Raw genomic sequence first — 115,343 nt, forward strand, 5'->3', positions numbered from 1 at the left:
GGCGGCTGACAGCGTGGCGCTCCTGGTACTCACTCATATCGATGCGCGTCATCATGTTGGCATCGTTGAAGAGGTAATCGGCGAGGGCTTTAGCCAGTTCCGTCTTCCCTACCCCAGTCGTACCGAGGAAGAGGAAGGAACCAATGGGCCGGTCCTGGCTACTGAGGCCCGTCCGGTTGAGGCGGATGGCATCAGCTACCGCTTCGACGGCTTCTTCCTGGCCGACGACCCGCTTGTGGAGTTCGTCTTCCAGCTTAAGAAGCTTTTCGCGCTCGCTCTGGAGCATCCGCGTTACGGGGATGCCCGTCCAGCGGGCCACGATCTCGGCGATGTCTTCACTGTCCACTTCTTCCTTGACCAGCATTTTAGCGTTGGTCTGCATCTCACCGAGGCGGGTGTTGAAACTTTCGAGCTCCTGCTCCACTTCGGGGATTAGGCCGTAGCGGATCTCGGCCACGCGGCTGAAATCGCCGGAGCGCTCCGCCTGCTTGGCGTCGTTCTTCAGGTTTTCGATCCGGCTCTTAGCCTGCTGGATACCGAGGACGACCTCCCGCTCGGACTCCCACTGGGCGCGGAGTGCGTTGCGTTTGTCTTCGAGGTTAGCGATGTCGGCGGCGAGGCGGTCGAGTTTTACTTCGTCGTTTTCGCGTTTGACGGCTTCCCGTTCAATTTCCAGTTGGCGGATCTGCCGTTCTACCTGGTCCAGTTCCTCGGGCATGGAGTTCATCTCCAGGCGGAGGCGGGCGGCGGCCTCGTCGATCAGGTCGATGGCCTTATCGGGTAAGAAGCGATCGTTGATGTATCGCTCACTCAGCTGGACGGCGGCCACGACGGCCTCATCCAGGATGTTGATCTTGTGGTGCGTTTCGTAACGCTCCTTCAGCCCACGGAGGATACTGATAGCATCTTCTTCGGAAGGTTCGGCTACGTTGACCTGCTGGAAGCGACGCTCCAGTGCCTTATCTGCCTCAAAATACTTCTGGTACTCAGCGAGCGTGGTGGCACCGATGGCCCGGAGTTCTCCCCGCGCCAAAGCCGGCTTGAGGATGTTGGCGGCGTCCATCGCTCCCTGCCCCTTTCCGGCACCTACGAGGGTGTGGATCTCATCGATGAAGAGGAAGATCTGCCCGTCGGCCTGCGTGACTTCGTTGATGACAGCTTTCAACCGTTCTTCGAACTCCCCCTGGTACTTGGCACCTGCGATCAGCGCGCCCATGTCGAGGCTGTAGATGTCCTTCTCGCGGAGGTCTTCGGGGACATCGCCGTTTACGATCCGGTGGGCGAGGCCTTCTACGATGGCGGTTTTACCGACACCGGGTTCTCCGATCAGGATGGGATTATTCTTGCTGCGGCGAGCGAGAATGTGAAGTACTCGGCGGATTTCTTCGTCGCGACCAATCACCGGGTCGAGCTTACCCTGGCGGGCCCGCTCGTTCAGATTGATGGCGTACTTCTCCAGGCTGTTGTACTGGTTTTCGGCGGAGTTGCTCGTGACGTTCTTTCCCTGCCGCAACTCTTCGATGGCCTTCGTCAGGACTTTAGGGTTTACTCCGGCATCGCGTAAGACGTTGGCGGCGGGGCCGTTCCCCTTCAGCGTAGCGAGTAACAGATGCTCGATGGAGACGTACTCGTCGCCCATATCCTTCGCAACTACGTTGGCGTGTTGCATCAGCGTAGCGAAGGCGCGGCTGAAGTGTTGTTCGCCACCCGTAACTACGGGGAAGCCGGCAACGATACTATCCACCGCGGCTTTGACGGCGGGGAAGTTGGCGCCCATCTTTTTAAAGAGAAAAGGGGCGACGTTCTCGTCCACTTCAAAAATTGCCTTCAGTAGGTGAGCTGGCTCTACGCTCTGCTGTTGGTTACCGAGGGCAATTTCCCCGGCCCGTTGGAGCGCCTCCTGGCTCTTGATGGTGAAGTTATTAGGATTCATATAGATATGTTTTGCGGCCGTACGTAGATAAAGGCCGTGTCTGTATTTTGGATTCGCTAGTCTATTGAACGATAGCCAATTAGGTCTAAGTTCGGAGCTAGCGGATATAACAATGCAAATGAGGTGCCCAGGGGCCGGTCGGAAATATTGTCAGGCCACACGCGAAACGAAGCGACAGAATTTCAGGCATACTGCTTTTAAATCTTGTCTTCGATTGTTGACTGATATCCCATTAGGTTTGCCGTCCATTCCAGTGGGTACGGGTGGCCCTTTTCTCGTTGCTTGATCCATTCCTCGGCACCTGCGGCAGCGCCCGAATTCTGGCTTTTGAATAGCTCCTGCGAAGAGCGGATGCTGACGTTGCCGGCGAAGACGAATATGCAGTTACAGCTGAAGAAGATCCTGATATTGGAGGAGGGGCGGGATAGTTTGTGATGGGGGATTAATAAAAAGGCAGATCATTCGTGAGCCAATTAAAACACGTTATCGGCTCAACATAACGCATATTTGATCCAATACCCACCACCAATTGGCTCATGTACAACTATAACTACGAAGACTGGCCAAGCTTAAGTTATGATCTTGCTGCACTTGCTAGTCGGATAGACCGCGTACAATCGCTACTTCTACCTCTTGTGGAACGCGTCAGACGAATGCCAGCGGAGGATCGGAAAAACTACTTCTTAGATGTTCTCATTGAGGATGCTCAACAAACTTCGAGTATCGAGGGTGAGTACATGAGCCGGGAGGACATCAGATCCTCCATAATGAATCACCTCTCCTTCGGCAACTATGGAAAAGAGGTGCGTGACCAGCGCGCAATAGGAGTTGGCAAGCTATTAAGCGTCGTTGCAGCGAATTTTCGGAACCCGCTGACGGAGGTGACGATCAAATACTGGCACGAACTTCTTTTTCAGACGACCAGGTCCATTCAGATTATCGGAGATTACCGAGCTGGAACGGAGCCGATGCGCATAGTTAGTGGGCCAGACTATGACCTTACGGTTCACTACGAAGCGCCACCTGCGAAACGAGTTCCCGCAGAGATGCAGCGCTTCATTGATGCCTTGCAAATCAAATGGCACCAGGACCCACTTATAGATCAGCTTTTGCGGGCAGGTGTGTCACACGTCCATTTTGAAAGTATTCATCCATTTCAGGATGGTAATGGTAGAATTGGTAGAGTGATAATTAGCCATTTGATTTCTCAGGGCTTAGGCTTTCCAGTACCATTTACCCTTTCGAAGGTGTTTAATGAAAATGTATCGGACTACTACGCCCAACTACAGCAGGCGCAACGCAACCTGGACGTGACTGAATGGATGAAGTATTTTCTGGATTGCGTCATCAAAGCGATTACCAACGCAACCATTCAGATCCATTTTATTTTATCAAAAAATCGGTTCTATGACCAATTCCAAAATAGCCTGAGTGACCGGCAGCACAAAGTCATCCACAAATTATTTGACGCCGGCCCCGAGGGGTTTGATGGAGGGCTTTCCGCCAAAAATTACGAACGGATCACTAGGGTATCGAAAGCTACGGCCACCAGAGAGTTAACCTACTTAACCCGCCTCGGCGCCCTAACCCGCACCGGTGCCGGCCGGGGGGTGCGCTACCAGCTTAATTTGGATTACGGGGAGGAGGAATGAGGGAAGTCACCAACTCTAAGGAGATGGTGGATTTTACTTTACACTTTACCAAGTGCTACAAATAATTCTTCTTGATCGGCAAATAGCTTTTCAATGATCTGATCAAAGATTTCACGGCGAATTTCTGGAGTTTCACCAGCTTGTACTTGATTCAGGACGTGAAGCCTCAGTGCATTGACAACTATCTCAGGATGATCCTGCAAAAGCTTGATCAAAACCTCTTTAACCTGCGCTTCAATAATGGCACTCATGACTCCTTATGTTTATCGAGTAACGAAACAATTGGATAGTTAAGTTGCATTTGGAAGCAGCATAATGCTAACACTCCGAAACCGGCTCCTCCCCCGCCACCACCTTGCTATTCGCCAGCACCTTCTCGTAGTAGGCTTCGTACCGCGGCAGAATCTCCTCAATGTCAAAACGGGCGGCCTGGACGAGGGCGGCGGAACGGAACTCATTCAGCGTTTGGTCGTCCGTCAGGATCTTGAGGGCGTCTTCGGCCATCTTATCCACCATGCCGACGCCGGAAAGGTAGCCGGTGTGGCCATCGATGTTGACTTCGGGGATGCCGCCCACGTCGCTGGAAATGACGGGGACTTCGCAGGCCATTGCCTCCAGAGCGGCGAGACCGAAACTTTCGCTGGAGGACGGTAGCAGAAAGAGGTCCGACACCGCTAGCAATTCTTCCACCGCATCCTGCTTACCGAGGAAGCGGATGTCCTTGGTGAGCCCCAGGCGGCGGCTGAGGTCTTCGCACTTGGCGCGCTCGGGGCCATCGCCGATGAGCAGCAGTTTACTGGGGATGGCTTCGTTGACGATCTTGAAGATGAAGATCACGTCGTCCACCCGCTTCACCGGGCGGAAGTTGGAGACGTGGATCAGGATCCGTTCCCCGTTCGGCGCGATGGCCTGTTTGAAGTGGTTCTTGTTCTTCCGTTGGAAGCGTTTAAAGTCGATGAAGTTATAGATCACCTCAATCGGATTGCAGATCTCGAAATTGGCCAGGGTGTCTGTCTTCAGGCTCTGGGATACGGCCGTCACCCCGTCCGATTTGTTGATGGCGAAGGTGATCGTCGCTTCGTAAGCTGGGTTGGTCCCTACGAGGGTGATGTCCGTTCCGTGCAGCGTCGTCACGAAGGGGACGTAGCGGCCGCGGCTGATGAGGATCTTCCGCGCCATGTAGGCCACGGAGGCGTGGGGGACGGCGTAGTGCACGTGCAGGAGGTCGATGCCGTAGTTCTCGATGACGTCCACCAGCTTGGAGGCCAACGCGGTTTCGTAGGGGGCGTATTCGAAGAGGGGGTAATCCGCGCCGCTATCCACCTCGTGGTAGAATACGTTGGCCTGGAAGCCGCCCAAACGCGCCGGGCGGCGATAGGTGATGAAGTGGACCTCGTGCCCCCGCCGGGCCAGCCCCAACCCCAGCTCCGTGGCCAACACACCGCTACCTCCGTAGGTAGGGTAACAAACAACACCGATTTTCATACACTTCTGATCTGGGTACTTAGTCTAAGGTTCGGCTCCCGGTTTAGTTCGCCACGGGCTTGTTGGCCGACCACCGTACGGATGGGTTTTGTCAGGAAGTGTCGTTACCCATCAATTGCACTCCGTCCTAAACTAGGCACCCGCGGCAGCGCCCCGATCCTACTTGCGAATGACGCGCACGGAACGCGCCGCCCCACCCGCTTGCACGCGGACCAGGTAAATACCGGGGGCAAAACCGTTAAGATCGAGTGATTCACGCACCTGGTTTGTGTTACCAAACGAACGGAGGGCCACGCGGCGGCCGGTAGCATCGTAGACCTCGGCGGTGACCGTTTCCCGATTGGCGAGGTCCAGATCTATGCGCAGTTCTCCCGACGTGGGGTTGGGGTAAGCGGCGAGCGAACGCAACAGCCCCTGCGGATCCTCCGTATCGAGGAAGTTGCGGACGACCACTTGAACTTCGTCGGTACAGCCCAGCCGGTCGGTGACCGTCACCGTGTACTCACCGAATGCGAGATCCGTGACGGTTTGGGTCGTGGCGCCCGTAGACCAAGCGTAGGTGTAGGGCGCGATACCGGCGGAGGGCGTCAGCGTAGCCCGCGCGTTGGCGGCGTTGCGGGTAGTGGTGGGGATGACGTCGACGTCGACGCTGAGGTTGCCGGGGCAGCGGGTGATATTGATGTCGTCGAAGCTGATGCGCGCCGCGCCGCCTTCGGCCAGGAGATTGAAAAAGTAATCGGTCGCGGGCACGTTGGCCAGCGAGATGGCGTAGGTCAGGCTCTCCAGCGAATCGGTCCGGAAGAGGGTATCCAATACGTCGCACTCGGTGGAAAAGACCTCCAGGGAAACCTTGCCTCCTTCCGGTAGTTCGAGCACATCGACGGTAAAGCGCAGGCTATCCGTAGGCAGGATGGGGGCTTCGTAGATGGCCGTGGATAAGCTCGCAAATCCGTCACTTTCTGGAATGGGGATTATGAGGCTGTTGGACCCGGTGTTGGGGTTGGGAGCAATGGTGATATCACCAGCACCGATTACCGACCAGCTACGTGGTAAGACGCCATTTTCAAAACCCTCAAAGAAGGGCAACGGCAGTAATGCGGGTCGCGAAATAATTCCCTGATCGTTAGCTGGATTAACGTCATCCGGCGTAGTTACCGTCACCGTAATACTCGGGGAAGGCCCGACTAACATTGAGTTGCCAACAAACATCTCGTAGGTCCGGAAATTGCCGGGCGCCAGCCGTTCAACGATCGTATCAGTCAGGCCGTCACCGGCGGGGATATTGATGAATACACTATCCACCACGGCCGTCCCTACGTTTTGGTAGGTCACCGTGAAGGCGGACCGCTCAAATTCAGCGCAAAAGATTTCACCATCGACGGCCACCACGGCTACGTCCGTAGCGCCGCGCTCCCCAATCGTCACCGCATCCACCAGCACCCCCTCACGGGTATCATCCAAACTGGAGGTGAAAACGAAACGCAGTTTCACCACTTCGCCGGCCGCACCTTCCAGTAGATTAGCGACGATGCGGGGGCCGTTACCGAAACCACCGTCGCCCTCCCAGACCTGATTGGGCCGGTCGTTGTACCAATTGAGATCCGCCGGGCTGATGCTGACGGTGGACCAGGTCTCGCCATCGTCCGTGCTCATTTCGAGGCTGAGGCCGTCGAAGTCTTCTTCGGTATCGACGATCAGGGCGCAGGAGAAATAGGGGTCTTCCTCCATCTCAGTAAAGTCGAAACAGGGGGAGATCAGGTAGCTTTCTTCGCCGTTGAAGTAATCGCCGAAGAGGTTCGTCACCCAGGCGTTGGAGCCCTGCGGTGCCTCCCCGATCACGGTGCCGCGGGGTTGCCCCCAGGCCCAGCTGATGGGGCCACGGCCGGAGCGGCCCGGCACCCAGAAGCCGTCGTTGTCCTCAAAATCTTCCGTGTAGGGAAAGTCTTCGATGGTGGGTTGGCGGACGATGGAGAGCGTCAGTTCGTCGTTCTCCGCGTCGGCGTCACCTTCGATCATCGTCCGGACCTTGAACTGGTACCGGCCCGGATCATTCAGGCTAGCCGGGTTATCAAAGGTGAAAAACTCAGTGGAGTCCACGCCCACCACGCCGGTGAAGACGCCGTCGAAGGGATAGTCGATGGTCGCCTCCCGGCCGTTGATGGAGTAGCCGATCTCGAAGAAGGACTGGGGTTCGCCACCGTAATTCGTAATGCCAATGGTTACGTTTTGCGCCGCGTTTCCGCACCCGGTTTGGGGGGAGCGGATCTCAGTAATCCCTAGGTCCACCGCCGGGCGGGTGGTGAAGTTGAAGGGGCCGCGGAGGTCGGAGGTATCCGCGCGGTCATTACACAGCGTAGAGAGGTAGAGGCTGTAGCTGAAGCCGGGCTCGAGGTTGGTGATCCGGCGGACGCGATTGTCGATTACCAACTCCGTAGCGACACCACTCACGGTGGGGTCGAAACTTCCGATGGCGTACTGGATTAGGTATTCCGGGTCGTCGGAGGCCGGGTTGCCGCGGAAGCTGATGTCCACCGTCGTTGAGCGCACCCGTTCCACTACGATGCCGGAAAGCGGCGGCGCGGCGCAGGCTACGCAGGCCGCGGTGGTGGTAAAAATATCCGTCCCTCCCGTGGGGTCGGCGGCGGCGAAGAGCACTTCGTCATTGTTATTCAGCAGTTGGAAGCTGATCTCCTCGGGGAAGGCACCTTCGCGGAAATCCAGCGCAATCGCGTCACCGTCGGTCACGGGCACGTAGAAGGTCTGGCTCGATCCATTACCCAGCGTAAAGGTGAAGGGTTGGCTACCCACGCGCACGATCAGTTGCCCGCCGTTCCAACCGTCTCCCCGCACGAGGTCTTCCAGCACCACCTGGTATTCACAGGTCTGCGCCGCGAGGGGGGCAATGAAAAGCAGGAACAATACGGACAGAAAGTAGCGGTGGGTCATCGGGGAAAGGTTGTAGCGGGTAAAGTTAACAAGCAGGCGCTGCCGCAGGTGCAGGGCGGAGGACAATTAACCAGGACCGGCCCGCCTAACAAATGACTTGCTGAAATGCTCGAATGTAGACAAACACAAAGGACTGAGCGGGGCGGAGGCTTGAACACCCACAAAACTGATGTGTTGTACCGACATCAATTCTCGAGGTGCCCTACCCGATTTGGCCGGGCACCCTCACCCAATCGAAACAACTATGAAACATTTATTCTCCCTTCTGTTCCTCTCCGTATTCATCGTCGCCTGTGGCGGCCCCGAAGGCCAGGAAGTTACCGCCGGTGAAGCCATCGAAGAAGGCACCGAAGTCGTAAAATCCGAAGCCTCCACCCAGTACCTCGTGGACCCTACTGCCAGCAAGATCATGTGGGAAGGCACCAAGGTAATTGGCGGCGGCCACACCGGTGAGATCCCCGTTGAGAACGGACAGATCATCGTCACTAACGAGGGCCAGCGCATCGTCGGCGGCCAGTTCGCCATGGACCTCCGTAAAATGACCAACACCGATATGCCCGCCGACGAAGGTGGCGACAAACTCATCGGCCACCTCAAAGCCCCGGACTTCTTCGACGTTGCCAAGTACCCCATGGCGACGTTCGACCTCAAGAGCGTCCAACCGAAGGAAGGCGAGGAGTACACCCACGAACTGATGGGCAACCTTACCCTAAAGGGTATTGCGAAATCCGTAAAGATCCCCGCCACCGTCACCTTTGCCGACGGCAAACTGATGGCCAAAACCCCCAAGTTCACCATCGACCGCAACGAGTGGGGCATATCCTACAATAACAGCACTTTCGATCTGGCCAAGGATAGAATCATCAGTGATGAGATTGGCCTCCAGATTGACCTGGTAGCCAATGAGGACTAGGGCTTAGCGCTCCAATCTTCCTCCGGTACGAGGATTAATGATCCTCCTACCAAAGCAGAAAGGGAGCCTGACCGTGAGGTTAGGCTCCCTTTTTGATTTTGGAGTTCCTCTTATGGGGTTGAGAATTTAGCTATTGACTAATAATCTCGGTCAAGATCATCTTCAAATGGCCTCTTTACCGCCCCGCCGACGCCGTCTTCCCTAACCACATCACCTTACCGAGCCCGCGGATATTCGCTCCGGGCCGGTCCGCCAAACCGAGGAGCATGCCGCCGCCACCGGCTCCACAGATCTTGAGGCGGTAGCCTTCTCCGGACCACTGTTTACGGATGGGTTTGGGAATGAAGGTCCGCATCTGCTGCAGCTGAAATTCACTGATGGTAGTGAAGGCTTTTTTTAGTTCAGCCCTGTTTCCGCTGATTAACGCGGTAATGGCGGCATCCGCACTGGGTTTCCAGCGGTTGTTGACCAGTTCGGCGAAGTCCGGCTTCCCATCGTACGCTTCGGTAAACTTTCGAATGAGGGTGGAAGCCTTGCGCGAACGCCCGGTATCCACCAGGAAGAAGTTATCCGCCCAACCTTTGGGAAGCTCTGCGGCACGGGGCGCTTCCCCACCACCAATGATGGTGGGTTGGCGGAGGTAGCAAATTAAGGGGTCGGTACCAGAGCTATCGCCGTGGAAGTAACTCTCCATCTGCGCCAGTTGCTGGCGGAGGGCTTCTCCCCGCAGTGCTTTCCCGGCCTCCGTCGCGAAACGGTCGAATACGGCGGCCACGACGGCGCCACTGCTGCCGAGTCCGTACCCGACGGGGATGTTACCAATCAGGCGCCAGTCCTCGAGCAATTGGTCTTCGAGTGCATTCGTATCGAGGATGTCCGCCGGCACTTCCCGCTTCAGGTAATCGCAGAATTGGAGGAGGGATTCATCCGGCCGATCTTCCTTCCAACTTAGGGAAAGGCGCTCGTAGGGCACGGCCAGGCCGCGGCCTCCGCGCAGTACGGTATGCTCCCCAAACAGTAAGACTTTAGCCGGATATTTATTCGCCATGCCCCACGATAACTAACGAGAATTTAAAGTGGTTTTTGATTTTCGGGACATATCTGGAATAATGACAAACCCCGTACAAACAATGCAATTCCGTAACGAGTTGCAACAGCTAATTGGGTGGCTTACCTGGCCCGCTTTCGACCATTTCCCGCCCCGCGTTGTTGCCGCAGCAGTACCACTTCTACCCACCGGTCAGTCCCCTGTTCCCGGCACCGTTTACGCGCCGAATTTTATCGCCTGACCACTCCCTCCAAAGACCCACCCCATGAAACTTGACCACATCGGCATTGCGGTGGCTGACGCTAGCGCGGCGGAAGAGTTGATCACCCGCCTCCTCGGGCGCCCGGCCTACAAACACGAGGAGGTAAGCAGCCAGCAGGTGATGACCACCTTCTTCGACGCCGGTGCCACCAAAGCCAAACTGGAACTCGTCAGCCCCGCCGGGCCGGAGAGCGTCCTCCACAAATACCTCGGCAAACGGGGGCCGGGCATCCACCACCTTGCGTTTGAGGTAGAGGATATCCACCGTGAAATGGAACGACTGGCGGCAGATGGCTTCGAGCTCCTCCAAACCACCCCCAGCCGGGGCGCCGACAACAAACTGGTTTGCTTCCTCCACCCTCGCAGCACCAACGGCATCCTCGTGGAGATCTGCCAATCCACGGATAACCCCACCGGCGGGGAAGCCAGTGACGCGGCGTACTGGTCCCAACGCTACCACGCCAGCCTGACGGGTTGGGACGCCGGCCGCATCACCACCCCCATCAAAGAACTCTTCGACGGGCTGGAGGATAAGGACCTCCGCATCCTCATCCCCGGCGCCGGCAACGGCCACGAAGCGGAGTACGCCTGGAAGCAAGGGTTCCGCAACGTGGTGGTACTGGACATCGCTCCGGAACCACTCGCAGCTCTTCAGCAACGCGTCCCCGACTTCCCGGCGGAGCAGATGGTCTGCGGCGACTTCTTCCAATACGAGGGGGAGTACGACCTCATCGTGGAGCAAACCTTTTTCTGTTCCTTCCCCCCTACCCCGGCCAACCGGAAGGCTTACGCGGCGAAGATGCACGACCTCCTCGTCCCCGGCGGCCGACTGGCCGGTTTGTGGTTTGACATCCCGCTCGCCGATGGCCAGCAAAAACGTCCCTTTGGCGGCAGCCGCGCTGAATACCTTTCCTACTTCGAGCCCTACTTCAACGTAATTCGCTTTTCCACGGCCAGCAATTCCATCCCGCCCCGGGCCGGCCGCGAGCTCTTTGGCGTTTTCCAAAAGACCACATGAACGCCGAAAAGAAACTCCTCTTCGTCCTGGCCGCCGTCCAGTTCTCCCACATCATCGACTTCATGATCATCATGCCACTGGGCAAGACGATCATGGAGGAGTTCGCCATCTCCCCCGGGCAGTTTGCCTGGGTGGTCTCGGCCTACGCCGGCGCTGCCCTTACCGGTAATTTGATCAGTACGGCCTTCATCGATCGGTTCGACCGGCGGACGGCGCTGCTCTTTCTCTTCGCCGGTTTTACGGTGGGTACGCTGGGCTGTGCCTTTGCGCCTACCTACGCCTGGCTGCTGGTTTTGCGGTCCTGCACCGGCATTTTCGGTGGCACCCTCGGGGCACTGGTGCTGGCCATTGTGGGCGACGTCATTCCGCTCGAGCGCCGGGCCTCGGCGATGGGTTGGGTGATGACGGCCTTTTCGGCGGCCAGCGTGGTGGGCGTCCCGTCGGGCATCTGGATTGCGAGCCGTTACGGTTGGCACGCGCCATTTGTGGCCACGGCGATCATTGCGGCGGTCTTCTGGTTGCTCGCCAGCCGTTTCGTGCCTTCCCTGCGGGGCCACCTCGCCGAAGCAGATTTGGCGCTGCCGCGGGTGCCGGGTAAGGACCGGAACGTACCGGCCTCTATTCTGGTGGACGAAGCCGTCCAACCCATACAGGAAGTGCTGGCGCCAATGACCGGCCTCCGTAAAGTGGTGGATCCCTTCGTCAAGATCTTCTCCAACGCCAACCAGCGGGCGGCCCTGCTCTTCACGATGTCGCTCATGCTGGGTCACTTCACCGTCATTCCCTTCATCGCGCCCTACATGCAGATCAACATCGGGTTTGAGGACGACCAGATCAGTTTGGTTTACCTCATCGGGGGGATCCTGACGGTTGTCCTTCTTCCCCTCTTCGGGAAATTGGCCGACCGCTACGGGCGGATGCTCATCTTCACGGTCGCCTCCTTCTTCGCGCTGGCCAGCATTTACCTGCTAACCAATCTGGATACGGACTCAATGGTCATTGGTTTGTTGGTGACGTCCTCCTTCTTCGTCGTAGCCAGTGGCCGCAACGTACCGGCGACGACGATGATCACTTCCGTCGTCAAACCGGAGAACCGGGGAAGTTTCATGTCGATCCGCCAATCCGTCAACGAAGCCGCGTTGTTCGGCAGCACGATCGTTGCCGGCTTCATCATCACGGAAGGGGAAAACGGCTTACTGGTTGGGTACGAAAAACTGGGCTACTTCACCATGGTGATGAGTGTCCTGGCGGTTTTTGCGGCCAGTCGGATCAAGGCGATCGCTTGAGATTGCGGGTGGGTCCCGTCCCCATTTCTTGGCACCTGCGGCAGCGCCCGCTTATCTCGTTAGAAGACCACCGTGGTAAGCTTCGCCGGATGCACTAGTTTTGTGGCTTACTCGGATAAGCCCGAACGACCATGAAATTAGCTCTATTTGTCTCCGGCGGCGGCTCTAATGCCCGCGTGATCATCGATCGTTTTCAGGCCCACCCGGAGGAAGGGGTGGAAGTTGTATTACTGGTTAGCAACAAGGCCACCGCGCCGGCACTGACGATGGCTGCGGAACGGAACATCCCTACGCTGGTCATCAAGCGGGCAGAATTTCGGGATACGACCAACCTGTTGGGCCACCTGGAAAACTTCGGGGTGGACTTCATTGCGCTGGCGGGTTTCCTTTGGCTCGTACCGGCCTACCTGGTCAACGCCTTCCCGGACCGTATTCTCAACATCCACCCAGCGCTACTACCGAATTACGGTGGGAAAGGGATGTACGGCGCCAACGTACACCGGGCCGTAAAGGCGAACGGGGAGCTAGAAAGTGGGATCACGATCCACTACGTCAACGAGCGCTACGACGAAGGCAACACCGTGTACCAAGCCGCCACCCGGCTCGACCCGGACGATACACCCGAGCAAATTGCCGAGCGGGTGTTACGGCTGGAGCACGGGAATTACTGGCGGGTGATTCGGGGGTTGGTTGGGGGTTAGGTTGAACTAATTTTATTTGCTCTTTACTGACTGGACAACCCAATTTAAAGGGTCTAGGTACCGGACGGCCATCACCGGACGCTCGCAGGAGCTCAATTCTTGCTGCGCGCGAATTGACCACGCTACGAGGTCCTGTAGGGAGGCAGCAATTTTACAAATTACCGAGATCTGAGGTCCTTGTGGCGTCCGACGAAGGAGGTCCCGCAAGCGTCCGGCTTGAATCCAGAATCTCCGCGGATCACCGGACGCTCGCAGGAACTCAATTCTTGCTGCGCGCGAATTGACCACGCTACGAGGTCCTAAAGGGTGGTGACAATTGTCCAAACTACCGAGATCCCAAGTCCTCGTAGCGTCCGACGAAGGAGGTCCTGCGAGCGTCCGGCTTGAACTAAAAATCCCGACCGGAGATCGGGAACCGAAAAAAGCCCACTGCCAGGAGAACCTGAGGGTGGGCTTTTTACCGTTGAGGCGGGGAGGGATTACCCTTCCAGCATCACGATGTACTTGTCGGCATCAACGGCGGCGGGGCTGCGGCCGAAGTCGCGCTTGAGGCGGCGGAAGGCTTCGAGGGCTTCGTCGTTGCGGCCCTGGTTCTGGAGCAGTTGGCCCAATTTACTGAGGTAGTAACCAGCCGTAACGTAGTTGTCGCCGGAGGCAGCCACGGCTTCTTTGTACTGGTTGATGGCAGCATCGTAGTTGCCGAGTTCGCTTTCGGCGTCGCCGATCACACCGGCCTTCATGGCGGGGAGGAGGGCACCGTCCGCATCGAAGCGGTTGGCGAATTCTTTGGCCGCGTCGAACTGGCCGAGATTGAGGTAGGATACCGCCGCGTAGTACTGGGCGAGGTTACCGGCCTTGGTGCCACCGTATTCGTCGATGATGTCGAGGAAGCCATACTCACCGGGAGCGGGCTCTTCGAGGGCGATGGCGAAACTGTCGCGCTCAAAGGCGGACTGGGCTTTCATCAGGTAAGCCTGGGCGTTACGCTCGGCGGGCGCCTTGACGAGGGTCTGGTAGATGAAAAAGGCAGCGATGAGCAAAATCAAACCAACGATCGCACCGAGGATGATGGTCTTGTTGCGTTCGAAAAAGTCGACACCCTGGTCGCGAACCTCAACGATATCGACGAGGGTATCGTCGCCTTCGATGATGGGGCCAGTAGTGTTAGAAGTGTTGACTGCGTTGCGGCGGCCGGTGGCGGGGGTACCGGAAGGGCGGCGGCCGATGTTATTCTTTCTTGCCATAACTTAGAATTTGCGCTTTTGGGAAAGTCGAATTTCTGACCACTGATCCGTCAGGGCCGTCTAAAGCGAGCGCAAAGATAGTAATTAGTTGGGTAGTACTTAGTCGGGTAGTCGGGTAGTACTTTATGTGAGAGTATTGTAGTGGTTAGCTTCTAGTATCACAGGACTTCGTCCTTAGTTCCTAGCCCTATTCGGGCTTGGTTTTTACTGGAATGTCTATCCGTACATCTCCAGCATGGCCAGTAGGTCTGCTTTGGTATTGGCTTCGTGGACGGGCTTATCCTCCCGCCAACGGAGCATGCGGGGGAAGCGGAGGGCGACGCCGGATTTGTGGCGGGAGCTCTCCCGGATTCCCTCAAACCCAATCTCAAAAACGTGCTTCACCTTTACGCTGCGGACGGGGCCGAAGGACTCAATCGTGTTTTTGCGTACCCAGGCCGTAATGCGGTTGAATTCTTTGTCAGTGAGGCCGGAGTAGGCTTTAGTGAAGGGGACCAATTTTTCTCCGTCCCACACGCCAAAGGTGAAGTCGGTAAAGAGATTGGCGCGGCGGCCGTGGCCCCGCTGGGCGTACATCATGACGGCGTCGATGGTGAGGGGGTCGATCTTCCATTTCCACCAATCCCCCTTTTTGCGGCCCTGGCGGTAGGGGCTGTTCTTGCGTTTGAGCATGATGCCCTCGCTGTGCTTTTCGCGGGAGGTTTCTCGTTCGGCGGCCAGCTCTTCCCAGGTGGACCACTCTACGACGGGGCTGAGGTGGACGATGCCCTGGGTATCGTTTTCGGCCAGGAGCTTCTCCAGTAGCTCGCGGCGTTCGGACATGGGCCGGGGGCGGATGTCCTCCCCTTCGATCTCCAGCAAGTCGTAGGCCATCAGGCTGATGGGGGCGGACTCCATCAGTTTCTTACTCACTTTTTTGCGGCCGATCCGGGTTTGGAGGACGTTGAAGCCGAGCGGTTTGCCGTCGCGGTAGGGAAGGATCTCCCCGTCGATCACAGTACCGTTTGGCAGTAATTCGGCGAGGGGGGCGTATTCCGGGTACTTATCGGTCACCAGCTCTTCGCCGCGTGACCAAACGAAAAGCTCATCGTCCCGTACGATGACCTGGCCGCGGATGCCGTCCCATTTGTGTTCGGCTTGCCACTCCTCGGGCCCGCCGAGGTCCGCGGGTTCTTGTTCCAGCTGGTAGGCGAGGTAGAAGGGATAGGGCCGGCTGATGTCGTCCGTTGCCGATTCGCTGTTGATGAGGTCGTCATAGGTAGTGTCGTTGGGTGTCCAATTGCCCATCAGGCGGTGGGCGAGGTTGGTTTCTTCGATGCCGGTCGCTTTACTGAGGGCGCGGGTCATCAGTTTTTGGGAGACGCCAACGCGGAAGTTGCCGGTGATTAGTTTGTTGAAGAGGTAGCGTTCGGTGTAGTCCAAGACCCGCCAGGCATCGGTGACGGCTTCGCGCTTGCCCTCCTCGTCGTATTTAGCCAGGGACTGTACGATTTCGATCCAATCCGTCAACGGCCGGTCGCTCAGGCTATCGGGCGGGGGGAGTACTAGGGCAATGGTTTCGGCGAGGTCCCCTACCACGTGGTAAGATTCTTCGAGGATCCAGGTGTCGATACCGGCGTAGTCGGCGGCCCAGGCGCGGAGGAGTTTGGAGTTGACGGTCCGTTTGGGCCGGCGGTGGCTCAGCAGGGCGATCGTCCAGAGTTTATCCTGATCGCTTTCTACGGTCGTGAAATAATCGGCCAGCGCCGCGACCTTGTCGTTGGTCTTGGTCGTCCGGTCGAGGCGGCGGAACATTTCGGCGAAGTGGCGCATAATTAGTCTGTAGTCTTTAGTCTGTAGTCTGTAGTAATTAGGCTCTCCAGGCGGGCTCAAATCCGAGCGCAGCGACAATTTGAGGTTCCTCGAGCGGTCGGGAGTTTTTAGTCTGTAGTCTATAGTCTGCAGTCTGCAGTTCGGCCAAGCGGTTTAGGTGGATACGCTCTCTTCTTCTTCCTTCTTCGTCTCGATCTCCGCCAGTTCGCCTTCGTATTCGGTTTCTAGTTCTACGGCGTTGTAGCCTAATCCGCGGAGGTACTTGCTGAAGAGGGCGGTGTAGCCGTGGGTGACGTAGATGTTGTCCGCTCCCGTCAGGTCGATGGCTTCTAGAAGGGAGGGCCAGTCGCAGTGGTCGCTCAGTACGAAGCCGCGGTCGGCGCCCCGGCGGCGGCGGGCTCCGCGGAGGGTCATCCAGCCGGAGGCGGCACCTACGCGGGCGCGGCCGAACTTCTTCATCCAGGTTTGCCCGACGGCACCGGGGGTGGCGATCACCATGTTACCGGGATACTCCTTTTTGTCGATGGCCTGGGTAACGCGGACGGTCGGTGGCAGGTCGATCCCCTGTGCGCGGATGACTTCATTGGTGTTTTCGATGGCACCGTGGGTGTAAATGGTTCCCAAGCTCGGGTCCAGTCCCTGCAGCAGGCGTTGGGCTTTGCCGAGGGCGTAGGCGGTGACGACGCTCACCTGATTGTCTTCCTTATTGGCGCGCCACCAATCATTGATGTCGGCAAACACCTCCTCCTGCGGTACCCAGCGGTAGACGGGCAGTCCGAAGGTCGATTCCGTGATGAAGTGCTGGCACTTTACTGGTTCGTAGGCTTCGCTGAGGCCGTCGTCCTCCAATTTGTAGTCGCCGCTGGCCACCCAAATCTCTCCCTTGTACTCCACGCGGATCTGGGCCGAACCGATGATGTGCCCCGCCGGGTGGAAACTGAATTTAACGCCATTAATGGTCTTTACCTCGCCGTACTCCACCGTTTCGATGTTCACGTCGCCCAGCCGGTAGTTGATCACGGGGGCGGCCGTGCGGGTGCAGAGGTAGTGTTTGCTGCCCCAGCGGGAATGGTCCGCGTGGCCGTGGGTGATCATGGCGTAGTCCACCGGCTTCCACGGGTCGATGTATACGTTTGCGCGTTCGCAGAAAATTCCTCGGTCCGTGAAGGTTAGTAGTGCCATTGGTGGTGGAACGGGGAAAGGGGGGAGTGTGTTTGTCTTGGTGGTTTGGTGCTTTGTTTTCTACAAGAAGGATAAGGGGGTAAAGGGGAGAAGGAGGGGAGGGATTTGGTGCTTTAGCTACGCTGTTACTTCGTGGTAGGGCTTCGGTACAATTTTTCGCAAAGAAGTTTAAGGCGGAAGAGAGGATTAAGGGGAGAGGGTGGTGGTGTTTTGGTGCTTTGGTATTTTGGTGCTTTGGGTGCTTTGTTTTCGACAAGAAGGATAAGGAGATAAGGGAGATTAAGGGGAGAAGGATGGTGGTACTTTGGTCCCTACGCCAACAAATCGTGCACCACGTGGCCGTGTACATCCGTCAGGCGGAAGCGGCGGCCTTGGTGTTTGAAGGTCATGGCTTCGTGGTCGATGCCGAGGAGGTGGAGGAGGGTGGCCTGGAAGTCGTGGATGTGGACGGGGTTTTCGGTGATGTTGTACCCAAAATCGTCGGACTTGCCGTAGACCAGGCCGGGCTTGACGCCGCCGCCAGCCATCCAGATGTTATAGGCGCGGGGGTGGTGGTCGCGGCCGTAATTTTCTGGGGTGAGCTTACCCTGGCTGTAGGCCGTCCGGCCAAATTCGCCACCCCAGACTAGGAGGGTATCTTCCAGGAGGCCGCGTTGTTTGAGATCCTTGAGTAGGGCGGCGCTCGCCTGGTCCGTATTGTTCGTGAGGCCGCGGATGTTGGCGGGGCACTGGCCGTGGGCATCCCAACCGCGGTGGTAGAGCTGGATGAAACGGACGTCCTTCTCCGCCAGCCGCCGGGCGAGGAGGCAATTGGCCGCGTAGGTGCCGGGGATGCGCGAGTCCGGACCGTACATATCGTAGATGTAATCCGGCTCCTTTTCGTCCATCAGGTCGGGGACGCTGGCCTGCATCCGGAAGGCCATCTCGTACTGGGCGATGCGGGCGTCGATCTCGGGGTCCAAACTTTCGGCGCGCTGCAATTCCTGGAGTTCCTTCAGCCGGTCGAGTTGGTTCCGGCGGGCCGCCGTCGTGATGCCACCGGGATTATTTAGGTACAATACTGGATCAGCCCCGGCCCGAAACTGCACGCCCTGGTGCTGGCTCGGTAGAAAGGCCGATCCCCAACTCCGCGGATAAAGCGGCTGGGCACCACCGTTATCCCCCTTGCTGAGCAAGACGACGAAAGCCGGGAAGTTCTCGTTCATCGAGCCCAGGCCGTAACTCGCCCAGGCGCCAATGCTCGGCCGGCCGGGGAATTGGCTCCCCGTCTGGATGAACATCACCGCCGGGTCGTGATTGATGGCGTCCGTATACATGGAGTTCACCCAGCAGATGTCGTCCGCCACCGAGGCCATGTGGGGGACTTGGTCGCTGAGCCACTTCCCGCACTGTCCGTACTGCTTAAAATCGAAGGCCGATCCCGCCAATGGAAGGGCGCCCTGGCCGGAGGTCATCCCCGTCAGCCGTTGCCCGTTCAGGACGCTGGCGGGGAGTTCCTGGCCGTGGAGTTCCCGCAACAAGGGTTTATGGCTAAAGAGTTCGTACTGGCTAGGGCCGCCGGACTGAAACATGTAAATCACCCGCTTAGCCCGGGGGGCAATCCCCCCTACCCCATTGCTTAGCACCCGCGGCAGCGCCCCCATGTCAGACATGCCGCTGAGGGGATTGACGAGGCCAGAAAGCGCCGCTACCCCTAGGCCGGCACCGAGCTTATTCAGGAAGTCGCGCCGGGAGTGGATGCGGCCGTATTCGTTGCAGTGGTGGCTCATGGCTTAGCGTTTTACGTAGGCTTCGTCGAAACTGAAGAGGATGTTCCCGACGCTCGTCAGAGCCGCAGTGCGCGAGCGGTCGAGGCGTTCCGGTAACGCGAATTCACCTATGGCGAGCAGGGAATCGGCGGCAGCGGGGGTCCGCTCGAAGCGCTCTAATTCGTCTCGGTAGAGGTCGCGCAGGATGTCCACTTCACCCGGGCCCGCCCGGCGGCCGGTGACGAGGCGGAACGCCTGGGCCAACTGCTCATCGGTTTGGGAACTCTCCCCCTGCACGCGCTGGGCGAGCACGCGGGCTGCCTCGACGAACTGGGGATCGTTGAGCAAATTCAGTGCCTGCAGGGGCGTGTTGGTTTTGGACCGCTCCACGATACAGACGTCGCGCCCCGTCGCGTCAAAATTGGTGACGAAGGGCGGCGGCTGGGTACGGCGGATGAAGGTGTACATGCTGCGCCGGTATAGGTCGTTGCCGTGGTCCTGTTTGAAGTGGAGGAGGTCCTGGCTGAAGTTGAGCGATTGGATCCAGAGGCCCGGCGGCTGGTAGGGTTTGACGCTCGGGCCACCCACGCGGCCGTCCAGCAAACCGGACGCAGCGAGGGCATTATCGCGGATCATCTCGGCGGGCAAACGGCCGGATGGTCCGGCGGCGAGGTAGATATTTTCGGCGTCCTGATCGCGCAGTTCGGCCGGCATCCGACTATCGCGCCGGTACGTTTCGCTGAGGACCATTGTGCGGATGAGGGCACGGACGTCCCAATCTTTTTTGAACTCGGTAGCCAGGTGATCGAGCAGTTGCGGATGGCTCGGCAGCGCCCCCTGGCTGCCCAGATCGTGGGGCGTAGAAATCAGCCCGCGGCCAAAAATAAGCTGCCAGTAGCGGTTCACGGCCACCCGGGCGGTGAGCGGGTTAGCGTCGTCAAAGATCCAGGCGGCGAGGCCGAGGCGGTTCTTCGGCAGGTTCTCACTGAAGGGCAGCACGGAGGCGGGCGTGGTCGGAAACACTTCCTCCGCCGGTGCATCGTAAGCCCCGCGGTCGAGCCGGTACGTCTTGCGGATGCCCGGGGTTTCCTGGCTCACCATGAAGCGGGGCAAGGTGTCCTGCGTGCCGTACTTCCGGCGCGCCATATCGCGCAGGTCTTTTTGCGCTGCGGCGTAGGCGGACTTGGTCTTGAGCAGGTGGCTCTCGGCGGCGTTGGCGGGGATGGCCTCTTCCCGCTCGGCGACCCGCCAGATCTCCGCCGGGGTGAGGGCGCGGTCGTACAATTTAAGGTCGTCCATGTACCCCAGGAAAACGCCATTTTCGCCGGATTGGGTCCGGTGCGACTGGCCCACGCGCAGTGGCCAAACGGCGAAGCCGCGCCACTCCTGGCCTTTGAAATCTGGATAGAAATTACCGCGCAGGAAGTCAAACAGGGTCTCCTGTTCCGGCGCCACGCCGTCCACGTACAGGGTAGCACCCGCCGCGCGGCCCGTTCCGTCGTAGGTGATGGCCACGTGGTACCAGCGGCCCACTTCCAGGCTGTCGATCGTCCGCACGTGGATGAGTTCGTTCGGCAGCGCGTGGGTGAGCGTGAGGTTGAGGCGGTTCTCACCGTCGAGGGCCAAATCGTAGCCCTTCCATATCTGGGCCTTGTCGTTGGCGTTGCCGACGATGGTCTGGGTCAGGCTGCTGTCGCGTTTGGTGGTCTTTACCCACACGGCGTTCGTAAACGCCTCATTAATATGGTACTGCCCGATGCCCTGGGGGAAGTAAACGTCGTCGTAAGGGTGGTCGAATTCGATGACGCGGCCGCGGTCGCTGTCCGTCACGATCTCGATTTCGGGAGTGCCCCAGGCGGAGGCTTGCAGTTGTTTTTTACCGTCCCGCTCGGTCGCGGCGTCGAAAGAAACGTGGTGGGTTGGTCGGGGGGCGCTCACCCTCGGGTTGGCGAGGAAGGCCTGGAGTTCGTCACCACTAATGGCCACCGCCCGGCGTTTCGCGTTGAGTTGTTCGATGTTGGCGTCGAGCCCGTCCAGCAGTTGGCGGGTGGAGTCACTCATCAGCAGGATCGTGGGGCCGAAGTCGCCGTCGTCGGCCGTCATCCCCAGCTCGTTGAAGTTGTTGAAGAAGGCCGAAAAACCGTAGTATTCGGACTGGCTGAGCGGGTCGAATTTGTGGTCGTGGCAGCGGCTGCAGTCCATCGTCAGCCCCAGCAATCCGGTGGCGACGGTGTTGACGCGATCGAAAACGTAGGTCAGGCGCATCTCCTCGTCGATGGCGCCGCCCTCGGCCGTTTGCGGGTGCATCCGGTTGAAGGCGGAGGCGATCAGTTGGTCCTGAGTCGGGTCCTCGAACAGGTCGCCAGCGAGTTGTTCGGTCACGAATTCATTGAAGGGCCGGTTCTGGCGGAAGGCCTCGATGATCCAATCGCGATAGGGGTAGCTCAGGCGGGCGCCGTCGGCGTGCATCCCGTGGGAGTCGGCGTAGCGGGCCAGGTCGAGCCACTCCATGGTTAGTCTTTCGGCGCTGGCGCTGGTGCTGAGCAAAGAGTCAACGAGCCGGGCGTAGTGGGTATCGGACGGATCTTTGAGCCAGTGATCCATCTGCCGGGGGGAAGGGGGCAGCCCGGTGAGGTCGAGGTAAACGCGACGGACCAACCGTTCATCGTCGGTCCGGCCGTTGGGCGAAAGACCCTCCTGGCGGAGGCGTTCGTTGATGAAGTGGTCGATACTGCCGGCGGCGGCCATCCCCTCCGGGTTAGCGGGGACATCCGGGTCGGCGATGGGGAGGAAGGCCCAGTGGTCTTTCCATTCCGCGCCCTGTTCGATCCACTTGTTGAAGAGGGCGATCTCCCGTGGCTCCATCGTCATGTGGCTTTCGGGGGTGGGCATGACGACGTCCGGATCGTCGCTGATCATCCGCAACAGGGCTTCACTTTTGGCGGGGCTACCGGCGCGGAAGGCGTATCCGTTGCCGGAGGCGAGGGGCCCGAAGGCGTTCTCCTCCAGATCCAGCCGCAGATCCGCCTGGCGGGAGCCGGCGTCCGGCCCGTGGCAGCTCCAGCACCGGTCGGAGAGGATGGGCCGGATGTGCTGGTTGAAGTCCACCGTTTCGGGGAGGGTGGCCATGGCGGTTTGTACCTCGGTAGGGAGGTTGGGGCCGCAGGCGGTGAGGGTTAGCAATAACAGAAGACCCCAGATTTGGGGAGAGGGGAAACGCATGTCGATCGAAACGGGATTAGGCACCTAAGGTACGAATTACCGCTCCGTAATCCGGCGGTATCCCGACAGGATGACGATCGACGTACGTTCACCGTTTTCACTGATTGAGGTCCGTAATTCCTTTAGGCCTAACGGTTCCTAATGAAGCTAGAGCGTACTGACGTACCGCAATGGGTTGCACGTTGTGCGGATCAAATCACTCCACACTCCATTCGGAACCATCCTTGCCATCCTTCACCACTACGCCGGCGGCTTTGAGGCCATCCCGCATCTTGTCGGACATGCCCCAGTTCTTTTCGGCGCGGGCCTGGGCGCGGAGGTCGAGGACGAGGTCCATCACCTTGCCGAACGCCTCATCGTTGGCACCTGCGGCAGCGCCCTCATCTTGCAAGCCGAAGACGTCGAAAAGCAGCGTACCGAGGTCGTTGCGGAAGATCTCGAGGGTCTCCTTGCTCACTTCCTTTAAACTGAGTTGGCCACCCTTGAGCGCGTTAATGCGGCTGACCAATTCGAAGACTTTGGCGAGGGCTTTGGGGGTGTTGAAATCGTCGTCCATTTCGGCGTAGGCAGCGGCGAGGCCGGCAGTGAGTTCCTTGCCGACGGTACCGTTCTGGGCGCCGCCCTGCCCTTCGAGGTTTTGGAGATTGGCCCAGGCTTCGGTGAGGCGGGCGTAGCCTTTTTTGGCGGCCTGGAGGGCTTCGTCGGTGAGGTCCATCGGGCTCCGGTAGTGGGTTTGGAGCATGAAGAAGCGTAGCATCATCGGGCTGTAGCTGTCCGTGACGTGGGGGCTATCGCCGGTGAAGAGTTGCTGGGGCGTGATGGTGTTGCCGTCGGATTTGGACATCTTCCGGCCGTTCATCAGTAGCATGTTGGTGTGGAGCCAGTAGCGGGCGCCACCGCAGCCGCAGGAGCCGGCGTTCTGGGCGATCTCGTTTTCGTGGTGGGGGAATTTGAGGTCGTTGCCGCCGCCGTGGATGTCGAATTGCTCGCCGAGGTACTTGGTGCTCATCGCCGAGCATTCGAGGTGCCAGCCGGGGAAGCCTTCACCCCAGGGGCTGTTCCAGCGGAGGATGTGGTCCGGCGTCGCCTTCATCCAGATGGCGAAATCGGTGGGGTTGCGCTTGTCGCCCTGGGCTTTGAGTTCCCGGCTTTCGGCGAGGAGCTCGTCGATCTTGCGGCCGGAGAGGTGGCCGTACATGCCATCGTTTTTCTCGTTGAAGGCGGCGACGTCGAAGTAAACGGAGCCGTTGGATTCGTAGGCGTAGCCGTTCTTGAGGATCTCCTGCACCATCTCGATCTGCTCGATGATGTGGCCGCTGGCGCGGGGCTCGATGCTGGGTGGCTTGTTGTTGAAGCGGCGCATCATCTCGTGGAAACCGACCGTGTATTTCTGGGCGACCTCCATGGGCTCCAGCTTGGCGACGCGGGCGCCCTTGCTCATTTTGTCCTCGCCTTCGTCGGTGAGGTGCCCCACGTCGGTGATGTTGCGCACGTAGCGGACCTTGTAGCCGCGGTGGAGGAGGTGGCGGTAGATGATGTCAAAACTCGTGAACGTCCGCACGTTGCCCAGGTGCACGTCGCTGTAGACGGTGGGGCCGCAGACGTAGAGGCCGATGAATCCTTCGTTGAGGGGTTGGAAGACCTCTTTTTTGCGGGAGAGGGAGTTGTAGAGTTTTAGTGCTTGGGGCATGCCGTAAGATTGGGTGGGGCGAAATTACGGTATTGTGGGATAGGGTTGGCCTCCGGCGGTTTCTGGGGAGGAAGAGGAGGAGATAGAGAAACTGAGGATTTTTATGGGGGATGTAGAACTCGTCGGCCTATCGTGGATGGAATTTCGCAGGAGTGGGGGAGGTTGGGGAGGCCTGCGGCGCTTTTTGGTTTGCTGGCGCAAACGGGTTCGCAGGAGAGGTAGAGAGATGGAGAATTGGAGGTTAGTTCGGGGGTGCCTCCGGCGGTTGCCAGGGAGAAAGAGGAGGAGGTGGAGAGACTGAGGATTTTTACGGGGGATATAGAACTCGTCGGCTAATTGTAGATCGATTTTCGCAGGAGTCGGGGAGGTTGGGGAGGCCTGCGGCGCTGCGTGACATTCCGTCCCGAAGGGCCGGCTTGGGTAGCGTCTTACCCCGGAGGGGTACACCTAGTAGCCCGGTGTTCGTCGGAGACGCGCTCCGGGTTTTCGTTATAGGCCTCGTGTTCGTTAATGCTACAGTGAGCTAGCTGACTATTCAGTACCGTAATTACAGTACTACCTTGGACCGGCATACTAAACATTGCTTCCATGGAACCAAGAATAGGCATACAATTTAATTGGCAGAATAGTGCCTCCGACCGAGACCTAAGTACTGGCCCACTACGTAAACTTGCTAAAACAGTTAGTTTGGATGCTGACCATGTATCCATATACTACCCTACGGACCAACCATCGATAAAGCATATAGAGCTCGATCTACTGAAGCGTGAATTATATAAATCCCTCCCGCTCAGCGATTACAGCAATATTTATTGCTACGTGAATTATAGGCATCCGGATTACCACAATAATGAAACCACGCATGAAGAACTGATCAGTGAAATTAAAGATCGCACGGACCTTGCCGCCAACCTTGCCGCCAAACAGCCTTTATTTGCGGAAATACTTAGAAAGGATGCCCGGTACAACGACTACAACGCTCTATTCATAACGGCGCTAGATGCCGTTGGGGATGGTCCGCTGAAAATTTCCTTATCCCTACTGTTTGAGGGAGAGAAGGGGGAAGAGGTCGTATTTGTTAGCTGTATGGTGGAGTGAAGAAATCACCTAGAATCTTGACCTAACAAAATGAACAGCCTCTATCCAGTGCAAAAATTTACTTTCACATCCTAACTGAGCAACCAGCGCTAGCTTAACTACCCCCCCCATGCCCCACCTAATCTTCGACACCGAAACCACCGGCTTCCCCAAATCCTGGAAAGCCCCCATGACGGACACCGCCAACTGGCCCGCCATCGTCCAACTCGCCTGGCAATTAGTGGATGATGACTTCCAAACCCTGGAAGCAGGCTGCCACATCATCAAGTGTAAGGAACGGATATCCCCGAAGGCGGCGAAAGTCCACGGCATCACCAATGAACGGTGCATGGCCGAGGGCCAACCCATTCTCGAGGTACTCGCGGAGTTCACCAAAGCCGCCAAACAAGCAGACCGCGTGATCGCCCACAACCTAGACTTCGATTACAAGGTCCTCGGCGCCTCCTATCTGCGCCTGAATAAAAAGCATCCCCTGGGTGGTAAGGAAAAACTCTGCACCATGAAGTCCACCGTCGATGTTTGCCAAATACCGGGCAATTACGGCTACAAATGGCCAACCCTGGCGGAGTTGTACGATTGCCTCTATGGAGAAGCCGCAATGGGCGCGCACGATGCCGGCGTGGATGTGGAAATTACCCGCAAATGTCTGGTAGCACTGCGGGCGGAGGGGGAGATTTGAGGCTCACGTAGAATCCCGCAAGAGTGATTACGTAGCCAATTTCGCAGGAGCTGGGGAGGTTGGGGAGGCCTGCGGCGCTATGTCACATTCCGTCCCGAAGGGCCGGCCTACGTAGCGGTGGCACACCGTCAGGTGGCCCACTCTACTTTGGGGTGGCCTACTCTACTTTAGGGCGGTTGGGGTCGTCTTACCCCGGAGGGGTACGCCTAGTAGCCCGGTGTTCGTCGAAGACGCGCTCCGGGTTTTCGTTAATTTGGGTTTTCGTTATCCCCCCGAAAATTCACCCCCGTCCCTACCAAAAAACACCCAATACCCAAGCCATAATAGACCCCCCAAAACCCCAATCCCAAAAACACCCCAACCCAGTCAACGTAACCCCCGCCCAGTAATACGGGTGCGCAAACGCCCCCTCCCCAATCAACCCCAATTGCGCCAGACGGAGGGCTTCCGTCCGGTCCTTCCCCGCCTCCAGGTGTTCGTAAAAACTCACCATCAGATCCGCCGTCGCGCGGTCGTCAACGCGCCAGGCGGTGTTGAGGGTACTGCGGGCACCCGCCGCGGTGAAGGCACTGGCCAGACTGAGGGAAGTCTCCCCCGGCACGTACTTCCCCAAATTCGTTTCGCAGGCGGAGAGGGCCACCAACTCCGCCCGGATCGGGAGGGTAGCGATCTCCGGGTAGTAGAGGAGTTCTTCCGGATCCAATTCGTTGCCGGACTGGCTGAAGGCGATCCACGACCGGTTCGGGTCCGCCGCATCGCTGTAGCCGTGGGTGGAGAGGTGGAGGATGCCGGCTTCGGAAAGGGAACTCAGAAAGTTAGTCCGCGAGGCCTCCGGACCCAGCAGGGCTTTTCCACCCAATAAATCAGTAATGGAGCTTACCTCCCGCTCATTCTCCCCCAGCGGTTCGAGGGCACCAGCGAAGGTGGGGGCCAGCCCCAGCATCCCTCCCGATGATTGGACGTCCTCTTCTCCGCCTAGCAAAGTACTCAGCGAATAGGCGTGTTGCAGGGTGCAATGGGTACCCAGGTATTTGATTTCCTGGTAGTCAATGGGAGGGGCAACCGTCTTTCCTATCGGCACGGCGGCGAAGGGGAAATAGCTGAGGGCACCGTCCGGAATCAGCAGGAGACGACCTCCACCTCCCGGCTCTCCTACCCCATAACTTGGCACCTGCGGCGGCGCCCAACTCGTCCTGCCGGGTAGCGAAAGCAGTACAGAAAAGTCTGCACCGATCGCAAGAAATTCTTCCTCCAACTTCCGCTGCTCCTTCGGGCTTTTGAGGGACTTTTGCCGGTACGCGGACGCACGGATCACCGCACGGAAACGCTGGGTCGTCTCGCTCAAAGCCGCCGCGCCGGGCCATTCCCCGTACGCGATGTTGCCCGACTGGTCGACGTGGAAAAGGACGGACCGGCCCTCCATCACGTGAAACTGAACGAGGCGCGTTTCCCTTTTCTGGAGGTAGGCTACGATCTCCTTCCGGCTCAATTGAGCAGTGTCTCTAACCATTGGCGACTCATTGAGCCGCCGGATCCTGTCCCGCTCCAAACGCGCGGCAATCAGTTCGCTGGTGCGTTGCTTATCCGCCCCGGCGGTGGCCTCCAGCCGGCCGATGAGGCGATTGAGCGCCGACTCCCGTTTCGAGACATTTTGGCCTCGGCCGCCAAGGTGAGCGGAGAGGGTGTAAGCGCGGGCGGCATCGCTGAGGAGGAGGGCATCCCAGAGTAATTGATCATCGTTACTGGTGCGGTAAAGATCCAACGTAACCGTCAGCGCGGAGTCGTAAAGTGGGCGGATATCAGCACTCAAAAAACGGCGGCTGGCGTCGGAGGTGACGCGGCGGCGCAGTTGGTCGTTGGCCGCGATGGCCGACAGGTAATCCGTGCGGGCGGCGGCGGGAGTGCCTTCGTTTTTGAGGAAATCGGCGCGGCTTTCCAGCAGACTAGCCATCATGCCCAGACGCTCGTCACTCAGGTTGGTGAAGTGCTGTCGCGTATACCCGTCCTCCACGTACGCGAGGGAATCATTGAGGGTGGCAATGCTGGTATTCAGGGCTTCTAGGGCGGTAGTTGGGTCTTGCTCCAGTATCGCGATTCGGGCCAACACCAAGTGGGTGGGCGGGACCTCCAGGTAACCGGACGGAAAGAAACCCAACGCCCTTTCGGCGGCGGTGCGGGCCTGGACGGGACGTGCGTCTTCCACCTCCAACCGCGCCAGGTTGAGGTAGTAGATCCCTAGTTCTTCGGGCTCGCTGTAGTCGGGGAACAATTGAATGGCCTCACTCAAGTGGCGGCGGGCCAACTCCGTTTCGTCGGCGGCGGCCGCCACGAGGTAGAGTGTGTTGTAGCAGGAGGACTGGAGTCCGACGTCGCCTTCCGCCACCGCGTAATCCAGGGCCCGCCCCGTAAAGCGCCGGGCCTTTCCAAGGTCGCCCGACTGAGCGAAGTACAAGCCAAAATTGTAGTGCAGCAGGGCCGCTTCGTCGGTATAAACCGGACTGTCGGGGGCGTTGATCAACTCGTCGGCGCGCCGGGTGGCATCCGCAAGGAGCAAGTCATCCCGGCGGCGGGAGGCTATCCAGGCCAGATCGCCCAACGCCCGGACCCAGTTGATGGTATCCGGATGCGGCAAACCCGCGTAGGCCGCCGTGGCCCGGTACAGATGAGTAGCGGCACTATCCGGCTGGCCATTATTTACGAAGAGGGCGGCGAGATTAGCTTGGGATTTAGCGACGTCGTTGTGCAGTACCCCGAGTGCAGCTTGGCGAACAGCGATCGCTTCCCGGTAATGCCGCGCGGCGAGCTCGGGCCGGCCGGTGTACTGCGCGCAGACGCCCATCTTGTGGAGGGCGTACCCAGCCAAACTATCGGTTACGGAATTTCCGTCAGCATCAACCATCGCTCGCTCGTAAAGCAGGTAGGCCGCTGCCCGCTCCCGGAGGCGGTAAACGGAATCCGCCCGCTCCACGAGCAACGCGCGGTCGGGCACTTGCGCCATCGCGGGGACGGCACACAGCAGGAGGTAAAACAACAATTGAAAGCGAATAGGCACTCCCAAAAATAAACCGACCGGAGCGTAACGCCGGGCCACCTTTTCTCCATAGTTGTCATAACTACTACGCGTGGCCTATCTTTAGTTGCCACACTTTCAAACCAAACCTATGCCTCGCCTCACGCTCTTTTTCCAGCTGTTCCTTTGCTCCTGTACCCTCTTCGCTACGGTGAGCTGCGACGACCCAACGGCCGCCAACACCATGAAGTACAGCGAAGACGTCTGCAATACCGCCCCGGCTTTTGTGACCGAAATGCAATCCGAAAAGGGGCCGCAGGATATGGCGCCACCGGAAGAATCCTGCGCGCCGGAGAGTGCTTTTGGTCGGCAGTTCACCCTCGCCCCACCCCGCTCCGGCGAGTTGGTGCTCCACGTCGCCAGCGATTATACCGGGTACTATTTCCTGACGGTCTATGGGCGCCGGGGCGACGAAACCTTCCCCCTCAGCGAATGCCTGACGAGTAAGGCCATCCACGAAGTGCTCCACGTACCCACCGGCCGCGAGAAATTGGAAAGCCTGCTCATCGAGGTCCGCTACGAAACCGGTCGGATCCTGGAGGCCAACCCCAAAGATGCCTTCATCAGCCTCATGGCCTATGATGGTGCTCCGAAGGCATCCGAAGAAGCCGCCAAAAAGGGCTACCGCGATGACTGTGGCGATGGCGGCACAAACTGCTACGTCCTGAGCACCTGCGACCGCGGCATGAACCTCGAACAGTGGGCTCGGGAGCTCGGCCTCGTCGTCACCGATGCGGCCGGCGGCGAGCGGGGCGCTATAGTCAACGCCTGCGTGCCCGAGGGCTTCAGCCTCCAAACCACCACCCCGCCCCGGAACAGTGGCGGCAAGGTGAAGTCCATCGAACGCGATACGACCCAGGGCGAAATGGAGCGCAATTTCTTCATCGAAGTCGAGGAGATCACCCCCAACCCCGGCTTCGGCGAGTTATCGGATAAGCAGATCCTGGAAGCCTTCCCCTGCATGGAATACCAGCCGCGGAATGGTGACGGCGATGACGTCATCGTAACCATCATCGATTCTGGTGTGGACGCCTCCGACCTCAGTTTCCGGCCCTGGGATAAGTACGCCGCACGGCGCAGTTTCGGCCGCTACCTCCCCCGGGGTGGCTACGGTTACGACTTCGTCAACGACGACCCTAAGCCCGACGACGAACTGAACCACGGCACCTACGTAGGTGGCGCCCTCATCAACGATTACCGGGGCAAGGAGCGACTCACGGTCGTCCACCACAAGATCTTCGACGGGGCCGGCCGGGCCACCTACTTCGGCGCGATTGAAAGCATTTACGGGGCGATTGATCACAAGACCAACATCCTTTCCCTCTCCTGGGGCATCACCGATCCGAACGAGCCGGTGGCCCTCCGCTGCGCCATCGAGGAAGCGATGAAGAATGAAGTCATCGTCGTCACCAGCGCGGGCAACGCCGCCACCGACATCGACCGAACGCCCCAGTGGCCGGCGGCCTGGACGGGCCAGCGCAACTTCCCTACCCTCTTTTCCGTCGGTTCGTTCTGGCACCCCAACCTGTCCAAACGGGAAGTCTCCCGGGCGGATTATTCCAACTTCGGCGTCCAGCGCGTCAGCGTATACGGCTACCTCGCCATGTTGGTGCCGGAGTACCGCCGTAAGGCGACCACCATGGCTTTTGGCACCTCCATCTCCGTCCCGCTCGTCGTCTCCAATCTAGCGGAGCGTTACCGCCGGGGTAGTTCCCGCACGCGCCCGGAAGTCCTCAACGAGCGCGGCTCCGTCTTCTTCCCCAGCTGGCGGCGCGATGCGGCGGGCAACCCCATTCGGCCGCACGATGTGGAGTACGTGCCGGTGCGTTGTGCGGGTAAGGCACCCTAAGATCTTACGCATTTGGGCGCTGCCGCAGGTGCGATGGATGTTGGGACGTTAGAAGCTAGATTTTAGATCTTAGAGGGGAAGACCGGGCTGCTGACCTAGTTGGATTCTGGAGCGTTTTCACAAGATTTTGTCTGCAAAGGACCGGGCGCTCGGAGACCCTATGAGTTATCTACCACTAGGGTTTTGGAGCGGCCTTTGATCTTACGGAGCATCGCGAGTAAGATCAAAGGTTCTCCAAGCGCCCGGTTTTTGTCAAGCAGACTTAGAAATTTACAACTCCTGATTCCTTGGTTCAATGACTGCAGACTATAGGGTACAGACTACAGGCTAAAAACTCCAACCCCACGATCGATCAGCCCACTTCACCCGTTTGGACTACACAACGCCCACGATCATGGTCTCCGCCCGTATTGCCCATTACAAGTTCGAAGATGCCCGCGCCACCAACTGGTCAATCGTTGTGATACACGTGCTAATGGCGGCCCTTTTATTGGTCCCGGACGACGTCCAACTTGCCACTTTCGGGCGGGGCCACCTCTGTTTATTGATCGCGCTCATGTTCAGCGTCGCCCAGTACTATTACGACTGGCTGAACCAATCCATCAACTACGCAATAATTGGCTTTTACCTGGCCTTATTAGTCTTCGATTTCTTGACTTTTGGTGTACCAGATGTTCTACTCCCCATTAGCGGTACGGGTCCTCCCTCCAAAGGATTTATGCTCGTCATGGTGGTCTACGCGCTCCCAACCGTTTACGTAGGCTTGCGAGTAGTGGCCGTCGGCCAACTGATTTACCTGGTCATTACCAGAAGCAAATTGCGGTAAATTGAAGACCCGCATGCCCCGGGGAAAACGAAGAAATAAACAAGGTGGGCGGGTCGTGGTCCAATGACTACAGACTATAGACTCCAGACTATAAACTACAGACTACAAACTTTCGACTCCACCCCCACCTCATTCTCCCTCAACCACTCCCGGAACGCCTCCTCCCGGTCCGCATCGTACTGAGTAGTCTGGAAACGGACCGTACCGTGGCTAGCGTCCAAAATGCTGGTGATTCTTTCTTCCACGCTATCGTCTTCCTCGTTAGAGATTTCCAGTTCCAGGGCGCCCGCACGGAAGCGGCTATCGCTTAGGCTATTCAATCGGGAGAGCAATTCTTCCCGGTTCTCCGAGTTTGGCGTGTAGGTACGGACGATTTGGCTGCGGCCGGTATTTGAGTTGAGGTCCTCCGCTCCTTTAATCAACAGGGAACGATCCGCCAGTTCCAGGTCGATCTCCTTCGCCTGGTCCAATCGCAGGAAGTAGCCTGCAACAGCCATCGCTACTAATGTTCCGGCTGCGGCGTAGTGCCCCACGGGCAATCCGTACAGATCCGCCAGCCAGCCCCACAGCGCGGAACCAATGGCGAGGCATAAGGACACGGACATGATGTAATAGGCCATCCCCCGCGCGCCAAACCATCTTGGGAGGGAGTACTGGGTACTCGTCATCAAGGAGGTATACGCCGCTTGCCAGGAGGCCCCGCAGAGGGCCGCAAACCCTAAGCTGAGTGGCACGGAGGTAGACCAACCCAGTAGGCATAATCCCAGGGCCATCGTCATACTAGTACCCAGCATAACCCCATTGGCGCCGAACCGCTTGGTAAGCCAACCCATGGCAAAGCTAGAGATCACCGCCCCGCCGCCCGCAGCACCTACCAGGTAGCCATAAAGATCAGCTTGCCCCGCCAGTTGGTCCTTGGCTACGAGGGGTAATAAGGCCCAGAGCGCACCCGCCGCGAAAAAGAAGGTCGCCGCCTTCACGATACTGTGGTTCAGCGCCGGCGTATGCCGGAAGAAGCGCCACGAATCGCCGATCGCCAGGCTAAGCGGCGGATGCTTCTTTTCCTGAACGGCCTTCCGGTCGTCCCGCCAGAAGAAGATGTAGACGAGCACCGCCAGGAAAGTGGCCGCATCCACCCAGTAGGGCAGAGCAATGTTGAAGCGGGTAATGAGGTGGCCGCCTAAGGCCGGGCCCACCGACCGGCTCAGGTTGAAGGACATACCCCCCAGATTCACGGCCAGCCGCAACTGCGCCTTCTCCACCAGCTGGGGAATAATGGCTGACATGATCGGCCGCGCAAAGGCCGCCCCCACCCCATTGAAGAAAGTGAAGACCAGCAACCAGGTGACCGTCGCCAGATCCAGGTACACGATCGTCGCAAAGGCCGCCGTGGAGATCGTCAGAAATACCTGCGCGATCAGCAGGCTTTTCCTCCGGTCGTATAAATCACCCAGGGCACCTGCCGGCAAAGCAAAAATGAAGAGTGGGATCGTGGTGGCGGACTGCACCAGTGAAACCATCAACGCCGACCCATCCAGTTCCGTCATCAACCAACTCGAGGCAATGGCGAATAGCCAGGTGCCTACGTTGGAGACGAAGGTGGCCGTGATGAAGAGGATCACTGGCCAGCCGAGCTTTTGTTTGGGGGCTTTACTCACGACTATTACTTTACCTCCACCTTAGAAGAAACGTTGACCAGGGCACTTCCTTCTTCCCAGGCATCCGCTAGATCGGTCTGTAACCATTCGGGGCTGAGGTGAATGTCCAGTGAATCCAATTTACCCGGCCCCAGGTTCTGGTAGCCGTGCGGTACGTTGGCCGGGCCGTAGATGATATCCCCCGCTTCGGCGTCGATGATTTGGTCACCCACCGTGAAACGGGCGCGGCCTTCCTGAATGGTAAAGATCTCGTCGTAGGGGTGCACGTGCAGCGTCGGCCCCTCCCCCACTACGTCGGTGACGTACCGGATCAGCGTGATTTGGGTACCGACATCCTGTCCCTGAAAGAGACCACGGAGTTTTTCGTTCGGGTGCTGCCACTCGGAGGCATTCACTTTGGTTGGTTTGTTTAGAGATGCGCGGGGCATGGTTATGCTTTTAATCCTCCACTCCGTGGAAGGTGGTGATGGTACCGCCCGGGCCACGCCGTAGTTCGTTTATCATTACATGTATCAACATATGTAAACGGCGCTGCGTCCGCTCAACCATCCAAATCAGGGGAATGTATTAGGCCTATGTCCGACGATCCCGAAGCCCTTTTTCTCGCTTTCCGCCAGCGTCTCTCCCGGTACGGATCTTTGACGGATACCACCTTCGCGGCCCTGCGCAATATCAGTACGGTCCGCCACTACCCCGCAGGCGCGTCGCTTCTAGAGTTAGGCGAAATAGCCCACGAGCGATTCTACGTTTATTCCGGGCTCGTAGTTTCCCTCTACGCCAGCCGCAACGGGAACCCTCACCTGAAGAACTTCTTCGTGGCCGATGAGCTGGCCGGTTCCGTTGCGTCTTTACTGGGAAGCACGCCATCCGCTTTTGCGCTGGTGGCCCGGGAGGATACCACCGTCGTTGCCTGGCAGGAAGCCCCTTACCAACAACTGGTAACGCGCTGCCCAGACCTCAACCAGCAGTACCGCCGCCACATCGAAGCAAGCTGGATCATCCGCAACGAGCAACGCCAACTCGCCTTCGCTACCCTGACGGCCGCCGAGCGCTACGTAGATTTCCTGAGCGAATACCCCGATCTGGAACAACGCGTCAGTCAACGCGACGTGGCGGCCTACCTCGGCATCACCCCCACCCAACTGAGCCGCATCCGGCGTAAAGTGTACCAGCAGCAATGACACCCTTCGAACGGCAAAACCTCGACAACCTCCGTGATCTCTGGGCCCAAGCCGGTGCGGCAATCGGCCGAGTGATTAAACACGATAATTTCTCCATTGCCGTGGGCGGCGAACCGAACGGTTGGCCCAATCGGGTCTGGCTCCACGAACCACTCACGCCGGAAGTGCTGGCACAGGCACGATCCACCGTCGACGGCGCTACCAAACTGAAACTCTTCCTACCCCGCGCTACCGACCGCGCCACCTACGCAGCCTTGCATCCGCACAAAGGAGCGTACCTGACCGGGATGCACCTGTCACTTTCGGACCAACCCTTCGCGCCATCCAACATCATCCTGAAACGCGTCACCACCGAAGCAGACGCCCGCGGCTGGGCCACCGATTTCGAGGCGGCGTTCAACTACCACATCCCACCGTCGCTACTCCTTAAAATGGAGGCCAACACCCAGTACTTCCGCGCCGAAGTTAGCGGCGACTACGTCGGCACGGCATGCCTCCACTACACCGAAAACGGGCGGGTAGCGGGCATCCATTCCATCGGTACCCTGCCCGAGTTCCGGCGGAAAGGTTACGCCCGCCAAATCATGCAGTCGCTGCTTACTACCACTCAGCAAAAAGGCGCGGAGCTGGCCGTCCTTCAAGCCTCCGCAAAGGGCCTAGGCCTCTACCAGCAACTAGGCTTCATCGGCGAGTTCGATACGGCGACCTACGATTTGACCTAAAGCATTTAAGCGGGCGCTGCCGAAGGGACGTTAGAAGCTAGATTTTCGATCTTAGAGTGGGGCACAGGCTTAAATCCCAGCTGGATTCTGTGGTCCGAAGACTACAGACTATAGACTACAGACTGCAGACTACAGACTCCAAACTTTAACCACAGACCAAAATTCCCCTACCTTGTTTTCATGACCACCGACCCCAAAATCCTCCCAATCACCGCCCTAACCGGTCCGCTAAGATTCGACCCCGAAGCCCTGTTGAGCCACTTCAAACGCAAGGAACTGAACCGCGGCGAACACTGGCTGGAAGCCGGGAAGACCTGCCGCCATCTGGCCTTCCTGGAGTCCGGCCTCCTGCGCCATACCCAACAGCGGGACGGAGAACTCATCACCCGTTGGGCAACCCTGGCCGGACAGTATACCGTTGGCTTTCCGAGCTTCATCAAACAGCAGCCCTCGGACCAGAATATCACCGCTGCTCAGGATTGCGTCCTGCACGAACTCAGCTGGGAAACCTGGAAGGAACTCCGGAGGGAACACGCCCAACTCCAGGAATACTGGGTCGCCATCCTGGAGTACAATGCCTGCTGTTATGAGGACCGGGTCTGGAGCCTCATCTCCGGAAAGGGAGAAGCCCGGTACCGGTACATGATCGAGCGTTACCCAGAGTTCTTGTTGCACCTACCCCAGCACTACGTCGCCGAAATGCTCGGCGTTGCCCCCCGCCACCTATCGCGGATCCGGAATAAAATGAGTGAAGGATAGCTTTTTTGGACAAATGTCCTGAATGGCCGGGCTTACCCACCGCCACCTTTGTGTAGTCACCAATCAACACGACTACCATGCAAGTTATTCTCGGCTCCGGCGGATCCATTGCCCGCCCCCTCGCTACCGCCCTGGCGGATTACACGGACCACGTTCGCTGCTGCTCCCGCAGTACCCATGCTTTACCTACGAAGGATGGCACTCGCTACGAACACCTCTCCACTGATTTGCTGGACGCTCCTTCCGTCCGGAAAGCCGTCGCCGGAGCGGAGGTCGCTTACCTAACGGCGGGGCTCACTTACGACGCTGAAGTTTGGGCCCGTGATTGGCCGGTAGTTATCGACAACGTCATCGAAGCCTGTAGCCAGGAAGGTACCCGGCTCGCCTTTTTCGACAATGTCTACGCACTGGATCCCGCTGAATACGGAAATATGCGGGAAACCAGTCCGCTAGCACCAACCTCCGTGAAGGGGAAGATCCGCCAGCAATTGTTGGATACCCTCTGGCGGGCTCACGATGCGGGCACCATCCAACTCACCGTAGTCCGTGCGGCCGACTTCTACGGGCCGGGCATCTCCAATAGCCTGGCCAACGCCATGATCTTCGATAAGATCGGTGCCGGCAGCACGGCCCAGTGGGTGGGTGACGTCGACCTAAAACACTCCTTCACCTACACGCCGGATGCCGGCCGCCATCTCGCCCTGCTGGGGAACGACGAACGTGCCTGGGGCCAAAGCTGGCACCTTCCCACCACAACGGATCTCACTTCCGTCCGCGAATGGGTGGCCACCGCCACGGAAATTGCGAGCCAACCCAACAAGCTGCAGCGCCTGCCCAACGCCCTGCTCTGGGTCCTGCGGCTGATGAACAAAGACATCAAAGAACTCTGGGACGTACGGGAACAGTACCAGCGGGATTACTACTTGAACTCCAGCAAGTTTGAGGAGACCTTTGGGGTGAGCGCTACGCCGGCCCGGGAGGGTATTCGGATGGTTTTGGAGGCTGGCCCGACGGTCTAAAGTCCTAGAACCGCATTAAAATGAGGGTCATCAAGCCGAAAGGCCACCATCCACCACCATGCTCATGCCGGTGACGAAACTGGCTTCGGAAGAGGCCAGCCAGAGGAGGGCACCGATCTGTTCACTCACGTCGGCAAAACGGCCGAGAGGGATTAGGGACCGGAGCTGGTCACTCGCGCCGGCGGAATGGGCGTCCACCGCCTCAGGGTCGAATAGCCCCGTCACGGTGAAGCCCGGGCATAGCGCGTTGACGCGGATACCCTTACGGGCGTACTCCCGGGCGGCAGTTTTCGTGAGGCCAATTACGGCGTGTTTGGCGGCTACGTAAGGAGCACTGTTGGGCAGGGCCCGCAGTCCGGCGACGGAAGCCACGTTGACGATGGCCCCTCCCCCAGCCTGGGCTGCCATTTGCCGGAGTTGTTGGCGCATGCAGTAGAATACCCCGGAGGTATTAATGGCCATCATTTGGTCCCAGTCTTCGGGGCGGACGTCCCCCAGCCGCGCCATCACTCCCCCAATGCCGGCGTTATTAACGGCGACGTCGATCCTCCCGTATTCCCGGACGATCTCTTCGATGACAGTGGACACCTCCGCAAAATCGGATACGTCCAGTTGCTTGCCCACCAACTTTCCACCCGCGGCAGCGCCCATATTGATGGTTTCGGCGAGGTCGGATGCATTAATGTCGGCGGCAATGACCGTACCGCCCCGCGCCGCAAACGCAAGGGCGGCGGCGCGGCCGATACCATTGGCGGCACCGGTAATGAAGATGATCTTGTCGGTAAACATGGGCGAATTTGACGGGGTGAACGCCGAAGATAGCGCGGGCGTGCCTACCCGAGTTCCCACATGATCCGGCTGGCGTAACTGCGGTGGGGCCGCCACCCTTCGGTGAGGCGGACGAGTTCCGCATCCAAATTCTTCCCCCGCAGCGCCTCCGTATCGACGCCATACAACTCGATGATGTTGCGTTTGACGACGAGGTCCCCCAACGGCAACAAATCCTCCCGGTGGAGGACAAACATGAGCACCATCTCGACCGTCCATTTGCCCACACCCTTGATGGAGGTGAGCATGGTGAGCACCTCCTCATCCGAATACCGTGACCAGTCGGCGTTGATGAGCTGGTGGTCGAGCCAGTACTGGGCTACGTTTTTCAGGTAGGCCGTTTTGCTCCGGCTCATGCCCGCGCCGCGGATGGCCTCATCCTCCATCTCGAGCAGTTGCTCCGGGTGGGGGTAACCGTCGGGAAAGAGGTCGAGGAAACGACCGAAGATGGTGCCGGCCGCCTTTCCACTAAGTTGCTGGTAAGCGATGGACCGTTGGAGGCCGAAATAGACGTCGCCGCCGTGGTCGTCGCGAAATTTAGGCGTGTGGATGTCGAGGAGCGGTGCGAGGCGGGTATCCTGGCGGAGGTGATCGATAGCTTTTTGGGACATGGGAGGGGAACGTCTCCGGGGCGGGTCGGGTTGGAGACGGGGCCTCTGGCCGCGTTTGGCCTCTTGATTGGTTTAGCAGGAGATGGCGAGGTTGGGGAGGGGGAGAGGCCTGCGGCGCATATGACTAACCGTCCCGAAGGGCCGGCCTACGTAGCGGTGGCACGCCGTTAGGCGGCCCACTCTACTTTGCGGCAGGTGGCCCACTCTACTTTGCCCCCGGCAACCTGTACTATTACACGACCTTCTACGGCCTCCCATGTAATCATGTTGATGGCCCCCCTACTTCACGTCCGGCGGCCTCCACGGCAAGCGTGCACCTTAAAACACCAAACTAAATCCAGCCCCAGCAGCCCCGCCACCAAAAGACCCACCAATCGTGAGCGAGGATCGGTGGTTGCGCTGCCACCGCTTATGAATGTGCGGCGTCAATACGCCAATCGCCGCGCCTACGCCAAGCCCTACCGCCGTGTCCGTCGGGAAATGCTTGAGGGCACGGACGCGTTGGACGGCCACGTAGAGTGGAGGTAAACTCGCCGCGGTGAAGGCCATCGCTCGCTGCTTGCCCGACCACTCCGGGTGGTAATCGGATAGTACTTTGGCGAAGAAAAAGGTACCTACGGCCGTCGTGCTAACGTGGCCGCTGAAGAAGCTGTTTTGGTTGCCGCCGTCCCGCCGCGTGGTGCGGTCGAGATCATCGTAATAGGCGATGGGGCGTGTCCGGTCAATGAAGCTTGGGCCGATGGGGGAAACGGCGTACATCAGACCATTGACGGCCTGAGCCTCTACGTACATCGCCGTGATCTTGCCCCAATCCTTACGGATCTCCTTATCTAGAAACAAGGTGAATGGCAGGACGATTGAACTGTTAAAGACATAGTCACTCGCGTCCGCGGCGGCGCTGGCTTTGGATCCGTCCTTCGGTAGGGCCCACCGGTCGTAGCTGGGAATGTCGGCCCGGTTCAGGCCTTCCAACTCCACTTTATCCTTATCGTTGATCTTCTGAAAAGCTAGTACGGTTAAACCGAGGCCAGCCACGCCCACCCCGGTTTCCAGCCAGGGCTTAACGGCGTACACCTCCTCGATGGCGGGGTCGTAATCGCGGATGGAGGGGGTCTCCTGGAATTGAGCGGATACGGTGGCCGTAAGGCTTAGGATCAAGCCCAGGGAGGATAAAAACTTGGTCATACTAATGCTGCGTGATGAGCTTATTACAACCTGGGCTTACGTTCGGTATGTTCGTTTTGGAATGTGTTAAAGGTGGTTTTTGGGTTACTGAAGGGGAAGAAATTGGGGTTGAAGGGACCCACTTGAAGAATGGGCCACCTGGCGGTTCGCCATCGCTACGCAAGCCGGCCCTTCGGGGCGGGCCTTACGTTGCGCCGCAGGCCTCTCCAACTTCCCCGACTCCCGCACAACCCAAACCTCTCCTACAGGCCGTGAATTTTCATCTTCACGTAGTCGTTCAGCGTCCGCCCCTCTTTCATCCGCTCCTGAATGAAGGCCGGCGTCACCCCGTGGATGCGCAGATCGACGAGGGTATTGAAGGGGATATCGCGGAAGCCTACTTCGCGAAAACTCATCGCCCACTCCGGCGTCACGCCGTGGATCTTGGCTTGGACGAAATCTTTCAGTTCCAGGTCCTCGTAACCGATGCGGCGCAGGCCGGCCACCAATTCGCTGGAGACGCCGTGGATGGAGGCATTTTGCAGATCGCGCAGGCTGTTCATCGGCAGATCGATGGCCTTGAGCTGGTTCAGCTTCTCTTTGTTCAGACCGTGAATCTTAGCGTTGGTAATGTCCTGGGGAGAAAGGTTAGCGAAGCCGAAGCTGGCCAGGGTCTCCACGAAGCGGGCGTCCACGCCGTGGATGGAAAGGTTCTTGGCTTCGTCTAGGGTCAGATCAGTCAAACCGGCGCTCCGGAATTCGGCGATTTTCTCCGCGTCCACACCGTGGATCTTGGCGTTGAGGATATCGCGGGCGGAGATATCATCGTATCCCAGTTGGTTCATCTCCTGCACGTATTCGGGGGTGACGCCGTGGATGGACATTTCCTTGGCGCGGTTAAAATCCAGGTCGTTGAAGCCAGCCGCCGCCATTGTTTTTAGGTACTCAACATCTACGCCGTGTATTTTTCCGTCGATCAGTTCTTTTGGGGAAAGATCCGGGAAACCGGAGGCGGCCATTTCCTCAGCGTATTCTTCGGTAACGCCGTGGATCTTTAGCTCGATCAATTTTTGCAGATTAGGCTTGCCGAAGCCCATTCTGTCGTAGGCTGCGAGGCTGGATTTTAGCTCCGCGAGGTCCTCGTAAAAGATGGCCATCTCAATCAGTTTCTGGCGGCTTGGCCGGTACCCCTGTTCGTCGATATAATCCAGGTAAGTCTCATTCATATCGGCCATGAAAAACAGCAATTGCTCCTGCTCTTTGTAGGGCCCGTATCCCCGGCTGTCCAGCATGGCCAGAAATTTGGGGTCGGCGGCGAAGCTGAAGGTACCCGCGCCTTCATTCCCTTCAAAAACGCCACGCATTTTGAGCGTCCCAGCTTCGCGTTGCAGAGTGAAATCGTCGATGGTCGTGCGGGGCAGGTTGCCGAATTTTTCTTTATCGAAACAGCGCGAGGTATTCCAATTCCAGCGGTTGCCACCGTCTTCGTTCCGCGAAGTGAAGGCGACGCACAAACGGTCATTTTCCACCGAAGCGCTCCAGGTATTACGCGCGTTTTCCGGCATATTGGGTTGTCGAATGTCGTTATCCGGTGCGCTTACGGTTACCTGCATTTCAACTGGTTCAGGCTTGGGCGCTGCCGCGGGTACTGAGGTTGGGGCGGGGGCAACGTCGGGCGAAAGTGCCACCTCCGGCTCCGGAACGGCGACCTGCGTATTGGTCACCTCAACGGAAGGTGCGGGAGTTGGTGCTGGGGCTACGGGCAGTTCGGTATCGATACCGGCCGGCGCGGGGGACTGCGCCACGGCGTTAAACTGCAAGACCGAGAGCGTAAGCAAAGGCAAAAGGGTCAGGTACTTCCAGCCGGAGCGGGAAGAGGATTTTCTGGATTTCATCATTTTAATTCTGCGCTCGAGAAAGCTCTGGTTGTAGCTCGCCACGAGCCCGTTAGGGAAATTGGGTACGGCGACCTGGACGAGGCTGAGCTGGTAACGTTCCGGATCGTTACCCTCCCGCAGCATCTCGGCGTCGGTCAAAAATTCTAGGTTGTGTTCGATGGCCTTGCGGTACAGCCACGCAAAGGGGTTGCACCACTGCACGACCACCGTCAGCTCGGCCAGCAAGAGGTCAAAACTGTGCTTCTGGTTGACGTGGATCCGCTCGTGCTCCACGATCTGGTGGAAGGTGTCCGGGTCGTACCGCTCCGGATTCAGGAAGATTCGGTTCCAGAAGGAATACGGTGCCTCATCTTCCCGAAGCTCCACCAGGCGGAAGCCACCCAGATCGTGGCCGGGGTTGCGAAACATCCGTACCAACAGTTGGCCAAGCTGGAAAAGGAAGTTGAGCCCAAAGATGAGAACGCCCATGAGGTAGACGTACCAGAGGACGCTAAGTAAGGATGGCCCCCGTGCAGCCGTTGCCGGGCTAACCGATTCCTCGGCCCGGGTCTCCCGCGTGGCCGCTGCCGTCTCAATCGTTTCGCTGATGGTAGATGCTGGCCCGATCTCCGCGTTTGCGCTGATTTCGGAACTCGTTCCCCTTTCTTCAACGTCCTGACCAATTGGCGCCGTTGCAACCGCTTCGGAGCGTAAGTCCAGCGCAGGTAAGTTATTGGCGAGGCTGATGGAAGCCGGTACGGTGATCAAAGGCAGGGCTAGGGAACCGAGGAGGCAACCCAGCAGCACCCACCGGTTCAATGCGAAGTGGGTTTCCGACCGCAACATCACCCAGTAGTACAGAAAGCAAGCGGCCAGTAGCAGGCCTGCGTGTAACAGGTAAGCCATTACTTAGAATTTTGGTCTTTGATCATTTTTAGGAGGCGCTCCAACTCGGCCTCGTCCAACTTCTGCTCCCTGGCGAAATAGTTGACGAGCTTCATCGGGGAACCACCGAAGTACTTTTCTACGACGTCGTCCACCACTTCTTCCTGGTAGTCCGATTTGGGGACGAGGGCGAAGTAGCGGTGAGCGTTCCCCAGCTTTTCGTGGCCGACGAAACCCTTCTTCTCCAGCAACTTCACCATGGTCGACACACTATTGTAGTGGGGCCGCGGCTCCGGCATCTCTTCGACGATCTCCTTGATGAAGGCTTTCTCCAACGACCAGATGGCTTGCATGATCTGGGCTTCGCGTTTAGCTAATTTTTGCATTTCTACTAATTGATTAGTACAAAGGTAGTCCTAACGAATTAGTATTACAACTAATTGATTAGTTTTATTACCAATTGATTAGTATTTGTCCTATTCCCAATTACCCGGCACCCGCGGCAGCGCCCGAAAACAATGGTAGAATGGGCCACCTGGCGGTGTGCCATCGCTCCACAAGCCAGCCCTCCGGGGCGGGCACCAAACTCACTACCTTAAACCCGTCGAATAAGCCAAGTCATTCGTCGCGAAAAATGGACCGGCCCGGCCCGCCACGGTATTTTCACCACCAATCAACAAGAACACCCCGTGCGCCAACTTTTCACCTTCGGCCTCCTCTTATTCACCCTCTGCCTCAGCGCCCAAACGGAACGCGTGACCAACTGGTCCGCCGTGATGGACGTCCGTTCCGACGGCTCCATCGACGTGGAAGAAACCATCAGCGTGGTGGCCACCGGCGACATCATTAAGCGGGGCATTACCCGGGCCATCACCCGCAAACCCATTGGGGGCGACCACGACGGCAATTTTAGCTACGAGCTGATCTCCGCCACCCGCAACGGGGAAACGATCGAACCTTTCGAGAAGAGTAGCCGAAGCCTGACGACCTTTTACCTCGGCTCCAAAGAGGAAACCCTCCCGCCCGGAGAGTACACTTACGTATTTAACTATACGAGTGCGGATCAGATCTACTTCATGGAGTTCATCGACGAGATCCGGTGGCACCACATCGATACGGATGGGAAACTACCCGTTGAGAAAGCCGACATCACCGTCCGCTTTACGGCCGGCACCAACATCCTGGGCGCCGACTGCTACGCGGGCCGGGAGGGCAGTAACGATGACGCCTGCACTGTGGTGACGGATCGCAACAAGGTCACCTTCACCGCCACTCGCCCCCTGCCCGCCGGTGAGGGGATGACGATCGGGGTGAGCGCCCCCAAAGGCACTTTCGCCCGCCCGGCACTACCGACGCCACTGCAGCAAAAGGGCACCCTGTACGTCGTCCTGGCGGGTTTACTGACGGCTATCGCTTACGCATACACCAGTTGGAACCGCCACGGCCGTGACCCGATTGGGCCGGAAGTCACCCACGAATTTTACCCGCCGGAGGGCGTCTCCCCCGCCTCGGCCTTTCACTTGCTGAACAGCCATCAACACGGGAGCCTGGTTACCGCATCTCTGACGGCGCTGGCCATTGACGGATACATCAAGATTGAAGAACGAAAAGAGGACGGATTCCTCGGCCTCGGTAAAAAGGAGTACTTCGCCCTACTCCAAACGGATGAAGTCCCGACCGATAAGGACGTGCCGGCAGAGCAGTTCGCCCTCTACCAGAAACTCTTCCAAAAATCCCGCATCATTGAGTTGGATGGAGATTACAACAAAGACCTCTACAAGGCGACCAAAGCCCACAACGACAGCATCCGCGAGCAGCACAAGGATTTCATCAAGGATGGAGCCAATGGCTGGAAGATCCTGCCCCTGGTGGGCATCTTCGTCGTCACCATTATTGCGGCAGTCCTGTTCATCAAAACGGCGGACAGCATTGGGGTGGTGGCCTTTGGGATTAGCATCCCGTTGTTCTTCATCGTGCTGGGTCTCTACGCCTGGCTGATCCAACAGCCGAGCTACGGAAAGGTGGCCCTCAAGAACCGGCTCAAGGGTTTACGCAATTACCTCAAACTCTCCCGCCAGGACCGCGACGCCCTCGTGGATGCCCCGGAGATGACGGAGGAATATTTCCAGCAACTCCTCCCCTACGCCATCGCCTTCGGCCAGGATAACGACTGGGCCCACAACCTGACGACGGACCTGGCCAATACCGGCGAGCGGCAAATGAATGCCTATCCTTATTACATGACTGGCTTCACCAACCGTATGAATACCTCGTTCGCGGATACGGCCCACACGGCGACTTCCGGTGGCGGAGGCGGCGGTTCCTTTTCTGGGGGCGGCGGCTCCGTCGGCGGCGGCGGTGGCGGTGTTGGTGGCTTCTGATGGAGGCGCCTCTCTCTAACGTTGGATATGGGGCCGCTGGCCGCGGTTAATCTCCGGCGCTCAATACCGGTCGTCCCGAAGGGCCGGCCTACGTAGCGGTGGCACACCGTCAGGTGGCCCACTCTACTTTGCGACGGGTGCCCCACCCTACTTCGCGGCATTTGGCCCACTCTACTTTGCGTCAGGTGCCCCACTCTACTTTGCGACGGGTGGCCCACCCTACTTCGCGTCAGGTGGCCCACCCTACTCCGCGTCAGGTGGCCCCACCCCACCCTACTTCCCAGCATTCCACCCCTTTTTTCACGTAAGGAAATTGTGATACCGCTCTCCGTCCAAAATTCGTGAACACTTCTAAAATGACCTGCTTAATCAATGACCAACTAGGTTGGCCATTTTAAGTATGCCGTCATGATCCAAATCACGCCCCTCCAGCCTTTTGGCTGTTCAATTACCTCCGTCGATCTCCGTTCCGCCAGCGATCAGGAAGCACTGACCATTCGCAATGCCACCGCGACCCACGGCTTTGCGGTGATTCGTGACCAGCACGATCTGGGCGACACTTCCTTTGCTTCGTTCCTCCAGCAACTCGGCCCCTCCATGTTCACGAAGGGGGAGACGGCCGTGGCGGGCCACCCCTCCCTAAATTTGGTGACCAACGTCGGCCGCGATCGCCCGCCGCGTTCCGTCTGGCACACCGATACCAGCTACGTTCCCCAGCCGCCGGCCTTCACCGCGCTGCGGGTTATCCACGCGCCGGAGTCGGGTGGAGAAACCCTTATTGCCGACCAGCTAGCCGCCTACGATGAGCTTTCCGAGGACCTGAAAGCGAGGTTCAAAGAGTCCACCGTTCTGCACGGGGCTACCGGGGTCGACGACGATGCCTCCTGCCACCACCCCTTATTTCGGCGGCACTCGGAAACGGACCGTACCGCCATCTTCCTGTCTACCCCGCAGCGGTGCACGGCCATCTCCGGGGTTCCGGCGCAGGAGGCTGAGCAAATAATCAAGGACTTGTACGCTTTCGGTACCCAGGACCAATTCGTCCACCGCCACGCCTGGAAAGCGGGCGACGTCCTGATTTGGGATAACCGCCGGACCCTGCACCGGGGCGATCACTCGGCCGTTATCGGTGATCGGGTGCTCCATCGTGGTATGGTCCGGGGAGAGGCGCCGCTACCCGTTTAGCAGCGCATCATCGGCCAGTTAAATAGGCTGCTCATCAATGGCTTGGGCGCTGCCGCGGGTGCAATGCAAGGATCAAGTAAATAATGGAAGGGCCTGAACTCAGGGACAAAACCCTTAGCCTCGGTTAACCGCTGCGAGCCACATCCGTCGGGTCACCTCTCGTAGCTCAAGGTCCGCGGCTTCGAGCATGGTGGAGATCATACTCTTCTCACCAAACGACCAGAAAAGCCCCGCCTCCAGCAAATAGGGCACCCCGGTGGATTGGTCAACCCGGAAATCGTAAAGGGAATAATCCCTACAGCCGAGGGCACGGTGCATCGTTAGCATCATGGTGCCTAACTGTTCCGTAAGAGCGTCATCTACTGCGGCGGGGCAGACGGCAGGCACGTTCTCCTTCGCCGATTGCCCGGCAACGTGACCATCCTCATCCGTGCGAAGCTTATCCTCCGCCAAACGGATGGGGTGCTCATCGTTTACCAGGTACTCAATGAAGGGCAGTACCCGCAGGGTGCCGTCCAACTCGATCACCGCGCCCCGGATCTCCCGGCCGGGAATGTATTTTTCTACGATTACCTCATCGTCGTACTGGCCCGCCAACCGCAGTGCCGCTTCCATTTCCGTAGGGTTTCGGACCAAAGTCAGCCCATCAGAATTATCGGACTGGTTGGGCTTAACGATCAACGGGAAGCCCAGGGCGGACCAGTTTTTCTCCGCACGGGTATTGCTTCGCAGGTCGATCAGCAAACCCGGCGCCACCCGCACGCCCCGGTCGTTGGCAATCAATCGGGTAAGGTGCTTGTTCTGCGCTACGGTCAGCACCTCACTACCAGAACCCACCATCGGGTAGCCGAGGACATCCCCAAAAAGAGACCGGTAAGCCGTGAGGCCGGCGGGGCAGAACAGGTGGGGTACGACCAAGTCGATCTGCGGTAGACTTTGTAGGACTACGCTCAAATCCTGAGGTTCCGGTTGCGGTTCGGGGCTATCGCTCAGCGACCATTTCCCCGAAGGGTAAACGATCAAGAACAGCAGTTCGAAACCCACGGGTTGGACGACCGAACTTGCGTAGAGCAGCGAGAGCTCGTAGAAGAACTCCAAGGTGGGTGACCCCATCACTTGCAGGGCGACCAATTTTGACGTGTCATGGTTAATCTCCACCTACCTCCGCGATTTTACCAATGTTGAAATCGATGTGGGTCCAGTCTCTATCTTCAATGAGGCTGCGCAGCAACAGCATGGGAATCTGCACGTGGTTGATGAAGAAAAAAGGCAGCGGGTCCTCCCAGCTAAAGACGGCCTCTTTACCGCTCAGGATGCGGTTCAGGATGAATTCTACCTCTTCTATTCCCTCTGCCTTCCATAGGCGGTGAAGCTCGTGGTACCACCAGAAAGTGGGTTGGGTTCTGCTCAAGGGCCTCCATTCCTTTTCTCTTCTACTATCGCTTTCCCAGTACGCCAACGCTGCCTCTGGTTGATCGTGAAACAGCGTGATGGCCGAGTGCGTGCGTGGATTACACTCGATGGGCATGACCTCCCCGTCGTCTCGAATGATGAAGTCGAAAGAGGCCTGCCCCGTCCCGCCCAACTTACGGGCGAAGGTCTCCACCCAAGCGTGTACGTTGGGTAGATCAAGCATATCGTAGTTCACCTGAAAGGGTGACGAATCCGAGCAGATGTACAGCATCAGCTGGCCGTCCCTGATCGTAGAATGAGTACAAACCTCCCGGCCTTCGACGAATTCCTGGAGCACCCAGGGATGGTTCGGCGTAATGGGCAGGCCGGCAATTCGCTCGCGATATCCAGGGTGCGGCAACTTGCGCAGATCGAGCCGGAAGACCGGATCGTACTTGATGCTCTTCAGGATGTACCGTTTACCCTCCGGGAACGAAAAATTGAGCAAGTCCTCCGTTGATTCAAAGCGGTGGGCCTCGGGGGCGGAAAGGCCAAAGGATCGGCACATCTCCCCAAAGGCGAACTTATCGTCTAACGCTTCGATCACATCCTCATCAAAATGGAATACTTCCGCATACCGACTCAATTGGGGTTTAATGCGGGCGTCATGCAGCGCCGCAGCCGGGCTGGCTACGGGAACGACGAGGTCCACGTTTTCCTCAACGATGATGGATTCCAGGGCGCGGCCGTAGGCGCTGCTATCACCGTTGGAGAATTTTGGAATCACGTGAAAGGCCGCAACGGACTCCGAAAAGCGCGTCCCACAGTACCGATAATCGGGTGTCTCTACGGCCACAACCCTATCTCCCAACGAATGAAACATCCTGGCCAATTGCAGGCACTTGGTCATCTTCCCACCGGTCAGCAGTACGGTTCTACCGGACGGGCGGACGGGCGGACGTTCCCGGAACGACAACCTTACTACGGCCACCGCGGTCAGCAATGCTGCCGGCACGGCACAAAGCGTTAGTACGGCCAGCGCACCAAGTGTTTTAATCCTCATGGCGGCGCTTAACTAATCCGTCGGATTAAAGTGAGCCCATCGCGGATGGGGAGCAACACCTGTTCCACGCGCTGGTCCTGATTAACCATATCGTTGAAGTGAATCAGCGCCTCACCGTTCTCGCTCACTTTTTCACGGGCGTATACTTGGCCTTGGTACAGTGTGTTGTCCACGCAGATTAAGCCGCCAACCGGTACGAGGTCGTGGTCAAGCAGGGTTTGGAAGTAGTTCAGGTAGCCTTGTTTATCGGCGTCGATGAAGACCAGGTCAAAGCGCTGTCCTTCAGCAACGAGTTCATCGAGGGTATCGGAGGCTGGCCCGACGCGGATGCTCACTTTCTTCCCGGCGGGGCTGGCCCGTAGGTGGCGCTCGGCGAAGCCGGCCGCAAAAGCGTCGTATTCACAGGCAATCAACTGGCCATCCGCAGGCAGTGCCTCCGCCATAGCTAACGAAGCGTAACCGGTAAACGACCCGATCTCTAGGATTCTTTTCGCCCCGGAGATCGCCACCAGTAGCCGCAGGAACTGCCCTTCCAATTTACCGGAGACCATTTCCTGTTCCAGCTCCAGGGAAGTTTGCCCCGCATCGAATGCCGCTTTCCAATTGATGGCGCGCGTAGCCGTTTCCAGTGCCTCCAAAGATGCCGACGGCGCCGTAGAGCTCCGCTCCAGGTAATCTTCCAGCGGGGCGGCGAGCGAATGGCAGCGACCTAGAGCCGCCAACCAGTTCGCTTCGGTCGCAGTGGCTACCATATTCTCGTGGAGGCTTTCTATTTCCGCTGCCAGAATGGAATGCGGGGTAACGGGGCGAGCAGTTAGCATCGGCGGAAGGTTTGCTTTAGGCGGAAAAATAGTCGCGGATCGGGATGCTCTCGGCGGAAGCGTAAACGGCATCGGCAATGTTATCTACCGGCGTTCCCCGGTGGTTCTCCCCGAGGGTAGCAATGGTGTAGATGCCGGCGCCCTTAGCGGAAAGGATGGAGTTGATGGAATCCTCTACCGCCACGCAGTCGTCTGCTTTTACCCCGAAGTGCTTCAGCGCCGCCTGGTAGATATCCGGTGCGGGCTTACCCTGGGGCGCGTCCTCAGCGTGGAAAATGTGGTCGAAATCATCAGCGGAAAGTCTCTCGCCCGCCGCCGTCAACAGGGCTCCCGTGTTGTCTTTCGACGTTGAGGTAACCCAGGCAACTTTCGCGCCGGACTTCTTTGCAGCCCGGATCAGGTCGACTACACCGGGCCGGGGCGATACTTTTTGATCTACGATCGACTTACCGGCCAGGTCCGTCTTACTGGTGTGGATCTTGTTGATTGTATCCTCGGATAGCTCCTGCCCCGTCGAAGCGGCCAGGGTTTCCAAGCGGTGGATACCCCCGCTCGTCTGCAGTAGCTTTTTGTAAGTGGGCAAGGTCCAGTGCCAGTTCAAGCCCTGGTCTTTAAGTGCCTGGTTGTAGGCCTGGCGCTGGAGCTCCGAAGTCTCGGACACAACCCCGATGGACCCAATGAAGAGTACGGATGGTTTCATTAGTTAAGTAGTTATAGAGGTGATGAGATTCCCGCGCAAAAGCGCAGTATTTTTCGCTAAACAGGATGGTTAAGAAACCGTGGCAATAGCCGGTTTTTTGATCGGTTCGAAGTGGCCGGTTACCGAAGGATTTTCCAGGCCAACTTCGTGGCAGTGCGCTTCTACACCCAGTCCCTGGCGGGGGAACAATTCACATAGTTGTTGGTAATCGGCGAGTGCGGAAGCGAGGTCTTCCCGGGTAAGTTCATTGAGGTAGCCACAGGTACCAATGCCTCCTTTCGGTAGCGGAGCGGCTAGGTTGCCACCGCGTTTCTGCGTCACGCGCTCCTGTGCTTCGAAGATCAGGTCGCTTTCCTCCAGAACGGGGTGCCAGAGACTAAGCTCGAAGTTGCTGATCAAGCGCATGATCCGGTCCCGTTCCTCGGCGGTGATCCACCCCTGCAGGTAGCTGAGGTAGGCGCCGAATCCCATCCCACAACCCACGGCGTGGCCGTGTAGCATGCCCGATGGAATTTCGAAGCCCGGCGACCAGGTATGCCCGTACGCATGGGGGCGGCACTGGTGGGTTTCGTAAAGGTTACCGTACTCCGCCTCCACGTAACTCCGCATCGCGGCGGAGAGCACCCGGTTCCCCCGTTCCTTCAGGTCTGCGGAATTGGTATCCGCGCCAAAGTGGGTATCCACCAGCGCGAAGCCGGTTTCCTCCAGCAATTCAAATAGGGCCAGGTCCTTTACGACGGCCATCTTAATGATCTCGGCGACGCCGTGCCGCATCCACCCCTTGCGCAAGGAGCGGAAGAAGGTCCGGTCCGTGATGGTCATCACGGGCGCGTGGTAAGCGCCGAACAGGTTTTTGTAGCCGTGCCCGTCGCAGCAGGTACGGGGGGAAGGCCCGGCATCAATTCCAGCAACAATTGAGGTGGCCAGCATCACGTAGGGGGTATTTCGGTGGTACAGGGCGCAGGCCAGGCCGGCGGTATCCGCCAGTACTCCACCTCCGACTACCAGGACCGGCTCCTCGCGGGATACACCGGCATTCTTGAAATCACCGAGGAGTAGTTCGACCATTCTGATGCCCTTATCCACTTCCATGGCGCGGTACACCAGCTTGGTCAGTTTGATCCCGTGGTAAGCAAAGTAAGCGTTAATCTCCTCACCGTAGTGCTCTTCCACATTGGCATCGACGACGCTCACGCAGCGGCCCAGTGGTTGGTAAAGCTTCAGCAGTACGTCACTCTCGAAGTTCAGTACGTCCTCGGTGATGAGGATTTCGGTCATGGCTGACGTCGACATCACGGCTTCGATGCGCTGCCCGTCGCCTTCGTAGGTGACCTGACCCGAAGAATTACGGTAGCTCGAGGTGGGGTAGATCGCGTGTGGATCCTCCTCTTCCAGCCGGGAGAAAAGTTGCTCGTAGAACTCCCGCTTCCCCCCTTTCAGCAATAGCTTCTTAAGGGCATTTTGGCCGTTTGGTCCCGTTCGCACGTCAGCGGCGAACCGTTCCCACGTGAGTAGCTCGGTGGGTGTCAGGTTGGCCGCAAGCCTGGTGAGTAGCGTAAACAACTTGCCTACGGGCATCGCGTAGACCGTCTTCAGTTGCCGCAGCGCGGATACGGATTCAACGCCGAGACCGGCAGCGCTACTGCTGTGAGAGAAGCCCTCAGAAAAGGCATCGGCCTGGCGAAGCAGCTCGACCAAAACACGAAAGCTATTGCTCTCTAACGTTGATTGTAGTGACTCGGGAGTAGGTAATTGTTTAAAGGCGCTGGCAATTCTTGTAAGCAAAACAGTGAATTTAGGTTAGGATAATTGTGGGTCACAAAGCCCTCGCAATACATAATTGCGGGCCTAACTGAAGTCGCTGCAGAAAGTTTATCGACAGTTTTTCCCAACAATTGGATCGCGTGATTAACAATATCACTACGAGAATCCTGCAATTATTCATACTGATTGGCGGCTTCTCGTACCATGATTTCAGATCCATTCGGGCGCTGCCGCAGGTGCCACATTGTGTGGCAAGAACGCAAAAGGATGCCCTGACGAATCATTCGCCTGCGCCCTAAAATTGGGTATCAGAAATCAATGTTGGCGCTAGCTGACGGTGTACCCACCCAGTCCAATATTAGCTCCCTCGCCGGGCACCAGATCCAACAATGCCCTCACCCTAAAGGACTACTAAACGGCTCTAACTCCAGCGCATCCTCCCCCCACCCCTACGGATACTAAACCAATAAAACACGTCCCGCCCCCGCGCGTTACCTTCGTGGCTGCTTTTCATCACTCCCGTAGCCGGTAGCTCATGCGCATCAAAGTAGGCATCTTTTTCGGCGGCCCCAGCCGCGAACGTGAAATCTCTTTCGCCGGCGGGCGGACGGTCTACGACAACTTGGATAAGGCCCTCTTCGAGCCCGTCCCCATCTTCGTGGATAGCCACCGCAAGTGGCACCTGCTGGACTGGCAGTACCTCTACCGGGGCACGATCCGCGACTTCTTCCCACCCATCGACCTGGCACCCGCGTCAGCGCATGGGTTCCAAGTGTACCAGGAAAGCTTGGGGCCTTTGGATGAGCTCAGCCTCGAAGCCATGGGCAAGAAAATCGGCCGCCGCCTCCGCCGCCACGAACTGCCGGAACTGATCGACGTCGCTTTCCTCGCCCTCCACGGCGAATACGGGGAGGATGGCCAACTCCAAAAAGAACTCGAATACGCGGGCATCCCCTACACCGGCTCCGGCGTGGAGGCCAGCGAGATCGGAATGGACAAGGCCGTCCAGAAACAATTAATGCAGGCAGAAGGCTTCCCTTCCCCGCCCATCCTCGTCATCGAAAACGGTGATTTCGACGGGCGCCAAGTCCAGGAACACTACTACGCTGCGGAGCAGGAGATTGGCTGGCCCATGGTCGTGCGCCCCGCCCGACAGGGCAGCTCCATCGGGGTGGCTATCCTTAAAGAATCCGACGGGCTGGAAGGCTTCGAGCGCGCCGTTAACGCGGCCTTCTTCCGGGAGCTCCTCCCCCTCAATGAATACGAGGCCCGCGATGAATTTGAGCGCCTCGAATACGTCCGCAACCTCAGCGATCTGCGCGACGGCGTGGCCTTCCCCATGGACGCCAAACGGGGCGAACGGGAGATCACCCTCTACACCCCCGACGAACTTTTCGACTACCTCGAAACCGCCGTGGCCGACCCGGCCGGCTACCCCCTCGTCGTGTTTACCGGCCACCAGTCCGAGGAACGTGTCATCGTGGAAGGTTTCATCGACGGCAAGGAGTTTTCCACCATCGTGCTGCGGACGCCCGATGGCCGCGCCGTCGCCCTCCCCCCCACCGAGATCGTCAAGCCCAGCAGCGAGCTCTTCGATTACCGCTCCAAGTATATGCCCGGCCGCAGCCGCAAGGTTACGCCGATCGATCTGCCGACCGAACGCATCCAGGCCATCCGCGCCGAGTGTGAGCGGCTCTACGAAACCCTCGGCTTCCACGTGTACGCACGCATCGATGGTTTCCACACCAAGAGCGGGGAGATCTTCCTCAACGACCCGAACACCACGTCGGGGATGATGCCCTCCAGTTTCTTTTTCCACCAGGCGGCGGAGATCGGCCTCAACCCCAGTCAGTTCCTCACCTTCATCATTCGCCAGTCTTTGCGCGAACGCGGGTCCGGAGCAAAGGGGATGGAGGTCGCCCAGGAGTTGGGGACCGCGCTCGACGCAGCGATGGACGCCGCCAAGTCCGCCGCCAACGTCAAGGAGAAAATTGGGGTGATCCTCGGTGGCCCCAGCTTCGAACGCCACATCAGCGTAGAGTCCGGCCGCAACGTTTTTGAGAAACTGGCGTCGAGCGAAGGCTACCGCCCCATCCCCCTCTTCCTGGAAGCCACCGGTAAGGGGACTGGCCGCGACGCCTACCAACTGCACCAGCTACCGATCAACCTATTATTAAAGGACAACGCCGACGACATCCGCGACAAGCTGCGCCACTCCCGCGAGCACGCCGTCATCGCCGAGATCCGGGATGCCTGCGAAGACATTACCGACCGGTACGCGGACCGCGATGTCGTTTTCCACCCCGAACAGATTGAGTGGAAGGACCTGCCCCGCCTCGTTGATGGCGCCTTCATCGCCCTCCACGGCCGGCCGGGAGAGGACGGGCAAATCCAGTCCATCCTCGAACCACTGGGGATCTACTACAATGGCTCCGGCATCGCCAGCAGCCGCGTGACGATTGATAAGTTCGCCACCCTCCGCACTCTCCAGAAAGCAGGATTACCCGTCACCGAACAGTGGCTCGCCCCCGTTGCGGAATTTCGCGCGGACGAGATGGCTTTCTACGACCAGGTGGAGCAGCGCTTTGGCTACCCCCTCATCGCCAAACCGGTGGATGACGGCTGTAGCTCCGCCGTCGTCCTCATCAAGGACCGGCAGGAACTCATCGCCTATACCCACCTGACCTTCCGCCCGGCCGGCCTCAACGAACGGGCCGCCCGCAAGGAGTTAAAGGTCAACGCCAAAGATGAGTGGCCGAGTGGCAAGGAAACCATCCTCTTCGAACGGGCCATCACCGCTGAGGGGGCCGCAAAGTTCCTGGAGATTACCGGTGGCATGCTCACGCACTACGGGGTGGACGGAGAAGTCCGTTACGAAGTATTCGAACCCAGTGAGACGCTGGCTGGCGGAGAGATCCTCAGCCTCGAGGAGAAGTTCCTGGCCGGAGAAGGGCAAAACCTGACGCCCGCCCGCCTGGGGACGGACCAACACAGCTACGCCATGATCGCCGGCCAGGTGAAGGCCGACCTCGAAAAGGCCGCCCGCGCCGTCGCCGTGGAGGGGTACTGCCGCATCGATGCTTTCGTGCGAATCCAACCCGACGGTACGGCCGTTACGGTACCCATCGAGGTGAACAGTTTGCCGGGGATGACGCCGGCTACGGCCATCTTCCACCAGGCCGCCCTGGCCGGGTACCAACCGGCGGAGTTTATTGCCCGCATCCTCGCCTACGGGAAGTCCCGGCGGGATCGGTCGCTGGCCGCGAAAAAGCCCGTTACCCCTACTCCAGCTGCCGCTACTACGGCCGCTACCATAATTCCTACCGCTGAGGCTCAGTCCTCCGTATCCGCCCCATCTACCGGTGCGCTTCCTACGGACCCGGCACCTGCGGCAGCGCCCACCGCCGGAGGCAGTAACGCGGCAAAATTGTCCGGTGCTGCAGCAGTAGCAACGTCCGGAACCGTTTACGATAAATTAATGGCGGATGAACCGACCGCCACTACCCCCGCTACCCCCGCTACGCCCATGACCGCCGATGCACCCGTTAAAACTGGCTTCGTACCCAGTACCCTGGCCCTCCTGAAGAGTGGCTACCTGTGGAAGAACATTGCCGCAATGTTGCTCTTCTTCCTGCTTTGTTTCTTCGTGGTCAAGTACGGCATCCAGGCGTACACGAGCCACGGGGCCAGCCTCGAACTGCCCGATTTCGTGGAGATGCAACGCGCGGACGCCGAAGCCCTCGCCGATGACCTCGGCCTCAAACTCAAATTTGAAAAGGGCGCTTTCGACCCCAGCCGCCCACCGGGGACGGTGACGCGGCAGCACCCCAAGGCGGGCGCCGGCGTGAAGCGGAACCGCAGCATCTACCTCACCATCCTCACGGACGAGGCGCCGATGATCAAACTACCGCCATTGACGGGCGAATACGACTATACACAGTACACGACCCGCCTTTCGCGGATGGGCGAGATCTCCTCCAAGATCCGCGAACAGGTGTACGACGGCAAGCAGGAAGAAAACACGATTCTCCACTTCTTCTACGGCGACCAAAAGATCACCGAGGATGACCTGAAAGGGGGCCGTGTAGAAGTGCCGAAAGGTGCTGAGTTGGAGTTCGTCGTGACCGTCCGGGAAACCGGCGAGGTGAAGGTGCCCAGCCTCCGCTGCAAGACCTTTGGCGAGGTAGAATTCTTGCTCGATGGCTCCGACCTCATCGTCGGGAACATCTACGGCAACGTAGCCAGCCGGAGTGATGCATACGTCGTGCGCGTAGAACCCAGTGAGGGCACGATGGTGCCGGTGGGTTCCAAATTCAACGTTTACCTCTCCGATAGCCGGCCCGCCAATTGTGACTAAGTAGCTGACCATTAGGCATAAAGGTTGGTTGGACCCGTTTTGACGCCAATAAGTTGGCACTGATATCCGAACCGATGATGGTTTATGAGAAGCACTGGGGAAGACCATAAAAGGTCTGTCCCCACAAATTATTCTCCGAGCCCCGGCGTTGTATACCCCCAAGAACAGAACATGATTACAAGATTACTCGCTACGACGGCCCTGTTTATTTTGGCGCTGACCAGCCTTGCGGCCCAGTTCACCATCCAGCCGCTCGGCGGATACGACACGCCCGGGAGTGATGCTCAAGGAACACCGGTGGAAAAGGTCGATTGCCAACCGATAGACGAAACCGCCTTCACCTTGCTCCGGCCCGGAGCGTCGCTGGAGCGGCTGATTCAGCCGGACACCTTCAACCTTGAAGGCCCCATCACCTACGCCTGCCAGGGCTGTAACGTGGCGGCGGGTGGCCAGGCCCTTTTGCGCCGGGATACGCTGATCTACACCGCCAATGCGGACGTGGAAGAAGTGGCCGACACCCTCATCGTACAGGGTTGCGGAAGCGATGGCGAATGTGGCGAAGAGACGGTGATTGTTATCGTCGTCCAGCGAGAAGGCCGCACCGTCAACCTGCCCACGCAAACCGCGCAACCAGGGCAGAAAATCAACGTAAGCGGGCCGGCTGATGACTTTGCGCGCAAGGCTTTCTGCCGCTCCATCGAAAACTGCGCGCCGGATTACCTCGGCCGCGACCAACGTTTCTTCTTCATCAATAGCCAGGCGGAAAGCAACGATTTTGCCTACACGGCCGCGCGCTACGGTGGTACGGATGCCGTGTGCATTCAACTCTGCACTGCATTTGGTTTGTGCGACACTTACCGTACGGAGATCAACATCAACCGTCCCAGCCTGGGCCTCCCCTTCGTGGATGATTTTAGTGAAGATAACTTCCGCCCGGACGCCAGCTTGTGGCAGGACCGGGACGTGCTGATCAACCGGACCTTTGCCCAGCAGCCGCCATCGGTAGGGGTAGCGACCTTTGACGCCGTCGCGTCGGATGGAGCAGCCTACGCTATTTCCGGCAGCAACCGGCCGGCCGTCCGGGACTACCTTACTTCCGCGCCCCTCAAAATGAACGGGCAGGATGGTGCGGCCCTCAGCTTCTTTTTGCAACCCCGTGGTTTGGGTAACCGGCCTGAGCGACAGGACAGCTTCGTCGTCCAATTCTTGCACCCGGAGGGTGATTTCCGCACGGTCCTGGGCGTTGGCGGCCGCTCCACTACGGAGCCGAGCACGGTCCCCCTCCCCTTCGAGCCCTACCTCATTATGCTCGACGCTGACTACCTCTATGACGGTTTTACCTTCCGTTTTGCCAACAAGAGTAGCGAACGAGGAGCGGTAGACATGTGGCACCTCGACTACGTCAAACTGGCCCGGGAAGACAATGATATCACTACGGATGATTTGGCGCTGACGCAGGTGCCGGGTTCGGTACTGGGGCCACTTACGAGCCTCCCGTTGCGCCACTTCCAGGCGGCGGACGATAACCTGGTAGCTCCGGGGATCGAAGTTGGAGTATTCAACGTATCCGACGGAGCCATTGAACTCTCCAGCGGAAAGGAAAGTGAGATCACGGTCCTGACGCCGGATTTCAACGTAGTTGCCCTCGGCAACCTCCAGAATGCGGACGTCACGAACCTCCCCAATAGTTTTCCTTCCCTGACGACCGTTGACCGGCCACTGAACGAAAATTGGACCGGGCTCAGCGCAGTGGAGAATTACCTGAATGGCCTGCCGCTTACGGAAGAGCCCGTAATTCTGGATACCCGCTTCACCCTCTCCCCGGCGGGTGGTGCTGAATCCAGCTCGCCCGGCTTCTTGAAAACCCGCGAAAACAACGAACTCTCCACACTCACGATTCTGGACGAGTACATGGCTTACGACGATGGCTCCGCCGAAGCGACCATTGAGTTGACGGAGGGGACGGTCACGCTCCAACGTTACGTCGCGTACGTGGAGGATGAACTGCGCGGCATTCAAGTGCGCATCCCCCGGGGCCTGGCCAGTTTCGGTAACCAGCAACTGCGGTTGGTCGTCTACTCCGGAGACGCGGAGCCGGACGAACTGATTTACAGCGAAGATTTTGACATCGTCGTACCGGAAGACATCCTGCGCGACTCCCTCGAAGGGTTCACGACCTACATTTTTGATACACCGTTCCCCCTTACCGAAGGCGTATTCTTTGTGGGGTGGGAACAGCAGCGGAGTACCGTCCCCGTCGGAATTGGCTACGACCGAAATACGGCGCCCGCAGCGGGCACGCAATGGTTCAACTTTGGTAGCGGTTGGCGGCAACTGGCCGGCAGCGTCTCGGGTGCTTTGATGCTCCGCCCTCTGCTGGGTGGTTTCGAAGGCTTTACAACTAGCACACCGGATACGGAACTAGCTACCTCACTCATTGAAGTGTTCCCTAACCCTACCGACGGTGAACTACGCATCCGCCCAACGGGTGATCTACAATTGAACAACCTGCAATTGCAGCTATTCAGCGCGACGGGCGCTTTATTGCAATCTGCCACTGGTGTGGATCGTCTCGACCTGCGGAGTTACCCGGCCGGTCTCTACCTGCTGGAGGTGACGGACGGTGCGCGGCGCAGCCAACACAAGATCATCCGCCAGTAATACGAGCTTGTTTCCCGATCAATTTTACCCGAATGCCGCGGCCGCTAATCTAAAGCAGCCATCAGGCGTTCTCTCGAAAAAATAGATACCACTATGGACGCAACGATCCAGGAACTGAAAGAAAGAGAAGCGGGAGATAAGAAGGACTACGTCCTGCTAGACGTGCGTGAAGATTACGAGCGCAGTGAATTCAACATTGGCGGTGTCCACGTACCGCTGGGCGACCTCATGGGTTCCCTAGATAAATTGGCCCCCCATAAGGACGAAGAGATCATCGTTTACTGCCGTAGTGGTAAGCGTTCGGCGATGGCCGCCCAGTTGTTGGGTCAGTCCGGCTTCAGCAATGTCCGTAACCTGGAAGGAGGGATGTTGGCGTGGCTGCGGGAGGCTTAGAGCTAGCGTTTGACGACGCGGGCGTCGAAGCCTTTTCTTTTGAGTTGGGCAACGAGTTCGTTAGCGTCAGCTTCCGTGGCGCGGCGACCGACAACCGCCATGGCGTAAGCGCCACCCGTTGATTTTTGAACGATGCTTTCCCCGAAGCCGGCCTTCTTCAGCTTTTTGACCTGATTCTCCGCGTTGAGGAGTTGGCGAAAGCTACCCGCCTGCACGGTGTACGCGCCGGCGCGGTCGGCCAGCACTTCGCGGGTTACGTCATTGTCCATGCCGGAGAGTTCCACGTCTTCATCGGCGTCCATGAAGTTGGTAGCGTCAGTTCCGTCTGCGGTGACGACCTGGGATTCCGGTACGCGCTGAAAGTAGGTATCCAGATCGGGCTCCGAAGCCTCGGCTTCCGTTGAATTACCCGTTGCGGGAGGAGGTGCTGTCCGCAGTTGATTTTGCGCAACGGCCCGGTCGGCTACCATTGCCGTAGTGGCGTAACCGGGGCCGGATGGGGCCGTCGTCAGTGCAGCGTACAGTAAGTAAGCCAGCGTACCGAGACAGACGACCAGAATGATGGGGATGAGGATGGGCGTATTCCGCATGGGGCAAAAGTTAAAATTCGGCGAATTATCTGCCGGAGCGCAATAATCGGGACGAAGACGGTATTATTGTGAACACGTACGAAAAACGGATTGCACTTCTGTTTCGTTTTCCGTGCGATCAAGAATTGTTTAAGTGTTTGCTTTTTGGAAAGACCGTTTTCGGAGGCGCCCAACAGGGCGCCTCTTTTTTTTGTCCGCTCACAAAGGCTCCCAACATGATATTGGGCCACAATTCATACAAACTTAGGCCCAAAGCTACTTACTCCCGGACTCAATTCCTGTTTACACACGGGCTGCCCCCGCTACCTTTGGCGCCGAAACCATATTGGGCAGGCAGTGTTTGGGGCTGCGTTGACCCCTCCCACGTTAAATCTTTCCGTAGCAGTTATGTCCAAAACCGTTTTAGAAGACCCCACCGCCGCGACCCGCAAGGAAGACCACATCGAATTGGCGTTCCGTTCGCAGGTGACGGGTTTGGACGAGCGCTTCGATTACGAACCCATGCTCGCCGCTCACCCGGCCCCCGGCTCGCTGGAGGCCGTGGCCTTCGGGAAGCAAACCATGGCCGCCCCGCTCTGGGTGAGTAGCATGACGGGAGGTACGGAGAAGGCGCTCACCATCAACCATAACCTGGCGCGAGCCTGTAACGAGTTTGGTTTGGGGATGGGCCTAGGCTCCTGCCGCCCTCTGCTTTACGACCATGACCGGCTCCAGGATTTCGACGTGCGGCCCCTCACCGGCCCGGACGTCCCTCTATACGGGAACCTGGGGGTAGCGCAGATCGAAACCTTGCTGGATCGGGGCCACCTAGGTAACATCACCCAGTTGGTCAGCACCCTGCAGTTGGATGGTTTGATCATCCACGTCAACCCACTGCAGGAGGCGATGCAGCCGGAAGGGGATGTGTTTCGGGATACCCCACTCAACATCGTCAAGGCAACACTGGAGGGCTTGCCCGACTTACCCATCATCGTAAAGGAGGTAGGGCAAGGAATGGGCCCCGCCAGTCTCAAGTCCTTACTAGAACTCCCCTTACTCGCCGTCGATACTGCCGCTGGTGGTGGGACCAACTTCAGTAAACTGGAACTCTTCCGCAGTGACGAGTTGCGGCGCGCTGCCTACGAACCCCTCGTCAAGGTGGGCCACGGCGCCCGGGAGATGGTGGAAATGGTTAACCACATCGCCATTAATGAGGACGGTAGCCTCAATGAAGACATCAAAACGCAGCACTTAATCATCAGTGGCGGCGTCAAGGATTTTCTGGAGGGGTACTACCTAACTGAGCGGTCCGTACTTCCGGCCATCTACGGGCAGGCGTCTGCCTTCTTGAAGTTTGCCCGGGAGGATTATGCGACGCTGCAGCGTTACGTGGCCACTCAGATCAGAGGCTTGGAATTAGCGAATGCCTACCTTCGCATCCGCATTTGAGCCCGTAGCATCGACCGACTTCAAACCTACTTCCGCCCCCAATAATTAGGGTTCGACCAACAGCAAAAGCAGCACCGATAGTGGCACAAGACCAACAACGGATCAACGGTTTCAGCAAGTTCAGTAAGGAACAACGCCGGCAGTGGCTAGCCGAACAATTTCTGGAGGACGGCGCGGCCGGCACCCTGGCTAAGTTTGACTTTTCGGACGAGGAAGTCCAACGAGTGTTTGATGGCTTCAGCGAGAATACTGTCGCCAACTTCCCCCTGCCCTACGGGGTGGCCCCCAACTTCGTGGTGAACGGCCGGACCTACGTCGTCCCAATGGTCACCGAGGAATCCAGCGTAGTGGCCGCGGCGAGTGCGGCGGCAAAATACTGGATGACCCGGGGTGGGTTCAAGACGGAGATCGTCGCTACGGAAAAACTCGGCCAATTGCACTTTCGGTGGTCCGGCAGCCCGGAGCGTCGCTCTGCGCTCCTGTCCGAACTCTGTACCCGCGTCAGCGCCCAAACGAAGGAACTGACGGCCCGCATGGAAAGCCGGGGGGGAGGCGTACGCGGCATTACCTGGAAGCACCTACCCGAAGTGGCCGACGATTGTTACCAACTGCTCGTCAAATTTGGAACGGCGGATAGCATGGGGGCCAATTTTATCAATACCGTGCTCGAGGCTTACGGACAGGAGTTGCGCCGTTGGGCGACGACCAGCCCGAGTTTGCGGGAGAGTGAGCGGGATCTGGAAGTCATCATGGCTATCCTAAGTAACCACACCCCGAACTGTATCGTCCGCGCCTGGGTAAGTTGCCCGATTGCCGACATGGCGTTGCCCGTGAACGGCGTGGACCCGCACGATTTTGCCCGCCGCTTCCGCTACGCCGTGGAGATTGCCCGGCAGGACCCGTACCGCGCCGTGACCCACAACAAGGGCATCATGAATGGCATCGATGCCGTCGTGATCGCCACCGGCAATGACTTCCGTGCCGTAGAAGCCGCCGCCCACGCCTTTGCGGCCCAGGACGGTACGTACCGCAGTCTGAGCCGGTGCCGGATCGAGCACGACCACTTCCATTTTGAACTGTCGTTGCCCCTGGCCCTCGGTACCGTAGGTGGCCTGACGAAACTGCACCCCCTTGCCAAGCTATCGCTGGATTGCCTCGGCCAGCCCAGCGCGCCGGAACTGATGAGCGTGATCGCGGCAGCTGGGCTGGCGCAGAATTTTGCGGCCGTTCGGAGCCTCGTTACGACGGGCATCCAAAAGGGGCACATGAAGATGCACCTGCAAAATATCCTGACTGAGTTTGCGGCCACGCCTAAGGAAAGGGAAGCTACCGTAGCCCATTTTGCGGACCGCACCGTTAGCTACGCCGGCGTGCGGACTTTCCTGGAAACGGTGAGGACTTAGGGTTGAGTAAACGCCGCCACCTCGCGGACTTCACCTGAGGCCAGGTCGCCCAATTGAATGCCCCCAATGCGGACCCGAACGAGCCGGATAACCGGGTGGCCGACCGCCGCCAGCATCTTCCGCACCTGCCGGTACTTCCCCTCCCGGAGGGTGACGGCAACCCAGGTAGCCGGGCCGTGGTTGGACTGGTGTTCCCGCCGAGGAGGGAAGGAGAATTCGGGCGCCGGCTCCAGTTTGCGGACGGCGCAGTGCAGCGTCCGGTATTTCTTGCCGCTAAAGCCGATCTCTACACCTTCCCGAATTTGGCGTAGAGCATCCTCATTTAATTCGCCCAGTACCCGTGCGTAATATTCCTTTTCGACGCCGGCGGAGCGGATGCGTTCGCTTTCCTTACCATCCGTCGTGAGTAGGAGTAGCCCTTCGGAATTCTCGTCCAGCCGGCCGATGGCCATGGTGCCGGGGGCAAAGTCGTAGAGTTCCCCCAGCATCCGTTTGTTCTTGCGCTTGGTGTGCTGGTGGGTGAACTGGGAGAGGACTGAGTGGGGCTTGTTGAGGAGGTAGTGGTGGTGGGTTTTGGGGTTCATGCAGAGAAGCTAAAGCGAATAAAACGCGTAATGGGCAGGTGTACCTTTCCCAAAAGTAGCCAGTGACACCCTTTACCCTCCACCAAATCACAGCACAATGAGGCCGGGGTAATGCGCCCGAAAAAATGCATCCTGCTCCGCTTCCAGAAAGAGGATGCCGTAGGTCGTCAAATGGAAGCGGGCTTCCCCTACCGAGCTAAGCGCTTCGTTCGCCAGCTTGATGATGCCGGGCTGGCGGAGGGGGCCGTCATCCAGCATCAGGTTGCCGTAGCGGCTTCCGCCGAAATCGAAACCAAATTCATCCACGGGCGGCGCGGTGGGGGTGGCCCGCAGTTGAATATCAACGATATCCGTCGGGGTGAACTGGCCCCGCGAGATAGCCGCTAGCCGCTCCAAAAATACCTTCCTCCCACCAGGCAGGTTGGCGCCATTGTAGTTGATGCTGACCATCACCCTTGGGTAATACCAAAGTACGTGGAGCCGGGAGTACACGTCAGCGTCGAGCCAGCGTGTCTCCGCGGCATTCTGTTCCGTCGTACTAAGGTGGTTCAGTAGGCCGATCGAATCCATTTGGCCGAGGAAACGACGTAAGTTTTTCGGGCTAAGGTCATTATCGTAGCTGCCCGTTCCCTTGAGGGAGATGTCGCTACTGGCGGCCCCCAACTCATTGTACTCCGGCTGGGTTAAGAGACGCAACGCAAAGTATTCGGTACGGCCTTCCGCGCCGGGGTCGGCCGGTGCGAGGAAAGCCAAGCGGTAGCGGGAGGCCCGGTCCGCCAAAAAATGGTTGATACCCGTCAGCATACTGGGGTTTGGCACGAAGCGAGCTACGGTGTCCAGCGGGTCATCGGCCAAATTGGGTGGGAAGGCCAGATTGTAAGCGTAGCGGTCTTCCCCAACCGTAAAGGAGACCCGACCCGAATCCACAAGACCGGTGCTGGTCTCGTCGGTCGCTACCTTGATCAGCTCCACCCGTAGTTCCGTGAAGTCAAAATCGGGTACTAGACCTCGCAGCGAATCGTAAACCGCGCGGTAGGCCAATTTTGGGTCCGTCGGCAACTCGTCAGTTCGGAAGCGAACGGCGGATTCTCCCAGGCTCAGGAATTCAAAGAAATCTACCAGCTCATTTGGCTGTTCTTCCGAAAGCAGGATGGCCTCCGGGTGTAGCAATTCCCGGCGGACGAGGTGATTAACGAGCAGGCGTTCTTCCCCCTTCAATTGATTGATATTGTCTTCGGTCAACGTCCGTTTCACCGCGAAGGCTAGCAAGTCCATCTCCGTGGGTAGGTCCTCGCCCGTCAGCCGGTTTTTGATGGCGGCGTGGGTAGCCTTGGAGGTGAGGCCAATCCGGAATAGCGTCTCGTTGAGTCGCGTCCGGGTTTTGCCAAATAGGCTGAATTCGTGGCCCAGGTAATCGTAGACCGTGAAGCGCTCGTCATCCTCAGCGTACGGGGCGGGCGGCGGGTGGGCCGTCCAGGAGTTTTCGACGGAGTCCGTCGCCTCAATCGCTCGCTCAATCTGGCGGCCGGGAGAGTCGGCGAGCAGCCGGCCCAGCGTAGTGTCGGGGGAGGTGCTGAAATCCTGGTTAGGGTCGGAGAGGTAGGCCCTGGCCTTGGTCCCGGTGGCACCGATCCGAAAGAACCTGTCCTTCCGCATGGCCTGGCCAATCAGGGATAGCAGATGGGTCTTCGGCCCAACCGTGCCCCCTTGCACTTTGGTGCCCAATTCCTGGGAGGTGGGGAGGGGATCGTTGCGCAGTCTTTCCAGCAGCCAATCTTGTCCGCCGGGGGTCAGCAGTTCGGTTTGCCGTACGCGTTCGAACAGGTCGTACGCACTCGGTTCAGATTGCTCCTGGGCGGATAAAAAGTTTTGGCTCACCAGCAGCAGTAGCAGTAGCAGTAGGGTGAGTAGGTGAAAACGTCTCATCTTAGGGGTTCGATGTCCCAATAAAGATAAGGGCAAATGCACAGGGGTCAACCCTCCTGCCAGCCGTACCATTGTTCACTAACTTTGCACCTGCGGCAGCGCCGTATTTAGTCGGGTAGTAGCGTAGTCAGGTAGTACCGCCTAACTACGCTACTACCCGACTACCCCACTAATTACTACCCATGCTTGCCAAACGCATCATACCCTGCCTCGACATTAAGGACGGGCGCACCGTGAAGGGCGTCAATTTCGTCAACCTGCGGGATGCGGGGGACCCGGTGGAGCTCGGTGCCAAGTACAGCTTGGCCGGGGCGGATGAGCTGGTGTTCCTGGACATCACGGCCACCCACGAACGCCGCAAAACGCTGGCGGATCTGGCCCGGGATATTGCCCGCCACCTCAATATTCCCTTCACCATCGGCGGCGGCATCAAGGCACTGGAGGACGTCGATGTATTGCTAAACGCCGGGGCGGATAAGGTAGCCGTCAACAGCGCCGCTGTGCGCCGGCCGGAACTGATCGACGAATTGGCGTATGCGTTTGGTAACCAATTCGTAGTCGCTGCCGTAGATGCCAAGTTTACGGACGGGCAGTGGGTCGTTTACCTCGCAGGAGGAAGGATCCCCACGGAGCGAAGACTATTCGAATACGTAAAGGAGGCACAGGAGCGGGGAGCGGGTGAGATCCTGTTTACGAGTATGGACCACGACGGCACGAAAGCCGGTTTCGCCAACGAAGCGCTGGCCGAAATGAGCGACCTACTGAGTATCCCCATCATCGCCAGCGGCGGCGCGGGGAGCAAGGAGGACTTCAAAGACGTTTTCACCAAAGGCAAGGCCGACGCCGGCTTGGCGGCCAGTATTTTCCACTTCGGTGAGGTGGGGATTGGCGAGTTGAAGACCTACCTGGCGGGAGAAGGGGTACCGGTGCGGTTGGTTTGAGGGTACGGAAGAACAAAGAATTCGGAGCCGTGCTCAACTACTCGTTTGGCCCCGAGAAATATGTCCAGACACAAGTTCGGTACGGAGAACTAAGCGAATGAAGGCGAATGGGTAGCCACGGGACGCCACAAGTCCTGTAATTATCTACCTTAAGGCACGCTAGAAGTCGCAACATGCCTTTCCCCACCCGCCACAAAATGGTCGCCGGCACTTTCCTGCTGGCCCTCATCGTCCTGTTTGATCGCATCATGATCTCCGTGGCAAAGGACCCGGTAGCGGCGGACCTCGGCCTTTCGGACAAAGAGATGGGTTGGGTACTGGCCATTTTTGCCTTGGGGTACGCCCTCTTTCAGGCCCCGGCCGGGGCGGCGGCGGATCGCTTTGGGCCCCGTAAGGTGCTGACGGCGGTAGTGAGCCTGTGGTCCATCTTCACCGCGTTGACGGGGGCCGCCTGGGGATTCATCAGCCTGCTGGTCGTTCGCTTCATCTTCGGGGTGGGGGAAGCGGGGGCCTTCCCGAGCATGGCGCGGGCCATCTACAGTTGGATCCCGCTGGGCGAGCGGGGAATCGTGAACGGCATCAACTTCAGCGGCGGACGGATCGGGGCGGCCATCGCTCTGCCGGTAGTAGCCGTACTGATCGACAATTTTGGTTGGCGGATGAGCTTCGTGATCCTTGGCGCCGTCGGGGTGCTCTGGGCCATCGGCTGGTACTGGTGGTTCCGGGACGAGCCGGCCGACCACAACAGCGTGCCCGCGGCGGAGTTGGCCTACATTCAGGAGAACGTTGAAGAAAAGGTCACCACGCCCGGGCCGGGGATATCCACCGGTCAGCTCTTTGGTAGCGGGAATATGTGGTTACTGATGGGGCAGTATTTCGGTAGCAATTTCACCTTCTTCTTTACGCTGACTTGGTTGTTCCCCTACCTGAAATCCACCTATTCACTCGATTTTGCGGATACGGGTTTCTACGCCGCCGCCCCCCTGCTGGCCGGCGCGCTGGGCAACTGGGCAAGCGGTTTCCTGGTGGACGCGCTGTACAAGCGGACCTCGCTGAGCCTATCCCGTAAGATCCCGGCCATGATCGGTTTCACCCTGGCGGCAGTTGGCGTACTGGCCAGTGTAGCTCAGGCGGACGTTACCCTCGCCGTCGTTTGGCTCAGTATTGCCGTCTTCGGTGCCGACATGACGCTCAGCCCGAGCTGGGCGGCCTGCGTGGACATTGGCCGCCGGAGTGCCGGCACGGTGTCGGGCACGATGAATATGGCCGGCAACCTGGGCAGTTTCTTCACGGCGCTTGCCTTTCCGTATCTGGTGGAGGGCTTTGGTTCTGCCCAACCCTTTTTCTACGTCGCGGCGGCACTGAGCGCGCTCGCCATTGTCCTTTGGTTCTTCGTGGATCTTTCCCAACCCATTATCGCTGCCCCCCAAACCGAGCAACTATGATTAAAAGAGCAGAATTAGAAGCCGTTTGCGCCGAAGCACTGGCCCTCATCGAGCAATCCGGCATTCCCATCAACGATGCCGACCGGGCGAAGATCACGGCGGCGGATTTTGGCCTTTCGCGGCTGCGGCAGGAGGGGATCGAAATCCTGACGATGTACGAAACCGACCGGGCGGCGGGGAAGATCCTCGTCCTTTTGCCCAACCAGACCGAGCCCGAACACTGGCACCCCAGCCAGGGGGACAACCCCGGTAAGGAAGAGATCATCCGCGCCGTTTGGGGAGACCTTTACTTCTACGTTGAGGGGGAAGACAATATGAAGAAAGGGTTCATCCCCGAAGGAAAGGAAGCCGTTTACACCCTCCGCCACGAGATCGACTTGCAGCCGGGTGACCAATTGGTCTTCCCGCCGGATACCCCGCACTGGTTCCAGGCGGGCCCACGGGGGGCGGTGATGTTTTCCTTTTCCACTAAGGTCGTCGACACCCTGGATGGGTTTACGGACCCGGCCATCCAGCGGGCTACGGTGATTGAGGATTGAATCCCCATTCCCATTTCTCTGGCACCTGCGGCAGCGCCTATATTGATAAACAAGCAACTAAACATATACCAACCATGAAGCAATCCATCATCACTGCCTTTCTGGGGCAAACCCGCGACCGATTTTCCGAATACCACCAACCAACGGAGTTAGAGCAACGGTTACAGACCGTCCAGCAAATACCCGGCGTGACGGGGGTGGAGGTCGTTTTTCCGTACGAGACCGGGGGCGCTGCCGCGGAGTGCAAGGCGATGGTGCAAGCGGCAGGACTTGAGTTTGCGGCCATTAACGCTAACATCAAGAAAGAACCGCAATTCGTGCCCGGAGCGCTTAGCCGGCCCAACGCGGATATCCGCAAGCAAGCCGTGCAGATCATTAAGAACGCCAAGGATTTTGCCCTTGAGGTTGGGGCGCCGCTGGTGAGTTGCTGCCCGCTTTCTGACGGTTGGGACAACCTCTTCCAGGTGGACTACCCAAAAGCATGGCGCAATATGGCGGACGCACTGGCGGAGGCGGCCGACTACCGGGCCGAGGAAATGCCCCTCTTCGTGGAGTACAAGATCAACGAAACCCGCGTCAACTGCCAACTCGACTCCTGCGCGAAAACCATCCTGATGCTGAAGGACGTCGGTGTACCCCAAATGGGCGTTACCGTAGACTTCGGCCACTCCCTCCTCGCCAAGGAAAACCCCGCCCAGGTACTCGCCCTCTGCGAACAGACGGACACGGATTACTACCTCCACACGAACGATAATGACCACTACTTTGACTGGGACCTCGTGGCCGGCAGCCGGAACTTCCTGCACACCGTGGAATTCTTCTTCTGGGCCAAGGAATTTGGTTACAACAAATACTTCACCGCCGACGCCAGCCCGCGCATCTTCGACATGGTCGATTTCTTCACCGAGCACGCCGCCATGAAAACCGCCATCTGGAACATGGTGGAACAATTGGACCGCGACAAATACCGCAAATTGATGGCCGAGGAACGGTACTCGGACCTGATGAAGCTCGTCCGCCAAGAGATCTACAAGCTCTGATCGAAAGCCCCCTCTTAGCAATGCAAAGCCCGCGACGGAATGGTTCCGTCGCGGGCTTTTTCGTGGTAGCCAATTGGCTAAAGGATTGAATTAGAAGATCTGAATATCCCCTTCTTCGGAGATCATCAACGGCCGCTCGGTATGATTCGCCTCGATGGAATTATCATCGATGTGCACCACCCGCTCGGCAACGCCACGGCTGTTGATGTCTTCCGAGCCATTCTCCAGACGCAGGACACCCCGGGGGCAAACGGCGGAACAAACGCCACAGCCAACACAGCTGGAGCGGACGATGTCCTGCCCCTTCTGGGCGTAAGCCCGTACGTCGATACCCATTTCGCAGTAGGTGGAGCAGTTGCCACAGCTGATGCACTGGCCTCCGTTCGTTGTGATGCGGAAGCGACTCTGGAAGCGCTGCACCAAACCGAGATAAGCGGCCAGGGGGCAGCCGAAACGGCACCATACCCGGTTACCCATGAGGGGGTAAAAACCGGTACCGACCACACCAGCGAAGCCCGCCCCGATCAGAAAACCGTACCATTTCTGGACGGCTCCCGTGTTACCGAACAGGTAAGCGTCGCTCCCCGTACCGAGCGTCCACAGGTTGAGGGCAACGATGGCCACCCCAACCCCAATGGCCAGGGAGATACCGAGCCGGCTGATCTCCATCCGGTTCTTGAGGTAGCTGAATAAGGTGAAGGCGATACCCGCCAGCAGAAGAACGGTGAAGACGATTAGGAAGGTCGAGCGGGTAAACCAGTAATCATTATTTGGCAGGAAGGAGTAGATCGTGGCGGCCGTCATCAGCGTAGCGAAGACGAGGACGCCGTTGATGATGAGGCGCTCGAATTTCCAGGCACGTAGGGACTTATCCGACAGCTGGCGCCAGGGGTCACCCATCGTTTCGGCGAGGCCGCCACAGCCACAGACCCAACTGCAGTACCAGCGTTTCCCGACGAGGTGGACCATCAGGGGCACGCCGACAATCACGAGGAGGATACCCCAGAAGAGCATGAACATCCCCAAACTGCCGGGAGAATTGATGAAGCCGTCGATGGACCAACTGTAGAAGAAGTCGTAATCCAGCGGCCAGATATTCTTGAAGTCGTACCAGGGCTGGTTCAGCGCTACGAGGATCTCGGGGATCATGAACGCAAAGGCCAACTGGAAGAAGAGGACGGAGATCGTCCGGATGATCTGGTACTTATTGTGGCGGTACTTGGAGATCATCCGTACCCCCATCACGACCATGATCGTGCAGTACATCAGGCCGTAGAGGAACCACTGGCTGGCTTCCCCGCCGGTATCCTTGCCGCTGAAGAATTGGTAGATCCCTTCACTGATGGGGCTCACCATGGCTACCCAGGCGATGATGTGGTGGCTCGCCCAGTAGAGCAGGACGTAGAAGCCAATGAAGTAGATGCCAGCAAAGATGCCGAGGTAGCCGCTGAAGCCTTCCGGCCCGGCATCCCGCGCGTCGCGCCCGAAGGAATGTTGGGCGAACAGCACGATGGCGATGATGATCAGACCCACCAGCGCCGTAGCTGCCGGCCAGACGTACTTACCGTCCATGTAGTAAAAGCCGTAGGCCAGTACGCCGAGGGTAGTGGCGGCGAGGAAGAAGCTCCGCCAGCCCAGGTCCAGCCCCTTGGTGAGGGGGTTGTGGTAGATGTGGTCGTGCTTGATCCCTTCGGGAGCGCTGAATTTGGGGATGATGTAGAGTAAGCCTCCCAATGCGGCCATACCAAAGGTCAGCAGGAAGAAGAGCCAGGGGGTATTGGAGACGGGGCCCGTCGCGCCATTTTTAATCCATCCCGTAAGTTGAGATTTGAACTGCCATTCGGGTAACTCCACTTCCCATTTCTGCTTGCCTTCGGGAATACCAACGTCATTTAGGGTAGCATCCACATCGGCGCGGGCCTGGTAGAATACTTGCTTGAGGGCTTTCTCAGCCGAGAAGGTAGAGGAGTAGCTTTCTTCAAAGAGTCCGTAACGCTCACCAGCATTCCGCAGGGCATCCTGGTGCATTTGCCCGATCTCCGGTGCATCATCCTTAGCAAAATTGGCCACCAGGTCGTCGGCGTTGAATGTATAATTATCCAGACCCAACATGAAGGTGAAAACCAACAGGGACAGCGCAAACAGCCCGAGGCCGAGGTACTGAAGACCGGTTTTTTTGGTGGAGGTGGAAGGCATATTCTAGTTTTTTTGTAGAGTAGTTGGGTAGTAGCGTAGTCTGGTAGTCGGGTAGTACGTACTACCCGACTACCAGACTACCAGACTAGTTACTTGGAAGCTCCAGCAGAGACGAACGCCCTTGAATTCTTCTTCCCGAAGCCGAGGAAACGGAGGACATTATTCAGGCCGCGTTTCTTCTCCAGCCGCAGCTGCTTACCGGTTTGCTGGTTGTAGAGGGCGACGACTTCGTGCTCGTACTCTTTGTAGAATTCAGGGTCGAAATTGGCCATGCCGAGGTCCTGCAGGACGGTCTCTACGTGGGCGCCGTCCAGGATCCATTTTTCGCAGACTTCGTGTCGGTAGCGGATGCCCATCAGGTTGAATCCACGGATCTGCCCCGTACTGGCTTCGTAGTTGATGCGGATGGCCTTTTCGCCATCCGGGTGCTCCCAGTAGAGGCTGGCCAGACCGTCGCGGCCGTGGGCGGGCACTTCGCCGTAGACCTGGTACTCGAGGTCGATGAACTTGGCGGAGTTGAACCATACGCCGGGGTCGTAGGCCGTCCGGCGGCCCAGGATGTTGTAGGCGACGGTTTCCCCCATCATGCGCCCGGTGTACCAGATGGCTTCGATGGGCCGACGGCCGGCGCGGGGCTCGCGGAGTTCGGCGCAGTCCCCAATGGCGTAGACATCCGGGGCGGACGTTTGCAGGTAGTTATCCACCTTGATGCCGCGGCCGAGTTCAAGGCCGTCGGCATCCCGCAAAAAGTCAATGTTGGGGTGTACGCCGGCGGTGAGGCCGACGAACTGGGCTTCGATGGTCTCCCCACCCTTAGTGGTGATAGAGCCAGCCGCACCGGTTCCGTCGTCGTGGATGGTATCCAGCTCCGTATCGTGGCGCAGATCGATGTGGTGGCTCTTGATGTGGCGGCTCACCATCTGGCTTTCCTCCGGTGGCAGGGCGTTGGACCAGTAAGAGCTCTCCCGGACCAGCAACTTGACGGGAATCTGCCGGCTGTGCAGCATCTCCGCGAGCTCGATGCCGATGAGGCCGCCACCGACTACGACGGCCTGCTTAATGGCATCCGTGTGGTCTTCGAGGTATTCCAGGTCCTGGGCGGAGACCATCCCGCCGACGCGCTCGAGGTCCTGCCCCGGCCAGCCGAATTTGTTCCAGGTGGAGCCGGTGGCGAGGATGAGTTTATCGTAGGCCATCGTGGTGCCGCCGCCGAATTGCAGTTGCTTTTTGTCCGTCAGGACACGCTCCACGTAGGCCCGCTTCAGGTCGATGCGGTTCTTTTCCCAGAAGAAGGGTTCGTAGGGCATGAGGTCCTCCATTCGCTGGTGGCCCATGTAGACGTACATCAGGGCGGTGCGGGAGAAGAAGTAGTCGGTTTCGGCGGAGATCAGGGTGATGCGGACGTCGTCGTCCAGCTTACGGAGCCAGCGGGCGGCCGTGACGCCGGCAATTCCATTTCCAATGATCGCTACGTGCATGCGGATAAAGCTTAAGGTCGTTCGGATATACTGCCTCCAAACTACGGAAGCACCGGTTAAATTCAGGAATATGGGCAAATCTTGTTAGGCCCGGCCCGTTCATTCACCCGGAAGTCTGGTAAAAGTGTAGGATTGCCGACCCCCGGCGGTTGCATAAATCGCCCGTTCGGTGATCAATTTGTCCTCAGTTTGCTTTCGCTTCACTCGCGTGGTGTATCGCCGAGCCCTTACCTTTGCGCCTAAGCTAACAACCACCGCCGCCGCGCGGTATAAATACTGGGATAATGGGAAGAGATACCGCCGTTTTCAACCTCATCAACGAAGAGCTCGAGCGCCAGCGCAACGGCATTGAGTTGATCGCCTCCGAAAACTTCACCTCCGCCGCCGTCATCGAAGCGATGGGCAGTTGCCTGACCAATAAGTACGCCGAAGGCTACCCCGGTAAGCGCTACTACGGTGGTTGCGAAGTGGTAGACCAGGTAGAACAACTCGCCATCGACCGCCTCTGCGAACTATTCGGTGCGGAATACGCCAACGTGCAGCCCCACTCTGGCGCTCAGGCCAACGCGGCCGTCTTTCTCGCCTGCCTCAAGCCCGGTGATAAGACCCTCGGTTTTAGCCTTGCGCACGGCGGCCACCTGAGCCACGGACACCCGGCCAACTTTTCCGGAAAGCACTTCGAGGCTCACTTCTACGGCGTCGAGGAAGCCACCGGTTTGGTGGATATGGATAAGGTCGCCGAAAAGGCCCGCGAAGTCCAACCAAAAATGATCATCTGTGGTGCCTCGGCCTACTCCCGCGACTGGGATTACGCCCGCTTCCGCGAGATCGCCGACGAGGTCGGTGCCATCCTCCTCGCCGACATCGCTCACCCCGCCGGCCTCATCGCCGCCGGTTTACTGAACGATCCCCTACCCCACTGCCACATCGTGACGTCCACTACCCACAAGACTCTCCGTGGCCCCCGCGGTGGCATCATCATGATGGGTAAGGATTTTGATAATCCCTTCGGCAAGAAGTTCAAGAGTGGCAAACTCTACAAAATGAGCCGTTTGCTCAACGGCGCCGTCTTCCCCGGCATGCAGGGTGGCCCGTTGGAGCACGTTATTGCGGCTAAAGCGGTTGCCTTCGGCGAAAGCCTGACGGACGAGTGGAAGGCCTACGGCAAGCAGGTCATCGCCAACGCCCAGGCGATGGCGCAAGCGCTCGTCGATAAAGGGTACCACATCATCTCCGGTGGCACCGACAACCACTCCATGCTCATCGATCTCTCCAACAAGGACGTGACCGGTACCCAGGCGGAGGACGCGCTCAACGCCGCCCACATCACCCTCAACAAGAACATGGTGCCCTTCGACAAGAAGACAGCCATGAACCCCTCCGGCATCCGGATCGGTACGGCGGCGGTAACCACCCGTGGCTTTACGGAAGCCGACTGCGTGAAGACGGTGGAGTGGATCGACCGAATCATCAACGACGTGGAAAATGAGGAAGTGATCGCTGCAGTGCGTGAGGAAGTGCACGCGTTTATGCAGAATTTCCCGCTGTACGAAAAGGCGGCGGTTATGGCGTAATGGCCTATTCTTCTCCAATAAAAATCCCCGCGCGACAATCGTCACGCGGGGATTTTTCGTAGGTGCTATTTAAAGACTACACCCAAGTCGATTTCCAGATCCGGGAAAACAGTACTCGTTAGCGTATCCAGTATATTGAGGGGACGCAGGCCGATAAACTTTCCGGCCTCGTTCAGGACGAAAACGTGGAGGGTATCTTCTCCCGGGTAGACGACCCAGTATTCCAGCACGCCGGCTTCTTCGTATAGTTCGTACTTCTCCCGTACTTCGCGCTTTGGATTGCCGGGGGAGAGTATTTCCACGACAAGGTCGGGGGCGCCGTTACAACCTTGCTGATCGAGCTTGCTCTCATCACATACCACGCATAGATCGGGTTGGACGACAGTGTCGGGCTTACCTTTTTTATTCGTGATTGGTAAGCGAACATCGAACGGGGCACTAAAAAGCGTGCACCCCGAATTTTTCAAGTACTGGTACAGCTCACCTTGTAATACCGAGGATATTTCTTGATGTCTTCGATTTGGAGCGGGGAGAAGCTCCATGGGGATTCCGCGATACAACTCTACCCGCTCGGGAAACGTCCACGACATATAATCCTGGTAGGTATAGTAGCCGTTAGGATCGAGGTCACTAAAACTAGTAATCTTGGCACTCGTTGTAGCTTGCATCAGCGGGTAATTTGGTTAGTCAATATACAAACGTTTCCGCCCTAACTCAAAGTTTGCCACCTTGCTTTACCTCCATGTTCCCTTTTGCAAGCAGGCCTGCTCTTACTGCAATTTCCACTTCAGTACGAGTATGAAGACACGACCGGGAGTGCTGGAGGGAATGCACAAGGAATTAAAACTTCGACGCCACGAGCTATCAGAGGACCAAGTCCCTTCGATCTACTTCGGCGGCGGTACGCCGAGCCTACTCACTGATGAAGAACTATCGGCCTTTTTCCAGGTATTTGAAGATGCAAGCTATTTAGCTGCACTGCTGCCTCCGGCGGTGGGCGCTCACGCAGGTGCCATGGAATTGGATAAGAGCGGAGCGGGACCGGTAGAGATCACCCTCGAAGCCAATCCTGACGACCTCGACGAAAGGACCATCCAAACCCTCGCCGCCTCCCCCGTCAACCGGCTGAGTATCGGTATCCAATCTTTCTTTGAGGCCGACCTTCAATTCATGAACCGGGCCCACAACGCCGCCGAAGCCCGCACCGCCGTGGAAAAAGTAAACCGGGCGGGCTTCCACGACGTGAGTATCGACCTCATCTACGGCGGCCAGACCACCACCGACGAGATGTGGGCCGAAAACCTCCGCATCGCCACCGACCTCGGTGTGACCCACATCTCCGCCTACGCCCTAACGGTAGAACCCCGGACCGCCCTCGGCGTCCAGGTAGAAAAAGGGAAGGTCGCCGGCACGGATGACGCCAAGTTCGAACGCCACTTCGATATGCTCGTCGATCACCTCACCGGCCACGGCTACCGCCACTACGAAGTAAGCAACTTCTGCCTTCCGGGCCACGCCTCCAAACACAACTCCGGCTACTGGTCCGGCCAGCCCTACCTGGGGATCGGCCCCGGCGCCCACGGCTTTGATGGGGACCGCGTCCGCCGCTGGAACGTCAGTAACAACGCCGCCTACGCTAAAGCCCTGGCGGAAATCTCTACACCGGAAGACCTAGCCGCCGCCGAGGGTTTCCTCTACGAAACGGAAACCCTGACCGACCGGGACCGGTACAACGAGTACATCATGACCGCCCTGCGGCGTGACGAAGGCGTCCAACTCACCGAACTACAACGCTTGTTCGGGGCAAAGGCCGTCCCCTACTTCGCCAAAAGCCAGGAGGGCAACGTTGCGGCGGGCCTGTTTCAGGACGTCAGCCAGGGCCACTACCGCCTCTCCCGGGCCGGCATCATGCGGGCTGACGGTATTGCGGCGGATGGGTTCCAATAGTTAACACCTCCCAAACGGCCGTTCACTTCCTCGGCGGGGGAACTAACTTTCCAGCGTCGACGCTCCCTCAAGTCCGGAAGTAACCCATTGCGTATGCCCACCTGTTTGACCCGCCCCCTGCTCTTTCTCTGCTGTTTACTGGCATTAGGGCTCACCATTTCCTGCAAAGAAGAACCACCTCAAAGACAAATCATCACCTATAACGGGCCGGCAGCGCCGATCCTGGCTAAAAAGTCCCCCGGCCCGCAGGGCATTGTTCGGGACATCTTGGAAACCAGCACGGGCGGGGTTTATCTCCTCAGCTTCAACGGCCTCTTTCTGCGGGACGGCGACGACTATAAAGCCGTAGCAACCAGCAGTAGACCTAACTCAAGTGACTTTACCGCGCTGAATGAAATTCCAGCCCTAAAGCAAAGCGGACAGGACTCGACCCAGCAAACTGCCACCCGCTTTTTCGCTGGTTTGGAAGATCAGAACGGTACCCTCTGGTTCGGCTCCATCGGAGAAGGACTCTTTCGCTTTGAGAACGACACCTGGACCAGATTCACCACCAATGACGGGCTCGCCGGCAATGAAGTAACCGCCCTCTACGAAGCTTCGGATGGCACCATTTGGGTAGGCACGCTCAGCGGACTGAGCCGGTACGATGGTATCACCTTCATCAACTTCACCTCGCCCGAGTACAAAGGGCTGCGGGAGATCAATGCCATCAGCGAAGACCAAAGTGGTGATCTATGGTTGGGCACGGTCGACGGCGTTTTCGTGTACGATGGCAAAACATTCAGCCCATTTCTAATGGAACCCGACGCCTATCCGGATCAAAACGAAAGGCAAGCCTACACCAACGTTCGGAGCATCCTCCACGACCGGGAGGGGCGGGCCTGGATCGCAGGCCGCAACGGGCTCTGGCGTTGCAGCGGTGAAGACTGCACATCAATCCTAAAACCATTCACCGGGTATCTGCATCAAGACGAGGCGGGCAACCTCTACGTCGGCCACGAACGGGAGGCGGATTCCGGTTGGGCCATCTCCCGTTTTGCCAGAGAGGATTTGGATCTTCCCAACCCAGCAGCAGAGATCGTAGCCACGGACCTCATCATGATTTTCGGTATCCAATCATTCCCGGATGAGGTGTTGTACGGGACGGTCCGGGGCATCAAAAGCTTCCCTCTGGCAGAGGAGGACTAGGCGAATGGAATCAGGGTAAGGACTAGGATTGATTTAGCTAGTAGCTGTGGGCGCTTAATATCGTTTATTGTTGTCCAGATTTTTGCGGATCAACTTATCCTGCGTCCGTTTGGGGAGGCGGCGGACGAGTTTGGCCATCCACCCTTTTTTCATGACCAATTGGTCGGGGCGCGGCCGGTCTTTTTCCAGGGCGGTACGGATGGCCGTGGCGATCACTTCCGGCTCCAGCCCGCCGGCGTTGGCCTTCTGGGTGTAGTCCTCCAAACGGCCGAGCATTTCTTCGTAGCGGTTACCGACGTAGGCTTCCGTTTGGACGGCGCCTTTCCCCCAAATAGGTGTCTTCACCGGGCCCGGGGCGATGGAGATCACGTCGATTCCGTAGGGCATGAGTTCGCGGCGCATCCCGTCCGTAATGGCCTCCACGGCAAATTTACTGGCGGAATAAATGCTGGTGAACGGGGAGGAGAGGTAGCCCGACACGCTCGATACGTTGATGATCTTCACGTTCTCCCTCCCGGCTTCCCGGGCGGCGTGCAATAAGGGCAAGGCTTCCTGGCAGACGGCCAGTAGTCCGAAAACATTCACGTCGAATTGCTTCCGGTACTGGGCTTCGTCCAGCGTTTCGAGTGGCCCGGTCACGGCAATCCCGGCATTATTGACCACGGCGTGCAATTCCCCCTTAGCCTGGATCCTGGCAATACCGGCGCGGATGGCGGCCCGGTCCGTCACGTCGAATACCAAACCGGTGAAGGCGGAGTGCTTTTCCAGCTCCCCAAAGTCCCCGGCCTTGCGGGCGGAGCCGTAAACGGTATGCCCGGCTTCCAATAGGGCTTCCGCGGTGCTACGTCCGATTCCAGTGGATACGCCGGTGATGAGTATGGTCATTTGCTTACGTTTTGTTTTTGCCTCTCTTCCCCCGCCTTTCCCTTTTCATCGCACCTGCGGCAGCGCCGGAGAAACTGTCTAAAATCTAAAATCCAACCTCTAAAGTCTGGTTGCTACCCCGCCGCCAAGCGCATCATCTCCGCGCAAAGAATCGCGCCGTAAGTACCCAGCGCGTACCCCAGCACCGCCATGATGGCCCCCACGGGCGCCAGGGCCGGCGAGAAAACACTGGCCACGACGGGAGCAGACGCGGCCCCACCCACGTTGGCCTGGCTGCCCACCGCGACGTAGAAAAAGGGCGCCCGGATGAGCTTGGCCACCAGTAGCAGAATGACGACGTGCACGATCATCCAGATCGCGCCAATGGCGAAGAGGCCGAGGTTGGAAAAGATGTCGCCAATGTTCATTTGCATACCGATCGTAGCGACCAGGATGTAGATCGCAACGGAAGCCCAACGGCTGGCCCCGACGCCCTCCAAACGGCGGGCGGGCGTGAAACTGAGGGCAAAACCGATGGTAGTGGCGATGACGATGAGCCAGAAAAAACCACTCTTCAGGGTCGTCAAACGGAGATCCTCCAACACTTGAGCATACTGGCCGAAGAAGGGGGCTAAGACATCCGAACCCCAGTGCGCCAGGGCAACGCCACCGAAGGCCACACCCAACATTTGGAAGGTGGAGGTGGCCGTTGGTTCCCGCTTCACCGTGGCGGCGTAGGATTCTACCTTACTGGTGAGTTCGGTGATGGCGGAACTGTCCGCCTTCAGCCATCGGTCCACTTTTGCTGCCCGGCCGGCGCCGAAAAGCAAGAAGCCCATCCAGATATTGGCGACAAGAACGTCGACGATGATCATCTGCCCGAAGATGCCGGTCGGCACCTCGTAGATCTCCTTCATCGCCGCCTGGTTGGCGCCGCCGCCAATCCAAGATCCGGCAATAGTTGAGAGCCCCCGCCAAAGTTGTTCCGGGTCCAGACCGATCAGATCGGGGAAGAGGTAGGTGATGATTAGCAGCGCAATCGGCCCGCCGATAACAATACTAAAAGTCGCCGCCAAAAACATCACGATGGCCCGCCAGCCGAGGTTGAGGATACCCTTGATGTCGATATTGATACACAGCAAAATCAGCGACGCCGGCAGCAGGTAGCGGCTGGCCATGAAGTAGAGGTTGCTGTGGCCTTTGTATTTGCTGAATTCGTCAACGTCCAAGCCTTGGCTTTCAATGTATTGGTTGATCTCACCGTAGCTCATCCCGTCCAGACTCGTCAAGCCAATTTGCCCCGCCAGCTCCGGCGCGTACCAATCGTAAGCTATCAAACCGAGCGGCCAGTGCAGCAGGGCAGGCACGAAATAGCACAGCAGCAGCGCCGGCACGTAGGTGTAAAATTTCTTCCAGAACGGGGTCTCGCTACTGGCCGAAGTGAAGATCAGCGCGAGGACGATCAGCAGCAGCCCGAAGACAATGGCATCATTGGTAAAAAAGGGTTCCATGCGGTCCGGAAGAAATAGTCAGTGAGTAAAAGCGCGTACAGTGCGCCCGGCCAAAATACAGAGGCGCTGCCGCGGGTGCAAGGTAATGGGGAGAAACAGGACCGCAAGTAAGCCGTTAGACCTGGCTATCTAACAATGGACGGACCACTAAAACCAAGGATAAAACAAACAAAAAAGTACGGAACAAACATTTTGTTAGCTCATTTCTCTGGTGTATCTTCGCAGGCCCCGAGTAGGGATAATCAGCAGCAGATAAATGACGGAAGAAACGCCCCACACCAACGAGGAAAATCAGGGCGGGCAGGCCCCGGAAGATAACATCATCACCCTCACTGGAATGTACGAGGATTACTTCCTCGATTACGCCTCCTACGTGATCCTGGAACGGGCCGTTCCCACCATCGAAGATGGCCTCAAGCCGGTACAACGCCGGATCCTCCACGCCCTTAACGAAATGCACGACGGCCGCTATCACAAGGTGGCCAACGTGATCGGCCAGACGATGCAGTACCACCCCCACGGGGACGCTGCCATTGGCGACGCACTCGTCAATATGGGCCAAAAGGACCTCCTCATCGACCCCCAGGGCAACTGGGGTAATACGCTGACGGGCGACCGCGCCGCCGCCAGCCGCTACATCGAGGCCCGCCTGACGAAGTTTGCGACCGAAGTCGTCTTCAACCCCCAAACCACGGAGTGGCAAACCAGCTACGACGGGCGGAAGAAGGAACCCATCAACCTGCCGGTCAAATTCCCCCTCTTGCTCGCTCAGGGTACGGAAGGGATCGCCGTCGGTCTGAGTACGCGGATCCTGCCCCACAACTTCCAGGAGCTCTGTAAGGAATCCATCAAGATCCTGCAGGGGAAGAAACCCCGGCTCTACCCGGACTTCCCCACCGGAGGCACCATCGACGTCAGCGATTATAACTGGGGCAAGCGGGGCGGCAAAGTGAAGATTCGCGCCACGATCGAGAAGATCGATAACAAGTTCGTCGCCGTCCGCGAACTCCCGTACGGGATGACGACCACTTCGCTGATTGAGTCCATCATCAAGGCCAACGATAAGGGGAAGATCAAGATCAAAAAGGTGCAGGACAATACTGCTGCCGAGGTGGAGATCCTCATCGAGTTGTCTCCCGGCATCAGCCCGGACGTCACCATCGACGCCCTGTACGCTTTCACCAATTGCGAGTTGTCCGTCAGCCCCAACGCCTGTATCATCATGAATGGGGATAAGCCCTACTTCGTGTCGGTACTGGACATCCTGCAGCACATCACGCTGCAGACCAAGGCGCTGCTGAAGATGGAGCTGGACATCAAGCAGAAGGAACTGGAGGAAAAATTGCACTTCGCCAGCCTCGAAAAGGTCTTCATCCGCGAACGGATCTACCGCGATATCGAAGAAGCAGGTGACTTCACCGAAGTGCTCGACCTCATCCGGGCCGGCCTTGAAAAGTATTTCCTCGAGCCCAGCTCCAAGAAGAAGCGCGGTGACAAACGCATCCCCCTGCTGCGTGACATCACGGAGGACGACATCGTCCGCCTCACCGAGATTCGCATCAAGCGTATCTCCAAGTACAATTCCTTCAAAGCGGACGAACGCATCGCCGCGCTGGAAGAAGAGTTAAAGCAGGTAAAATTTGACCTGGAGCATCTCACCGAATACACCATCGCCTGGTACGAAGATTTGCTGAAGAAGTACGGCAAGGGCCGCGACCGCAAGACCAAGTTAGACGTATTCGAAAAGGTCAAGGTAGCCGCCGTAGCTGCCAACAACGCCAAGCTCTACGTGGACCGGAAGGAAGGCTTCGTCGGGATGGGCCTCAAAAAAGAAGAGTTCGTCACGGAGTGTTCCGATATCGACGACGTGATCATCATCCGCAAGGATGGCGTGCTGACCGTCACGAAGATCTCCGATAAAACATTTGTGGGTAAGAACATCATCCACGTAGCCGTCTGGAAACGGGGAGATGAACGGACCACCTACAATATGCTTTACCTCGACGGTAAGACCGGCCGGACGATGGGCAAACGCTTCAACGTACGTTCCATCACCCGCGATCGGGAGTACCACCTCACGAAGGGAGCCAAAGGGTCCAAACTCCTTTACTTCAGCGCTAACCCCAATGGGGAGGCCGAACTAGTGAACGTACTCCTCAGCCCCGCTTCCAAAGCGCGGGTAAAGGACTTCGACTTTGATTTCGCCGAACTGGCCATCAAGGGCCGGAGCTCCGGTGGCAACATCGTTACCCGCTACCCCGTCCGCAAAGTGACGCTGAAGGAAGCCGGAAAATCCACCCTTGGCGCCATCAAGATCTGGATGGATGAAGTAAGTGGCCGCCTCAATACGGAAGAGCGGGGGCAGTTCATCGGTGGCTTTGACACCGGAGACCTCATCCTCGTCATCAATAAGGACGGCAGCTACGAACGCGAAGAACTGGACATGAACCGCAAGTACGACCCGAAAGGCGTCTGGTTCATTGGCAAGTACGACGAGGATATGGTCGTCTCCGCCGTCTATTATGAAGGGGAACGTGGCTACACCCTGGTAAAGCGTTTTCAGATCGAGACCAGCTCGCCGGGCCAATCCTTCCAGTTCATTTCCGACAGTCGCACCTCGAAACTCTACTACGCAACGGTACACCCGAACCCCGAGGTGGAGGTTTCTTACCGGGTTAAGCGGGCAACGGAATCCAAGGTCGTCCAACTGGCTGACTTCATCGACGTCAAGGGCTGGAAGTCACTTGGCAATCGCCTCCACGAGGGTAAACTTACTTCGGTAAAGGAACTCAACGAACCCTTCGTACCCACGGTAAAGGAGCCGGCGGCGAAGGCCAAGCGCGGCAGCACTAAACCAGCGGGTGGCGACGACGAGAAATTGCGGCCGGGGCAGACGATTGAGTTGTTTTAGAGGGTTGGTTACTGCAGTACTCGGAGCCGGGGAAACGGGAGCCGGCAGCCGGTAGTCTGACGTTTACGTCAGGCGGGTGCAAGGTTTTAGCTAAGGCAAGGGTTTTGGTCAACAGATAAAAGCTTGGTAGGACAACGCGACCAGAGGTTACGTACTGGGTTCCGTAGCCGGTAGTCTGACGTTTACGTCAGGCAGGTGCAAGGCCTCAAATGAGGCAAGGATTTTGAGCAACAGAGAAAAGCTTGGTGGGAGGACGCGACCGGAGGTCACGCACCGGGTTACCTAGCCCGACCTGGAGGTCGGGAGCCAGGAGGTCGGGAGCCGGAAGGAGTCGCTCCGGGAGCCAACCTAATTCAACCAAACCTCCGGGTTCAGCACCGCCTTCCCCCGCCACAACTCAAAGTGCAAGGGGCTACCATCCGCCGCGGTGAGGCCGAGTTGTTGGCCAGTCTTGAGGGTTGCCCCACTCTTTACCTGTGGGAACTCCAGATTGGAATAGACGGAATAAAAACCGCCGTGGCTCATCAGCAGCATGTAGCGGCCGCCGCCCTGATTGCTGATCTCCACTACCCTGCCCTCGAAGATGGCGGAAACGCGCGATTGCTTCCCGCCCTGAATGTCCACCCCCTGACTATTAACCATGATGGAGGGAACGTCCGGGTGGGGTTGGCGACCAAACTTTTTAACGATGCGCCCCTCCACGGGCCAACCGAGGCGCCCCTTTCGGTTGATGATCTTCCCCCCGACGGGAGTGGTCTTTGCGGCGGTGCCGGTACGGCGAGTACTGGTGCTTGCCCTTGGCTTTGTTTTGCGGGCCACGTCCTTATTGATGGCGCTCGTCACCTGGCGGCGGAGGGTGGCGGCCATGGCTTCCTGACGCTTCACCTTTTTGAGCAACGCGCGCTCACTGACGGATAGCTTACTGACGATCCTGTCCTGAATTTTGAGCTCCTGGGTGAGGATGGCGCCCTGGTCCGCCGTAGAGGTGAGGAGAGAATCTCGATATTCCCGCTCGGCCCGGAGGGCGTTCACCCGCCCGGAAAGTTGATCCTTCGTCTGGCGGATGATCCGGGCCTGGCGGGTACGGTAAGCCCGGTACTGGCGCAAGTAGATAGCTCTCCGAAAAGCGTCGTTGATGCCCTTGGCGTTGAAGAGGAAGGTCATCCACCCATCCAGCAGGCGGGCCCGGTTGGCGGCGCGGAGGGTGGAGGCGTATTCGTCCACTATCCCCTGCAGGTCATCAGTAAGGGAGGCTACGGCGGTGCTGTCGCGGTAGAGCCGTTGTTCGGTGATCAGGGATTCTTCCTCCAGCGTGGCGATGAGTTCCTGCCGTTGGGCGATCTGGGTTTTCAGCTGGCCGGCTTGCGTCAGGGCGGCACCCTTGCGGGACTGCGTCGCCTTCAGTTCCCTACCGGTACGCTTAAGTTCTCGCTCGATTCTTTGCTTACGCTGCTGTAGGTCGGACTGGGCGGCGAGCTTACTTCCCACGGGGAGAAGCAGCAGTAGCAACAATACGTATAGTGGCGTGGCAAATTTCATCGCGCCACGAAGATCAACTTTTTGACCGACACTGCCGGGCCGGAATTGACTGCCCGGCGAGCCCCTCCTTTACCGTCAGAGTAGTGAGTTAAAGAATAATTGAGTGAGCTCTCCGTTCATTCGTTTAACTTTGCAATTCAAAGCACTTCAAATAATGAACAGACGCAAATTTTTGAAAGCCGGTGCTACCCTTTCCGCTACCGGTTTGCTGGCCGGGCTTTACGCCTGGAAGGTGGAGCCTTACTGGTTGGAGTTCGTCCACCGCAAAATGCCCATTGCGCATCTGCCCGCCAGCCTCCGTGGTAAGACCCTCTTACAGATCAGCGACATGCACGTGGGCGACCGTTTTGACTTTCAGTACATCATCAACGCATTCAACGACGCGAGTAAATTGGACCCCGCCATCGTCGTCTATACGGGCGATTTTGTTTCCTACGACGGGCCACAGCAACTCGAACAACTGAAAACGGTAATGGAAAATGCCGTCCACGGTAGCGTGGCTACCCTTGGCATCCTTGGTAACCACGACTACGGTAAGAATTGGCAGGAGCCCGAGGTGGACGTCAAGATCACGAAACTCCTGGAAGAGGCGGGCGTCACCGTGCTCCGTAACGCGAAGGCTAACGTGGAGGGCCTCACCATCACCGGCCTGGATGATCTCTGGGGAACCAACTACGAACCCGGCCCCATCCTCAGTAGCCTGGACAAGCAATCTGCCAACCTCGTCCTGTGCCACAACCCGGACGTGTGTGACCAAGACGTTTGGCACGATTATCAGGGGTGGATCCTTTCCGGCCATACCCACGGTGGGCAGTGTAAACCACCTTTTCTACCGCCGCCACTGCTGCCCGTTGAGAACCGCCGGTACACCAGTGGCTATTTTGATCTGGAGGATGGCCGCCACCTTTACATCAACCGGGCCTTGGGCTGCAGCTTTCCGGTGCGGTTCAACGTACGGCCGGAGATCACGGTCTTTGAGTTGGCGTAGCCTAGTCTCAGGAGACACGTCACTTAGTCCTGACGGCCGCGCTTGTAATTCTCCCAAGTTTTGAACGGGTGGGCATACTTGAACGAGGCTCCAGCACGGTTAATAGCTCCCCTTCCGATTCTGCTATTACACTGCTAAATATGAAACGCCTATCACGTCTCTCCTATCCTTTGGACCACGCAGCAGCAGTGAAGCTAGAGGGGCCGGGGGAGAGGAATAAACAACGTCATGTATAGCAGTGGATTCTGCTACCGTAACTTGGCCCTACCATGCGCAGCTTCCTTCCCCTCTTCCTACTGGCCTTCATTCTCGGATGCGATACTCCCGGTTTGGTGACGCCGGTGGGTGGCTCGGATTACGGAGACCTCATTGCGGCAGCGGAGCAGGCGGAGCGAAAGGGAGACCTCAACGCCGCCGCCACGGCCTACCGCCAGGCTTTCGACCTCAAGCCCCGGCAAACGGACGTAGCCTTCAAGGCCGCCGAACTCTTCACCAAGGCCCGCAACTACGGCGAGGCAGCGGAAGCCTACGGGTTAATCCCCAAGGACGACGCCCAGTTCCCCTTACTTGGCCTCCGCCACGGAAGGGCCGTCAAGCAGGACGGGCGGCCCCTGGAAGCCGAGCGCATCTTAACCACTTTTCAGGCGCGGTACAATGGTTCGGACCGGAACATCATCAGTGAGATCGTCAACAATGAACTGGCCGGTCTGCGATTGGCCAACGGCAACTCCAGCTCCACCCCTGGCACCGTTGAGCATTTGGGTAACCGCATCAATACGGCCGGCAACGAAACCAGCCCGGCCCCACTGGCGAGTGACCAACTGCTCTTCGCCAGCGCTCAGGGTGGGCAGAACCGTCTCCTGGCCAGTCTACCCAGCGGTACGGACTGGCAGCGCGCGACTGCTCCCAGCGGCTTCCCCGTCATCGAAGGCGGTCAGTTTGGGAGCGGAACCTTTGCCAGTGACGGCTCTACCTACTTCTTCACCATTTGCAGTACCTCCCGCCGGAGTGAAAACAATCGCTGCGTGGTCTTCCGAACCAAGCGGCGGGGGAATGGTAGCTGGGGACCACCCGTACGGCTGAGTTCCATCGTCAACGCAGACGGGGCGACCAATGCAGACCCGGCGGCCGTCACACTGCCCGACGGGCGGCAGCGGCTCTTTTTCGTTAGCGACCGGCCCGGTGGGCGGGGCGGGACGGACATCTACGTAACCGAACAAGTTGAACTGGCGGACGAAGCTACTTTCAGTACCCCTACCCTGCTTCCCCCATCGATCAACAGTACCGCGGAGGAGGCAAGTCCCGTCTATGACGCCGCTACTAATACACTGTATTTCGCCAGTAAAGGGCACCCCGGCCTGGGCGGATTCGATCTATTCCGCAGCGAAGTGCAGAACGAAGTTTACGGGGACCCTACTAACCTCGGCGTGCCCATCAATTCTCCGGCGGACGACCGGGGGATGACGGTGCCTAAACCTGCGGGCACTACCTACCTTTCCAGCAACCGCGCCTTCCCGCCCGCAAAGCGAGGAACGACGGACGATGACCTGTTTCGACTTTCGCTCGGGGCGGGGTCACCCATGCTTACGGGGGTGGTCTACGATGAAAGTAACCGCCAGGCGCTCACGGGCGTGGAGGTGATCCTGTATCAGGTCCTCTCCGGAGGGCGCGAACAAGAGCTTCAAAGGAAGACTTATGGCACGGCTGGCTATTCGTTACCGCTTAGCCCTGGTACGAGTTACCGAATCGCCCTGCGTAGGTCCGGGTTTGCCCAGGCAGATTACCGGGTCCGGACGGACGATGAAGGTACAGCTACCTACGGCCGGCCCGTCTACCTTCGCCCGACCGGTTCTTCCGGTAGTGGTTCCGACGGAAGCCAGCAGTCCGATCCGGGATTTGGGGGTGGCACTCCTTTACCCGATCCGGACATGACACCTGCGGCAGCGCCCCAGGTCGCGTACCGTATTCAGATCAGTGCGACGAAGCGATTTGACCCCAACGAATCACGGTACACCGCGGTGAAGGAGGTGGCGGAACTTCGCACTGAAGCTATTCCCGGTCGGGATCTGAAACGAATAACGGTGGGGTACTACGATAACCTCAGTATCGCCCGCTCCGCGCTGGAGGAGGTAAAGTTGGCCGGTTTCCCGGATGCTTTCGTCGTTCGCTACGACTACGGGAAGCGTTTTGGCCGGGTGAAGTGATGGGATGCGACAATTGGCGGTAGAACTCTCCCCGGCCCGCGGTCGTTTTCCAGGAAACAACTAGCCATGGCTGACAATCAAAAATTAAGCTTCAAGGAACTTATCAATTCCGACACCCCCGTACTGATCGACTTTTTCGCGAACTGGTGTGGACCGTGTAAGGCGTACAGCCCGATCCTCCAGCAATTGAAAAAAGATATGGGTGACGATATGCGCCTCGTGAAGATCGACGTGGACCGCAACGAGGCCATCGTACAAAAACTGGGCATCCAGGCGATGCCGACGACCATCATTTTCCAGAACGGAGAGATCAAGTTTCGGGAGGCGGGCGTGCAGTCCATCGGGGTACTGAAGGCTGCCATCGAGCCCCTGATTGCCTAAACAGGGTGCCGCCGCCGGTAGTGGCGTGATTTGCTATCTTGGGGCCCAATGAATGAATCATTAAGCCCCGGCCTCATCGTCGGCATCATCGTTGCGTACTTCGCCGTCCTGATTGGAATTTCGTGGTGGACGAGCCGCAACGAGAGCGACAACGAGAGCTTTTTCCTCGGTGGCCGCAAGTCTCCGTGGCCCCTCGTGGCAGTGGGGATGATCGGGGCCAGCCTTTCGGGGGTGACCTTCATCTCCATTCCGGGCGCCGTGGGTGCCGGGGGAACGAACCAAGCCTTCAGCTACATGCAGGTAGTTTTCGGCTACTTGTTAGGCTACGTTTTCATTGCTTTGGTGCTGCTGCCCCTTTACTATAAGCTGGGCCTGACGAGTATTTACGAATACCTCAAGGAGCGGCTGGGGCCGCACTCCTACAAGGTGGGCGCCTTCTATTTTCTGCTATCCCGAACGGTGGGGGCGGCCTTCCGGCTCTTCCTGGTGGCCGTGGTGCTGCAGGAATTCGTGACCGGCCCCTTCGGCATCCCGTTCTTCGGCACGGTGGCCATCACGATCATTTTGATCTGGCTGTATACGTTTAAGGGGGGCATCCGCACCATTGTCTATACGGATACCCTGCAGACCGTCTGTATGCTGCTGGCCGCCGGCCTGACGGTGTACTACATCGGTGACGCGTTGGAAACTGATCTCGGTGGATTGGTGAGCCTGGTCCAGAATAGCGATTACGATCAACTCTTCTTCTTCGAGGGTGGCTGGACGGACCCCAACAACTTCTTCAAGCAGTTCTTCAGTGGCGCCCTGATCACGATCGTGATGACGGGCCTCGACCAGGACATGATGCAGAAGAACCTGAGCATGCCCACGTTTCGGGATGCCCAGAAGAATATGGCGGCGTTCAGCTTCGTGCTGATCTTCGCCAATTTCCTCTTTCTCGCCCTCGGCGCCCTGCTGTACATCTACGCCAACAACGTGGGGCTGGCCATTCCGGAGGCCTCCGATCAACTTTACCCCAGCATTGCGCTGCGGAACCTGCCGGCTACGGCGGGCATTGTTTTCGTGCTCGGCCTTATTGCCGCAGCCTACTCCAGCGCCGATAGTGCACTGACGGCGCTGACGACATCCTTCTGCGTCGACTTCCTGGGTATGAATGAGGCCGGTGCGGACCAGGGGGCGGCGGGCAAACGCCAGCGCCTGTACGTCCACATTGGTTTTTCGGTGCTTCTGCTGGTCGTCATCATGAGTTTTAGCCTAATTGCTAACCGGGCGGTGATCAACTCCCTATTCAAGGCGGCGGGCTATACCTACGGGCCGCTACTGGGGCTCTTCGCTTTTGGCCTGTTTACGCGCTTACAGATCCGGGAAACCATTGAGGTTGGTGGTTTCAAGGTCCCCGCGCTCGTGCTGGTTTGCCTCGCCGCGCCGGTGCTTTCGATGCTGACGGACAAGTTTTCCGCGACGTTGCTGGGTGGCTTTCAGTTCGGGTTTCTCATCCTCGCCTTCAACGGCCTGCTTACCTTTTTGGGTCTCGTGGCCCTCAGTGATTTTTCCACGTTGGCCGAGCCACCCGAAGTGCTTGATCGGGACTGACCACAGCTTCGCCGCGGTACGGCGCCCTTACTTTAGCCATCGGGCTTTTGCTAAAGATTCCCCCTCCGTCCTATGCCCCGTGGCTGTATCTTGCGCGCCCTAACCGAAAATTTCTATGTCTAAACTGACCGCAGCCATCACGGGCGTCCACGGCTATCTACCCGATTACATCCTGACGAACGCAGAGTTGGCCACCATCGTAGACACGAACGACGAGTGGATCACGACGCGCACAGGCATCAAGGAGCGGCGGATTCTGAAGGGTGAAGAGATGGGTACCTCGAAGATGGTCATCCCCGCCATCGAGGGCCTGTTGGAGAAGACGGGCACGAAGCCCGAGGACGTAGAACTGATCATTTGCGCCACCGTTACGGGTGATTCGATCTTCCCGGACACGGCCAATACGGCGGCCTACCACACGGGCTGTGTAAACGCCTTTGGCTTTGACATCAACGCAGCCTGCAGCGGCTTTCTCTACGCGCTCTCCGTTGGCGCCAAGATGGTCGAAGGCGGTACGCACAAGAAGGTAATTGTGGTGGGTGCGGATAAGATGTCCTCCATCGTCGACTACACCGACCGCACGACTTGCGTCATTTTTGGCGATGGCGCGGGTGCGGTGCTATTGGAACCGAATCACGACGGTCTTGGGGTGTTGGACTACGAGCACCGGGGTGACGGCAGCGGGGAGAAATACCTCTATTTAGTTGCGGGAGGGAGCCGGAAACCGGCCACGGTGGATTCCGTCATGGCCCGGGAACACTTCGTGCGCCAAAACGGTGCCCCCGTATTCAAAGCGGCCGTATCGGGCATGACCAGCATGGTCGGCGAAGTAATGGGCCGCAATAACCTGACGGCGGAGAACCTGGATTGGCTCGTCCCCCACCAGGCCAACATCCGCATCATCCAAGCCATTTCCCGGATGGCCGACCTGCCAATGGAGAAGGTGATGGTCAACATCCAGAAGTACGGCAACACGACGGCGGGCACCCTGCCCCTCTGTCTGTGGGACTACGAGAATCAGTTGAAGAAAGGTGATAACCTGGTACTCACGGCCTTTGGCGGTGGATTTACTTGGGGTGCGCTTTACCTGAAGTGGGCCTACGATGGCCAGGCTTAATGGAGTACATTATGGTCTAAAACAGCGCCCCATCCGTTATCATACACTTGTAGATAATCCAGCGCTCAGCACTGAACACCAACAGTATTCCGCCGTTTCGCTACCAGAACTAAACGATCCCTTTAGCGGCTAGCCGCTAGGATACCCCCTGGTAATGAATCGGGACAACATCGACCGTAAAGAACTGCTCGAAAAATACCTGCTTGGCCTCACCGACCAGGAGCAGGCGGAGTACGTCGAAAAGCAACTGCAGGAAGACCCTACCATGGTGGAGGATCTGGCGGAATTGCGGTCCAAGATGTCCACCTACCTCAACGAACAGGGATTTACGGAGCAACCCGCCCGATCGATGCGTTCCCTGAGAGATTTTCAGGATCTCGACCACGAGATGATCACCGCCATGACGCGGCGGAACCACCACCTCAGTATCTGGCGAATGGCCCTGAGCGCGGTTTGCCTCCTGCTGTTGTTCACCACTGGCTATCTGTTCCGGGAGAACCAGAACTTCCGCCTGGAAGTGGCGCGGGAGCAAGCCCTCCACGCTCAGGACGAGGCCAGCAACCGGAAAAAATTGGAAGCCCTCCGGGGTAAGGCCATCGTTTGGGATAGTCTTCACACCCAAACGATAGCTTCGGCCAACGGCGACGTGCTCGTCCATTTTCTCGCGGACGACCAGGTGACCTTTCTGGATCTCTCCCACCTGGATAGCTTGCAGCAGGATGAGTATTACTTCTTGCAACTTAATGGAAAGGATAGCAATCACGGTATCGATCCCATCACTGATAGTTCCCGCCATTCGCTCATTCCGATTCTGGAAGACGTGAGCACGATCAGTGTATACCGGGGTACACCGGAAGCCGGTGTCCCACCCCACCCGGAAAAATTGGTCTCCGTGGTTGACTTCCCTCTGTCTCGGGGAGCGCAGAAGTAGTCGGGCAGTTCTCTTATACAAAGGCTAGTAAAGTGGCGTCCGCATTCTGTACGGGTAAGGAGCTTGGATGCTCACGTAGCTGCTTACCAGTTTCCTTTCTCCGTAAGTGCACAGCGTAGTAGTCTATTTGCTGGGAGGCCAAAAAATGGAGTATGAAAATCGGAATTTCGTGTTCCACCATCGATATGCTTGAATTACGGGCGCAGTCGTCGAAAATCTGGGTGAGTAATTGGTTAAGCCACTGGCATTTACGTTATTTGGACTTTCCAATGAGTATGCATTAGCCAAGAGAACAGTATTACCGGAAATATTTCTACTTCAGCTCCCTTAACTTTTCACTTTATGACAATGCTCTACATTCTTCTCGTCGCCTGTGTAATTGGCGGTAGTTTTAGTTTGTCCTCCGCACTTATCGATGGTTCACGTCGCTTCTAAATAGGTTCAGCGTTTTCACTTGCATTGCGGAATGCATCCTTGAATTACAATCCATACGGCCTTCCATTCAATCTGAATGGAAGGCCGTTCTGTTTGGGTAGCTCGCGCGTTTGAATAGGTGTACCTTTATTCTGCGTAAGACCCAGCACCGTTTGCGCTCCTATTTTGCCTATTCCCCCGCCATCGTAGCGGGTAGTTTTCCCGTATGCAACCATTGATCCCACCATTTATTCAGCAGCGCTTACTCGACGGCCACCTCTCCGGTGAGATCGAAGCCTTTACGCTGAACGTGGATCTGTCCGGTTTCACCCCGCTAACGGAGGAACTCATGAAGGAGGGCGTCAGCGGAGCGGAAAATCTATCCAAGATCCTGAATGAGGTATTCGAGCCACTGGTATCACTCGTGTACGCGCACGGCGGGATCATCCCTTACTTCGCCGGGGATGCGTTTACGGCGGTCTTCCCCCTCCAACTTAGCCGGATCCACGCTCAGCAGATCTTGCAATTAACGGATGAAGTCCGTAGCATCTTTTCGAGCCGCAAAAACATCTTTGGGGGCAAGTACCGCATTGGCATCAAGGCAGGCGTCGCCGCCGAGAAGGTGAGTTTCGGAATTGTGGGTGATGACCTGAAAGCCTTTTACTTTCGGGGCCCAGCAATTAAAGCTGCTACCACCGCGCAAAGCAAAGCCGAGGAGGGCGGCGTTGTCCTTTCGGATAAAATGAATGCACTGCTGGAAGGTCAGGAAGTGATCACCCAAGAAATTTCTACCGGCTTCTTCCGCGTAGTGGGAGAGTTCAGTTTTGAGTTGGACACCACGCTTTTCATGCACCCACTCACCCTTCCGGAAGTGAGTACGGACGTGGCCGGATCCTTCCTGCCGGCGGAGGTTGTCCGCTACGATCAGGCGGGAGAGTTTCGGACAGTGGTCTCCGTGTTTCTCTCCTTTGAGGCTATCCATACCCACCAGCAACTCGACCGTTTTGCCGCGGCCGTCCTTAAGCAGGTCAGTGATTTTGGTGGCTACTTTAAGGAGGTCGACTTTGGGGACAAGGGTTCCGTCATGGTCATCTTCTTTGGTGCGCCGGTATCCTACGAAAACATTACCGTCCGCGCCCTCGAGTTTGCCCTGACGGTACGGACGGAGTTAGAAGAGTTGCGGGATACCCTGGAGACGAACTTCCGGTTCCGGATTGGAATGACGGTTGGCACCGCCTTCACCGGTATCGTTGGTGGGAAGGAAAGGGCCCAGTACGCTTGCGTGGGCAACCGCGTCAACCTCGCCGCCCGCATCATGAGTGCGGCCGATTGGCAGGACATCCTCGTGGACGATGAACTAGGGAATACTCCCCACTTCCGCTACAAATTGAAGGGGAACACCAGTTACAAGGGCATCGCTGAACCCGTCCCCACCTTCTCTTTGCAAGGCCGGAAGCAAGCACTCGGCAAACCCAACTACGGCAACCGCCTGGTGGGCCGGGAGGCGGAGATCCAGCAGTTATTGGCATTCGCTCAACCCATTTTCGCCGGCAAGATGGCTGGCGTAGCCTACGTGCTCGGGGAAGCCGGCATCGGTAAGAGCCGACTGACCTTTGAGGTCCGCCGCCAACTCAACGATAGGGAACCGGTGAATTGGCTACTGGCGTCGTCGGATCAGATTTTACGCAAGCCCTTCAACTCCTTCATCTACCTCCTACACCGGATGTTCCGGCAAAGCCAGGAGCTAGGAGCTGCCCAAAACCAGCGGCGCTTTCAATTCCGGCTCAACCAGATCCGCCAGGGCTTACGGAACGCAAATTCGGATTTAGCGCCCGGCATACTGGAGGAACTGGATCGCACGCAGAGTGTACTCGCCGCCCAGATCGGTATTCCCCTCCCCCATAGTTTGTGGACGCAGCTCAACGCCCAGGGCAGGTACCAGAACACTATCGCTGCTCTCGTCAACTTATTACGTGCCGAAGCCATTCTGGCACCCACCGTGCTGGAGTTAGAGGATATTCACTGGATGGACGAGGATAGCCACACCGTTATCCAGCGGTTGATCCGCCAGTCCACGAACCTTCCTATCCTGATCGTTGCCACCTCCCGGGCGGATGACAACGGGAATTACTCCCACCTCAAAGAGGGGGAAACGGAGCGGGCCGCCAGTGTCGGTTCCCTGAGGGTAGAGCTCACGGCTCTTTCCGAAGAAGCCGTTAGAAATATGGCCGAGGCCACCCTCGGCGCACCCATTGCGGATGAAACCCTGGCCACCCTGCTGCGGACTACCAACAGCAACCCCTTTTACCTCGAGCAGGTGCTGGAGTATTTCCGCGAGAATGAATTGCTGTCCACCGACGATCAGGGCGTCCTGAACTTGACGGACGAAAGCATCAAACTCTCCTCCAGTATCTCGTCCATCCTTACGGCAAGGATTGACCGCTTATCGGACATGGTTCGGGAAACCGTAAAGGCCGCCGCGGTAATCGGCCGGGAATTCGACCTTCCGGTCCTGACGGAAGTCCTGCGGGAGGAAACCGGCCTGGACTCCGACGAGGAGTTGGCGGAACTGCTCCGCGAACAGATCAGCATCGCCGAGCGGGGGCAGATCTGGAGCGCGATGAGCGAGCTCCGCTACATCTTCCGCCACAGCCTGCTGCGGGAGGCCGTGTACAGCATGCAGCTCACCACGCGGCTGCAGCAACTGCACCACCAGATCGCCAACGTCATTGAACGGTTGTACCAAGATTCGCTGGAGGAACGGTTCGTGGATCTCGCCTTTCACTACGAGCACGCCGGCAACAAGGAAAAAACTATTGAATACCTCGGCAAGGCGGCTAACTACGCCCGGTCCAACTACCAGAACCAACAGGCCCTGGATCTATACGCTCGCTTAATTGAGAAATTCACCAACTCGCCGAACTACGAACTGACCGTCAACACCCACCTCAACCAGGGTAAGGTGCTGGAGATCGTCGGGCGGTGGGACGAAGCCGAGCGGACCTACACCGAGGCACAGCGGATCGCGAAAAGCAGCCGGGACATCGTTCTCCTCGGCCGCGCCAACAATCACCTGGGCCGGCTTTTCACCTTTAAGGGGGAGTACGAAAAAGCGATGGACTACCTTAAGATTGCCGCCAGCCTTTTTGAATCGGTGGACGATATCTTGGGTATCGCCAAGGCTTACACGAGCATGGGCAACCTCTACTTCCGGACGGCCAATTACCAGGAGGCACTCAAGCACTACAACCAGTCGCTCGACCAGGGTTTTAGCCAGGCGGGTATCTCCAGTTCGGCCGAGACCATCAGTCACCTCGGGCTTACCCACATGAACCTGGGCAATTTCGGGGAGGGGATCGGTATCATTGAGAATCAAATCCCCCTCCACCAAGCCAACCAGGACAACATGGGCTTGGCCAACCTGTACACCAACCTCGGGATCATCTACTTTGAGAGCGGGAACTACGACAAGGCGAAAGAGAACCACTACGCTGGTCTCGAATTGGCCCGCGAGCTTGGTATCAAAAGATTACAGGCCATCGGCTTTGGTAGCCTCGGCAGCGTCTACGAAAAAGAAGGGAACTACGAAGAAGCCGTGGATCTTTTCACCAAGGATCTCCTGATCTGCAACGAGTTAGGCGATCTGCAAGGCATCGCCGTAACCGAAGGTCTCATTGGTGATATCAATTCCGTCATGGGTAATTTCACCGTGGCGATCCAGCACCTGGATCATTCTCTGGCCATCTGCCGGGAACTGGGATACCGCAAGGGCATCGCCAAGGCAGTCAATACCCTCGGCGATATCTACTTCCTGCAAAAGCAGTACGACATCTCCGTTATGTATTACGACCAGGCCATCGAGGTAGCCCGGAATACGAACAACAAGCTCGTGCTGGTCTCCTCCCTCGAGGAAAAAGGGCGGGTACTACTGGCCAGCAACCAATTGGGCGAACTCGAGGAATTGGTGACTGAGACCAGGGCGATCGCCAAGGAACTGGGCAACCCCGACTTACTGCACGTAACCCGATTGCTGGAAGCGCGCTCCCTCACCGCCATTGACCCCCAAAAATTCGGGGAGAGTTGCGAGATGATCCGCGAATTACTCGCCAGGCCGGAACTTGAAGAGGACATCCGCGCCGAATGCTACCTGATCCTTTACCGCCTGAGTGGAGGCCTGGATAAGGAATCCGGCAACAACGCCCTGAACTTGTACGAGATGCTTTACGCGACCACCCCAAAGTTCATCTTCCGCAAGAATAAGGAGGATCTCCGCAGGGAATTGGAGAGATAATTTTAAAGGGTGTGCACCCGCAAAACTCCGTGCGGCACTGTAATCAACAATTAACTTAATCGATTTGCTGCAACATGGCCAATTGACCCCCGAATGCCCGGCGGAGCAACTCTGGCGTAAATACCTCTTCCGTCTTCCCGTAGCCAATCAGGCGTTGGTTAAGGAGGATCACGTGATCAAAGTAATCCGGCACCGCCTGTAAGTCGTGGTGAACGATCATCAGCGTCTTCCCCGCCGCCGAAAGGCGGCGCAGCACTTCAATGATCTTCTCCTCCGTGGGAATGTCCACCCCAACGAAGGGCTCATCCAGAAACAGAATATCCGCCTGTTGCGCGAGGGCCCGGGCCAGGAAGGTCCGCTGCTGCTGGCCACCGGATAGTTCTCCGATTTGTCGGTGTTGGAGGTCCAGGATGCCCAACTCTCGCATTGCTTCCTCGGCCAGCTTACGATCCGCTTCGTTGAGCCGTTGGAAGACCCGCTTGTGGGGATACCTACCCATCAGAACAACGTCCCGCACCGTAGTGGGGAAGGTGAAGTCAATCTCACTCCGCTGTGGTACGTAGACGACCCGGCGGCGGACGTCGGCCACGTCCTTTCCCAGAATTTCCACCCTACCGGTATAGTCATCGATCAGGCCCAGCATGGACTTCAGCAAGGTCGACTTACCGGAGCCGTTTGGCCCCAAGATGCCGTAGCGATGGCCTTCCTCGATCTCCAGGAAAATGTTGCTCAACACGCGTTTGCGGTCGTAGGAAACGGAGAGGTCGGCAACGGAAATAGCGGTGGCCACGGGATCAGGGGTTTGGGCGGAAAGAAAAATCCGCCGACGCTAAGGTAGCGCCGGCGGATTTAATGGTTTCAGACTGACTACGCACGTAGCCTCGACTTTATTCGGGGGCGATCACGCCACGGATGTTCCAGTTAATCCTTTCGGCATTACCCGTTAATTCACTTAGGCTGGTCCATTCGTTCCCGATGCGGACTCGGTCGCCGTTAGGGTTAAAGCGAAGGCCGGCGTCACAGCCAACTGATACCTGGCGGTTTCCGCGCTCAATTCCCGTTTCAATGGCGATCCAGATACCCTGGTTACCCAGTGTCAACGGAGTGGTGAGGCGGTGCTCGAAAAAGGCGCCAGCTACATTTACCCTTTGCGTCAGGTCCGGTGATTCGTAAAGAACGCCGCCGGGTTCGCGTTCGTTATCACCTTCAGCGTAGATAAATACCTTGGTGGAAGGTGGGATATCGGCCAGAAAAACCTCCACTTCACTTAGCTGCCGGCCGGCAAAGTCATCTACCAGATCAGCGGGGAAGAAAGCGGCGAACATACCCGCATCAATGGAAGGTGCGGTATCGTTACGATCGTCGTAATTCAGGGTTTCTACAACAATGGAATCTTCGTCATCGTCACAGCCGGTGAAGGACAATACGGCGAGGCTTAGAAGCAGGAAGAAAGGAAGGCGAAGGGTTTTCATAATTCGTGTTTTTTCGTTGGTTCCAAAGTTCGGAGTAAAGACAGTCAGGTAAAAGCGCTGGTTGATAAGTTGTTCTTAAAGTTTGTTGGCATTGTGTGAAGGTGGTGGATGGTAGTTGTCCTCTCCCCAAACCCATTACCTTCACCCGGGTGAACCGCGAAATCCTCAAGCTCGCCATCCCCAACATTCTTTCGAACCTCAGCGTGCCCCTGCTTTCGAGCTACGACACCGCGTTGATGGGCAACCTGAGTGGCACCCACATTGCGGCGGTTGGGTTGGGAAGTATGGCCTTCAACTTCGTGTACTGGAACTTCGGTTTTCTGCGGATGAGCACCACGGGGCTCACCGCACAAGCCTACGGGCGGGAGGACCACCGGGAACAGCAGACCCTCCTCAAACGCAGTTTGCTGCTGGCCGTACTCTTCTCTACGGCCCTGGTCTTACTGCAGTATCCCCTGGCGGAGTTAACGGCCTGGCTACTCAACATCCGGCCGGACCAATCCGAGTTAGTCGACACTTACTTCTACATCCGCATCTTCGCGGCCCCGGCGGCGCTGTTACAAATGGTCCTCTTCGGGTGGTTCTTCGGGCGGCAGAATGCGCTGTACCCATTGTTGCTCACCTTCTTCGTCAATGGTGCCAACATTGGCTTGAGTACCTACTTCGTCACCACCCTCGGCTGGGGGATAGCCGGTGTGGCCTGGGGCACGGTCGGCGCACAGTACCTCGGGCTTGCTCTTGCGTTCGTCCTGCTGTTCCTGGAACTACGCAAGGTCCGGGCGGAGGTAAAACGGTTAGGGAAAGAAATCACCCAACGGGCGGGTGCCCTCACCGAAGGCCTCGCTGCCTTCCTGAAGATCAACCGGGACATCTTCATTCGGACCCTCTGCCTCACGCTCAGTTTCGCCTTCTTCTACAACCGGGCCAATGCGCTGGACGTCGGCACGGCCGTTGTTGCCGGGAACGTCATCCTGCTCCAACTCGTCAACTGGCTGAGCTACGGCGTGGACGGTTTTGCCTTCGCCGCCGAGAGTTTAGTGGGCAAATACCACGGTGCCAACGACCGTCCGCAACTGATCGTCGCCACCAAAAAGATATTCGCCTGGGGGATGGGCCTGGCCGCCCTGTACGCCGTGATCTACGGATTTGGCCAGGAGCATTTATTACAATTATTCGCCCCCGAATCCACCTCCGCGGATACCCTCGCCGCTGCGCTTACCTATTTGCCACTGCTGGTCGCCTTCTGTCTACTCGCCACGCCGTGCTACTTACTGGATGGCATTTACATTGGCCTTACCGCCTCTACGGCCATGCGCCAAACCATGCTACTGGCCTTCGCTGGATACCTGGCGAGTTACTGCCTGGTGGGGCAGCACTTGGGCAACTGGGGTTTGTGGGGGAGCCTGCTGTTCTTCATGGTATTGCGGGCGGTGGTGCAGGCCTGGTGGTTGCGGAGTGGGCGGGTTGGTTTTTGAGCTGGTGGGTCTGGCAACTCTGATTTGCTATCAACCCGGCCGATCCAAGAACCTCCAGTTGTCGCTGCGCTCGGACTGGAGTCCGCTTGGAGAACCTGAGATTTTTTTCACCGGGATAAGATTCTAATGCGCTTGAACCGGCCATTGCGCCACAAGCGCAGCGCTGGCGATATGGTTCATCAAGCGCCCGGTCTTTAACGCCAATCTGGCCGCTTGGAGAGCCTGAGAGTAGTTTAGTAAAGCCTACTTTTGCCCCCATGCTACCAACTTCCATTCAGGCTACCCGGGAGGCCATCGCTGCGGGCCGGACATCCACCGTCGAGATCGTCAAAGCTTACCTCGCCGCGATTGAGGACCAGCGCTACCTGAACATCTACGTGGAGGTTTTCGGCGACGAAGCGCTCCGCGAAGCAGCCCGCCAGGATGAGGCGCTGACGCAGGGTGCCAAGCTGGGGAAATTAGCCGGGGTCGTCGTCAGTATCAAGGATGTGCTCTGTTACCAGGGGCACGGGGTGAGCGCCGGATCGGCCATGTTAGAGAACTTCGTCAGCCCCTACAACGCAACGGCCATTCAACGGCTGCTCGAGGAGGACGCCATCATCATCGGCCGCACCAATTGCGATGAGTTCGCCATGGGCTCCGGCAACGAAAACAGCCATTACGGGCCCACCCGTAACGCAGCGGACGTCGCCCGCGTACCCGGTGGCAGTTCCGGTGGGGCGGCCGTTTCCGTGCAGGCGGGGACCTGCCTCGTCGCAGTCGGGTCCAGTACCGGAGGGTCGGTCCGCCAACCTGCTTCCTTTTGCGGCGTCTACGGTTTCAAACCTACTTACGGGCGGATCAGCCGCCACGGCCTCATCGCTTACGGGTCCAGTTTTGATTCCATTGGTTTCCTGGCGCACAACGTGCAGGATATTTCTCTGCTGTTGGAGGTGACCGCCGGCGCGGACACCAAAGACTCCACGGCCCCCAATAAGCCCGTCCTCCCCTACGCGAAGGCGGCCCCCGACCGGGAGCCCCAGAGCATTGTCTACTTCGCCGAACTGCTCGAGAGTGATGCCCTCGACGATGCCGTGAAGGAAAGCATGCAGGCAACGATCGACAAGCTGAAGGGGCTGGGTCACACGCTCATTCCCGCCAAGTTCTCCTACTTCGATTACGTCGTCCCCACCTATTATGTCCTCACCACCGCCGAGGCCAGCAGCAACCTCAGCCGGTTCGACGGGATGCGCTACGGCCACCGTAGCCCGGACGCGGAGGACCTCCAGGAAACCTACACCCGCTCCCGTACCGAAGGCTTCGGCGCCGAAGTACAGCGGCGAATCCTCCTCGGCACCTTCGTCCTCAGCAGTGGATACTACGATGCTTATTACGGCAAGGCCCAAAAAGCCCGCCGCCTGATTCGCGACCAATTACAGGGCATCCTCGATGCGCACGACTTCATCCTCATGCCCGTTAGCCCCAGCCTACCCTGGCCAGTCGGGGAACGGGTGGACGACCCGGTGGCCAATTACCTGGCGGATGTCTATACCGTCCTGGCCAACCTCGCTGGTCTCCCCGCCATCGCCATCCCCGCCGGCACGGCCGGTCACCTCCCCGTAGGCTTCCAATTGATGGCGGACCAGTGGGAGGAGAATAAGTTGCTGCGGTTTGTGAAGGGACTTTAGGAGTTGCAAGTATCAAGTAGCGAGTTGCGAGTATCACCACTTGCAACTCGTTACTTGCAACTCGCTACTCGCTACTCCGGTACGGAGAGCGTTCCCTCCTTCGCTTTCCGAGTAAGTGCCTCAGTACCCTTGATGCCGAGCACGACACGACGATTCTGAGCGCGGCCGGCATCGGTTTCGTTCGTGGCGACGGGGCGGGTTTCCCCGAAGCCCTGGGTGATCATGCGGCGGCGGGCGATGCCATCTTGGGCGAGATAATCAGCCACCGCGGCGGCTCTTTTTTGGCTGAGTTCCAGGTTGTAGGCTTCCGATCCTTTGCTGTCCGTATGCCCGTCGATGGTGATGTCCGTATCCGGGTAACGGTTCATGATCTTGGCCATGCGGTCGAGTTCGGCGCGGCTGTTGGCCGTCAGGGCCGTGGAATTAAATTCGAAGAGGACCCCGCCGCCGAAGGTGACGTTGATGGATTCCGTGACGGTTTCGCCCGTTTCCGGGTCTACGGTGGTGGTGGTTTCTACGACGGCGCCGGGCACTTCTTCCTGGATCTCCTGGGCTTGCTTATCCATGTAGCGGCCCACGATGGCGCCGGCCGTTCCGCCGATCACGCTGCCGATGACGACGCCCTTCTTACCGTCTCCGCCCTTCTTGCCGATGGCACCGCCGATCACGCCGCCGGTCGTTCCACCGATAACGGCTCCCTTGGCGGTGCGGGAGGTATTACAGCCCGTAGCGGCAAACAGGGCAGCACAGAGTAGGAGGATGAAAATGTAGTTTACTGCTTTCACGTTGGTTGGTTTTAATGCACTATTGAACAGGAATTCATTAGCCCCAAACCCTCGCTTAAGTCCACTTGTTTGTTACGGTCAGCCTCCCAAAACGTTAATCTTCACCCACTAATTCCGCGGTGATCTTGGCCGAGAGGAGGCACAAGGGTACGCCCCCACCCGGGTGCACGGAGCCACCCAGGAAGTAGAGGCCATCCACGTCACTACTAAAGTTCTTGTGGCGCAGAAAGGCCGCCATGGTGTTATTCGAGCTCGTTCCGTACAGCGCTCCCTGGTGGCTTCCCGTCAGGCTTTCAATTTCGGGTGGGGTGACGATCCGCTCTTCCACGATGTGGTTTTCCAAGGTATTTTCTGGCGCTGCCGCGGGTGCGAGCAACTGTTGGTTGAGCCGCGTAAGGACCCGCTGACGCAGACCCTCCACCCAGGACGACCAATCCTGACCGGTATCGGCCGGCGCATTGACCATGACGAACCAGTTCTCTCCGCCGGCAGGTGCATCCTTGGTAACGATCTTGCTGCTGACGTTGACGTAGATGGTAACGTCGTCCGCCAGGCGGCCCGCTTCTAGCTCGTCGAATTCCTTTTTGTAGTCGTCCGCGAAGAAGATGTTGTGGACCCCGAGTTCGCCGAAGGTGCGGTCCACGCCCCAGTAGAAGATCACGGCGCTGGTGGATTTCTGTTGACTGAGGGTCCGCTTTGGCTTTTTGGCCCCGGTTAACAACTTATCGTAGGCGAGCCACACGTCCATATTGCAGATGGCGGCGTCCGTGGCGACCGGTCCTTGGTGCGTCTCGATCCCGACTACGCACCCGCGTGAGCGCCTAATCTGCGTAACGGGCGTGTTGAAATGGTAGCGCACCCCGAGCCGTTTGCCGAGTTCGTAGATGCGCTGGCTGATGTCGAACATGCCCCCTTTGGGCAGGTAAGCGCCGAAGTGGTGCTCGAAGTGGGGAATCATGGAGAGCAGCCCCGGCGCTTTGTAGGGATTGGAGCCGTTGTAGGTGGCGAAGCGGTTGAAGAGTTGGACGAGTTTGGGGTGGCCGAGATCGCGCTCGTGGACGGCGTTCATGCTTTTGAACAGATCCAGCCCGGGAATTTTGAGCATGGCCCCTGCGACGCCCCAGTCGAGCCAGGTCTCCGATTTATGGAGCGATTTTTCGAGGAAGGTGCGGCCGGTGGTCTCGTATTTGTGCGCGGCAGCAGCCATGAAGTCGCGGATGCGCTGGGCGTCCACCCCGAAGGTTTCCGCGGCCCGCTCGGCCAATTGTTCGGTATCGGAAGGGGCAACGAAGGTGGTTCCATCCCGCCACCAGTAGTGGCAAACGTTGGGTAAGCGGACGTACTCGAAGTGGTCTTTGGGGTCCTCGCCGGCCAGTTCGAAGAGCTCGTCCACGTACTGGGGCATCGTGAACAGGGACGGGCCAAAATCGAAGCGGTACTCGCCGAGTGAAAATTGGGAAAGTTTGCCGCCGGGCCCGGCGCTGCGTTCGTAGACGTCGACCTCGTGGCCGGCAACGGCGAGGCGGACGGCGGCGGCGAGGCCGGCGATCCCGGCTCCGATGATGGTGGTGTGCATGGGCCGGGGTTATTTCTTTTTATATGCGTCTTTACGATCGCTGACTTTGACAATAGTGATTACCAGAACGTCATTTTCGATACTATAAATCACCCGAAACTTTCCTACTCGGATGCGATACAAATCACTGTTCCCTGATAATTTTATGCTTCCATGTGGTTTTGGATCTTCCTGCAGTTTATCGATAGCTGATTCTAACCGCTTCCGCTGTTTATCAGCAATTTTATTAAGTGCTTTTCTAGCGGATGGTTTAAGCTCAATACTATACATCCTGTTCAGCTTTCTCCTGCTGTCGGTTCTTCGATTCCTCCAAAAATTCATTCCAGGAAATAGTGGGCTCTCCGTCAGCAAGTATGGCACGCGCCTCCAACGCATCGAGTATGTCCTCCAAAAGGTCACGATGCTTTTCAATGTCGAAAACTACCGAGGTTCGGTAGCCCTCCGCATCGCAGATGTAAGTAACTCCGTCAATGTTGTCTCTTTCCGAATAAGGCATGGCATTCAATTTTCGTCCTCAACTAACGGTAAGTTAGGTACTTAGTTGTAAAGCCGGCTCCCCGAAGAAACTGCCATCAACCTTTCAAAACGTAGTACGTTTCCACCCAAGCGACCCCGCCCTACCCCACCGCTTGCTGCTCGTTGGCAAGAGGAAAGTCCGGGCAACATAGGGCACCACGCCGGCTAACGGCCGGGGGCCGAGGAGGAATCCGAAGGCTACGGAAAGTGCCACAGAAAGCTATACCGCCTCCAAGGACTACCTAGGCCGCGGAGGTAAGGGTGAAAACGTGCGGTAAGAGCGCACGGCCGGCCGCGGTAACGTGGTTGGTGGGTAAACCCCGTGGGTTGAAATACCACGCAGTGTTGTTGGCTCCGGCCTACCGTCGGCTCCGGCGGTCCCGACTCGTTCGGGTGCAATACGGGTAGGTAGATCGAGCCGTCGGGCAACTGGCGGCCTAGATAAATGGTGGGGCTCTCCTCCTTCGCAGGGGGGGACGACAGAACCCGGCTTATCGGGGCGGGGGCGCTTTTTTTAGTCTGTAGTCTATAGTCTGTAGTCTATAGTCTGCAGTAATCTGGAATGCTACAGACTATAGACTATAGACTACAGACTGCTTATGAATTGGGAAGCCGACTTCGAGTTTCAACGCGTTCGCCACCTCATCAAGGAGAAGTTTGACCGGCCGGCACTGCCGGATATGAATGCGCTGTTATTCCTCATCGGGGTGCAGGAGCTGGGCCGGTGGCAACAGAGCTTTGAAAAAGAAGAGAAGCAGGATTTGATGCACATTGCCGTCTGCCGGCTGATGAGCTACGACGGGCACTACGAGTTCGTGGGGCGAGACGATGATGGTTGGCCCCACTACAAGCTCATCTCCAAGATTCCACCCAGCAGTTTGGCGGAACAGGAGGCGACCCTCAAGCAACACATCGTGACCTACTTCAACGAACTGGAGGAAGAGGAAGGGTTGCTGGGGTAAATGAACCGACTTTATAAAAGGTCCCCCCGTCTTACCTTTGTCCCCGTTAAAACTGATACTGACCATGCGTAAACTACTCTTCCTCTTACTCTTCGCGGCCTTCTTCACTGGCTGTGAAAGTGGCTCCGAAAACATCCTCATCAAGACGAATCTGGGTGACATTGAGGTCCGACTGTTCGACGAGAGGCCGAAGCACCGGGATAACTTCAGGAAGCTGGTGGCGGAAGGGTACTACGACGGCATGTTGTTCCACCGCGTCATCCCCAACTTCATGGTACAGGGTGGTGACCCTAACAGTAAGACGGCCCGGCCCGGCCAACCCCTCGGTGGTGGCGGCCCCGGTTACACCATTGATGCGGAACTCGGCTCCCCCCACATCCGGGGTGCGCTCGCGGCGGCCCGGACGAATAACCCCGCCAAGGCTTCTTCCGGATCTCAATTCTACATCGTGACGGGGCAGAAGCAGAGCCCCGCTACCCTCGATCAATTCCAAACGATCAAGAATATCACCTACAGCCCGGAGCAGCGGGAAGCGTACACCACCATTGGTGGCCGCCCCGATCTGGATATGGACTACACCGTATTTGGTGAGGTCGTCAGTGGGATGGACGTTGTCGACAAGATCTCCGCCATGGCTACCGACGGCCAGGCGCGCCCGAATGAAGACGTTGTGATGGAAAGCGTCACCTTTAAGTAGGACACCTTTGAGAATTCTTCCGGTTTGACGGAGAGTCTCTCCCTTACGCCCCTCAATTAACAAGTTCCAGGTTCAGCCGTAGCCGTTGGTTACCGGCGCAACTTCTGAAAAATATACCCGTGAAAAGATTTCTCCCCCTGCTTCTGATCTCCTTTCTATTCACCTACTGTTCTGCTCCCAAGCCGGCGTTCACCATTCCGACGCGATCGGCAAAGGCGCTGGACTACGTGGAGTTCGCCAACAATAGTGAAGAGGCAGTGTCTTACGCCTGGGACTTCGGTGATGGCACCACCAGCACGGAAGCTAACCCTACCCACCGCTACTACAAAAGTGGCAACTTCATGGTGACGCTGGCCGCCACCAACGAGAAGGGTAAAACCAAAACAATCACCCAAAATTTAGTCGTGAGCGCACCCAAAGAATGTCTGATCCGGATCGAAACGCCCCTGGGCGAAATGATTGCCCGCCTATCCGATGCTACCCCCAAGCACCAGGATAACTTCGTAAAACTCGTGGAGGAGAATTTCTACGATGGCCTCCTATTCCACCGCGTTATCGATGGCTTCATGCTACAGGGCGGAGACCCACAGAGTAAGGACGCCGGCCCCAACGCCCGCCTTGGCTCCGGTGGCCCCGGTTACCAGATCGATGCGGAATTTGTGGACTCGCTCGCCCACGTCAAGGGTGCCCTCGCGGCGGCCCGGACGAACAACCCCGCCAAGCGGTCCAGTGGCTCCCAGTTTTACATTGCTTCCGGTAAGCCGGTAACCGATGCGGATCTGAACCGCCAGGAAGGCGCAACCGGTGTCCGCTACCCAAGCGACATTCGTGCAGCCTACCTCGAGCGGGGTGGCGTTCCATTCTTAGACCAGGGTTACACCGTTTTTGGGATGGTCATTGAAGGCCTCGACGTAGTTGATAAGATCGCCGCGGTACAGACGGGCGCCGGTGACCGGCCGAAGGAGGACGTCACGATGAAGATCTCGATGATCCGGTAGTAACGGGTCAGCAATATTTACCCGCGGGCGGGCCGAAGCGATTTGGCTCGCCCGCGCTGTTTTTGGTCGGAGCATAGGTTGGATTCGGTCGCCGGATTTTCCATCCGAAATACATTCGGGTGGGCAGTGTTGCAATTTATATCTTCGCGCTCACCAAGCGCCCGGCACTCACGTACAGAAAATAGATATGCAGCAGAACGTAATCCTAGGAATTGATGTAGGCGCTACCGGAATCAAGGGTGGTTTGGTGGACGTTGTAAATGGCAAAATGCTCACCGAGCGCCACCGCTTCGATACGCCATCCGGAGGTAAGCCGAAGGATATGGCCAAGGTCGTGAAGAAACTCGTCGACCACTTCGAATACGAAGGCGCCGTCGGGGTGGGTTTCCCAGCCGTAGTACGCCGGGGCACGGCTGCCTCAGCGGCGAATATTGACGATGCCTGGATCGGAACGAACATCGAGCAGATCTTCGCCGCCGCAACGGGCAACAGGTTCTTCGCCCTCAACGATGCGGATGCCGCCGGGATCGCTTCCATGCGCTTCGGGATCGGCCAACCTTTTATGGAGGACGGAACCGTCCTCATGATCACCATCGGTACCGGTTTGGGTGGCGCCCTCTTCGTAGACGGTGAATTGATGCCCAATCTGGAAATCGGACAGATCTTCCTACGCAACCAGAAGGTCATCGCGGAGAAGTTCATCAGCAATAAGGTCCGGCGCGATAACGACATGGGTTGGAAGGAATTCGGCAAGAAATTCAACAAGGTCTTGAGCCACGTAGATGGAATCTTCAATCCGGACCTGATCATTCTCGGAGGCGGCGCCAGCAAGCACTTCCTCGAGTACCAAAAGTACCTCAAGGCGTACGCGGACGTCAAGCCCGCCAAACTGATGAATACGGCGGGAACGATTGGCGCGGCACTCTACGCCGGCTTAAAGGTGAATAAGTAAGATCAACGAAGTGATTCGTGGGTACGGCCTTCGCCTTACCAGTAGACGCCCAGACCGGCGACAACAAACACGTGGTTGCCCCCATCCCTGAATTCCTTGCTGAGGTAATTGATCCCCACTTGCCCTCCGAGCCAGTTGTACCGAGCTTCAAACTTAGCTTCCGTGCGGCGTACCCACCGTTGGGTTTGGACGACGCCCCGGTACCGATCGTCCCGGTTGAGGAGGCCACCGGTGAGCGTAGCGTTGTAGGCGACGTACCTGGCTTCCCCCGTAGCGGAGAACTTCAGGTATTTCGTGGGGGAATGGTCCACGATGGAAAAATGGCCACCAAAACGTAGACCCGCGTCCGTGTGCAGCGTTCCTACTTGCGCAGCGCCACTCGCCAGGAGCCAGAACCGATCGCTTAACGACATGCGCTTAGTGAGTTGGAGGCGGTAGTTCAGGACGAGATCGGATTCGACCTGATTCTTCCACCCGTCCAATTCCTCGGCGAAGTTTACCATGCGGTGGACGGCGTTCTGCGCTTCGGCGCCACCGGAGTATTTCCCGAGCACGCCCACCGAATAGCGTTGGCGGAGGGACCAGCCTTGGCTCAATTCCGTCGCCCGGTGGTGCTCCAATACGCTGTAGCTGGCGAAGGGGCGGTCCCGCAGCAATAGGCTGGGGTTTTCGATGTTACGGGGGGTGAAGATATCCTGGCGGATACCCCAGCCGCGTTCGGCCCTTACGCGCTCACCTTTCCTTTCCTTGTTTTGGTACCGGGTGTAGATGGCGCCCATCCCGGCGGAGTAGTACTTATCCGTCTTTAGCGGAATGTAGTACATATCATTGGCGGACCAAATTTGGAAGCCCGCTACGTCACCCGGTGCGCCGCCCGGTTCATCCCCATTTATTGGCACCTGCGCCAGCGCCCAAATGGGCGTAGCTACCAGGAAAAGCAGGAAGAACAATCGGTAAAACATGGTGCCTAGATGGAGAGGATACGACTCATAAACCAGCCAGAGAGGCTGACGTTCACTTTGTTGCCGCGGCGTCATTCGGGAACCAGCTCTTACCGAGATTATCGGGTTTGCCCCACAGGGTAGTGAGCCGGCCGCGGTCGTTGACGTGAATATAGTACGGAAGATAGGGCCGGCAGACGAGGCGCTCGCAAGTGCGATCGTCGGAGATGTAGACGGGCAGGCTGACATTCAGATCCCGGAGAAATTTATCGTCGGTACTCAGCAATGTTTCGGTGCTGCCGGAGAAGAAGAAATTGCGGATCACGATGGCTACGTCGGTCTTCTCCCGCCGGGCGGCCGGAAGCGCCAGGTAAGCACTGTCTAGTTTCTGCAGGATCTCCGTGCTGCCAGGGTGGGTGCCCGTGAAGAAGAGCACGAGTTCTTTCCCGTCCCGCCGTTTGATGCGGGTCGGCTCCCGGTCGGAATCCAGGGCCGGGGCGGCGCGGTAGATGGGGTCCAATTCCGCCGTGAGGTTGGCGACGGGGCCACCCCGGTAGGGCTCGATGACGATCTCCCGCCGGTCGTCGGAAACGTAGGTCAGGGCGTACTGTTGGCGGCCGACGCGGAAGATCGTCTGGGAGGAGATCGGCCCGATGTTACTCAGGTTGAGGCTGATGGGGACGCTGTCCTCCCCCGGTGGGAAAAGGATGAGGTAGTCGGGCTCCTTCAGTTCGAAGTTTTGCCAAGCGAAGGCCTTGCCGGTGATTTGCGCGACGGCGATCCGTACGGAGTCAGGGCCGAGGAGGACGTCCGCCGCAGGGATTCTTGCCGTCAGTCGTTGCCAACGATTGGAGTAGATGACGTTGTTGGTGACCTCCACGCTGTCGATCATTCGCTCCCAGCCCGGGTAGTGCTGCTCGGACCGGAGGGTGCTGTCGGCATCCACGCTGATCTCATACCAGATGCGGTTGCTGCGGAACTTCCAGAAGTTATCGCGGCGGATGGTCGTATCGGCGGCGGCAACGGTGGCCTCCCAGGCGGCGGTATCGACCAGGCCGTAATACACCTGGTAGGTGACGGCACGGGATGCGCTGATCTCCTGGTCTAACGTGATCCGCTGGGCACCGGGGGGCAGATCCGCCGCGCAACCGGCGAGGAGCAGCAAACTGAACAGTAAGAGACAGTGGCGAAACATTGACGGAAGATCGGTCAAGGCTCCACCACCAGAAAGTAATTTTTGGTAACGATTGGTTAAGCCGACCTACAAACCCCGGGAATTTACCGGGGAATGACCCGCACCCGCACCGACTTACTGATCGGCGTATTGCTGCCCCGAGCCGTCCGCGTAATGGGTACCAGTGGGTTCGTTTCCGGGAAGTAGGTACAAATATTGCCGCGAGGAATGCTGTAGGGCACGATCTGAAAGAGATTGACGCGGCGGACTTCCCCGTCGTAGGTACTCGTCAAATCCACCCGTTGTCCGGAGGTGAGGCCGCGCTCGGCGATGTCGGCTTCGTTCATCATCACGACCCGGCGCTCGTTGTGGATGCCCCGGTAGCGGTCCTGCAAACCGTAGATGGTCGTGTTATACTGGTCGTGGCTGCGGACGGTCATCATCAGGAATTCATCACCCGTCAGATCGTGGTGGCTTAACGTGGGCGTAGAGAACTGGGCTTTACCGTCGGAGGTATCGAAGCGGCGATTGCGGGGGCCGTTTGGCAAGTAGAATCCGGCGGGCTCCCGTACCCGTTCGTTGTAGCGTTCGAAGCCGGTGACGCAGGCGGCGATGGCATCGCGGATGTTGTCGTAGTCGCGAACCATCTCCGCCCAGTCTACCGTGGTACGGTCGCCGAGGGTGGCGGCGGCCATGCCGGCGATGATGGCCGGCTCGCTGCGAAGCTCACTGCTGCGGGGTTCGAGGACACCCTTGCTCATCTGGACGACGCCCATCGAGTTCTCACAGCTGACAAACTGCTCGCCGGCTTCGCGGAGGTCGATCTCCGTCCGGCCCAGGCAGGGTAACAGGAGGGACTGTTTTCCGTGGACGACGTGGCTCCGGTTCGGCTTGGTACAAATGTGAACGGTGAGGTTACACTGGCGCAGGCCTTCAGCCACGAATAAGGTATCGGGCGTGGCGGAGAGCCAGTTACCTCCGAGGCTGACGAACACTTTCGCCTTCCCCGCGTGCATGGCCTTGATGCTGTTGACGGTGTCGTAGCCCTCCTCGGTGGGTGGCTCGAAATTGAAGTAATTCCGCAGCGCTTCGCCCAGTTCCGGCTTGAGTTTTTCCCAGACGCCGACGGTCCGGTCGCCCTGCACGTTGGAGTGGCCGCGGACGGGGCAGATGCCGGCGCCCGGTTTCCCCATCGCCCCTTTGCAGAGGAGGAGGTTGACCATTTCCTTGATGATGTCCACGCTATTCTCGTGCTGCGTCAGGCCCATGGCGTAGCAGAGGACGATTTTTTTGGAGGCGGCGATCAGGCCGGCGGCTTCGTAGACCAGCTGGGGCTCTACCCCCGCGGCGGCGATGCAGGCCTCCACGTCGGTGGCGGCGATCATGGTTTCCCAGGCGGCGTAGCCGGAGGTGTGTTGCTCGATGAATTCCCGGTCGAAGATGCTGCCAGGTGCCTCTTGCTCCTCATCGTACAGAATTTTGCAGATGGCGCGGACGAGGCTCATGTCCTCGTTGATCCGCACCTGCAGGAAGACGTCCGACAGCTTCGTACCGCGGGCCAGGATATTGAGGGGATCCTGGGGATCGACGAACTTCATCAGCCCGGTTTCCGGTAGTGGATTGACGGAAATGATGCGCCCGCCGTTATCCTTACAGGTTTTGAGGGCGGAGAGCATGCGGGGGTGGTTCGTCCCCGGGTTTTGGCCGATCAGGAGAATGAGGTCGGCCTCGTGGAGGTCCTGCAGGGTCACGGTTCCCTTTCCCAAACCCAGCACCTGCGACAGCGCCGTCCCGGTACTTTCGTGGCACATGTTGGAGCAATCGGGCATGTTGTTCGTCCCGTACTGCCGCACGAACAGTTGGTACAAAAAGGCCGCCTCGTTGCTGGCCCGGCCGCTGGTGTAGAAGATGGCCTCGTCGGGCGAAGCGAGCGCATTGAGTTCTTTGGCGACCACCCCGAAGGCTTCGTCCCAACTGATGGGCGCGTAGTGGCTGGCCCCCGGCGCCAGGTACATCGGCTCGGTGATGCGGCCGGATTTGCCGAGTTCGAAGTCGGTCATGGCCCCTATCTCGTCGATGGAATGTTGGGCAAACCAAGCCGGATCGGCCCGCCGCGACGTCGCTTCTTCGGCGACGGCCTTCGCCCCGTTCTCGCAGTATTCGGCGATGGGGCTGCGGTTGCCGTCCGGATCGGGCCAGGCGCAACTGGGGCAATCGTAGCCGCCCTTCTGGTTAAGTTTCAGGAGGGCCTGCATGCCTTCCTTGAGGTGGGTGTATTCCTTGATGTGCTCCAGGGAGGCGCCGACGCCGGGGATGCCGGCGGCGTACTTTGATCGCTTCTTGAGTTTGAGGTCGTGGAGGCGTTCGGGGGTTAGTTCGTTCATGGGTGGGGGGTGGTGGCTGGTGTTGTAAGGTACGTTAGGAGGTAATTGTTGGGACTCCATATTTCGACGACCCCAATTTGGCGCTGACGCGGGTGCGGGGTTTGGTGGGGGAACCTAACCTAGGGCCCGAAACGATCATCTCCACGCAAAGGCACCTACGAAGCTTTGACCTGGTCTCCATCGATGAATAAAGCGATAGTACGATCACCCATAGGAGAAACGTGGGCATTCGTCGATAAACCCTGCTCCCTTAACCATCCCCACCCCCTATTTCGCCACCAGTCGCCACCGGCAAACTCGCCGGTAGTTAACAAAACCAACGACGAATGGCACATTCCATCATCGACCACTCCAACAGTAAATCGTTCCACAACATGGCCTGGATCAGCTTCGTGCTGGCCGCCCTGGGGACGATCGCGGGCATCGTCCTCCTCGAAGCTACGACCATCACCAAAGGCTTCCTCGCCATGGGTTTCGTCTTCACCGTAAGCTCCTGCTTTACCCTCGCCAAAGTCATCCGCGATAAGCACGAGGCGGACCGGCTCTACAACAAGGTGGAGCGAGCTAAGACGGAGAAGTTTCTGAGTGAATCCGAGAACCCGGGGAGGGAGTTTTAGTCTATAGTCTGTAGTCTGTAGTCAGATGGTACTACCCGACTATAGACTACAGACTGTAGACTACCCCCCTACCACGGATCCAACATCCGCCGATAAGTCCGAATCATCTCCTCCTCCGGCTCCCCCGCTTTATACATGCGGAAGACTTTGAGATTGGCCATTTGCACGCGGAACCAGCCATTGACGCGGTACTTACGCGCGGAAACGAGGATGTCCTTCGGCATCACTTTGAACTGCAGATCGCTCGCCCACGTGCGTTGGATGATGTCGTAGTCTTCCATGATTTTCATCTCGCGAAAGCCGTCCAGTTGCTCAAAGGCTTTACGGGTCAGGTAGAGGGATTGGTCCCCACCCCGGCAAGCCAATCCGTTGAAGCGGGTGCAGAAGGCATTGATGGAGAGCAAGGGATGGAACATGTCAAACTTGAAGCGGTAACAGCCTACATCGTATCCTTCGTCTACGGCCGATTTTATGTCTTCGTAGAACCCTCCGGGCGGCCGCGTATCCGCATGGACGAAGTACACCACGTCCGCCGCCGTGGCGAACTGGCGGGCCGCCGCATTCATTTGAAAGGCGCGGCCACACTGGCTGCAGTGGTAATGATTTACTTCGGGGTGGGTAGCCATCACGTCGGCGATATCATCCGTGCTACCACCGTCCGCTACGGTGACGGTGCCCCGGCCAACTAACTCCCCCAGTAGCAGGGGAAGGAGCTCCCGCAAATTGGGCGCTTCGTCAATGACGGGGATAACAACGTGGATGTGCATGAACGCAGGGGCTGAATGAGCCGCGAAAGTACCACGAGCAACCGCAACATTTGGTCCGGCGAATGACCGAGCCCCACGCTACCACACCCGGTAATACACCGTCTTGAGGTAGGCTCCTTCGGCAAAACCAATGGGGTGGTCCACGTCGTGAAAGCTTTTCTCCAAGAACTGGTGCTTCCGCCCCGAAGACTGCAGTACGGACGCAATGACCCGAAAAAATTCGTCCGACGACACGCGGGCGGAACAGGAGGCAGCTACGAAGATCCCTCCCGGAGCGACCAGCGGAACGGCCAGTTTATTCACCCGTCGATACGCCTTAAGGGCGCCGGGGATCTCCCGGTCCGACTTAGCGAAACTCGGAGGGTCCACGATCACGAGGTCGAAGGATTCATCTTCTTTGGCGAGGTCGGCCAGTCCCTCGAAGGCATCGGCGGCAAGGGTTTGGTGGCGGTCCTCTACAGCGGGTTGGTCTCCGAAATTGAGTTGGACGTTGCGGCGGGCCTGGGCCAGGGCCGGTTCACTGATGTCGAGGCTCGTCACCCGCTCGGCGCCGCCACCGAGGGCGTGGACGCTGAAGCCGCCCGCGTAGGAAAACACGTCGAGCACCCGCTTCCCTTCGGCCAGTTCGCCGATTCGTTTGCGGTTGGCGCGGTGGTCGAGGAAGAAGCCGGTCTTGTGTCCCTTCACCACGTTGGCGTAGAACTGGAGCCCGTGTTCGCGGAAAGTGATCTCTTCGTTGGGCAGGGTGCCCGCCAGCACTTGCCCGTCCTTTAACCCGGCACCTGCGGCAGCGCCCTGAACTACTCTAGCCAGGCGCAGCACCAGTGCCCGGGCATCTGCTAACTCGACGATGAGTGGTTGCAGCAATGCCAACCACGGCAACCAGGCCGGGGAGTAGAGCTTCAGGACCGCCACGCCGGCGTAGACATCGACGACCAAACCGGGCAAACCATCATTCTCGCCGTGCAGGAGGCGGTAGCCATTGGTATCGGTTTTGAGCAAATCCGTGCGTTTGGCTTTTGCTACCTCAATCTTCTCCCGGAAGAACGCCGCATCGATCTTCGCCGGGCCGGCTTGCAGCACGCGGATGCGGATCGGGGAGTCCGGATCGTACAGCCCCACGCCAATACACTTATTCTTTTTGACGCTGAAAACGATCGCCAAATCCCCCGCCCGGCCTTCGCCCTTGACCGACCGGATCGCCCCGTCGAACAACCAGGGGTGGCCGGCGCGGAGGGCGCGTTCGCCGGGAGCGGTGAGGGTGATGGGGAGGGTTTTCAAGTCTGTAGTTTTTAGTCTGGAGTCTGTAGTCTGTAGTCTGTAGTCTATAGTCTTCAGTCTATAGTCTTCAGTCTGTAGTCTTCGGAAAGACAGCCCGCTCCACAATCTCGCAAATGGTGTGGCCGTAGAGCATGTGCAACTCCTGAATTCTGGGGGTGTCGGTGCTGGGGATGGCCAGTAGGTGATCACACAGCCCGGCTAGTTTGCCGCCGGATTCGCCGGTGAAGCCGACCGTTACCATACCATTTTCGTTGCCTTTTTTGACGGCGCGGACGACGTTTTCGCTATTGCCAGAAGTAGACATGGCGATCAGGACGTCGCCCTTCCGGCCGATGGCGGTGACCCAGCGGGAGTAGATCTCGGCGAAGGAATAATCGTTCGCTACCGCCGTGATGTAGCTCGTGTTGACGTGCAGGGCTTCAGCGAAGAGGGGTGGCCGGTCGTAGTAGTAACGGCCGGAGAGTTCGGCGGCGAGGTGCTGGGCGTCCGCCGCGGAGCCGCCGTTGCCGCAGAAGAACACCTTGCCGTCGCTGGCGTAGCAATCGATGATGGCCTGGGTGATCCGGGTTACGGTTTCCGTCGTCGCGTCGTCTTCCAGCAGGCGCTGCCGCAGGTGCAGGGAAGTTTGGAGGTTGTCGCGGATGGTCTGGGCGGCACGGTTCATGGGGGCGAAGATACGGCGGTGGAAGTGGGCCGCCCCCGTGTGAAAGCTTGTTTACCTTTGCCCCATGAGCAGCCCTTCGGAACGCACCATCTCCTTCATCATCCCGGTCTTCAACCGCCAGGATGAGGTAGAGGAACTCCTCGCCAGCATGGCCGCCCAGACGGAGGGGGGCTTCGAGGTCGTCCTCGTAGAAGATGGCTCCGAACACAAATCCGACGAGATCGCGGAGCGCTACGCCGACCGCCTCAACGTGAAGTACTTCTACAAGGCCAACTCCGGCCCCGGCCAGAGCCGCAACTACGGGTTCG

89 protein-coding genes and 1 other RNA gene (2 of these 90 running past the window's edge) are annotated in these 115,343 nt (G+C 58.2%); 45 read left to right on the top strand and 45 right to left on the bottom strand.

Features of this window, described 5'->3' with window-relative positions:
* Nucleotides 1-1,933, bottom strand: partial view of an ATP-dependent chaperone ClpB gene (gene clpB / locus A3850_RS03865; protein WP_068214380.1) — the 5' portion only. It extends 692 nt beyond the left edge of the window; 1,933 of the gene's 2,625 nt are visible here — the first part of the coding sequence; its start codon is at nucleotides 1,931-1,933; the stop codon falls past the left edge of the window.
* A 282-nt stretch (nucleotides 1,934-2,215) separates the two neighbouring features.
* Here clpB and A3850_RS20090 point away from each other — a divergent pair, with 282 nt between their 5' ends.
* On the top strand, nucleotides 2,216-2,368 hold the full coding sequence (locus A3850_RS20090; RefSeq protein ID WP_157500868.1) for a hypothetical protein: 153 nt from the start codon (nucleotides 2,216-2,218) through the stop codon (nucleotides 2,366-2,368).
* A gap of 101 nt (nucleotides 2,369-2,469) precedes the next feature.
* Nucleotides 2,470-3,585, top strand: a complete 1,116-nt coding sequence (locus tag A3850_RS03870) for a Fic family protein (RefSeq protein WP_068214382.1) — start codon at nucleotides 2,470-2,472, stop codon at nucleotides 3,583-3,585.
* Between the two features lie 38 nt (nucleotides 3,586-3,623).
* Here the strand turns inward: A3850_RS03870 and A3850_RS03875 are convergent, their stop codons facing one another.
* The 3 genes from A3850_RS03875 to A3850_RS03885 form a co-directional block, all read right to left on the bottom strand.
* Nucleotides 3,624-3,836, bottom strand: coding sequence for a hypothetical protein (locus A3850_RS03875; protein WP_068214384.1), 213 nt, complete (start codon nucleotides 3,834-3,836; stop codon nucleotides 3,624-3,626).
* 67 nt (nucleotides 3,837-3,903) lie between these two features.
* Nucleotides 3,904-5,070, bottom strand: a complete 1,167-nt coding sequence (bshA, locus tag A3850_RS03880) for an N-acetyl-alpha-D-glucosaminyl L-malate synthase BshA (protein WP_068214386.1) — start codon at nucleotides 5,068-5,070, stop codon at nucleotides 3,904-3,906.
* Between the two features lie 159 nt (nucleotides 5,071-5,229).
* A complete protein-coding gene (locus A3850_RS03885; protein WP_068214388.1) occupies nucleotides 5,230-8,016 on the bottom strand; it encodes a T9SS type A sorting domain-containing protein in 2,787 nt (928 codons plus the stop codon).
* Between the two features lie 244 nt (nucleotides 8,017-8,260).
* On the opposite strand from A3850_RS03885, the gene A3850_RS03890 reads away from it, so the two are divergent.
* Nucleotides 8,261-8,929, top strand: coding sequence for a YceI family protein (locus A3850_RS03890; protein WP_197493981.1), 669 nt, complete (start codon nucleotides 8,261-8,263; stop codon nucleotides 8,927-8,929).
* 175 nt (nucleotides 8,930-9,104) lie between these two features.
* Here A3850_RS03890 and A3850_RS03895 read toward each other — a convergent pair whose 3' ends face one another.
* Nucleotides 9,105-9,977, bottom strand: coding sequence for a mevalonate kinase (locus A3850_RS03895; protein WP_068214390.1), 873 nt, complete (start codon nucleotides 9,975-9,977; stop codon nucleotides 9,105-9,107).
* 265 nt (nucleotides 9,978-10,242) lie between these two features.
* On the opposite strand from A3850_RS03895, the gene A3850_RS20385 reads away from it, so the two are divergent.
* From A3850_RS20385 to A3850_RS03910, 3 genes are all read left to right on the top strand, one after another.
* The gene (locus A3850_RS20385) at nucleotides 10,243-11,256 is read left to right on the top strand and encodes a VOC family protein (protein WP_076639921.1); all 1,014 of its coding nucleotides are present in this window, start codon (nucleotides 10,243-10,245) and stop codon (nucleotides 11,254-11,256) included.
* Nucleotides 11,253-12,542, top strand: a complete 1,290-nt coding sequence (locus tag A3850_RS03905; RefSeq protein WP_068214392.1) for an MFS transporter — start codon at nucleotides 11,253-11,255, stop codon at nucleotides 12,540-12,542. The genes A3850_RS20385 and A3850_RS03905 overlap by 4 nt, the downstream gene beginning before the upstream one ends.
* Nucleotides 12,543-12,673: 131 nt before the next feature.
* Nucleotides 12,674-13,243: a phosphoribosylglycinamide formyltransferase gene (locus A3850_RS03910; RefSeq protein WP_068214394.1), complete on the top strand. Its 570-nt coding sequence runs from the start codon at nucleotides 12,674-12,676 to the stop codon at nucleotides 13,241-13,243.
* 479 nt (nucleotides 13,244-13,722) lie between these two features.
* On the opposite strand, the gene A3850_RS03915 is transcribed toward A3850_RS03910, so the two are convergent.
* The 6 genes from A3850_RS03915 to cysS all read right to left on the bottom strand — a co-directional run bounded on the left by A3850_RS03915 (nucleotide 13,723) and on the right by cysS (nucleotide 24,141).
* The gene (locus A3850_RS03915) at nucleotides 13,723-14,487 is read right to left on the bottom strand and encodes a tetratricopeptide repeat protein (RefSeq protein ID WP_068214396.1); all 765 of its coding nucleotides are present in this window, start codon (nucleotides 14,485-14,487) and stop codon (nucleotides 13,723-13,725) included.
* A gap of 216 nt (nucleotides 14,488-14,703) precedes the next feature.
* Nucleotides 14,704-16,299 carry an ATP-dependent DNA ligase gene (locus tag A3850_RS03920; RefSeq protein WP_068214398.1) on the bottom strand — a complete coding sequence of 532 codons (1,596 nt, stop codon included), beginning with the start codon at nucleotides 16,297-16,299 and terminating at the stop codon, nucleotides 14,704-14,706.
* A gap of 153 nt (nucleotides 16,300-16,452) precedes the next feature.
* Entirely contained in the window at nucleotides 16,453-17,481 is a 1,029-nt protein-coding gene (locus A3850_RS03925) for a ligase-associated DNA damage response exonuclease (RefSeq protein ID WP_068214400.1), read from the bottom strand.
* 311 nt (nucleotides 17,482-17,792) lie between these two features.
* Nucleotides 17,793-19,250, bottom strand: coding sequence for a DUF1501 domain-containing protein (locus A3850_RS03930; protein WP_068214402.1), 1,458 nt, complete (start codon nucleotides 19,248-19,250; stop codon nucleotides 17,793-17,795).
* A 3-nt stretch (nucleotides 19,251-19,253) separates the two neighbouring features.
* Nucleotides 19,254-22,451 carry a DUF1553 domain-containing protein gene (locus tag A3850_RS03935; protein ID WP_068214404.1) on the bottom strand — a complete coding sequence of 1,066 codons (3,198 nt, stop codon included), beginning with the start codon at nucleotides 22,449-22,451 and terminating at the stop codon, nucleotides 19,254-19,256.
* Between the two features lie 196 nt (nucleotides 22,452-22,647).
* On the bottom strand, nucleotides 22,648-24,141 hold the full coding sequence (cysS, locus tag A3850_RS03940) for a cysteine--tRNA ligase (protein WP_068214407.1): 1,494 nt from the start codon (nucleotides 24,139-24,141) through the stop codon (nucleotides 22,648-22,650).
* 687 nt (nucleotides 24,142-24,828) lie between these two features.
* Here cysS and A3850_RS03945 point away from each other — a divergent pair.
* Nucleotides 24,829-25,239, top strand: coding sequence for a hypothetical protein (locus A3850_RS03945; RefSeq protein WP_157500870.1), 411 nt, complete (start codon nucleotides 24,829-24,831; stop codon nucleotides 25,237-25,239).
* Nucleotides 25,240-25,348: 109 nt separating this feature from the next.
* Nucleotides 25,349-25,918 carry a 3'-5' exonuclease gene (locus A3850_RS03950; protein ID WP_068214412.1) on the top strand — a complete coding sequence of 190 codons (570 nt, stop codon included), beginning with the start codon at nucleotides 25,349-25,351 and terminating at the stop codon, nucleotides 25,916-25,918.
* Nucleotides 25,919-26,210: 292 nt separating this feature from the next.
* Here the strand turns inward: A3850_RS03950 and A3850_RS03955 are convergent, their stop codons facing one another.
* The gene (locus A3850_RS03955; protein WP_157500872.1) at nucleotides 26,211-28,970 is read right to left on the bottom strand and encodes a CHAT domain-containing tetratricopeptide repeat protein; all 2,760 of its coding nucleotides are present in this window, start codon (nucleotides 28,968-28,970) and stop codon (nucleotides 26,211-26,213) included.
* Between the two features lie 109 nt (nucleotides 28,971-29,079).
* Here A3850_RS03955 and A3850_RS03960 point away from each other — a divergent pair, with 109 nt between their 5' ends.
* Complete coding sequence (locus A3850_RS03960) at nucleotides 29,080-30,837, top strand: S8 family serine peptidase (RefSeq protein ID WP_068214416.1); 1,758 nt, start codon at nucleotides 29,080-29,082, stop codon at nucleotides 30,835-30,837.
* Between the two features lie 394 nt (nucleotides 30,838-31,231).
* A complete protein-coding gene (locus A3850_RS03965; RefSeq protein WP_157500874.1) occupies nucleotides 31,232-31,663 on the top strand; it encodes a hypothetical protein in 432 nt (143 codons plus the stop codon).
* A gap of 95 nt (nucleotides 31,664-31,758) precedes the next feature.
* On the opposite strand, the gene A3850_RS03970 is transcribed toward A3850_RS03965, so the two are convergent.
* Both A3850_RS03970 and A3850_RS03975 read right to left on the bottom strand, forming a co-directional pair.
* Nucleotides 31,759-33,321 (bottom strand): MFS transporter, encoded by a 1,563-nt coding sequence (locus A3850_RS03970; RefSeq protein ID WP_068214422.1) that lies wholly within the window; start codon nucleotides 33,319-33,321, stop codon nucleotides 31,759-31,761.
* Between the two features lie 5 nt (nucleotides 33,322-33,326).
* A complete protein-coding gene (locus tag A3850_RS03975; protein WP_082921603.1) occupies nucleotides 33,327-33,749 on the bottom strand; it encodes a cupin domain-containing protein in 423 nt (140 codons plus the stop codon).
* A 147-nt stretch (nucleotides 33,750-33,896) separates the two neighbouring features.
* Here A3850_RS03975 and A3850_RS03980 point away from each other — a divergent pair, with 147 nt between their 5' ends.
* The 4 genes from A3850_RS03980 (at nucleotide 33,897) to A3850_RS03995 (ending at nucleotide 37,002) form a co-directional block, all read left to right on the top strand.
* Nucleotides 33,897-34,502: a Crp/Fnr family transcriptional regulator gene (locus A3850_RS03980; protein WP_068214426.1), complete on the top strand. Its 606-nt coding sequence runs from the start codon at nucleotides 33,897-33,899 to the stop codon at nucleotides 34,500-34,502.
* Complete coding sequence (locus A3850_RS03985) at nucleotides 34,499-35,224, top strand: GNAT family N-acetyltransferase (protein WP_068214428.1); 726 nt, start codon at nucleotides 34,499-34,501, stop codon at nucleotides 35,222-35,224. The genes A3850_RS03980 and A3850_RS03985 overlap by 4 nt, the downstream gene beginning before the upstream one ends.
* Before the next feature lie 180 nt (nucleotides 35,225-35,404).
* Nucleotides 35,405-35,983 (top strand): Crp/Fnr family transcriptional regulator, encoded by a 579-nt coding sequence (locus A3850_RS03990; protein ID WP_068214429.1) that lies wholly within the window; start codon nucleotides 35,405-35,407, stop codon nucleotides 35,981-35,983.
* Nucleotides 35,984-36,060: 77 nt separating this feature from the next.
* Nucleotides 36,061-37,002, top strand: a complete 942-nt coding sequence (locus tag A3850_RS03995) for an NAD-dependent epimerase/dehydratase family protein (RefSeq protein WP_068214430.1) — start codon at nucleotides 36,061-36,063, stop codon at nucleotides 37,000-37,002.
* Between the two features lie 30 nt (nucleotides 37,003-37,032).
* Here the strand turns inward: A3850_RS03995 and A3850_RS04000 are convergent, their stop codons facing one another.
* From A3850_RS04000 to A3850_RS04020, 5 genes are all read right to left on the bottom strand, one after another.
* Nucleotides 37,033-37,791: an SDR family NAD(P)-dependent oxidoreductase gene (locus tag A3850_RS04000; protein WP_068214431.1), complete on the bottom strand. Its 759-nt coding sequence runs from the start codon at nucleotides 37,789-37,791 to the stop codon at nucleotides 37,033-37,035.
* A gap of 44 nt (nucleotides 37,792-37,835) precedes the next feature.
* Complete coding sequence (locus A3850_RS04005; protein ID WP_068214433.1) at nucleotides 37,836-38,441, bottom strand: DNA-3-methyladenine glycosylase; 606 nt, start codon at nucleotides 38,439-38,441, stop codon at nucleotides 37,836-37,838.
* Between the two features lie 318 nt (nucleotides 38,442-38,759).
* Entirely contained in the window at nucleotides 38,760-39,626 is an 867-nt protein-coding gene (locus A3850_RS04010) for a phosphatase PAP2 family protein (protein ID WP_068214435.1), read from the bottom strand.
* 242 nt (nucleotides 39,627-39,868) lie between these two features.
* On the bottom strand, nucleotides 39,869-42,388 hold the full coding sequence (locus A3850_RS04015; protein WP_068214438.1) for a M56 family metallopeptidase: 2,520 nt from the start codon (nucleotides 42,386-42,388) through the stop codon (nucleotides 39,869-39,871).
* On the bottom strand, nucleotides 42,388-42,753 hold the full coding sequence (locus A3850_RS04020; protein ID WP_068214443.1) for a BlaI/MecI/CopY family transcriptional regulator: 366 nt from the start codon (nucleotides 42,751-42,753) through the stop codon (nucleotides 42,388-42,390). The genes A3850_RS04015 and A3850_RS04020 overlap by 1 nt, the downstream gene beginning before the upstream one ends.
* 303 nt (nucleotides 42,754-43,056) lie before the next feature.
* On the opposite strand from A3850_RS04020, the gene A3850_RS04025 reads away from it, so the two are divergent.
* Complete coding sequence (locus A3850_RS04025) at nucleotides 43,057-44,748, top strand: DUF2207 domain-containing protein (protein ID WP_068214444.1); 1,692 nt, start codon at nucleotides 43,057-43,059, stop codon at nucleotides 44,746-44,748.
* Nucleotides 44,749-45,156: 408 nt separating this feature from the next.
* Complete coding sequence (locus tag A3850_RS04030; protein WP_068214445.1) at nucleotides 45,157-45,933, top strand: TauD/TfdA family dioxygenase; 777 nt, start codon at nucleotides 45,157-45,159, stop codon at nucleotides 45,931-45,933.
* Between the two features lie 114 nt (nucleotides 45,934-46,047).
* On the opposite strand, the gene A3850_RS04035 is transcribed toward A3850_RS04030, so the two are convergent.
* From A3850_RS04035 to A3850_RS04055, 5 genes are all read right to left on the bottom strand, one after another.
* Nucleotides 46,048-47,064 carry an ATP-grasp domain-containing protein gene (locus tag A3850_RS04035; RefSeq protein ID WP_157500876.1) on the bottom strand — a complete coding sequence of 339 codons (1,017 nt, stop codon included), beginning with the start codon at nucleotides 47,062-47,064 and terminating at the stop codon, nucleotides 46,048-46,050.
* Between the two features lie 16 nt (nucleotides 47,065-47,080).
* Entirely contained in the window at nucleotides 47,081-48,388 is a 1,308-nt protein-coding gene (locus A3850_RS04040) for a hypothetical protein (protein ID WP_068214451.1), read from the bottom strand.
* 8 nt (nucleotides 48,389-48,396) lie between these two features.
* Nucleotides 48,397-49,209, bottom strand: a complete 813-nt coding sequence (locus A3850_RS04045; protein WP_068214453.1) for an O-methyltransferase — start codon at nucleotides 49,207-49,209, stop codon at nucleotides 48,397-48,399.
* 16 nt (nucleotides 49,210-49,225) lie between these two features.
* Nucleotides 49,226-49,909 carry an HAD family phosphatase gene (locus A3850_RS04050; protein WP_068214456.1) on the bottom strand — a complete coding sequence of 228 codons (684 nt, stop codon included), beginning with the start codon at nucleotides 49,907-49,909 and terminating at the stop codon, nucleotides 49,226-49,228.
* A gap of 69 nt (nucleotides 49,910-49,978) precedes the next feature.
* A complete protein-coding gene (locus A3850_RS04055) occupies nucleotides 49,979-51,607 on the bottom strand; it encodes a sedoheptulose 7-phosphate cyclase (protein ID WP_197493982.1) in 1,629 nt (542 codons plus the stop codon).
* Nucleotides 51,608-52,208: 601 nt separating this feature from the next.
* On the opposite strand from A3850_RS04055, the gene A3850_RS04060 reads away from it, so the two are divergent.
* From A3850_RS04060 to A3850_RS04070, 3 genes are all read left to right on the top strand, one after another.
* The gene (locus tag A3850_RS04060; RefSeq protein WP_068214464.1) at nucleotides 52,209-56,030 is read left to right on the top strand and encodes a PASTA domain-containing protein; all 3,822 of its coding nucleotides are present in this window, start codon (nucleotides 52,209-52,211) and stop codon (nucleotides 56,028-56,030) included.
* Nucleotides 56,031-56,201: 171 nt separating this feature from the next.
* Entirely contained in the window at nucleotides 56,202-58,691 is a 2,490-nt protein-coding gene (locus tag A3850_RS04065) for a T9SS type A sorting domain-containing protein (RefSeq protein WP_068214466.1), read from the top strand.
* A 93-nt stretch (nucleotides 58,692-58,784) separates the two neighbouring features.
* Nucleotides 58,785-59,084 carry a rhodanese-like domain-containing protein gene (locus tag A3850_RS04070; protein WP_068214468.1) on the top strand — a complete coding sequence of 100 codons (300 nt, stop codon included), beginning with the start codon at nucleotides 58,785-58,787 and terminating at the stop codon, nucleotides 59,082-59,084.
* Between the two features lie 2 nt (nucleotides 59,085-59,086).
* Here the strand turns inward: A3850_RS04070 and A3850_RS04075 are convergent, their stop codons facing one another.
* On the bottom strand, nucleotides 59,087-59,674 hold the full coding sequence (locus A3850_RS04075) for an SPOR domain-containing protein (protein ID WP_068214470.1): 588 nt from the start codon (nucleotides 59,672-59,674) through the stop codon (nucleotides 59,087-59,089).
* A 387-nt stretch (nucleotides 59,675-60,061) separates the two neighbouring features.
* Here A3850_RS04075 and A3850_RS04080 point away from each other — a divergent pair, with 387 nt between their 5' ends.
* Together A3850_RS04080 and A3850_RS04085 are read left to right on the top strand one after the other, a co-directional pair.
* Nucleotides 60,062-61,102 (top strand): isopentenyl-diphosphate delta-isomerase, encoded by a 1,041-nt coding sequence (locus tag A3850_RS04080; RefSeq protein ID WP_068214472.1) that lies wholly within the window; start codon nucleotides 60,062-60,064, stop codon nucleotides 61,100-61,102.
* Nucleotides 61,103-61,182: 80 nt separating this feature from the next.
* A complete protein-coding gene (locus A3850_RS04085; protein WP_076639922.1) occupies nucleotides 61,183-62,505 on the top strand; it encodes a hydroxymethylglutaryl-CoA reductase, degradative in 1,323 nt (440 codons plus the stop codon).
* On the opposite strand, the gene A3850_RS04090 is transcribed toward A3850_RS04085, so the two are convergent.
* Entirely contained in the window at nucleotides 62,502-63,089 is a 588-nt protein-coding gene (locus A3850_RS04090) for a pseudouridine synthase (protein WP_068214476.1), read from the bottom strand. The genes A3850_RS04085 and A3850_RS04090 overlap by 4 nt on opposite strands.
* Nucleotides 63,090-63,176: 87 nt before the next feature.
* Nucleotides 63,177-65,015, bottom strand: coding sequence for a hypothetical protein (locus A3850_RS04095; protein ID WP_068214479.1), 1,839 nt, complete (start codon nucleotides 65,013-65,015; stop codon nucleotides 63,177-63,179).
* A gap of 182 nt (nucleotides 65,016-65,197) precedes the next feature.
* Here A3850_RS04095 and hisF point away from each other — a divergent pair, with 182 nt between their 5' ends.
* The 4 genes from hisF (at nucleotide 65,198) to A3850_RS04115 (ending at nucleotide 68,980) form a co-directional block, all read left to right on the top strand.
* Nucleotides 65,198-65,956 carry an imidazole glycerol phosphate synthase subunit HisF gene (gene hisF / locus A3850_RS04100; protein ID WP_068214481.1) on the top strand — a complete coding sequence of 253 codons (759 nt, stop codon included), beginning with the start codon at nucleotides 65,198-65,200 and terminating at the stop codon, nucleotides 65,954-65,956.
* 173 nt (nucleotides 65,957-66,129) lie between these two features.
* A complete protein-coding gene (locus A3850_RS04105) occupies nucleotides 66,130-67,401 on the top strand; it encodes an MFS transporter (RefSeq protein WP_068214483.1) in 1,272 nt (423 codons plus the stop codon).
* Nucleotides 67,398-67,940 (top strand): hypothetical protein, encoded by a 543-nt coding sequence (locus A3850_RS04110; RefSeq protein WP_082921606.1) that lies wholly within the window; start codon nucleotides 67,398-67,400, stop codon nucleotides 67,938-67,940. Before A3850_RS04105 ends, A3850_RS04110 begins: the two co-directional genes overlap by 4 nt.
* Nucleotides 67,941-68,014: 74 nt before the next feature.
* Nucleotides 68,015-68,980: a sugar phosphate isomerase/epimerase gene (locus tag A3850_RS04115; protein ID WP_068214485.1), complete on the top strand. Its 966-nt coding sequence runs from the start codon at nucleotides 68,015-68,017 to the stop codon at nucleotides 68,978-68,980.
* 90 nt (nucleotides 68,981-69,070) lie between these two features.
* Here A3850_RS04115 and A3850_RS20295 read toward each other — a convergent pair whose 3' ends face one another.
* Both A3850_RS20295 and A3850_RS04125 read right to left on the bottom strand, forming a co-directional pair.
* Nucleotides 69,071-71,176 carry a 4Fe-4S dicluster domain-containing protein gene (locus A3850_RS20295; RefSeq protein ID WP_068214490.1) on the bottom strand — a complete coding sequence of 702 codons (2,106 nt, stop codon included), beginning with the start codon at nucleotides 71,174-71,176 and terminating at the stop codon, nucleotides 69,071-69,073.
* An 89-nt stretch (nucleotides 71,177-71,265) separates the two neighbouring features.
* Nucleotides 71,266-72,654: an NAD(P)/FAD-dependent oxidoreductase gene (locus A3850_RS04125; protein WP_068214492.1), complete on the bottom strand. Its 1,389-nt coding sequence runs from the start codon at nucleotides 72,652-72,654 to the stop codon at nucleotides 71,266-71,268.
* A 284-nt stretch (nucleotides 72,655-72,938) separates the two neighbouring features.
* On the opposite strand from A3850_RS04125, the gene glyA reads away from it, so the two are divergent.
* Nucleotides 72,939-74,228, top strand: a complete 1,290-nt coding sequence (gene glyA / locus A3850_RS04130) for a serine hydroxymethyltransferase (RefSeq protein ID WP_068214494.1) — start codon at nucleotides 72,939-72,941, stop codon at nucleotides 74,226-74,228.
* Nucleotides 74,229-74,293: 65 nt separating this feature from the next.
* Here the strand turns inward: glyA and A3850_RS04135 are convergent, their stop codons facing one another.
* The gene (locus A3850_RS04135) at nucleotides 74,294-74,896 is read right to left on the bottom strand and encodes a Uma2 family endonuclease (protein WP_068214496.1); all 603 of its coding nucleotides are present in this window, start codon (nucleotides 74,894-74,896) and stop codon (nucleotides 74,294-74,296) included.
* A 61-nt stretch (nucleotides 74,897-74,957) separates the two neighbouring features.
* Here A3850_RS04135 and hemW point away from each other — a divergent pair, with 61 nt between their 5' ends.
* Nucleotides 74,958-76,175, top strand: coding sequence for a radical SAM family heme chaperone HemW (hemW, locus tag A3850_RS04140; protein WP_068214498.1), 1,218 nt, complete (start codon nucleotides 74,958-74,960; stop codon nucleotides 76,173-76,175).
* 93 nt (nucleotides 76,176-76,268) lie between these two features.
* Nucleotides 76,269-77,363, top strand: a complete 1,095-nt coding sequence (locus tag A3850_RS04145) for a two-component regulator propeller domain-containing protein (RefSeq protein ID WP_068214500.1) — start codon at nucleotides 76,269-76,271, stop codon at nucleotides 77,361-77,363.
* A 54-nt stretch (nucleotides 77,364-77,417) separates the two neighbouring features.
* On the opposite strand, the gene A3850_RS04150 is transcribed toward A3850_RS04145, so the two are convergent.
* Together A3850_RS04150 and A3850_RS04155 are read right to left on the bottom strand one after the other, a co-directional pair.
* Nucleotides 77,418-78,248, bottom strand: coding sequence for an SDR family oxidoreductase (locus tag A3850_RS04150; protein ID WP_068214502.1), 831 nt, complete (start codon nucleotides 78,246-78,248; stop codon nucleotides 77,418-77,420).
* A gap of 113 nt (nucleotides 78,249-78,361) precedes the next feature.
* Nucleotides 78,362-79,738 (bottom strand): DUF819 domain-containing protein, encoded by a 1,377-nt coding sequence (locus A3850_RS04155; protein WP_068214504.1) that lies wholly within the window; start codon nucleotides 79,736-79,738, stop codon nucleotides 78,362-78,364.
* A gap of 256 nt (nucleotides 79,739-79,994) precedes the next feature.
* Between A3850_RS04155 and A3850_RS04160 the strand changes: the two genes are divergently transcribed.
* Complete coding sequence (locus A3850_RS04160) at nucleotides 79,995-82,649, top strand: DNA gyrase/topoisomerase IV subunit A (protein WP_068214508.1); 2,655 nt, start codon at nucleotides 79,995-79,997, stop codon at nucleotides 82,647-82,649.
* Nucleotides 82,650-82,997: 348 nt separating this feature from the next.
* Here the strand turns inward: A3850_RS04160 and A3850_RS04165 are convergent, their stop codons facing one another.
* Nucleotides 82,998-84,188, bottom strand: a complete 1,191-nt coding sequence (locus tag A3850_RS04165; RefSeq protein ID WP_068214509.1) for a murein hydrolase activator EnvC — start codon at nucleotides 84,186-84,188, stop codon at nucleotides 82,998-83,000.
* Between the two features lie 154 nt (nucleotides 84,189-84,342).
* Here A3850_RS04165 and A3850_RS04170 point away from each other — a divergent pair, with 154 nt between their 5' ends.
* From A3850_RS04170 to A3850_RS04200, 7 genes are all read left to right on the top strand, one after another.
* Nucleotides 84,343-85,176, top strand: a complete 834-nt coding sequence (locus A3850_RS04170; RefSeq protein WP_068214510.1) for a metallophosphoesterase — start codon at nucleotides 84,343-84,345, stop codon at nucleotides 85,174-85,176.
* A gap of 269 nt (nucleotides 85,177-85,445) precedes the next feature.
* Entirely contained in the window at nucleotides 85,446-87,380 is a 1,935-nt protein-coding gene (locus A3850_RS04175) for a PD40 domain-containing protein (protein ID WP_068214511.1), read from the top strand.
* A gap of 66 nt (nucleotides 87,381-87,446) precedes the next feature.
* Entirely contained in the window at nucleotides 87,447-87,761 is a 315-nt protein-coding gene (gene trxA / locus A3850_RS04180; RefSeq protein WP_068214512.1) for a thioredoxin, read from the top strand.
* Nucleotides 87,762-87,809: 48 nt separating this feature from the next.
* A complete protein-coding gene (locus A3850_RS04185; protein ID WP_068214514.1) occupies nucleotides 87,810-89,354 on the top strand; it encodes a sodium:solute symporter in 1,545 nt (514 codons plus the stop codon).
* A gap of 115 nt (nucleotides 89,355-89,469) precedes the next feature.
* Nucleotides 89,470-90,471, top strand: a complete 1,002-nt coding sequence (locus A3850_RS04190) for a beta-ketoacyl-ACP synthase III (protein ID WP_068214516.1) — start codon at nucleotides 89,470-89,472, stop codon at nucleotides 90,469-90,471.
* A 154-nt stretch (nucleotides 90,472-90,625) separates the two neighbouring features.
* Nucleotides 90,626-91,402 carry a hypothetical protein gene (locus A3850_RS04195; protein WP_068214521.1) on the top strand — a complete coding sequence of 259 codons (777 nt, stop codon included), beginning with the start codon at nucleotides 90,626-90,628 and terminating at the stop codon, nucleotides 91,400-91,402.
* Between the two features lie 640 nt (nucleotides 91,403-92,042).
* Nucleotides 92,043-96,107: a tetratricopeptide repeat protein gene (locus tag A3850_RS04200; RefSeq protein ID WP_068214523.1), complete on the top strand. Its 4,065-nt coding sequence runs from the start codon at nucleotides 92,043-92,045 to the stop codon at nucleotides 96,105-96,107.
* A gap of 55 nt (nucleotides 96,108-96,162) precedes the next feature.
* Here the strand turns inward: A3850_RS04200 and A3850_RS04205 are convergent, their stop codons facing one another.
* Together A3850_RS04205 and A3850_RS04210 are read right to left on the bottom strand one after the other, a co-directional pair.
* Nucleotides 96,163-96,897 carry a metal ABC transporter ATP-binding protein gene (locus A3850_RS04205; RefSeq protein WP_068214525.1) on the bottom strand — a complete coding sequence of 245 codons (735 nt, stop codon included), beginning with the start codon at nucleotides 96,895-96,897 and terminating at the stop codon, nucleotides 96,163-96,165.
* Nucleotides 96,898-96,994: 97 nt separating this feature from the next.
* Nucleotides 96,995-97,579, bottom strand: a complete 585-nt coding sequence (locus A3850_RS04210) for a hypothetical protein (protein ID WP_068214527.1) — start codon at nucleotides 97,577-97,579, stop codon at nucleotides 96,995-96,997.
* Nucleotides 97,580-97,728: 149 nt separating this feature from the next.
* Here A3850_RS04210 and A3850_RS04215 point away from each other — a divergent pair, with 149 nt between their 5' ends.
* Together A3850_RS04215 and gatA are read left to right on the top strand one after the other, a co-directional pair.
* Nucleotides 97,729-99,054, top strand: a complete 1,326-nt coding sequence (locus tag A3850_RS04215) for an MATE family efflux transporter (protein ID WP_068214529.1) — start codon at nucleotides 97,729-97,731, stop codon at nucleotides 99,052-99,054.
* Nucleotides 99,055-99,311: 257 nt separating this feature from the next.
* On the top strand, nucleotides 99,312-100,721 hold the full coding sequence (gatA, locus tag A3850_RS04220) for an Asp-tRNA(Asn)/Glu-tRNA(Gln) amidotransferase subunit GatA (protein ID WP_068214530.1): 1,410 nt from the start codon (nucleotides 99,312-99,314) through the stop codon (nucleotides 100,719-100,721).
* A 71-nt stretch (nucleotides 100,722-100,792) separates the two neighbouring features.
* Here gatA and A3850_RS04225 read toward each other — a convergent pair whose 3' ends face one another.
* From A3850_RS04225 to A3850_RS20100, 4 genes are all read right to left on the bottom strand, one after another.
* A complete protein-coding gene (locus tag A3850_RS04225; RefSeq protein WP_068214531.1) occupies nucleotides 100,793-101,506 on the bottom strand; it encodes an OmpA family protein in 714 nt (237 codons plus the stop codon).
* Nucleotides 101,507-101,600: 94 nt separating this feature from the next.
* Entirely contained in the window at nucleotides 101,601-103,082 is a 1,482-nt protein-coding gene (gene crtD / locus A3850_RS04230; RefSeq protein WP_068214532.1) for a 1-hydroxycarotenoid 3,4-desaturase CrtD, read from the bottom strand.
* Between the two features lie 9 nt (nucleotides 103,083-103,091).
* Nucleotides 103,092-103,352, bottom strand: a complete 261-nt coding sequence (locus A3850_RS20095; protein WP_068214533.1) for a type II toxin-antitoxin system RelE/ParE family toxin — start codon at nucleotides 103,350-103,352, stop codon at nucleotides 103,092-103,094.
* Nucleotides 103,345-103,578, bottom strand: coding sequence for a hypothetical protein (locus A3850_RS20100; protein WP_068214534.1), 234 nt, complete (start codon nucleotides 103,576-103,578; stop codon nucleotides 103,345-103,347). The genes A3850_RS20095 and A3850_RS20100 overlap by 8 nt, the downstream gene beginning before the upstream one ends.
* A 113-nt stretch (nucleotides 103,579-103,691) precedes the next feature.
* Here A3850_RS20100 and rnpB point away from each other — a divergent pair.
* From rnpB to ppgK, 5 genes are all read left to right on the top strand, one after another.
* An RNA gene (rnpB, locus tag A3850_RS04245) (RNase P RNA component class A) lies at nucleotides 103,692-104,108 on the top strand.
* Between the two features lie 89 nt (nucleotides 104,109-104,197).
* Nucleotides 104,198-104,560: a hypothetical protein gene (locus tag A3850_RS04250; RefSeq protein ID WP_068214536.1), complete on the top strand. Its 363-nt coding sequence runs from the start codon at nucleotides 104,198-104,200 to the stop codon at nucleotides 104,558-104,560.
* Between the two features lie 64 nt (nucleotides 104,561-104,624).
* Nucleotides 104,625-105,257 carry a peptidylprolyl isomerase gene (locus tag A3850_RS04255; protein WP_068214538.1) on the top strand — a complete coding sequence of 211 codons (633 nt, stop codon included), beginning with the start codon at nucleotides 104,625-104,627 and terminating at the stop codon, nucleotides 105,255-105,257.
* A gap of 119 nt (nucleotides 105,258-105,376) precedes the next feature.
* Entirely contained in the window at nucleotides 105,377-106,255 is an 879-nt protein-coding gene (locus tag A3850_RS04260; RefSeq protein WP_068214539.1) for a peptidylprolyl isomerase, read from the top strand.
* Nucleotides 106,256-106,442: 187 nt separating this feature from the next.
* Entirely contained in the window at nucleotides 106,443-107,207 is a 765-nt protein-coding gene (gene ppgK / locus A3850_RS04265) for a polyphosphate--glucose phosphotransferase (protein ID WP_068214545.1), read from the top strand.
* A 35-nt stretch (nucleotides 107,208-107,242) separates the two neighbouring features.
* Here ppgK and A3850_RS04270 read toward each other — a convergent pair whose 3' ends face one another.
* The 3 genes from A3850_RS04270 to A3850_RS04280 all read right to left on the bottom strand — a co-directional run bounded on the left by A3850_RS04270 (nucleotide 107,243) and on the right by A3850_RS04280 (nucleotide 111,706).
* Nucleotides 107,243-108,169, bottom strand: coding sequence for a lipid A-modifier LpxR family protein (locus A3850_RS04270; protein ID WP_068214547.1), 927 nt, complete (start codon nucleotides 108,167-108,169; stop codon nucleotides 107,243-107,245).
* Nucleotides 108,170-108,221: 52 nt separating this feature from the next.
* Nucleotides 108,222-109,343: a hypothetical protein gene (locus A3850_RS20300; RefSeq protein WP_068214549.1), complete on the bottom strand. Its 1,122-nt coding sequence runs from the start codon at nucleotides 109,341-109,343 to the stop codon at nucleotides 108,222-108,224.
* A gap of 83 nt (nucleotides 109,344-109,426) precedes the next feature.
* Complete coding sequence (locus tag A3850_RS04280) at nucleotides 109,427-111,706, bottom strand: FdhF/YdeP family oxidoreductase (protein ID WP_068214552.1); 2,280 nt, start codon at nucleotides 111,704-111,706, stop codon at nucleotides 109,427-109,429.
* A 326-nt stretch (nucleotides 111,707-112,032) separates the two neighbouring features.
* Here A3850_RS04280 and A3850_RS04285 point away from each other — a divergent pair, with 326 nt between their 5' ends.
* A complete protein-coding gene (locus A3850_RS04285) occupies nucleotides 112,033-112,323 on the top strand; it encodes a YiaA/YiaB family inner membrane protein (RefSeq protein WP_068214558.1) in 291 nt (96 codons plus the stop codon).
* Between the two features lie 68 nt (nucleotides 112,324-112,391).
* Here A3850_RS04285 and A3850_RS04290 read toward each other — a convergent pair whose 3' ends face one another.
* The 3 genes from A3850_RS04290 to A3850_RS04300 form a co-directional block, all read right to left on the bottom strand.
* Nucleotides 112,392-113,090 (bottom strand): glycosyltransferase, encoded by a 699-nt coding sequence (locus A3850_RS04290; RefSeq protein ID WP_068214560.1) that lies wholly within the window; start codon nucleotides 113,088-113,090, stop codon nucleotides 112,392-112,394.
* A gap of 78 nt (nucleotides 113,091-113,168) precedes the next feature.
* Nucleotides 113,169-114,371: a class I SAM-dependent rRNA methyltransferase gene (locus A3850_RS04295; RefSeq protein WP_082921610.1), complete on the bottom strand. Its 1,203-nt coding sequence runs from the start codon at nucleotides 114,369-114,371 to the stop codon at nucleotides 113,169-113,171.
* A gap of 67 nt (nucleotides 114,372-114,438) precedes the next feature.
* Nucleotides 114,439-115,035: an SIS domain-containing protein gene (locus A3850_RS04300; protein WP_068214562.1), complete on the bottom strand. Its 597-nt coding sequence runs from the start codon at nucleotides 115,033-115,035 to the stop codon at nucleotides 114,439-114,441.
* 64 nt (nucleotides 115,036-115,099) lie between these two features.
* Between A3850_RS04300 and A3850_RS04305 the strand changes: the two genes are divergently transcribed.
* On the top strand, nucleotides 115,100-115,343 hold the beginning of the coding sequence (locus A3850_RS04305) for a glycosyltransferase (protein ID WP_068214564.1). The gene runs 767 nt beyond the window's last position; only the first 244 of its 1,011 coding nucleotides appear in the window; it begins with the start codon at nucleotides 115,100-115,102; the stop codon falls past the right edge of the window.

The sequence above is a fragment of the Lewinella sp. 4G2 genome, assembly GCF_001625015.1.
GTDB lineage: Bacteria > Bacteroidota > Bacteroidia > Chitinophagales > Saprospiraceae > Neolewinella.

Bases quoted from the DNA above. Each gene is read 5' to 3' on its own strand.
- A3850_RS03870 (WP_068214382.1), top strand. From the start codon at position 2,470: ATGTACAACTATAACTACGAAGACTGGCCAAGCTTAAGTTATGATCTT.
- A3850_RS03875 (WP_068214384.1), bottom strand. From the start codon at position 3,836: ATGAGTGCCATTATTGAAGCGCAGGTTAAAGAGGTTTTGATCAAGCTT.
- bshA (WP_068214386.1), bottom strand. From the start codon at position 5,070: ATGAAAATCGGTGTTGTTTGTTACCCTACCTACGGAGGTAGCGGTGTG.
- A3850_RS03885 (WP_068214388.1), bottom strand. From the start codon at position 8,016: ATGACCCACCGCTACTTTCTGTCCGTATTGTTCCTGCTTTTCATTGCC.
- A3850_RS03890 (WP_197493981.1), top strand. From the start codon at position 8,261: ATGAAACATTTATTCTCCCTTCTGTTCCTCTCCGTATTCATCGTCGCC.
- A3850_RS03895 (WP_068214390.1), bottom strand. From the start codon at position 9,977: ATGGCGAATAAATATCCGGCTAAAGTCTTACTGTTTGGGGAGCATACC.
- A3850_RS20385 (WP_076639921.1), top strand. From the start codon at position 10,243: ATGAAACTTGACCACATCGGCATTGCGGTGGCTGACGCTAGCGCGGCG.
- A3850_RS03905 (WP_068214392.1), top strand. From the start codon at position 11,253: ATGAACGCCGAAAAGAAACTCCTCTTCGTCCTGGCCGCCGTCCAGTTC.
- A3850_RS03910 (WP_068214394.1), top strand. From the start codon at position 12,674: ATGAAATTAGCTCTATTTGTCTCCGGCGGCGGCTCTAATGCCCGCGTG.
- A3850_RS03915 (WP_068214396.1), bottom strand. From the start codon at position 14,487: ATGGCAAGAAAGAATAACATCGGCCGCCGCCCTTCCGGTACCCCCGCC.
- A3850_RS03920 (WP_068214398.1), bottom strand. From the start codon at position 16,299: ATGCGCCACTTCGCCGAAATGTTCCGCCGCCTCGACCGGACGACCAAG.
- A3850_RS03925 (WP_068214400.1), bottom strand. From the start codon at position 17,481: ATGGCACTACTAACCTTCACGGACCGAGGAATTTTCTGCGAACGCGCA.
- A3850_RS03930 (WP_068214402.1), bottom strand. From the start codon at position 19,250: ATGAGCCACCACTGCAACGAATACGGCCGCATCCACTCCCGGCGCGAC.
- A3850_RS03935 (WP_068214404.1), bottom strand. From the start codon at position 22,451: ATGCGTTTCCCCTCTCCCCAAATCTGGGGTCTTCTGTTATTGCTAACC.
- cysS (WP_068214407.1), bottom strand. From the start codon at position 24,141: ATGCCCCAAGCACTAAAACTCTACAACTCCCTCTCCCGCAAAAAAGAG.
- A3850_RS03950 (WP_068214412.1), top strand. From the start codon at position 25,349: ATGCCCCACCTAATCTTCGACACCGAAACCACCGGCTTCCCCAAATCC.
- A3850_RS03960 (WP_068214416.1), top strand. From the start codon at position 29,080: ATGCCTCGCCTCACGCTCTTTTTCCAGCTGTTCCTTTGCTCCTGTACC.
- A3850_RS03965 (WP_157500874.1), top strand. From the start codon at position 31,232: ATGGTCTCCGCCCGTATTGCCCATTACAAGTTCGAAGATGCCCGCGCC.
- A3850_RS03975 (WP_082921603.1), bottom strand. From the start codon at position 33,749: ATGCCCCGCGCATCTCTAAACAAACCAACCAAAGTGAATGCCTCCGAG.
- A3850_RS03980 (WP_068214426.1), top strand. From the start codon at position 33,897: ATGTCCGACGATCCCGAAGCCCTTTTTCTCGCTTTCCGCCAGCGTCTC.
- A3850_RS03985 (WP_068214428.1), top strand. From the start codon at position 34,499: ATGACACCCTTCGAACGGCAAAACCTCGACAACCTCCGTGATCTCTGG.
- A3850_RS03990 (WP_068214429.1), top strand. From the start codon at position 35,405: ATGACCACCGACCCCAAAATCCTCCCAATCACCGCCCTAACCGGTCCG.
- A3850_RS03995 (WP_068214430.1), top strand. From the start codon at position 36,061: ATGCAAGTTATTCTCGGCTCCGGCGGATCCATTGCCCGCCCCCTCGCT.
- A3850_RS04000 (WP_068214431.1), bottom strand. From the start codon at position 37,791: ATGTTTACCGACAAGATCATCTTCATTACCGGTGCCGCCAATGGTATC.
- A3850_RS04005 (WP_068214433.1), bottom strand. From the start codon at position 38,441: ATGTCCCAAAAAGCTATCGATCACCTCCGCCAGGATACCCGCCTCGCA.
- A3850_RS04010 (WP_068214435.1), bottom strand. From the start codon at position 39,626: ATGACCAAGTTTTTATCCTCCCTGGGCTTGATCCTAAGCCTTACGGCC.
- A3850_RS04015 (WP_068214438.1), bottom strand. From the start codon at position 42,388: ATGGCTTACCTGTTACACGCAGGCCTGCTACTGGCCGCTTGCTTTCTG.
- A3850_RS04020 (WP_068214443.1), bottom strand. From the start codon at position 42,753: ATGCAAAAATTAGCTAAACGCGAAGCCCAGATCATGCAAGCCATCTGG.
- A3850_RS04030 (WP_068214445.1), top strand. From the start codon at position 45,157: ATGATCCAAATCACGCCCCTCCAGCCTTTTGGCTGTTCAATTACCTCC.
- A3850_RS04040 (WP_068214451.1), bottom strand. From the start codon at position 48,388: ATGAGGATTAAAACACTTGGTGCGCTGGCCGTACTAACGCTTTGTGCC.
- A3850_RS04045 (WP_068214453.1), bottom strand. From the start codon at position 49,209: ATGCTAACTGCTCGCCCCGTTACCCCGCATTCCATTCTGGCAGCGGAA.
- A3850_RS04050 (WP_068214456.1), bottom strand. From the start codon at position 49,909: ATGAAACCATCCGTACTCTTCATTGGGTCCATCGGGGTTGTGTCCGAG.
- A3850_RS04060 (WP_068214464.1), top strand. From the start codon at position 52,209: ATGCGCATCAAAGTAGGCATCTTTTTCGGCGGCCCCAGCCGCGAACGT.
- A3850_RS04065 (WP_068214466.1), top strand. From the start codon at position 56,202: ATGATTACAAGATTACTCGCTACGACGGCCCTGTTTATTTTGGCGCTG.
- A3850_RS04070 (WP_068214468.1), top strand. From the start codon at position 58,785: ATGGACGCAACGATCCAGGAACTGAAAGAAAGAGAAGCGGGAGATAAG.
- A3850_RS04075 (WP_068214470.1), bottom strand. From the start codon at position 59,674: ATGCGGAATACGCCCATCCTCATCCCCATCATTCTGGTCGTCTGTCTC.
- A3850_RS04080 (WP_068214472.1), top strand. From the start codon at position 60,062: ATGTCCAAAACCGTTTTAGAAGACCCCACCGCCGCGACCCGCAAGGAA.
- A3850_RS04090 (WP_068214476.1), bottom strand. From the start codon at position 63,089: ATGAACCCCAAAACCCACCACCACTACCTCCTCAACAAGCCCCACTCA.
- A3850_RS04095 (WP_068214479.1), bottom strand. From the start codon at position 65,015: ATGAGACGTTTTCACCTACTCACCCTACTGCTACTGCTACTGCTGCTG.
- hisF (WP_068214481.1), top strand. From the start codon at position 65,198: ATGCTTGCCAAACGCATCATACCCTGCCTCGACATTAAGGACGGGCGC.
- A3850_RS04105 (WP_068214483.1), top strand. From the start codon at position 66,130: ATGCCTTTCCCCACCCGCCACAAAATGGTCGCCGGCACTTTCCTGCTG.
- A3850_RS04110 (WP_082921606.1), top strand. From the start codon at position 67,398: ATGATTAAAAGAGCAGAATTAGAAGCCGTTTGCGCCGAAGCACTGGCC.
- A3850_RS04115 (WP_068214485.1), top strand. From the start codon at position 68,015: ATGAAGCAATCCATCATCACTGCCTTTCTGGGGCAAACCCGCGACCGA.
- A3850_RS20295 (WP_068214490.1), bottom strand. From the start codon at position 71,176: ATGCCTTCCACCTCCACCAAAAAAACCGGTCTTCAGTACCTCGGCCTC.
- A3850_RS04125 (WP_068214492.1), bottom strand. From the start codon at position 72,654: ATGCACGTAGCGATCATTGGAAATGGAATTGCCGGCGTCACGGCCGCC.
- glyA (WP_068214494.1), top strand. From the start codon at position 72,939: ATGGGAAGAGATACCGCCGTTTTCAACCTCATCAACGAAGAGCTCGAG.
- A3850_RS04135 (WP_068214496.1), bottom strand. From the start codon at position 74,896: ATGCAAGCTACAACGAGTGCCAAGATTACTAGTTTTAGTGACCTCGAT.
- A3850_RS04145 (WP_068214500.1), top strand. From the start codon at position 76,269: ATGCCCACCTGTTTGACCCGCCCCCTGCTCTTTCTCTGCTGTTTACTG.
- A3850_RS04150 (WP_068214502.1), bottom strand. From the start codon at position 78,248: ATGACCATACTCATCACCGGCGTATCCACTGGAATCGGACGTAGCACC.
- A3850_RS04155 (WP_068214504.1), bottom strand. From the start codon at position 79,738: ATGGAACCCTTTTTTACCAATGATGCCATTGTCTTCGGGCTGCTGCTG.
- A3850_RS04160 (WP_068214508.1), top strand. From the start codon at position 79,995: ATGACGGAAGAAACGCCCCACACCAACGAGGAAAATCAGGGCGGGCAG.
- A3850_RS04165 (WP_068214509.1), bottom strand. From the start codon at position 84,188: ATGAAATTTGCCACGCCACTATACGTATTGTTGCTACTGCTGCTTCTC.
- A3850_RS04170 (WP_068214510.1), top strand. From the start codon at position 84,343: ATGAACAGACGCAAATTTTTGAAAGCCGGTGCTACCCTTTCCGCTACC.
- A3850_RS04175 (WP_068214511.1), top strand. From the start codon at position 85,446: ATGCGCAGCTTCCTTCCCCTCTTCCTACTGGCCTTCATTCTCGGATGC.
- trxA (WP_068214512.1), top strand. From the start codon at position 87,447: ATGGCTGACAATCAAAAATTAAGCTTCAAGGAACTTATCAATTCCGAC.
- A3850_RS04185 (WP_068214514.1), top strand. From the start codon at position 87,810: ATGAATGAATCATTAAGCCCCGGCCTCATCGTCGGCATCATCGTTGCG.
- A3850_RS04190 (WP_068214516.1), top strand. From the start codon at position 89,470: ATGTCTAAACTGACCGCAGCCATCACGGGCGTCCACGGCTATCTACCC.
- A3850_RS04195 (WP_068214521.1), top strand. From the start codon at position 90,626: ATGAATCGGGACAACATCGACCGTAAAGAACTGCTCGAAAAATACCTG.
- A3850_RS04200 (WP_068214523.1), top strand. From the start codon at position 92,043: ATGCAACCATTGATCCCACCATTTATTCAGCAGCGCTTACTCGACGGC.
- A3850_RS04210 (WP_068214527.1), bottom strand. From the start codon at position 97,579: ATGAAAACCCTTCGCCTTCCTTTCTTCCTGCTTCTAAGCCTCGCCGTA.
- gatA (WP_068214530.1), top strand. From the start codon at position 99,312: ATGCTACCAACTTCCATTCAGGCTACCCGGGAGGCCATCGCTGCGGGC.
- crtD (WP_068214532.1), bottom strand. From the start codon at position 103,082: ATGCACACCACCATCATCGGAGCCGGGATCGCCGGCCTCGCCGCCGCC.
- A3850_RS20095 (WP_068214533.1), bottom strand. From the start codon at position 103,352: ATGTATAGTATTGAGCTTAAACCATCCGCTAGAAAAGCACTTAATAAA.
- A3850_RS20100 (WP_068214534.1), bottom strand. From the start codon at position 103,578: ATGCCTTATTCGGAAAGAGACAACATTGACGGAGTTACTTACATCTGC.
- A3850_RS04250 (WP_068214536.1), top strand. From the start codon at position 104,198: ATGAATTGGGAAGCCGACTTCGAGTTTCAACGCGTTCGCCACCTCATC.
- A3850_RS04255 (WP_068214538.1), top strand. From the start codon at position 104,625: ATGCGTAAACTACTCTTCCTCTTACTCTTCGCGGCCTTCTTCACTGGC.
- ppgK (WP_068214545.1), top strand. From the start codon at position 106,443: ATGCAGCAGAACGTAATCCTAGGAATTGATGTAGGCGCTACCGGAATC.
- A3850_RS04270 (WP_068214547.1), bottom strand. From the start codon at position 108,169: ATGTTTTACCGATTGTTCTTCCTGCTTTTCCTGGTAGCTACGCCCATT.
- A3850_RS20300 (WP_068214549.1), bottom strand. From the start codon at position 109,343: ATGTTTCGCCACTGTCTCTTACTGTTCAGTTTGCTGCTCCTCGCCGGT.
- A3850_RS04280 (WP_068214552.1), bottom strand. From the start codon at position 111,706: ATGAACGAACTAACCCCCGAACGCCTCCACGACCTCAAACTCAAGAAG.
- A3850_RS04285 (WP_068214558.1), top strand. From the start codon at position 112,033: ATGGCACATTCCATCATCGACCACTCCAACAGTAAATCGTTCCACAAC.
- A3850_RS04290 (WP_068214560.1), bottom strand. From the start codon at position 113,090: ATGCACATCCACGTTGTTATCCCCGTCATTGACGAAGCGCCCAATTTG.
- A3850_RS04300 (WP_068214562.1), bottom strand. From the start codon at position 115,035: ATGAACCGTGCCGCCCAGACCATCCGCGACAACCTCCAAACTTCCCTG.